Annotated in this window: 106 protein-coding genes and 2 pseudogenes (1 of these 108 cut by a window edge); 52 read left to right on the top strand and 56 right to left on the bottom strand. The window is 62.8% G+C overall.

What is annotated here, in order from left to right:
- Together JQ611_RS02825 and JQ611_RS02820 are read left to right on the top strand one after the other, a co-directional pair.
- Positions 1 to 344 carry the 3' portion of an NnrU family protein gene (locus JQ611_RS02825; RefSeq protein WP_212464449.1) on the top strand. 241 nt of this gene lie to the left of the window's left edge, so only the last 344 of its 585 coding nucleotides appear in the window; its start codon lies off the left edge, out of view; it ends in the stop codon at positions 342 to 344.
- Positions 345 to 362: 18 nt separating this feature from the next.
- Positions 363 to 1,958 (top strand): class I adenylate-forming enzyme family protein, encoded by a 1,596-nt coding sequence (locus JQ611_RS02820; protein ID WP_212464448.1) that lies wholly within the window; start codon positions 363 to 365, stop codon positions 1,956 to 1,958.
- A gap of 3 nt (positions 1,959 to 1,961) precedes the next feature.
- Here JQ611_RS02820 and JQ611_RS02815 read toward each other — a convergent pair whose 3' ends face one another.
- Positions 1,962 to 2,825, bottom strand: coding sequence for a hypothetical protein (locus JQ611_RS02815; RefSeq protein WP_212464447.1), 864 nt, complete (start codon positions 2,823 to 2,825; stop codon positions 1,962 to 1,964).
- A 260-nt stretch (positions 2,826 to 3,085) separates the two neighbouring features.
- Between JQ611_RS02815 and JQ611_RS02810 the strand changes: the two genes are divergently transcribed.
- From JQ611_RS02810 to poxB, 5 genes are all read left to right on the top strand, one after another.
- Positions 3,086 to 3,739: a tetratricopeptide repeat protein gene (locus JQ611_RS02810; protein WP_212388637.1), complete on the top strand. Its 654-nt coding sequence runs from the start codon at positions 3,086 to 3,088 to the stop codon at positions 3,737 to 3,739.
- 29 nt (positions 3,740 to 3,768) lie between these two features.
- A complete protein-coding gene (locus JQ611_RS02805) occupies positions 3,769 to 4,323 on the top strand; it encodes a hypothetical protein (RefSeq protein WP_212264828.1) in 555 nt (184 codons plus the stop codon).
- A 145-nt stretch (positions 4,324 to 4,468) separates the two neighbouring features.
- Complete coding sequence (gene der, locus JQ611_RS02800; protein WP_212264827.1) at positions 4,469 to 5,854, top strand: ribosome biogenesis GTPase Der; 1,386 nt, start codon at positions 4,469 to 4,471, stop codon at positions 5,852 to 5,854.
- Positions 5,855 to 5,883: 29 nt separating this feature from the next.
- A complete protein-coding gene (locus JQ611_RS02795) occupies positions 5,884 to 7,101 on the top strand; it encodes a TCR/Tet family MFS transporter (protein ID WP_212464639.1) in 1,218 nt (405 codons plus the stop codon).
- Between the two features lie 110 nt (positions 7,102 to 7,211).
- On the top strand, positions 7,212 to 8,948 hold the full coding sequence (gene poxB / locus JQ611_RS02790) for a ubiquinone-dependent pyruvate dehydrogenase (RefSeq protein WP_212464446.1): 1,737 nt from the start codon (positions 7,212 to 7,214) through the stop codon (positions 8,946 to 8,948).
- Between the two features lie 157 nt (positions 8,949 to 9,105).
- On the opposite strand, the gene JQ611_RS02785 is transcribed toward poxB, so the two are convergent.
- The 10 genes from JQ611_RS02785 to JQ611_RS02740 all read right to left on the bottom strand — a co-directional run bounded on the left by JQ611_RS02785 (position 9,106) and on the right by JQ611_RS02740 (position 20,420).
- Entirely contained in the window at positions 9,106 to 10,332 is a 1,227-nt protein-coding gene (locus tag JQ611_RS02785) for an ABC transporter substrate-binding protein (RefSeq protein WP_212264825.1), read from the bottom strand.
- 103 nt (positions 10,333 to 10,435) lie between these two features.
- On the bottom strand, positions 10,436 to 11,512 hold the full coding sequence (locus JQ611_RS02780; RefSeq protein ID WP_249132903.1) for a hypothetical protein: 1,077 nt from the start codon (positions 11,510 to 11,512) through the stop codon (positions 10,436 to 10,438).
- Between the two features lie 295 nt (positions 11,513 to 11,807).
- Positions 11,808 to 12,548, bottom strand: coding sequence for an SDR family NAD(P)-dependent oxidoreductase (locus tag JQ611_RS02775; RefSeq protein WP_212264824.1), 741 nt, complete (start codon positions 12,546 to 12,548; stop codon positions 11,808 to 11,810).
- A 167-nt stretch (positions 12,549 to 12,715) separates the two neighbouring features.
- On the bottom strand, positions 12,716 to 14,224 hold the full coding sequence (purF, locus tag JQ611_RS02770; RefSeq protein ID WP_212388817.1) for an amidophosphoribosyltransferase: 1,509 nt from the start codon (positions 14,222 to 14,224) through the stop codon (positions 12,716 to 12,718).
- A gap of 30 nt (positions 14,225 to 14,254) precedes the next feature.
- Complete coding sequence (locus JQ611_RS02765) at positions 14,255 to 14,884, bottom strand: CvpA family protein (protein WP_192740670.1); 630 nt, start codon at positions 14,882 to 14,884, stop codon at positions 14,255 to 14,257.
- A gap of 167 nt (positions 14,885 to 15,051) precedes the next feature.
- Positions 15,052 to 16,527 carry a DNA repair protein RadA gene (gene radA / locus JQ611_RS02760; RefSeq protein WP_212464445.1) on the bottom strand — a complete coding sequence of 492 codons (1,476 nt, stop codon included), beginning with the start codon at positions 16,525 to 16,527 and terminating at the stop codon, positions 15,052 to 15,054.
- Positions 16,528 to 16,609: 82 nt separating this feature from the next.
- Entirely contained in the window at positions 16,610 to 17,755 is a 1,146-nt protein-coding gene (locus JQ611_RS02755) for a threonine synthase (protein ID WP_212464444.1), read from the bottom strand.
- Between the two features lie 6 nt (positions 17,756 to 17,761).
- Complete coding sequence (locus tag JQ611_RS02750) at positions 17,762 to 18,226, bottom strand: hypothetical protein (RefSeq protein WP_212464443.1); 465 nt, start codon at positions 18,224 to 18,226, stop codon at positions 17,762 to 17,764.
- 67 nt (positions 18,227 to 18,293) lie between these two features.
- The gene (locus JQ611_RS02745; RefSeq protein ID WP_212464442.1) at positions 18,294 to 19,697 is read right to left on the bottom strand and encodes an adenylate/guanylate cyclase domain-containing protein; all 1,404 of its coding nucleotides are present in this window, start codon (positions 19,695 to 19,697) and stop codon (positions 18,294 to 18,296) included.
- A gap of 123 nt (positions 19,698 to 19,820) precedes the next feature.
- The gene (locus tag JQ611_RS02740; RefSeq protein WP_249132902.1) at positions 19,821 to 20,420 is read right to left on the bottom strand and encodes an HAD family phosphatase; all 600 of its coding nucleotides are present in this window, start codon (positions 20,418 to 20,420) and stop codon (positions 19,821 to 19,823) included.
- Here JQ611_RS02740 and JQ611_RS41550 point away from each other — a divergent pair.
- The gene (locus JQ611_RS41550; protein ID WP_249132924.1) at positions 20,391 to 20,543 is read left to right on the top strand and encodes a hypothetical protein; all 153 of its coding nucleotides are present in this window, start codon (positions 20,391 to 20,393) and stop codon (positions 20,541 to 20,543) included. The two genes, JQ611_RS02740 and JQ611_RS41550, sit on opposite strands and share 30 nt — an antisense overlap.
- Before the next feature lie 80 nt (positions 20,544 to 20,623).
- On the opposite strand, the gene JQ611_RS02735 is transcribed toward JQ611_RS41550, so the two are convergent.
- From JQ611_RS02735 to JQ611_RS02725, 3 genes are all read right to left on the bottom strand, one after another.
- On the bottom strand, positions 20,624 to 21,055 hold the full coding sequence (locus tag JQ611_RS02735) for a hypothetical protein (protein WP_212464440.1): 432 nt from the start codon (positions 21,053 to 21,055) through the stop codon (positions 20,624 to 20,626).
- 73 nt (positions 21,056 to 21,128) lie between these two features.
- Positions 21,129 to 22,013 (bottom strand): prohibitin family protein, encoded by an 885-nt coding sequence (locus JQ611_RS02730; protein WP_192740676.1) that lies wholly within the window; start codon positions 22,011 to 22,013, stop codon positions 21,129 to 21,131.
- Positions 22,014 to 22,146: 133 nt separating this feature from the next.
- A complete protein-coding gene (locus JQ611_RS02725) occupies positions 22,147 to 22,872 on the bottom strand; it encodes a sulfite exporter TauE/SafE family protein (protein ID WP_212264818.1) in 726 nt (241 codons plus the stop codon).
- Positions 22,873 to 23,069: 197 nt separating this feature from the next.
- On the opposite strand from JQ611_RS02725, the gene JQ611_RS02720 reads away from it, so the two are divergent.
- A complete protein-coding gene (locus JQ611_RS02720) occupies positions 23,070 to 23,438 on the top strand; it encodes a GFA family protein (protein WP_212264817.1) in 369 nt (122 codons plus the stop codon).
- Between the two features lie 28 nt (positions 23,439 to 23,466).
- Here JQ611_RS02720 and JQ611_RS02715 read toward each other — a convergent pair whose 3' ends face one another.
- Entirely contained in the window at positions 23,467 to 24,195 is a 729-nt protein-coding gene (locus tag JQ611_RS02715) for an adenylate/guanylate cyclase domain-containing protein (protein WP_212464638.1), read from the bottom strand.
- Positions 24,196 to 24,351: 156 nt separating this feature from the next.
- Here JQ611_RS02715 and JQ611_RS02710 point away from each other — a divergent pair, with 156 nt between their 5' ends.
- On the top strand, positions 24,352 to 24,801 hold the full coding sequence (locus tag JQ611_RS02710; RefSeq protein ID WP_212388616.1) for a cupin domain-containing protein: 450 nt from the start codon (positions 24,352 to 24,354) through the stop codon (positions 24,799 to 24,801).
- A 228-nt stretch (positions 24,802 to 25,029) separates the two neighbouring features.
- Positions 25,030 to 27,294: a fused MFS/spermidine synthase gene (locus tag JQ611_RS02705; RefSeq protein WP_212464439.1), complete on the top strand. Its 2,265-nt coding sequence runs from the start codon at positions 25,030 to 25,032 to the stop codon at positions 27,292 to 27,294.
- A gap of 15 nt (positions 27,295 to 27,309) precedes the next feature.
- Here the strand turns inward: JQ611_RS02705 and JQ611_RS42655 are convergent, their stop codons facing one another.
- From JQ611_RS42655 to JQ611_RS42365, 6 genes are all read right to left on the bottom strand, one after another.
- Positions 27,310 to 28,605, bottom strand: coding sequence for an isoprenylcysteine carboxylmethyltransferase family protein (locus JQ611_RS42655; RefSeq protein WP_212464438.1), 1,296 nt, complete (start codon positions 28,603 to 28,605; stop codon positions 27,310 to 27,312).
- On the bottom strand, positions 28,598 to 28,918 hold the full coding sequence (locus JQ611_RS02695) for a hypothetical protein (protein ID WP_212464437.1): 321 nt from the start codon (positions 28,916 to 28,918) through the stop codon (positions 28,598 to 28,600). Before JQ611_RS02695 ends, JQ611_RS42655 begins: the two co-directional genes overlap by 8 nt.
- A gap of 149 nt (positions 28,919 to 29,067) precedes the next feature.
- Complete coding sequence (locus JQ611_RS02690) at positions 29,068 to 29,838, bottom strand: exodeoxyribonuclease III (RefSeq protein ID WP_212264812.1); 771 nt, start codon at positions 29,836 to 29,838, stop codon at positions 29,068 to 29,070.
- Positions 29,839 to 29,853: 15 nt separating this feature from the next.
- A complete protein-coding gene (alr, locus tag JQ611_RS02685; RefSeq protein ID WP_212264811.1) occupies positions 29,854 to 31,149 on the bottom strand; it encodes an alanine racemase in 1,296 nt (431 codons plus the stop codon).
- Between the two features lie 175 nt (positions 31,150 to 31,324).
- The gene (locus JQ611_RS02680; protein WP_212264810.1) at positions 31,325 to 32,827 is read right to left on the bottom strand and encodes a replicative DNA helicase; all 1,503 of its coding nucleotides are present in this window, start codon (positions 32,825 to 32,827) and stop codon (positions 31,325 to 31,327) included.
- Positions 32,828 to 33,141: 314 nt separating this feature from the next.
- Entirely contained in the window at positions 33,142 to 33,264 is a 123-nt protein-coding gene (locus JQ611_RS42365) for a hypothetical protein (protein WP_283813416.1), read from the bottom strand.
- Positions 33,265 to 33,408: 144 nt separating this feature from the next.
- Here JQ611_RS42365 and JQ611_RS02675 point away from each other — a divergent pair, with 144 nt between their 5' ends.
- A complete protein-coding gene (locus JQ611_RS02675; protein ID WP_212442067.1) occupies positions 33,409 to 33,615 on the top strand; it encodes a transcriptional regulator in 207 nt (68 codons plus the stop codon).
- Positions 33,616 to 33,636: 21 nt separating this feature from the next.
- Here the strand turns inward: JQ611_RS02675 and JQ611_RS02670 are convergent, their stop codons facing one another.
- The gene (locus JQ611_RS02670) at positions 33,637 to 34,887 is read right to left on the bottom strand and encodes a cyclopropane-fatty-acyl-phospholipid synthase family protein (protein ID WP_212464436.1); all 1,251 of its coding nucleotides are present in this window, start codon (positions 34,885 to 34,887) and stop codon (positions 33,637 to 33,639) included.
- A 257-nt stretch (positions 34,888 to 35,144) separates the two neighbouring features.
- On the opposite strand from JQ611_RS02670, the gene JQ611_RS02665 reads away from it, so the two are divergent.
- The 3 genes from JQ611_RS02665 (at position 35,145) to JQ611_RS02655 (ending at position 37,366) form a co-directional block, all read left to right on the top strand.
- On the top strand, positions 35,145 to 36,179 hold the full coding sequence (locus JQ611_RS02665; protein ID WP_212464435.1) for a hypothetical protein: 1,035 nt from the start codon (positions 35,145 to 35,147) through the stop codon (positions 36,177 to 36,179).
- A 120-nt stretch (positions 36,180 to 36,299) separates the two neighbouring features.
- Positions 36,300 to 36,905, top strand: a complete 606-nt coding sequence (locus tag JQ611_RS02660; protein WP_212464434.1) for a TetR/AcrR family transcriptional regulator — start codon at positions 36,300 to 36,302, stop codon at positions 36,903 to 36,905.
- Complete coding sequence (locus tag JQ611_RS02655; protein WP_212388586.1) at positions 36,902 to 37,366, top strand: PaaI family thioesterase; 465 nt, start codon at positions 36,902 to 36,904, stop codon at positions 37,364 to 37,366. The genes JQ611_RS02660 and JQ611_RS02655 overlap by 4 nt, the downstream gene beginning before the upstream one ends.
- Before the next feature lie 53 nt (positions 37,367 to 37,419).
- On the opposite strand, the gene rplI is transcribed toward JQ611_RS02655, so the two are convergent.
- From rplI to rpsF, 4 genes are all read right to left on the bottom strand, one after another.
- Positions 37,420 to 38,019 carry a 50S ribosomal protein L9 gene (gene rplI, locus JQ611_RS02650; RefSeq protein WP_212388584.1) on the bottom strand — a complete coding sequence of 200 codons (600 nt, stop codon included), beginning with the start codon at positions 38,017 to 38,019 and terminating at the stop codon, positions 37,420 to 37,422.
- A 55-nt stretch (positions 38,020 to 38,074) separates the two neighbouring features.
- Positions 38,075 to 39,046 (bottom strand): DUF2232 domain-containing protein, encoded by a 972-nt coding sequence (locus tag JQ611_RS02645; RefSeq protein WP_212464433.1) that lies wholly within the window; start codon positions 39,044 to 39,046, stop codon positions 38,075 to 38,077.
- Positions 39,047 to 39,169: 123 nt separating this feature from the next.
- Positions 39,170 to 39,409: a 30S ribosomal protein S18 gene (gene rpsR / locus JQ611_RS02640; RefSeq protein WP_002711478.1), complete on the bottom strand. Its 240-nt coding sequence runs from the start codon at positions 39,407 to 39,409 to the stop codon at positions 39,170 to 39,172.
- A gap of 5 nt (positions 39,410 to 39,414) precedes the next feature.
- Positions 39,415 to 39,882: a 30S ribosomal protein S6 gene (gene rpsF, locus JQ611_RS02635; protein ID WP_192740693.1), complete on the bottom strand. Its 468-nt coding sequence runs from the start codon at positions 39,880 to 39,882 to the stop codon at positions 39,415 to 39,417.
- 329 nt (positions 39,883 to 40,211) lie between these two features.
- Between rpsF and JQ611_RS02630 the strand changes: the two genes are divergently transcribed.
- Both JQ611_RS02630 and JQ611_RS02625 read left to right on the top strand, forming a co-directional pair.
- Entirely contained in the window at positions 40,212 to 40,943 is a 732-nt protein-coding gene (locus JQ611_RS02630; protein WP_212464432.1) for a TetR/AcrR family transcriptional regulator C-terminal domain-containing protein, read from the top strand.
- A complete protein-coding gene (locus JQ611_RS02625) occupies positions 40,940 to 41,965 on the top strand; it encodes a fatty acid desaturase family protein (RefSeq protein WP_212464431.1) in 1,026 nt (341 codons plus the stop codon). Before JQ611_RS02630 ends, JQ611_RS02625 begins: the two co-directional genes overlap by 4 nt.
- Here JQ611_RS02625 and JQ611_RS02620 read toward each other — a convergent pair.
- Positions 41,962 to 43,227 (bottom strand): MFS transporter, encoded by a 1,266-nt coding sequence (locus JQ611_RS02620; protein ID WP_283816720.1) that lies wholly within the window; start codon positions 43,225 to 43,227, stop codon positions 41,962 to 41,964. The genes JQ611_RS02625 and JQ611_RS02620 overlap by 4 nt on opposite strands.
- Positions 43,228 to 43,490: 263 nt before the next feature.
- Here JQ611_RS02620 and fabD point away from each other — a divergent pair, with 263 nt between their 5' ends.
- From fabD to gmk, 7 genes are all read left to right on the top strand, one after another.
- The gene (fabD, locus tag JQ611_RS02615) at positions 43,491 to 44,444 is read left to right on the top strand and encodes an ACP S-malonyltransferase (protein WP_212464430.1); all 954 of its coding nucleotides are present in this window, start codon (positions 43,491 to 43,493) and stop codon (positions 44,442 to 44,444) included.
- A 23-nt stretch (positions 44,445 to 44,467) separates the two neighbouring features.
- Positions 44,468 to 45,205, top strand: a complete 738-nt coding sequence (gene fabG / locus JQ611_RS02610; protein WP_212264801.1) for a 3-oxoacyl-[acyl-carrier-protein] reductase — start codon at positions 44,468 to 44,470, stop codon at positions 45,203 to 45,205.
- A 305-nt stretch (positions 45,206 to 45,510) separates the two neighbouring features.
- Positions 45,511 to 45,750 (top strand): acyl carrier protein, encoded by a 240-nt coding sequence (locus JQ611_RS02605; protein ID WP_006020277.1) that lies wholly within the window; start codon positions 45,511 to 45,513, stop codon positions 45,748 to 45,750.
- A gap of 97 nt (positions 45,751 to 45,847) precedes the next feature.
- The gene (fabF, locus tag JQ611_RS02600) at positions 45,848 to 47,113 is read left to right on the top strand and encodes a beta-ketoacyl-ACP synthase II (protein ID WP_212264800.1); all 1,266 of its coding nucleotides are present in this window, start codon (positions 45,848 to 45,850) and stop codon (positions 47,111 to 47,113) included.
- A gap of 126 nt (positions 47,114 to 47,239) precedes the next feature.
- Entirely contained in the window at positions 47,240 to 48,526 is a 1,287-nt protein-coding gene (gene mltG, locus JQ611_RS02595) for an endolytic transglycosylase MltG (RefSeq protein WP_212264799.1), read from the top strand.
- Positions 48,527 to 48,611: 85 nt separating this feature from the next.
- Positions 48,612 to 49,499 (top strand): YicC/YloC family endoribonuclease, encoded by an 888-nt coding sequence (locus JQ611_RS02590; protein WP_212464429.1) that lies wholly within the window; start codon positions 48,612 to 48,614, stop codon positions 49,497 to 49,499.
- Positions 49,500 to 49,502: 3 nt separating this feature from the next.
- The gene (gmk, locus tag JQ611_RS02585) at positions 49,503 to 50,156 is read left to right on the top strand and encodes a guanylate kinase (protein ID WP_212464428.1); all 654 of its coding nucleotides are present in this window, start codon (positions 49,503 to 49,505) and stop codon (positions 50,154 to 50,156) included.
- 53 nt (positions 50,157 to 50,209) lie between these two features.
- Here gmk and JQ611_RS02580 read toward each other — a convergent pair whose 3' ends face one another.
- Together JQ611_RS02580 and JQ611_RS02575 are read right to left on the bottom strand one after the other, a co-directional pair.
- Positions 50,210 to 51,244, bottom strand: a complete 1,035-nt coding sequence (locus JQ611_RS02580; protein WP_212464427.1) for a hypothetical protein — start codon at positions 51,242 to 51,244, stop codon at positions 50,210 to 50,212.
- Positions 51,245 to 51,458: 214 nt separating this feature from the next.
- On the bottom strand, positions 51,459 to 51,998 hold the full coding sequence (locus JQ611_RS02575; RefSeq protein WP_312011848.1) for a hypothetical protein: 540 nt from the start codon (positions 51,996 to 51,998) through the stop codon (positions 51,459 to 51,461).
- A 272-nt stretch (positions 51,999 to 52,270) separates the two neighbouring features.
- Between JQ611_RS02575 and JQ611_RS42650 the strand changes: the two genes are divergently transcribed.
- A complete protein-coding gene (locus tag JQ611_RS42650; RefSeq protein ID WP_212464426.1) occupies positions 52,271 to 52,573 on the top strand; it encodes a hypothetical protein in 303 nt (100 codons plus the stop codon).
- A gap of 47 nt (positions 52,574 to 52,620) precedes the next feature.
- Here the strand turns inward: JQ611_RS42650 and JQ611_RS02565 are convergent, their stop codons facing one another.
- Complete coding sequence (locus JQ611_RS02565; protein WP_249132897.1) at positions 52,621 to 53,916, bottom strand: caspase family protein; 1,296 nt, start codon at positions 53,914 to 53,916, stop codon at positions 52,621 to 52,623.
- Between the two features lie 273 nt (positions 53,917 to 54,189).
- On the opposite strand from JQ611_RS02565, the gene JQ611_RS02560 reads away from it, so the two are divergent.
- The gene (locus tag JQ611_RS02560) at positions 54,190 to 55,866 is read left to right on the top strand and encodes a tannase/feruloyl esterase family alpha/beta hydrolase (protein WP_212264792.1); all 1,677 of its coding nucleotides are present in this window, start codon (positions 54,190 to 54,192) and stop codon (positions 55,864 to 55,866) included.
- 63 nt (positions 55,867 to 55,929) lie between these two features.
- Here JQ611_RS02560 and JQ611_RS02555 read toward each other — a convergent pair whose 3' ends face one another.
- Positions 55,930 to 56,469, bottom strand: a complete 540-nt coding sequence (locus JQ611_RS02555) for an alpha/beta hydrolase (protein ID WP_212264791.1) — start codon at positions 56,467 to 56,469, stop codon at positions 55,930 to 55,932.
- A 112-nt stretch (positions 56,470 to 56,581) separates the two neighbouring features.
- On the opposite strand from JQ611_RS02555, the gene JQ611_RS02550 reads away from it, so the two are divergent.
- Positions 56,582 to 57,064, top strand: a complete 483-nt coding sequence (locus JQ611_RS02550) for an Lrp/AsnC family transcriptional regulator (RefSeq protein ID WP_212264790.1) — start codon at positions 56,582 to 56,584, stop codon at positions 57,062 to 57,064.
- Between the two features lie 189 nt (positions 57,065 to 57,253).
- On the opposite strand, the gene JQ611_RS02545 is transcribed toward JQ611_RS02550, so the two are convergent.
- The 8 genes and pseudogenes from JQ611_RS02545 to lptF all read right to left on the bottom strand — a co-directional run bounded on the left by JQ611_RS02545 (position 57,254) and on the right by lptF (position 66,732).
- Positions 57,254 to 57,478 (bottom strand): hypothetical protein, encoded by a 225-nt coding sequence (locus JQ611_RS02545; protein WP_192740718.1) that lies wholly within the window; start codon positions 57,476 to 57,478, stop codon positions 57,254 to 57,256.
- Between the two features lie 458 nt (positions 57,479 to 57,936).
- Positions 57,937 to 58,995, bottom strand: coding sequence for an alcohol dehydrogenase (locus JQ611_RS02540; RefSeq protein ID WP_212264789.1), 1,059 nt, complete (start codon positions 58,993 to 58,995; stop codon positions 57,937 to 57,939).
- A gap of 12 nt (positions 58,996 to 59,007) precedes the next feature.
- Positions 59,008 to 59,874, bottom strand: coding sequence for a 16S rRNA (adenine(1518)-N(6)/adenine(1519)-N(6))-dimethyltransferase RsmA (rsmA, locus tag JQ611_RS02535; protein WP_212388562.1), 867 nt, complete (start codon positions 59,872 to 59,874; stop codon positions 59,008 to 59,010).
- 71 nt (positions 59,875 to 59,945) lie between these two features.
- Positions 59,946 to 60,941, bottom strand: a pseudogene (pdxA, locus tag JQ611_RS02530) (4-hydroxythreonine-4-phosphate dehydrogenase PdxA); the annotation flags it as partial.
- Positions 60,942 to 60,944: 3 nt separating this feature from the next.
- Positions 60,945 to 61,892: a SurA N-terminal domain-containing protein gene (locus JQ611_RS02525; protein ID WP_409363295.1), complete on the bottom strand. Its 948-nt coding sequence runs from the start codon at positions 61,890 to 61,892 to the stop codon at positions 60,945 to 60,947.
- A gap of 81 nt (positions 61,893 to 61,973) precedes the next feature.
- A complete protein-coding gene (locus JQ611_RS02520) occupies positions 61,974 to 64,373 on the bottom strand; it encodes an LPS-assembly protein LptD (protein ID WP_212464636.1) in 2,400 nt (799 codons plus the stop codon).
- 98 nt (positions 64,374 to 64,471) lie between these two features.
- Entirely contained in the window at positions 64,472 to 65,569 is a 1,098-nt protein-coding gene (gene lptG, locus JQ611_RS02515) for an LPS export ABC transporter permease LptG (protein ID WP_212264786.1), read from the bottom strand.
- Positions 65,566 to 66,732 (bottom strand): LPS export ABC transporter permease LptF, encoded by a 1,167-nt coding sequence (gene lptF, locus JQ611_RS02510; RefSeq protein WP_212264785.1) that lies wholly within the window; start codon positions 66,730 to 66,732, stop codon positions 65,566 to 65,568. Before lptF ends, lptG begins: the two co-directional genes overlap by 4 nt.
- Positions 66,733 to 67,094: 362 nt before the next feature.
- Here lptF and JQ611_RS02505 point away from each other — a divergent pair, with 362 nt between their 5' ends.
- The 3 genes from JQ611_RS02505 to JQ611_RS02495 all read left to right on the top strand — a co-directional run bounded on the left by JQ611_RS02505 (position 67,095) and on the right by JQ611_RS02495 (position 69,716).
- Entirely contained in the window at positions 67,095 to 68,594 is a 1,500-nt protein-coding gene (locus JQ611_RS02505; RefSeq protein WP_212464424.1) for a leucyl aminopeptidase, read from the top strand.
- Between the two features lie 10 nt (positions 68,595 to 68,604).
- Positions 68,605 to 69,057 carry a DNA polymerase III subunit chi gene (locus JQ611_RS02500; protein WP_212464423.1) on the top strand — a complete coding sequence of 151 codons (453 nt, stop codon included), beginning with the start codon at positions 68,605 to 68,607 and terminating at the stop codon, positions 69,055 to 69,057.
- Positions 69,058 to 69,218: 161 nt separating this feature from the next.
- Positions 69,219 to 69,716 (top strand): hypothetical protein, encoded by a 498-nt coding sequence (locus JQ611_RS02495; RefSeq protein ID WP_212264958.1) that lies wholly within the window; start codon positions 69,219 to 69,221, stop codon positions 69,714 to 69,716.
- A gap of 187 nt (positions 69,717 to 69,903) precedes the next feature.
- Here JQ611_RS02495 and JQ611_RS02490 read toward each other — a convergent pair whose 3' ends face one another.
- Positions 69,904 to 71,778 carry an ABC-F family ATP-binding cassette domain-containing protein gene (locus JQ611_RS02490; protein ID WP_212264782.1) on the bottom strand — a complete coding sequence of 625 codons (1,875 nt, stop codon included), beginning with the start codon at positions 71,776 to 71,778 and terminating at the stop codon, positions 69,904 to 69,906.
- 82 nt (positions 71,779 to 71,860) lie between these two features.
- On the opposite strand from JQ611_RS02490, the gene JQ611_RS02485 reads away from it, so the two are divergent.
- The 3 genes from JQ611_RS02485 to JQ611_RS02475 all read left to right on the top strand — a co-directional run bounded on the left by JQ611_RS02485 (position 71,861) and on the right by JQ611_RS02475 (position 73,823).
- Positions 71,861 to 72,055 (top strand): hypothetical protein, encoded by a 195-nt coding sequence (locus JQ611_RS02485; RefSeq protein ID WP_212264781.1) that lies wholly within the window; start codon positions 71,861 to 71,863, stop codon positions 72,053 to 72,055.
- 445 nt (positions 72,056 to 72,500) lie between these two features.
- Entirely contained in the window at positions 72,501 to 72,923 is a 423-nt protein-coding gene (gene ndk, locus JQ611_RS02480) for a nucleoside-diphosphate kinase (protein ID WP_192740707.1), read from the top strand.
- Positions 72,924 to 72,983: 60 nt separating this feature from the next.
- A complete protein-coding gene (locus JQ611_RS02475; RefSeq protein ID WP_212264780.1) occupies positions 72,984 to 73,823 on the top strand; it encodes a TerC family protein in 840 nt (279 codons plus the stop codon).
- Positions 73,824 to 73,981: 158 nt separating this feature from the next.
- Here JQ611_RS02475 and ppx read toward each other — a convergent pair whose 3' ends face one another.
- The 4 genes from ppx to JQ611_RS02455 form a co-directional block, all read right to left on the bottom strand.
- Complete coding sequence (ppx, locus tag JQ611_RS02470; RefSeq protein WP_212413521.1) at positions 73,982 to 75,484, bottom strand: exopolyphosphatase; 1,503 nt, start codon at positions 75,482 to 75,484, stop codon at positions 73,982 to 73,984.
- 27 nt (positions 75,485 to 75,511) lie between these two features.
- Positions 75,512 to 77,710 (bottom strand): RNA degradosome polyphosphate kinase, encoded by a 2,199-nt coding sequence (locus tag JQ611_RS02465; protein WP_212464422.1) that lies wholly within the window; start codon positions 77,708 to 77,710, stop codon positions 75,512 to 75,514.
- A gap of 161 nt (positions 77,711 to 77,871) precedes the next feature.
- The gene (locus tag JQ611_RS02460; protein ID WP_212388542.1) at positions 77,872 to 78,549 is read right to left on the bottom strand and encodes a chromosomal replication initiator DnaA; all 678 of its coding nucleotides are present in this window, start codon (positions 78,547 to 78,549) and stop codon (positions 77,872 to 77,874) included.
- Between the two features lie 88 nt (positions 78,550 to 78,637).
- Positions 78,638 to 79,180 (bottom strand): CDP-alcohol phosphatidyltransferase family protein, encoded by a 543-nt coding sequence (locus JQ611_RS02455; protein WP_192740702.1) that lies wholly within the window; start codon positions 79,178 to 79,180, stop codon positions 78,638 to 78,640.
- Positions 79,181 to 79,339: 159 nt separating this feature from the next.
- On the opposite strand from JQ611_RS02455, the gene purM reads away from it, so the two are divergent.
- Together purM and purN are read left to right on the top strand one after the other, a co-directional pair.
- On the top strand, positions 79,340 to 80,413 hold the full coding sequence (gene purM, locus JQ611_RS02450) for a phosphoribosylformylglycinamidine cyclo-ligase (protein WP_212264776.1): 1,074 nt from the start codon (positions 79,340 to 79,342) through the stop codon (positions 80,411 to 80,413).
- A 4-nt stretch (positions 80,414 to 80,417) separates the two neighbouring features.
- Positions 80,418 to 81,068 (top strand): phosphoribosylglycinamide formyltransferase, encoded by a 651-nt coding sequence (gene purN / locus JQ611_RS02445; protein WP_212413524.1) that lies wholly within the window; start codon positions 80,418 to 80,420, stop codon positions 81,066 to 81,068.
- Positions 81,069 to 81,138: 70 nt separating this feature from the next.
- Here the strand turns inward: purN and JQ611_RS02440 are convergent, their stop codons facing one another.
- Positions 81,139 to 81,585: a hypothetical protein gene (locus tag JQ611_RS02440; protein ID WP_212388535.1), complete on the bottom strand. Its 447-nt coding sequence runs from the start codon at positions 81,583 to 81,585 to the stop codon at positions 81,139 to 81,141.
- Positions 81,586 to 81,601: 16 nt separating this feature from the next.
- A complete protein-coding gene (locus JQ611_RS02435; RefSeq protein WP_212264773.1) occupies positions 81,602 to 82,738 on the bottom strand; it encodes a DUF1720 domain-containing protein in 1,137 nt (378 codons plus the stop codon).
- Positions 82,739 to 83,070: 332 nt separating this feature from the next.
- Between JQ611_RS02435 and JQ611_RS02430 the strand changes: the two genes are divergently transcribed.
- The 3 genes from JQ611_RS02430 to JQ611_RS02420 all read left to right on the top strand — a co-directional run bounded on the left by JQ611_RS02430 (position 83,071) and on the right by JQ611_RS02420 (position 85,731).
- Positions 83,071 to 84,060 (top strand): AraC family transcriptional regulator, encoded by a 990-nt coding sequence (locus JQ611_RS02430; protein WP_212388527.1) that lies wholly within the window; start codon positions 83,071 to 83,073, stop codon positions 84,058 to 84,060.
- A gap of 221 nt (positions 84,061 to 84,281) precedes the next feature.
- Positions 84,282 to 85,415 (top strand): autotransporter outer membrane beta-barrel domain-containing protein, encoded by a 1,134-nt coding sequence (locus JQ611_RS02425; RefSeq protein WP_212464421.1) that lies wholly within the window; start codon positions 84,282 to 84,284, stop codon positions 85,413 to 85,415.
- Positions 85,416 to 85,554: 139 nt separating this feature from the next.
- Entirely contained in the window at positions 85,555 to 85,731 is a 177-nt protein-coding gene (locus JQ611_RS02420) for a hypothetical protein (RefSeq protein ID WP_212264770.1), read from the top strand.
- Positions 85,732 to 85,740: 9 nt separating this feature from the next.
- Here the strand turns inward: JQ611_RS02420 and rnd are convergent, their stop codons facing one another.
- Positions 85,741 to 86,898, bottom strand: coding sequence for a ribonuclease D (gene rnd / locus JQ611_RS02415; RefSeq protein WP_212264769.1), 1,158 nt, complete (start codon positions 86,896 to 86,898; stop codon positions 85,741 to 85,743).
- A gap of 210 nt (positions 86,899 to 87,108) precedes the next feature.
- Complete coding sequence (locus JQ611_RS42360) at positions 87,109 to 87,234, bottom strand: hypothetical protein (protein ID WP_283813420.1); 126 nt, start codon at positions 87,232 to 87,234, stop codon at positions 87,109 to 87,111.
- Positions 87,235 to 87,468: 234 nt separating this feature from the next.
- Between JQ611_RS42360 and JQ611_RS02410 the strand changes: the two genes are divergently transcribed.
- Positions 87,469 to 88,188, top strand: coding sequence for a hypothetical protein (locus JQ611_RS02410; RefSeq protein ID WP_212464420.1), 720 nt, complete (start codon positions 87,469 to 87,471; stop codon positions 88,186 to 88,188).
- A 107-nt stretch (positions 88,189 to 88,295) separates the two neighbouring features.
- Here the strand turns inward: JQ611_RS02410 and JQ611_RS02405 are convergent, their stop codons facing one another.
- Positions 88,296 to 90,497, bottom strand: a complete 2,202-nt coding sequence (locus tag JQ611_RS02405; protein WP_212464419.1) for a PAS domain S-box protein — start codon at positions 90,495 to 90,497, stop codon at positions 88,296 to 88,298.
- 338 nt (positions 90,498 to 90,835) lie between these two features.
- Between JQ611_RS02405 and JQ611_RS02400 the strand changes: the two genes are divergently transcribed.
- A complete protein-coding gene (locus tag JQ611_RS02400) occupies positions 90,836 to 92,125 on the top strand; it encodes an ABC transporter substrate-binding protein (protein WP_249132873.1) in 1,290 nt (429 codons plus the stop codon).
- A 186-nt stretch (positions 92,126 to 92,311) separates the two neighbouring features.
- Here JQ611_RS02400 and JQ611_RS02395 read toward each other — a convergent pair whose 3' ends face one another.
- A complete protein-coding gene (locus tag JQ611_RS02395) occupies positions 92,312 to 92,512 on the bottom strand; it encodes a hypothetical protein (protein ID WP_212464418.1) in 201 nt (66 codons plus the stop codon).
- A gap of 311 nt (positions 92,513 to 92,823) precedes the next feature.
- On the opposite strand from JQ611_RS02395, the gene JQ611_RS02390 reads away from it, so the two are divergent.
- On the top strand, positions 92,824 to 92,982 hold the full coding sequence (locus JQ611_RS02390) for a hypothetical protein (protein ID WP_212264765.1): 159 nt from the start codon (positions 92,824 to 92,826) through the stop codon (positions 92,980 to 92,982).
- A 185-nt stretch (positions 92,983 to 93,167) separates the two neighbouring features.
- On the opposite strand, the gene JQ611_RS02385 is transcribed toward JQ611_RS02390, so the two are convergent.
- The gene (locus tag JQ611_RS02385; protein WP_212464417.1) at positions 93,168 to 95,945 is read right to left on the bottom strand and encodes a VCBS domain-containing protein; all 2,778 of its coding nucleotides are present in this window, start codon (positions 95,943 to 95,945) and stop codon (positions 93,168 to 93,170) included.
- A 438-nt stretch (positions 95,946 to 96,383) separates the two neighbouring features.
- Between JQ611_RS02385 and JQ611_RS02380 the strand changes: the two genes are divergently transcribed.
- From JQ611_RS02380 to JQ611_RS02355, 6 genes are all read left to right on the top strand, one after another.
- Positions 96,384 to 97,076 carry a FecR family protein gene (locus JQ611_RS02380; protein ID WP_312010960.1) on the top strand — a complete coding sequence of 231 codons (693 nt, stop codon included), beginning with the start codon at positions 96,384 to 96,386 and terminating at the stop codon, positions 97,074 to 97,076.
- Between the two features lie 44 nt (positions 97,077 to 97,120).
- Positions 97,121 to 97,981: a tetratricopeptide repeat protein gene (locus tag JQ611_RS02375; protein ID WP_212464416.1), complete on the top strand. Its 861-nt coding sequence runs from the start codon at positions 97,121 to 97,123 to the stop codon at positions 97,979 to 97,981.
- A gap of 142 nt (positions 97,982 to 98,123) precedes the next feature.
- Positions 98,124 to 99,095: an ABC transporter substrate-binding protein gene (locus tag JQ611_RS02370; RefSeq protein ID WP_212464415.1), complete on the top strand. Its 972-nt coding sequence runs from the start codon at positions 98,124 to 98,126 to the stop codon at positions 99,093 to 99,095.
- Between the two features lie 34 nt (positions 99,096 to 99,129).
- Complete coding sequence (locus tag JQ611_RS02365; protein ID WP_249132872.1) at positions 99,130 to 100,965, top strand: adenylate/guanylate cyclase domain-containing protein; 1,836 nt, start codon at positions 99,130 to 99,132, stop codon at positions 100,963 to 100,965.
- Positions 100,966 to 101,359: 394 nt separating this feature from the next.
- The gene (locus JQ611_RS02360; protein ID WP_212464414.1) at positions 101,360 to 103,246 is read left to right on the top strand and encodes an adenylate/guanylate cyclase domain-containing protein; all 1,887 of its coding nucleotides are present in this window, start codon (positions 101,360 to 101,362) and stop codon (positions 103,244 to 103,246) included.
- A 170-nt stretch (positions 103,247 to 103,416) separates the two neighbouring features.
- Complete coding sequence (locus tag JQ611_RS02355; protein WP_212388506.1) at positions 103,417 to 103,599, top strand: hypothetical protein; 183 nt, start codon at positions 103,417 to 103,419, stop codon at positions 103,597 to 103,599.
- 15 nt (positions 103,600 to 103,614) lie between these two features.
- On the opposite strand, the gene JQ611_RS02350 is transcribed toward JQ611_RS02355, so the two are convergent.
- Positions 103,615 to 103,818 (bottom strand): cold-shock protein, encoded by a 204-nt coding sequence (locus tag JQ611_RS02350; RefSeq protein ID WP_192738421.1) that lies wholly within the window; start codon positions 103,816 to 103,818, stop codon positions 103,615 to 103,617.
- Positions 103,819 to 104,303: 485 nt separating this feature from the next.
- On the opposite strand from JQ611_RS02350, the gene JQ611_RS02345 reads away from it, so the two are divergent.
- The 3 genes and pseudogenes from JQ611_RS02345 to JQ611_RS02330 all read left to right on the top strand — a co-directional run bounded on the left by JQ611_RS02345 (position 104,304) and on the right by JQ611_RS02330 (position 107,766).
- Positions 104,304 to 104,546 (top strand): hypothetical protein, encoded by a 243-nt coding sequence (locus tag JQ611_RS02345; protein ID WP_212388503.1) that lies wholly within the window; start codon positions 104,304 to 104,306, stop codon positions 104,544 to 104,546.
- Positions 104,547 to 106,094: 1,548 nt separating this feature from the next.
- Positions 106,095 to 106,442, top strand: a pseudogene (locus tag JQ611_RS02340) (CoA-transferase); the annotation flags it as partial.
- Between the two features lie 565 nt (positions 106,443 to 107,007).
- On the top strand, positions 107,008 to 107,766 hold the full coding sequence (locus JQ611_RS02330) for an outer membrane protein (protein WP_212269662.1): 759 nt from the start codon (positions 107,008 to 107,010) through the stop codon (positions 107,764 to 107,766).
- A gap of 1,253 nt (positions 107,767 to 109,019) precedes the next feature.
- Here the strand turns inward: JQ611_RS02330 and JQ611_RS02325 are convergent.
- From JQ611_RS02325 to JQ611_RS02310, 4 genes are all read right to left on the bottom strand, one after another.
- Complete coding sequence (locus tag JQ611_RS02325) at positions 109,020 to 109,709, bottom strand: ion channel (RefSeq protein ID WP_249132870.1); 690 nt, start codon at positions 109,707 to 109,709, stop codon at positions 109,020 to 109,022.
- Between the two features lie 815 nt (positions 109,710 to 110,524).
- A complete protein-coding gene (locus JQ611_RS02320) occupies positions 110,525 to 110,758 on the bottom strand; it encodes a hypothetical protein (protein WP_212388501.1) in 234 nt (77 codons plus the stop codon).
- 67 nt (positions 110,759 to 110,825) lie between these two features.
- Positions 110,826 to 111,275: a hypothetical protein gene (locus JQ611_RS02315; RefSeq protein ID WP_212269660.1), complete on the bottom strand. Its 450-nt coding sequence runs from the start codon at positions 111,273 to 111,275 to the stop codon at positions 110,826 to 110,828.
- Positions 111,276 to 111,410: 135 nt separating this feature from the next.
- Positions 111,411 to 111,650 carry a hypothetical protein gene (locus tag JQ611_RS02310; protein ID WP_212039292.1) on the bottom strand — a complete coding sequence of 80 codons (240 nt, stop codon included), beginning with the start codon at positions 111,648 to 111,650 and terminating at the stop codon, positions 111,411 to 111,413.
- An 890-nt stretch (positions 111,651 to 112,540) separates the two neighbouring features.
- Between JQ611_RS02310 and JQ611_RS41530 the strand changes: the two genes are divergently transcribed.
- Positions 112,541 to 113,020, top strand: a complete 480-nt coding sequence (locus JQ611_RS41530) for a hypothetical protein (RefSeq protein WP_249132869.1) — start codon at positions 112,541 to 112,543, stop codon at positions 113,018 to 113,020.
- Positions 113,021 to 113,499: 479 nt separating this feature from the next.
- A complete protein-coding gene (locus JQ611_RS02300) occupies positions 113,500 to 113,790 on the top strand; it encodes a DUF1330 domain-containing protein (RefSeq protein ID WP_212464413.1) in 291 nt (96 codons plus the stop codon).
- Positions 113,791 to 114,082: the final 292 nt, after the last annotated feature.

Below are 114,082 nucleotides of genomic sequence, written 5' to 3'. Positions count from 1 at the left end.
CCCTGATGCTGCCCGCGATCATTCTGGTGGTTGCCTCCTACATCCGCGGCCGGATCTATACGACGCTGAAGCATCCGATGCTGACCGGCGTCAAGCTGTGGGCGGCCGCGCATCTGCTCGCCAATGGCGATCTCGGCTCGATCATCCTGTTCGGCTCGTTCCTGGCGTGGGCGGTGTTCGACCGCATCTCGCTGAAACGCCGCACCGACGCCGGCGGGCCGCCGATACCGGTCGGCGGTCCCGGCAACGACCTGATCGCAATCGCGGTCGGGGTCATCGCCTATCTGGCGCTGGCATTTGCCTTCCATCCGGTCGTGATCGGCGTCCCCGTGGTTGGAGTCTAGCAAGGCAAGAGTTGAGCCATGGACTGGTCGCAACATCCTATTCCGGCGATGCGGCTCGAGACGCGCTTCGGCGATCGCGTCGTGTCGGCATTTAGCGAACGGCCGGGCTCCGTCTGGGCGATGATTGCCGAGGCTGCAGAGAGAAATCCGGATGGCGAAGCGTTGATCTGCGGTCATCGCCGGATGAGTTGGCGCGACGTGGCCTCTCAATCGGCACGGATTGCGGCCGGGTTTCAGCGGCTCGGATTGCAGCGCGGCGATCGTATCGCCGTGCTGCTCGGCAATCGCGTCGAGTTCGTGCTGACGATGTTCGCCGCCGCTCATGCCGGCCTTGTGACGGTGTTGCTGTCGATCCGCCAGCAAAAGCCTGAGATCGCCTATGTGCTGACCGATTCAGGCGCAACGCTCCTGGTCCACGAAGCGACACTGGCCGAGCGCGTGCCGGATGCGCGCGATGTGCCTGACCTCCTGCATCGCGTTTCCGTCGGTGACGGCAGCACCTCGCAGTTCTCCGATCTGCTGGATCACGCGGCATCGGCGACGCCTGCCGAGGTCGGCGAAGAAGACACCGCGATGATCCTCTACACGTCGGGCACCACCGGCAAGCCAAAGGGCGCAATGCTGGCGCATTGCAACATCATCCATTCGTCGATGGTCTTCGTGTCCTGCCTGCAGTTGACCGCGGCGGACCGCTCGATCGCCGCGGTGCCACTCGGGCACGTCACCGGCGTGGTCGCCAATATCACGACCATGGCTCGCTGCGCGGGCGCACTGATCGTGATGCCGGAGTTCAAGGCCGCGGAATATCTGAAGCTGGCGGCGCGAGAGCGCGTCACCTACACCGTGATGGTGCCGGCGATGTATAATCTCTGCCTGCTGCAGCCGGATTTCGACAGCTACGATCTGTCGAACTGGCGGATCGGCGGCTTTGGCGGGGCGCCGATGCCGATTGCGACGATCGAGCGGCTGGCCGCCAGGATTCCGGGCCTGAAGCTGGCAAATTGCTACGGCGCCACCGAGACGACGTCGCCGTCGACCATGATGCCCGGCGAATTGACCGCGCGGTACATCGACAGCGTCGGCTTGCCCTGTCCCGGCGCGCAGATCATCGTCGTCGATCCCGACGGCCACGAACTGCCGCGCGGCGCGATCGGTGAAATCTGGATCCACGGCGGCTCGGTCATCAAGGGCTACTGGAACAATCCAAAAGCAACGGCTGAAAGTTTTACCGCCGGCTTCTGGCATTCCGGCGATATCGGCTCGGTCGATGAAGCCAATTTCGTGCGCGTGTTCGATCGCCAGAAAGACATGATCAACCGTGGCGGCCTGAAGATCTATTCTGCCGAGGTCGAGTCTGTGCTGTCAGGCCACCCCGACGTGCTCGAAAGCGCGATCATCGCCAAACCGTGCCCGGTGCTCGGCGAGCGCGTCCACGCCGTGGTCGTGATCAGGGGAGGGGCCAGCGTTGAGACCTTGCGTGCGTGGTGCGCCGAGCGGCTGTCGGACTACAAGGTGCCGGAAACCATCGACCTGACCGCCGATCCGCTGCCGCGCAACGCCAACGGCAAGGTGCTGAAACGGCAGTTGCGTGAGGCTCGCAATTTAAGTGCCTGACGATCAGAGCTTCGGCGCGCTGCCTTTCGGCATCGCATTGCGTTCGTTCTGTTCCGCGGTAAGCGCATCGCTGTCGATCGCCGCCGCGCTGATGACGCGTTTGACGTCCAATAGCGAAAACTGCGCGATCCCGACACGGTCGGATGCTGTGCCGGGGATCAGCTGCACGCTCAGCACGCCGTCGCAATTGGCGCCCTTGGCTTCGCTGAGCATCGCGGCCAGCGCTTTCTCCTTTGCCTGCGCACGCTTGACGACCGCCACGCAGCTGCCCCGGATGGTTTCGCCGTTGAGCTTGAGCGCGGCCTTGGGATCGAGTGGCTTGCCGATGGCCTCGATCGCGGTTGCTTCCTTGTATTTCGTGCCGACCGATACGATCGAGCCGGCGCGATAGATGTAATAGAGGTGCTGATCGCCGACGATGGTGGGTGCGCCGTATTTGCCCATCACCTCCTTGACCATGTCGGCCTTCGCCGGCTGCTGGTCCTTCGCAAAGGTGAGGTTGCGGGCGAGGAAGTAAATGCGATTGCCGCTCGCCGGCGACGAGAAGCTGCTCGACAGCATCTCACCGTTCTGGCTGAGCCCGGGAGGAAGGCTGAAAGTCAGTGCCGAGGTGAAGCTGATCGCGGTGCTGCCGAACTTCTGCTGCTGGACGTCGGTCGTGGTGTTGGAGCGTCCCTTGAAGAACGAATCTAGCGTGGCACGCGTGGAATCAGCGGTGGAATCCGCTGAGATACCCAAAATGTCCGGGCGCAGCTTGCCGGAAAATGCCGTCTCCGGCGTCCTCGCCTTGATGTCGTAGGCTTGGGTCGCGGCGGGCAGGGCGGCGGCCCCGATGGCAAGCGTGACGACCAGGGCGCGGCAAACCATGAAGCACCTGCAAAATCAGACGAATAACCGACAAAAATCGAACGGATTACGCCAAGCTTTGAACCGCGAAGTCAATATTCCCGGACGTTCGCTGCGTGGGACAACTCGCTTCCAACTGCCACGTCCAGCGTTAACGCTTTGATCCGGCTCGCTTTGCCTTGCCACCGCCATATCGTTAGGGTATCGCCGCCGCCATGCGGGGATCGGGCGCAGGGCGCCGCCGCGCGTCCAGCGGCTCAGCGGGGATGGGATAGCCTTAAGTGTCTGAATTATTTAATGAAGTCGATGAGGAGGTCCGTCGCGATCAGCTCAAGAAGCTGTGGGACCAATATTCCATCTATATCATTGCCGGAGCGCTCCTGATCATCGCCTCCGTGGGTGGCTGGCGTGGCTACCAATATCTGGAAGCCAAGAAGGCGGTTGAGGCCGGTGCGGCCTTCGACAAGGCGGCAGAGCTATCGGAAGCCAACAAGCACGCAGAGGCCGAGGCGGCGTTTGCCGAGCTGGCGGCGAAGGCGCCGGCCGGATACCGCGTGCTGGCGCGCCTGCGTACGGCCGCGGAGGTCGCAAGCCGCGACCAGCAGGCTGCCGCCAAGATGTTCGACGAGATTGCCGCCGACCGCAGCGTCGGCGTGGCGGAACAGGATCTGGCCCGGATTCGCGCCGCCCAGTTGCTGCTGGAGAGCGCCTCCTATCCCGACATGAAGTCTCGCCTCGAGGCGGCAGCCGGACCGGCTGCTACCTTTCGCCATACTGCGCGCGAATTGCTGGCGCTGTCGGCCTGGCGCGCCAACGATGCGACAGCGACACGGCAATGGCTGGACGTAATTGCCAATGACGGCGGCACGCCACCGAGCCTGCGCTCACGCGCCGAAGCGCTGCAGGCGTTGCTTCCGCCTGTCGCAAAGAGCTGAGCCGGCCAACGAGATAACGAGAACCGAGCATGCGCCGCCCGCACCGTCTGATCGCAGCCACCGTCCTCATCGCGTTTTCCAGCGCGCTGGCGGGCTGTAGCAGCATCGGCAATTTCGATCCGACCGACATGCTCGACTTCCTCGACACCAAAAAGAAGCTGCCCGGTGAACGCAAACCGGTTTTCCCCGACGGTGTGCCCGGTCTCGAGCAGGGCGTGCCGAAGGATCTCTACAGAGGCGCGCGCCAGCAGCAGATCGACGACCCGAATGCCCAGGCAGCGGTCGCACCGGCGCCGCAGGAGCCGAAATCGAAGGGATCCGCGAAATCCAGAGGCAGGCAGGCCCCGGTTGCAGCAGCGCCCGCGGCTGAGCCCGCCGCCGCAGAGCCCGATGCCGCGCCCGAGGAAGAGGGCGGCACCAACGCAGCGCCGCCGGCGCCGAAGCCGAAGAAGATCGTGCGCAAGCGCACCACCGCGCCGCCGCCCGACCAGCCGGCGGCCCAATCGGCGGCGCCCGCGCAGTCCACCCAACAATCCGCCGCGCCGTTCCCGGCGCCGATGCCGAGCGGCAGCTTCACGCGTTAATTGCATAGCGTTTTCGCGCGAAGTCGGCGCCGGTTCGCGTAAAGCAAACGCGTCAAAACAAAATCAGAGCGCGGTTCCGACGGAACCGTGCTCTATCGTTTCGTTCGATTGACACGTCCATCAAAAAGGGCGTTTGGATTTATTTATGCCCTTCACGATTGCCATCATCGGCCGGCCCAATGTCGGAAAGTCGACGCTGTTCAACCGGCTGGTCGGGCAGAAGCTCGCGCTGGTCGACGACGAACCCGGCGTCACCCGCGACCGCCGCGAGGGCAATGGGCGCCTCGGCGATCTCGAATTCACCGTGATCGATACCGCCGGCCTCGATGAAGGCGCCAGGGGTTCGCTCACCGCGCGGATGCAGGAACAGACCGAAACCGCGATTGCGCTTGCCGACGCGCTGATGTTCGTGATCGACGCGCGGGCCGGGCTTACGCCGAACGACCGCGCCTTTGCCGATTTCGCCCGCCGCGCCAACAAGCCGGTGGTGCTGGTCGCCAACAAGAGCGAGGGCAGGCACGGCGAAGTCGGCGCGATGGAAGCCTATGCGCTCGGGCTCGGCGATCCCGTGCAGATTTCCGCCGAACATGGCGAAGGCCTCAGCGATCTCTACGACGCACTGCGCGTGCTGATGCCCGATCCCACCGAGGAGGGTGAGGAATTCGACGATGACGACATCATCGAATCCGATGAGGATTTCGCCAAGCGTCCGATTCGCGTCGCGATCGTCGGCCGTCCCAACGCCGGCAAATCGACGCTGATCAATCATCTGCTCGGCGAGGAGCGGCTGCTGACCAGCGCCGAGGCCGGCACCACCCGCGATTCCATTTCGGTCGAGGTGACCTGGCAGGGGCGCGACTTCCGGGTGTTCGATACCGCCGGCTTGCGGCGGCGGGCGCGGATCGACGAGAAGCTGGAGAAGCTATCGGTGGCGGACGCGCTGCGCGCAGTGCGCTTTGCCGAAGTCGTTGTCATGATGATGGACGCGCAGAACCGGTTCGAGGAACAGGATTTGCGCATCGCCGACCTGATCGAGCGCGAGGGACGCGCGGTCGTTCTGGCCGTCAACAAATGGGATTTGATGGAGAAGAAAGGCAGCCTCGTTTCGGGGCTGCGCACCGATGTCGATCATTTGCTGCCGCAGATGAAGGGCGCGCCGGTTGTTGCCGTGTCGGGCCTGATGGGTGAGGGCATCGATCGGCTGATGAGCGCGATCGAGCAAGCCTATGCGGTATGGAACAAGCGCGTGCCGACGGCAGCCCTCAATCGCTGGTTCGAACAGGCGGTCGACGCCAATCCGCCGCCCTCGGTGTCGGGCCGCCGGCTGAAGCTGAATTACATCACGCAAGCCAAGGCGCGGCCGCCGAGTTTCATCCTGTTCTGCTCGCGCGCCGACGCGGTGCCGACGTCTTATTTGCGCTATCTCACCAACAGCATGCGTGAGGCCTTTGATCTGCCGGGTACGCCGATCCGCATTATGCTGCGCGAGAAGGCCAATCCGTTCGCCCACAAGCGCAAACGGCCGTCGTGAACGAGGCGGCCTCGGAACACGCGACCGGGATGCCGCCGGTGCGCAGCGGCGCAGCCATCTTCATTTTCGTTACCATCCTGCTCGACATGTTCGCGCTCGGCCTGATCCTGCCGATCTTGCCCAAGCTGGTCGAAAGCTTCGTCGACAACGATACCGCGACCGCCGCGCGGATCTTTGGATTGTTCGGCACCGCCTGGGCGGTGATGCAGTTCATCTTCTCACCGATCCTCGGCGCCTTGTCCGACCGGTTCGGCCGCCGGCCGGTGGTGCTGTTGTCCAATTTTGGCCTGGCGCTGGACTATGTACTGATGGCGCTGGCGCCGTCGCTGCTGTGGCTGTTCATCGGCCGCGTCATCTCGGGCATCACCTCGGCCAGTATCTCGACGGCTTTCGCCTACATCGCCGACGTGACGCCGCCGGAACGGCGCGCTGCCGTGTTCGGCAAGATCGGCGCGGCGTTCGGCGCCGGATTTATTCTCGGCCCCGCCGTCGGCGGCCTGCTCGGTGACATGGATCCGCGGCTGCCGTTCTGGGTCGCGGCGGGCCTGAGTTTTGCCAATACGCTTTATGGCTGGCTGATTCTGCCGGAGTCGCTGCCGCCGGAGCGCCGTTCGCCGTTCCGCTGGAAGAGCGCCAACCCGCTCGGCGCGTTGCATCTGCTGCGCTCCGATCGGGTTCTCGCAGGTCTCTCGCTAGCCAATTTCTTTGGCCAGGTCGCGCATGTCGTGCTGCCCTCGACCTTCGTGCTCTATGCGACCTATCGCTATGGGTGGGACACCAAGACCGTCGGGCTGACGCTGGCGCTGGTCGGTGTCTGCGCCATGGTGGTGCAGGGCGCAGGCGTCGGACCGATCGTCACGCGCCTTGGCGAACGCCGCGCGCTGCTGCTCGGGCTCGGCTGTGGGGCGCTCGGTTTCCTGATCTATGGCGCTGCGCCGACCGGTCCGCTGTTCTGGGCCGGCATTCCCGTGATGGCGCTGTGGGGCATTGCCGGTGCGGCGATCCAGTCGCTGACCACGCAACTGGTCGCGCCCGATCAGCAGGGCCAGTTGCAGGGCGCCACCAACAGCGTCAACAGCGTTGCCCAGATGGTGGGACCGTTTTTGTTTACGCTGATCTTTGCCTATTTCATCAGCGAGTCTGCGCCGGTGAAAATGCCGGGCGCGCCGTTCCTCCTGGCCGCGGCGCTATTGGTGCTGGCGCTGGTGGTCGCGTGGCGGACCATGGCTGGCAAACCAGCCGCTTGAAGCCGCAGAGTTCCACGGACATCACGGTAGCCTGAATTGTTTGGATCCGGCCGGCCCGTTACATCTGATGGCTGACGTTCCGAAGCTCCCCCCAACAGAGCGAGGCCACCATGCCGATCGACACCGTCGCCGACCTCATCGCGGAAACGCTGATCCAGGCCGGCGTGAAGCGGATATTCGGCGTGGTCGGGGACAGCCTGAACGGCTTGACCGAAGCGCTGCGCAAACGCGAGGTGATCGACTGGGTTCATGTCCGGCATGAGGAAGTCGCCGCCTTTGCGGCCTCGGCTGAAGCGCAAATCACCGGAGGGCTCGCGGTATGCGCGGGATCGTGCGGGCCGGGCAATCTTCACCTCATCAACGGCTTGTTCGATGCGCATCGCAGCCGCACGCCGGTACTGGCTATCGCCGCCCAGATTCCATCCGCGGAAATCGGCGGGGGCTATTTTCAGGAGACTCATCCCCAGGAGTTGTTCCGCGAATGCAGTCATTATTGCGAGCTCGTTTCCGATCCCGCGCAGCTTCCTTATGTGCTGGAAAATGCGATCCGCGCTGCGGTCGGCCGCCGTGGCGTGGCCGTGCTGGTGATCCCCGGCGATATCGCGCTGCGACCGGCGCCCAGCCGTGGCATTTCACCGAATGCTGGGCTTCTGCCGAAAGCCCCGGTGGTTCGGCCGGATGAGACGGAATTGACGGCGCTGGCGGGGCTTTTGAACGGCGCCAAACGTATCACGCTGTTCTGCGGCCGCGGCTGCGCGGGCGCCCATCCCAGCCTGATGCGGCTGGCGGACAAGCTCAAGAGCCCGATGGTGCATGCGCTCGGCGGCAAGGAACACGTTGAATTCGACAATCCCTATGACGTCGGCATGACCGGCTTCATCGGCTTCTCGTCCGGCTACGCCGCCATGCACGCCTGCGACGTGTTGCTGATGCTGGGGACGGATTTTCCCTATAAGCAGTTTCTACCGACGGGAGCGAAGATCGCGCAGGTCGATATCCGCCCCGAAAATCTCGGCCGCCGCTGCAAGCTCGATCTCGGTCTCGTCGGCGATGTCGGCGTCACGATCGAGGCGCTGCTGCCGAAACTGACGGCAAAGGATGATCGCCGCCATCTCGACGACAGTGCCGCCCACTACAAGAAAGCCCGCGCCGGACTGGACGAACTGGCGCGCGGGACGCCCGGGCACAAGCCGATTCACCCGCAATATCTGGCGCGCCTGCTCAGCGAGGCGGCTTCCGACGACGCGGTGTTCACGGCCGATGTGGGCACGCCGACGATCTGGGCGGCGCGCTATCTCGTCATGAACGGACGCCGTCGTCTGCTGGGATCCTGGGTGCACGGCTCGATGGCCAACGCGATGGCGCATGCGATTGGCGCCCAGGCGTCGCAGCCGGGGCGACAGGTGGTGTCGATGTCCGGCGATGGCGGGTTTGCGATGCTGATGGGTGACCTGATCACGCTGCGGCAGAAGAAGCTGCCGGTGAAAATCGTGATCTTCAACAACGGCGTGCTCGGATTCGTTGCGCTGGAAATGAAGGCGTCCGGGTTCATCGAGACCGGCGTCGATCTCGAAAACCCTGATTTCGCGGCGATGGCCCGGGCCATGGGCATTCATGCGCGGCGGGTCGAGGATCCCGGCGATCTGCCGCAGGCGATCCGCGACGTACTTGATCATGACGGGCCGGCCGTGCTCGACGTCGTGACGGCGCGGCAGGAATTGTCGATGCCGCCCACGATCACCGCGGAACAGGTCAAGGGCTTCAGTCTGTGGGTTCTGCGGGCTGTCATGAGCGGGCGGGGCGACGAGGTTCTTGACCTAGCCAAGACCAACCTGCTGCCGCGTTGAAGGTGCGGATGCGCATGTAATTCAAGTCATTCCGGGGCGCGCAAAGCGCGAACTCCGATGCGCAATTGCGCATCGGAGAATCTCGAGATTCCCCGGTGCGCAATTGCGCACCTGAGGTATGGTGCTTACGCACCATCCCGGAATGACCGCTACGCGGTCACTTCTTCACCAGCGGACAATCGCTGGCCTCGAGCGGCTTGGCGGCGTCTTCCGGGGCGATCGTGGCGATCTGCTTGTAATAGTCCCACGGTCCCTTCGACTCTTCCGGCTTCTTCACTTCGAACAGGTAGGCCGGAATGAGACGGCGGCCGTCGGCGCGCAGCGGGCCCTTGCCGAACAAGGGGTCGTCGGTCGGCAGTTCCTTCATCTTGGCGATCACCTTGGCGCCGTCATGCGGATTGCCGCCGAGCGCTTCCATCGCCTTGAGATAATGCAGCACCATGGCGTAGTTGCCGGCTTGCGTCATCGACGGCATCGCATTCTTGCTCGCCAATGCGGCAAACCGCTTCGAGAAGGCGCGGGTCTGATCGTTCAGGTCCCAGTAGAAGGATTCCGTGAAAGTCAGGCCTTGCGCCGTCTTCAATCCCAGCGAATGCACGTCATTGATGAACAGCAGCAGTGCGGCCAGCTTCTGGCCACCGGCGACGATGCCGAATTCGGAGGCCTGCTTGATCGCGTTGGTGGTGTCGCCGCCGGCGTTGGCGAGGCCGACGACCTTGGCCTTGGAGGCCTGCGCCTGCAGCAGGAACGAGGAGAAATCCGAGGTGTTGATCGGATGCTTGACGCCGCCGAGCACCTTGCCGCCATTGGCGGTGACGACCGCGGAAGTATCGCGCTCCAGTGCGTGGCCGAAGGCGTAATCGGCGGTCAGGAAGAACCAGGTGTCGCCGCCGGATTTGGTGAGCGCCTTACCGGTGCCGTTGGCCAGCATGTAAGTGTCGTAGGTGAAGGAGATCGTGTTCGGCGTGCAGGCCTTGCCGGTGAGATCGGCCGTCGCGGCGCCCGAATTGAGCAGCGCGATGTTCTTCTCCTTGACGAGGTTGCTGACGGCGAGAGCCACGCCGGAGTTCGGCGTATCGGCGATCGCATCGACCTTGTCGTTGTCGATCCATTGCCGCGCGATGTTGACGCCGACGTCGGGCTTGTTCTGATGATCGCCGCTGACGACGTCGATCTTCCAGCCCTTCTTGAGCAGCCCGGAATCCTCGATCGCCATCTTGACCGCGACCACTGAATTGGGGCCGCCGATATCGGCGTAAAGGCTCGACATGTCGTTCAACACGCCGATCTTGACGGTCTTGTCCTGGGCGTAGGCGGGCGCAGCAAAGCTGACGCCGGCAACGGTAATCAACGCGGCGAGTCGCCGCGCGGTGAATGCAGTCATGTATTTCCTCCATCTATGTCGCCGGGTGGCCTTCTTTGGGAGGTCCACGCCCGGCATATGACTGAGACGGTGGTAGTGGTTCCGGATGTCCTGGGCAATCCACCTATCGTAGCGCGTCCGATGTCAGCTTGAATTTCTGGATTCGCTTTCCGGTGTCGACTTCGGCGGTATAGACGTTGCCCTTGGAATCCACGGCCATGGCGTGAATCCAGTGGAACTGCCCGGCATTGCGGCCGCTGCGTCCAAAACTCCCGACCACGGTACCGTCGTCGCGCTTCAGCACCCGGATTTCGTTGTTTTCGCCATCGGCGCTCAACAGCCAGGTCTGTTTCGGATCGGGCCAGACGGCGATGTCCCACACCGCGCCATTGCCGAGCGTGTTCTTCTCGAAGAACCACTCCTTCACGAAAGTTCCATCCTTCTTGAACACCTGGATGCGGTTGTTGATGCGGTCGCAGACATAAACCATCCCGTCATTGGTGAGCTTCACGCAATGCACGGGATTGGCGAATTGCTGGGCAGCCGGCGCCTTGGGATCATAGGGCGGCTGCTTGTCGTCGTTCGGCGGCCTGCCATAGGCGCCCCAGTGCCGCTTGTAGGCGCCTGACGTGGCGTCGAACACGATGACGCGGCGGTTGCCGTAGCCATCGGCGATGTAGATCTCGTTGGCATCCTTGTCGACCGCGGTCTCGGCGGGTTTGCCGAGTTGCGTGGTGTCGTTGGAGCCCTTGCTCGGCGCGATCTTGCCGATCTGCATCACGAACTTGCCGTCGAGGGTGAACTTGAGAACCGCGTTGTCATTGTCGGCGTTGCCGCCGACCCAGACAAAACCCTTCTCGTCGACTTCGATGCCATGTTCGCGGCCGACCCATTCATAGCCTTCGCCCGCACCGCCCCAGGAGCGCAGCAGATTGCCCTCGGCGTCGAACTCCAGCACCGGCGGCGCCGAGACGCAGCATTTCGATCGGGGCGGGGTCAGCGTCGCGCCCTTTTCGTCGTCGGTCAGCGAGCGCGGACGATGGATGACCCAGATGTGGTCCTTGGAGTCGACGGCGATGCCGCCGACCTGGCCGAGAATCCAGTTGTTCGGCAGCGGCTTCGGCCAGGATGCATCGACCGCGAACGTCGGAATGTCGCCGGCGAGCGCGGGAAGCGGCATCGCCGCAACTGACATCAGCATGGCGGTCGCGACGCCTGCGAAAATGGTTTTGGTGAGATGTTGGATGGCAGGTATCGAGCGCGCGCGATGATGCATCGGCATGATGCTTCCTCCCTTGATCTTCTTGGCGGGTTGCTCCCGCTTGCGCGGGCAGTCAATCGCGGGGAGGAGGAGGAGTCAACGGTATGACACCGTCATTGCGAGCGAAGCGAAGCAATCCATGGCGCCACGCAAAGGAAGAATGGATTGCTTCGCGGAGCCTGTCATCGGGCGCGCATTCGCGCGTCCCGTTGGCTCGCAATGACGTGGAGAGAGTTCAAGCCGGCGCGCGAAAGTCCATCAGCGTGCGCGTCTTGTAATCGTAGAGCTTGCCGGTTTCGGTCCAGTCGGGCGCGCACATCGGCACGATGAACTCCGCTGCCTGCTCCGGCGTGTCCAGCGTCGCGGGGTCTTCGCCGGGGAATACCGTGGCGCGCATCTTGGTGCGGATCGGGCCGGGGCTGAAAAGGTTGACGCGGAGATTGGTGCTCGCGGTCTCCTGTGCCCAGGCGCGCGCCAGGGCTTCGAGGGCGGCCTTCGAGGCGGCGTAGGGACCGACATAGGCGCTGGCCTTGTTGGCGGCGCCGGAAGTGACGAACACGGCGCGGCCGGCGTCGGACTGCCTTAGCAGCGGTTCCATGCATCGGATCAATTGAAAGTTCGCGGTGACGTTGACCGCCATCACGTCGTTCCACGGCTTCAGCTCGATATGACCGAGCGGCGAGGAAGGGCCGGCGACGCCGGCATTGCCGACGAGAATGTCGATCTTGCCGTGACGCTCGTGCAGCGCCGCCCCAAGCCGGGCGATGCCGTCGGAGTCGGTGAGGTTGAGCGGCACCAGCGTGGCGCTGCCACCGTCCTTGCGGATCTCGTCGTCGAGCTCTTCCAGCCCGCCTTGCGTGCGCGCCACCGCCACGACATGCGCGCCGGCCTTGGCAAGCGCGCGCGCGGTGGCATAGCCGATGCCGCGCGAGGCGCCGGTCACGAGAGCGATACGGGAGGCGAGGGATTGGGGCATAGAAGAAGCTCTAGCAAAAACGTCGTCCCGGCGAAGGCCGGGACCCATACGCCGTGACGGTTATGAGGCGATTGGTGGTTGTATCAAATGGCGTTCGAAAAACGAAGGCCGGTGGTTATGGGTCCCGGCCCCGGAGCGCAATTGCGCCCTAGGCCGGGACGACACAGTCAACTCGCCTCCGCCAGCAACGACAATTGACGGGGCGACGGCTCGGTTTCGCTCTGGTCGGTGAGGTGGGTCGGGTAGGCGCCCGTGAAGCAATGGTCCGAGAATTTCGGATTGGCGGGATCGCGGCCGGGTTCGCCCATCGCGCGGTACATGCCGTCGATCGACAGGAACGCCAGTGAATCGGCGCCGATGATCTCGCGCATCTCCTCGAGGGAATGCGTAGCGGCAAGGAGTCCGCCGCGGTCCGGCAGGTCGATGCCGTAATAATCGGGGTAGAGGATCGGCGGCGAGGCGAGGCGGAAATGCACTTCGCGCGCGCCGGCGTCGCGCATCATGCGCACGATCTTCTTCGAGGTGGTGCCGCGCACCAGCGAGTCGTCGATCAGGATGATGCGCTTGCCTTCGATCGCGGCGCGGTTGGCCGAATGCTTCATGCGCACGCCGAGTTCGCGCACGCTCTGGGTCGGCTGAATGAAGGTGCGGCCGACATAGTGGTTTCTGATAATGCCGAGTTCGAACGGCACGCCGGAATGCTGGGCGTAACCGATCGCAGCCGGCACGCCGGAATCCGGCACCGGCACCACGACGTCCACCTCGACACGGCTCTCGCGCGCGAGCTGCGCGCCGAAGGCTTTTCGAACCTCATAGACCGAACGGCCGCCGACGATGGAATCCGGCCGCGAGAAATAGATGTACTCGAAGATGCAGGGCCGCGGCGGTTTTGGCGGAAAAGGCTTGTGGCTGTGCGCGCCCTTGTCGTCGAACACGACGATTTCGCCGGGCTCGATGTCGCGGACATATTTGGCGCCGATCATGTCGAGCGCGCAGGTCTCCGAGGTCAGGATCGGGTGACCGTCGAGGTCGCCGAGCACCAGGGGACGGATGCCAAGCGGATCGCGGGCGCCGATCAGTTTCTTGTTGGTCAAGGCCGTCAGCGAATAGGCGCCCTCGATCGTGCGCAGCGCCTCGATAAACCGGTCGACGAAGCGGGTGCGCTTCGACTGCGCGACCAGATGCAGGATCACTTCGGTGTCGGTGGTCGACTGCATCATGGCGCCGTGGAGCACGAGTTCGCGGCGCAGCGTCAGACCGTTGGTGAGATTGCCGTTATGGCCGACGGCGAAACCGCCGGCATTGAGCTCGGCGAACAGCGGCTGCACATTGCGCAGGATGGTGGCGCCGGTGGTGGCATAGCGGACATGGCCGACGGCGGCGTTGCCGGGCAGGCGCTCAATCACTTCGCGGCGGGAGAAGGTGTCGCCGACGAGGCCGAGCCGGCGTTCGCTGTGGAAGCGGCTGCCGTCGAAGGAGACGATGCCGGCGGCTTCCTGGCCTCGGTGTTGAAGGGCGTGTAGTCCGAGTGCAGTGATGGCGGCGGCCTCGGGGTGGCCGAAGATGCCGAACACGCCGCATTCCTCGCGTAGCGTGTCGCCTTCGAGATCGTCCTGCAAATCGATCGGACCGGAATTTCGGTCAAGTTGCTCGGCGGGATCGGAAGGGTTTTGCATCGCGTCCATCGCCTCTCTTTTGGCCAAGAGTTACTTGCTCGCAGGTTTCTCGATCAGCTTTTTAAGGCCGTCGCGGGCAGGTTTGCTGTAGCCATCGCCGGACGCCGGGGCTGCCGGCTCGGCGTCAGTTGAATCGTCGTCGGGTTTATTCTTCTTGAATCTCTTTAAGATGGTGTTCTCAGGGTCGTCAGGCAAGAGCGCCATTAACCAATCGCCGGTTCCCTGCAGCACCATCCGGGACTTCGCCCCGGTGATCCAGTCGGGTCGCTGCTTGTCCGGAACCAGCCAGCTGAAGAATAGGAAGGCGACAACCACGATCAGGAGGCCGCGGGCCAGACCGAACAGGAAGCCCAGCGTGCGATCCAGCGCGCCGATCCGGGAATCCAGGATCATGTCCGAAATCCGCACCGTAATGATGGACACCACGACCAGGGTCGCGATGAAGGTGCCGGCTACCACCACCACGGCCGCCACCGTGTCGTTATTGAAATAAGTTTTGGCGGTCGGCAGCAGCTTGGAGAAAGCATACAGCGTGACCAGAGCCGCCGCGCCCCAGGCCGCGATCGACAGAATCTCGCGCATGAAGCCGCGCACCATGGCGAGCAGCCCCGAAATCAGCATCACACCAAGCAGGACGAGATCGAGTATCGTTATCGGCATCGGCTGGTCAGGTCCGCTCGTAAATGCTCAAAGTCTTGCGAATCGGCGTGTCGGTGCCGTTCTAGGTGATGGTCATATGGCGTGTCCCGCAAGGCCGGATATCACGCCATCCCACGCGCCTTTCGCGCGCGTTGTATAGCGGCGAGGGGGCGTAACGTCACGCCGCTTTAGCCGTTCTCGCGACGGAATCGCGCCGGTGTGGCATTTTTCTCCGCTGGGCCCTCGCGATTGGCCTCGCGGTTACCCTCTCGATTGGCTCTGGGCGTGCCGCGCGCGGCAATTTCGGCGACCAGGCTGGTCAATCCGCCGACGCTGTTCAGCACAAGGCCCGCGTCGCCGCCGGCCTCGCCACGCGCCGATTCGGGCAGTATTGCGCGGCCAAAGCCGAGTTTTGCCGCCTCCTTCAGCCGCGCCGAGGTTTGCGCCACCGGCCGGACCGCGCCGGACAGCGAAATCTCGCCGAAATAGACCGCATCCGTCGGCAGCGGCGCGTTGACCAGCGACGACACCAGCGCGGCGGCGGCCGCGACGTCGGCCGCAGGCTCCTGGATCCGCAGGCCGCCGGCCACGTTCAGATAGACGTCGTAGCCGGACAGTTTGACCCCGCAATGGGCCTCCAGCACCGCCAGCACCATCGAGAGCCGGCTCGGGTCCCAGCCGACCACGGCGCGCCGGGGAGTGCCGAGGGTGGTCGGCGCCACCAGCGCCTGCAATTCCACCAGCACCGGGCGGGTGCCCTCGATGCCGGCAAACACAGCGGTGCCGGGACTGCCGAGGTCGCGTTCCGACAGGAACAATTCGGAGGGGTTCGAGACCTCCCGCAGGCCGAGGCCGGTCATCTCGAACACGCCGATTTCATCCGTCGGGCCGAAGCGGTTCTTCGCCGCGCGCAGGATGCGGAATTGCTGCGAGCCTTCGCCCTCGAACGACAGCACCGCATCGACCATGTGCTCGACCACGCGGGGGCCGGCGATCTGGCCGTCCTTGGTCACGTGACCGACCAGGATGATCGTGGCGCCGGACTTCTTGGCAAACCGAATCAGCGCCTGCGCCGAAGCGCGGACCTGGGTGACCGTGCCGGGGGCTGATTCCACCGTATCGGTCCACATGGTCTGGATCGAATCGATCACGATCAGGCGCGGCACCGCGCCCTCGGACAGCGTCGAGACGATGTCTTCGACGGAGGTCTCGGCGGCGAGCTGCACCGGCGCGTCGGCAAGGCCGAGCCGCTCGGCGCGCAGCCGCACCTGGGCGACGGCTTCTTCGCCTGAAATGTAGACCGCGCGATGCCCCGCACGCGCCATCATGCTGGTGGCCTGCGTCAGCAGCGTCGATTTGCCGATGCCGGGATCGCCGCCGACCAGCAGCACCGAGCCGCGGACAAAGCCGCCGCCGGTGACGCGATCGAGTTCGACCATGCCGGAGGAGAGGCGGGGCGCGTCCTGGCTTTTGCCGGTCAGCGATTCCAGCGCGAAAGTTCTTCCCCTGCGTTTGGAGCGGATCGAGACCGGCATCGAGGTGGCGCCTGATGTGTCCTCCTCGGTCAGCGTGTTCCACTCGCCGCAGGACTCGCACTTGCCCTGCCAGCGATTAAACGCCGCGCCGCAGTTCTGGCAGACAAAGGAGAGGGTGGATTTGGCCATGAAGTCCCGGTGAGCGAATGTTCTTATTTTGTTCTATAGCGGTTCCAGCGCCAAGTCAAAGGCTGGAGGGCCCAAGCCGGAATCAAAACAGTTCGGCAATCGTAGACGCCGTTTTGATGCCGGTGCCTGAAATCAACACCACCGTGCTTTCCCGCTCCGCAATAACGCCTCGCGCCGTGAGGCTGGCAAATGCCGCCGCGACACTGGCTGAGGTGGGCTCGACGAACAGGCCGAGCCGCGCGAGCCGCCTCAGGGCTGTGATGATCTCGTCTTCGGAAACCGCGATCGATTGCCCGCCGCTGTCCTTCAAGGCGTGGATCATTTCCTTGAGCCGCAGCGGATGCGCGATCGCGGTGCCTTCCGCGATCGTCGTGCGGACGGCGCGGTCGACCGGCGTGTCGACGCCGGCCTGGAAGCTGGCGTCCAGCGGCGAGCAGTTGAGGGGCTGCGCGGCAAACAGTTTTGGAAGTTTCCTTATCTGACCGGCCGCGAGCAATTCGGAGAACCCGATGTGGCAGCCGAGCAGGTTGCTGCCCGCGCCGACCGGCATGATGATGTTGTCGGGCGCCGTGAAGTTGAAATCTTCCCAAAGCTCATAGGCGACCGACTTGGTCCCCTGCAGGAAGAACGGCTGCCAGTTGTGGCTCGAGTAGAAGATCTCGCTGGACTGCCGGATCGCCTCGCGTTGGGACTCCTCGCGCGGACCTTCGACTAGCTGCACCTCGGCGCCATAGGCGCGAACCTGCGCGACCTTGGCGGGCGACGTATAGGCGGGTGCGAGGATCTTCACCCGCATGCCGCCGGCCGCGCCATAGGCCGCAACCGACGCGCCGCCATTACCGGAGGAGTCTTCGAGCACCGCATCGATGCCGAGCTGCCGCACATAGGACAGCATGACCGTGGTGCCGCGGTCCTTGAAGCTGCAGGTCGGATTGAACCATTCCAGCTTGAAGAACGGCCGAAAATCGTCCCATTCCTTCTGCACCAGTGGGGTGCAGCCTTCACCGAGCGAAATCGGTCTTGCAATTTCGACCGGCAGCGAAGCCCGGTACCGCCACAGCGACCGCGTGCCGCGATCGATGTCTTCGCGGCCGATGCCGGGCTGCGGGTTGATCAGCAGCGGCTTTTGCCCGTCGGCGCACCAGCGCGGCACATCCAGGGAAAAGCGCTCGCCGCTGCGCGGTTCGACGTAGAAGGAGTCGTTTGGATTTGGTTTGGATCGGGGCATTTGGACCTATTTCAATCGCTGCTTCAGAATGTGAACGGCGGTCGAGGCGGCAGGCCAGAGCTGTAGCCTGTAGCGATCATCTCCGCTTAGCCCGTCTTCCGAAAGTGTATCAAGTGCCCCGTAGGAAACTCGGACCCGATAGACGCCCGGCGGAACCTCGACGCGTTTTGCATCCGGGAAGTAGTCGGTGCAACCGGCGATTACGATCCGCCCAGACGTCACGTCCAAGCCCGCTTCAACCACGTGATCCCATTCAGAGAACTCATCCTCCGGCGCGTGCTCGAGAAAATCCACTGTGACCGGGACATCCATGTTTCGCACCGTGCCGATGCCAACCGTCCCCGGGGCCAGCGCCAGCAATCGGTCAGTTGCCTCTTCATTCCATGCCTGGGAAAGGTCGCCTTTTGCTGCCTCATCCTGGATGTAGAATTGGAAGTAGTCGGCGAATAGAACAAGCTCGAATGACTTCATGAAATGCCTTGCCCGACGGTTGGGTCCAATGAGCGCGGCGTCATAGCATGAATTGGCTTGGCATGAATCAGGTCGCCTCGTAATCCCGCGTCCATATCCCCACTGGTTGCTCGAGGCCGCGAATGGTCCGCGCGGGCTTTTTGACAAGATGCAAAAAGTCGTCGCTCGAGCTGCCGGTTTCTGCCCGCGCCCGCTGCACCAGCTCGTCGCTGGCAACCAGGGCGCAGCCGTATTCACGCGTCAGCGCTTCAAGGCGGCTTGCGGCGTTCACCGCCGTGCCGATCACGGCGAATTCGAGCCGGTTCAGGCCGATATCGCCGAGCACGACCTGACCGTAGTGCAATCCGACGCTGAGCTGGATCGGAGGTTCGTTGCGGGTTTTTCGTTCGCGGTTGAGTTCAGCGATCGATCCGATCATGGCCTGCGCGCAGCGCAGTGCGTTGCCGGCGTCGGAATCGCTGGTGAAGGGCGTGCCGAACGTCGCCATCAAGCCGTCGCCGAGATATTTGTCCAGCGTGCCGGCGTGCCGGAACACTTCCCGTTCCATCCGCTCGTGGAACTGCCGCAGTGTCCCGATCACGTCCATCGGGCTGCGGCCGTCTGCATAGGCGGTGAAATCAACGATGTCGGCGAACAGCACCGCGACGTTCTGCGTCCGCACCTGCTTGAGCGGATCGTCGTTTTTCGACAGCTGTTCGACGACATTGGGAGAGAAATAGCGCGCAAGATTGGTGCGTTCGCGCTCGATGCCGGCGTGGCTGATCAAGAGGGCGTTCGAGCGGCGCGCCGCCAGCGCCAGCGTCATGGCGACGATCAGGAAGACCGTGATCTGCTGGAACCGGGCGCCAAAACCGATCGACGAGGGATCGATGATATCGAACAGCCTGACGTCGGAGCCGACGGCGGCCCGCACCCGTTCCGACAGCGCGGCGTGGGTTTGCGGCTGCAGGTAAACCCAGCCGACGCCGATCGCCCACAGCGCCGAAGTCCAGAACCCCATCGCCACAACGGTGCGCCATGAATAGGCCAGCGTCGCGGTGGCCAGGAAAACAAAGAAGTAGATGAAGCTGTCGAACCTGTACTGCATGGCAACCGGCCAATCGACCGTGCTCCAGGGATTGGGCACAACGGTCAGGAAGGTCATCAGCAGCAGATCGCAGAATATCAGAACAAGCTCCGGCACGGACCGCTCGGCCTTGCCGACCTTGAGCTGGGCCCAGCCGATCAGCGCAAACAGGCCGAGCATCACGACGTAATAGAGGACCTCCCACTCCGGATTGATGATCGGCAGGGTGGCGGCCGTCACCGCCAGCGCAACCCAGCGGGCGCGAACAGCGAGCAACAAACCCTCGCGCTTGCTGTCGGTAAGCGCGGCCTCCGCGAATCTCAGGGTGTCTTGCCGGGCGTCGCTCTGTTTGGCGGGCTGGCTCCCGGCGGTGGTGATATCAGCTACATCAGCTATTGCGCTCAAGACATCGCCCTCAAGGCCGAATTGATCGGATCATGCACTATGCCATGATACCGGGCATTGTTGGCGTCAGCATGATGTCATCCGGCCGCGTTTTTCAACGGTTCGCGATGCTCCGCAGGCATCCTAACTTTTGAAAAACTCGAGGGCGACGTGCTCGACGTCCGACCACGAATGCGCCAGGTGGACGGCGCCGGCATCGCGCAGCCTGAGATCATGGCCTTCGCGAATATGACTGGCCGCGCACAGCCCAACGACGGTCATGCCAGCAGCAACCGCCGCCCTGATCCCGCTGGCGCTGTCCTCGATCACAAGACATTGCTCCGGACCCACGCCCAATTTGTCGGCAGCGAACAGAAAGATGTCCGGATGCGGCTTTCCTCGCGCGACCATATCGGCACTGAAAACCTGACTGCCGAATTCCGCTTCCAGCGCCAATACCGAAAGGCACAGCTGCAGCCGATCCATCGAACTGGAGGAGGCGATGCACCGGGGCATGTGGGAAAAACGCCGGATGAAATCCGAAGCGCCGCTCACTTCCTTCAAATCCGTCCGGAACCGCTCGAAGGTGGCAAGCTTGAGCTGGTTGGAGAAATCCGCAGGTAGCGGTTTTCCGATGGCCGCTTCGATCTCGGCCACGGCTTCATCCCATCGCCGGCCGGAATAGCGCGCAAGCGCCTGGTCGAGCGTTGTTGAATGACCGAGGCCGGTGACCGTTTCCGCCAGAACGGTATTGGCGATCGCCTCGCTGTCAGCGATGACGCCGTCAAAGTCGAAAATCAATGCGCCCACGATTATCAATTCCAGGAAGGGATCGAGATTCGCAGGTTAGCATGCGGTCCCGCATGAAATGGACTGAGGTGACCGGAAGCAGTCGAACACTTTCTGTTGCCGAGTGTATCACCGGAGGCTCGGGCAGTGGGCTGCGCCTAGCGCTTGGCGGCACCGCTCCCGGCCTTGCAACGCAGATACGGCTTGCCGTCAATTTTGATGGTGCCGTTCGGGCCGGGCGCGAGCTTGATGGTGGCTTTGCGTGGCTCGACGCCCTTGTTGAAATAATCCCAGAATTCAAAGCAGGTGACCGAGAGATTGATGCCGTCTCCGACCACGGTCTTGCGGTCGATCCGGCAGTGATTTTCATATTGGTCGACCATCGGCGCCGGCTTGCCGCCGATCGGTTTGCTCATGTCGATGAGCGTCTTGCTGTCGGGGCCTTCCTTGTTGCGGCAGTCCTTCGCCGTCCTGGCCCAGAGCCCGTCAAAACTCTCCGCGGCTTGCGACGCCGGCGTCGCAGCTTGCGACGCCGGGGTGACGAGGGCGAAAGCGAGCGCGATGCCCGCCATGGTGATGACATTCCGCATGGGACCTGTTCCTGAGACGATGATGCCTGAGATCGCGATCCCAGGCATCACCGCTTCCGGATGTTTTCGAAGATTACTTGACCGAGACGAACGGCACCGCGGAGCCGGGCACCATGGTGGTCGGCAGCACACCGTTCCAGCGCTCGGCCTGCACCAGGGTGACGAGGTTCGGGTTGGTGCCGAGCGCCTTGGCGCGGGCTTCGATCGCGGCGGCTTCGGCTTCGCCGGTCAGCTTGATGTTGGTGGCGCGGGCTTCGCCGTTCAGCCGCAGCGCGTCGGCGGAGGCCTGGGCTTCGGCGCGGACGGCGTTGGCCTTGGCGTTGGCTTGCGTGACGGTGATCTGAGCCTGAACCTTCTCGCGCTCGGCGTTCTGCTGCAGCTTCTGCACCTCGACTTCGGCCAGCATGCGCTGCTCGATCGAATGCAGATAGGTCGAGCTGAACTCGATGTTCTCGAGCTGCACGCTCTCGACGATGATCATCGGATCATCCTTGAGCGAAGCGGTAATGGCGTCCCGGATCGCGTTGTTGAGGGCGCCGCGCTCCTGAATGGCTTTCACCGCGGTATAGCGGCCGAATACGATCTTGACCTGCTGGTTGACGGCAGGGCTGACCACCTGATTGACCGCCGCCTGCAGCCGGCCGAATTTGGCGTAGAGATCGGTTACTTTTTCCGGCGATGCCCGCAACGTGACGCTGATCTTGAGATCGGCGGGCTGCTGGTCGTAGGAATAGGAATTCATCTTGTCCCAGGAGAAGGTCGTGGTCTTGACGCTGACCTTCTCGACGCTGTCGATCAGCGGGATCTTGAAGCCGAGGCCCGGCTGTGCGGTGCCGATAACAGCGCCATAGCGCAGCAGAACGCCGCGCTCGGTCTGATCGACGGTGTACCAGCTTCCGGCTGCAATCAGGCCGACGACGATGACGGCAGCGACGGCGCCGATAATGCCCCTGTACATTTCTAATCTCCTGTGGCTGAAAACGAGTGTTCATGCCACGCAACGTCTAAGGCCTCATCCGGAATTGGATGTGATTCACGTCACTTCGTCTCCTGGACCGCCGAGTTGGTTCAGATCGGAACGAGCGGATTTTTCAAACAGTGAAGGCCGACCAAAGCAGGGAAAGTCCCGCCGCCAGCATGATGCCGTCCATCAGCAGGCGGAACATGTTGGGCTGCAGGTGCAGCACGAAGCGCTTGGCAATGAAGGCGCCGAACATCAGCGAGGAGCCTGCAACCAGGCCTTTCAGCGCCACATCTGATGTCAGCGCGCCGAAGCGTTCGAAGGTAACCGATTTGCTGAGATAGAGCCCCAGCGAGCTTGCGGCTTCGGTGGCGAGGAACGCGCCCTTGTTCAGCCCGTAAAACAGAAACAGCGGCACGCTGAGCGGGCCGGTCGACACCACGATGCCGGTGAGATAGCCGATAACAGCGCCGCCGACCGCCAGATGCCAGAGCCGCGCTTTAAGCTGGTGTCGGTCAAGCCAGTGCCGCACCGGCACCATCGCGATCAGAAACAGCCCGATCGCTATATCGACGGCGTGCGACGGCAAGGCCAGCAGCGTCCGGGCGCCGAGCGCCGCAGCCGGAATTCCGGTGATCGAGTAGGCGAGGCAGGCACGCCAGTCGACCTCACGCCACCAGGCCAGGATACGCGACAGGTTCGCCATCACGGCCGCCACCGCCATGATCGGCACGGCTTCCTTCGGCCCGTATTGATAGATCAGCACCGGCATCAGCATGATCGACGAGCCGGTGCCGACGATGCCGCTGATGGTACCGGCGAGAAGCCCGACCGTGAGGACGAAGAGGAAACCCAAGACTTGCTCCCAAGACTTACTCCGAAGACTTGCTCCCGACTCGATCCGGCGGGACCGGAAAGCTAGCAACTTTCGCGACGCAGCGGCAATGCAACCCGATCACCTTTGGCACGACGTTGCTTGCTGCTGACAGCATGCTGGCAGCAGGCACCGTTTATGAACCTCGCCGTGTCGGATCAATCGGAAGGGAACAGATCGTGCCAATCAAGGGAAGCTGCCATTGTGGCCAGACGCAATTCGAGGTGAACGAGATGCCGGCCGACGTGACCCGCTGCACCTGTTCGCTATGTTCGAAGCGCGGCGCGCTATGGGCCTATTACACGCCCGCGCAATTTCGTCTGACCTCGCCGCCGGAAAATGTCGCCACTTATTTGTGGGGCAGCCGCACCATCAAGCATCATTTCTGCGCCAATTGCGGCTGCGGGACCTATGGGGAATCGCCCGATTGGTCGACGGGTAAACCGGATTTCGAAAATCCCAAGGTCGGCGTCAATGCGCGGCTGTTCGACGATGTCGATCTCGACACCGTGCCGGTGACGGTCATCGACGGCAAGAACCTCTGGTGAGCAAGGACCGCTGGAAAGCGAGGCAGGGCTATGCCGCGTAAAGCTCGATCGGGGCATCGAATCCCTTGAGCTGAAAGGTCTTCGAATGACTCTCCTGCAGATCCGGTCGGGCGCGCTGATAGACCTCCTGCGTCACGAGAATCTGGTCGGCTTCGGCGACCGACTGCGCGCGGGAGGCGGTGTTGACGACGTTGCCGATGGCGGTGAGGTCGCGGTGTGACCGGCCGAACTCGCCAAAACTGAGTTCGCCTGCGTGAATGCCGATGCCGATCCCGAGGTCGCTGGCGTTCAGGCCGAGGGCCACTGCAAGGCTGTCGCGCCGCTCGCGCCAGTTCCTCTGGATATCGCGTGCCGCGAGCAGGGCATTGCGGACATGGTCATCGCGCCGCAACGGAAAATTGAAGACGGCCATGACGGCATCGCCAATCGTCTTGTTGAGGAGCCCCTCATGCGCCCAGATCGCGCCCGCACACTCATCATAGAACGCGTCGAGCAGGCCCGAGACGGCCTCCGCCGACTTCGATTGGGACAGGCTGGTATAGCCGCGCAGATCGGCAAACATCACGGTCGCGTCGATGGTGATCTTGCGGGCTCGCATCACCTTCGTGAACATCAGCTCGCAGATGGTGCAGGTGTTGGGGTTCATTCGGCTGGGGCGAACGCCAAACGCCCGGAACGGCACCGAGATGACCCCGCGGAGCGGAACGGGCATGTGCATCTGCTCCCAGCAGCCCTTGCAGAAACGCGAATGTTGCAGCGCCGCCATTGTTCACCATGCGTCGCGGGAGGGGCAGGCTTGTCGAGCCTACAATTGCGGGCGGGCGCCAGCAAGGCAGCATGCGGGTTCCCCCGGCTGGCGGTCGCGGGCAAAGCTGCTAGGATCGCCTCAAATCCAAAAAAACGGAGGATTGCCATGGACGCCGTGACGCCGAAAGGCCCAGAGACCGCAGACACGCATTCGCATCTCGTTCGCCCGGCCGACATGGAGTGGCAGAAGACCCGTTTCCCCGGTTGCGAAGCCAAGACGCTGCTGTTCGATCGCAAGACCGGCCTGATGACCGCGCTGATGCGGTTTCAACCCGGCGCGGTGCTGCCCGACCATGAGCATGTCAACATCGAGCAGACCTACGTGCTCGAAGGCAGCCTGGTCGATAAGGAGGGGCCGGCAAAGGGCATCGAATGCAAGGCCGGCGAATACATCTGGCGCGAGCAGGGCAGCCGTCACGTCGCCTGGTGCCCCGAGGGCGGGCTGATGCTCGCGATCTTCCAGGTCCCGAACAAGTTCTTCGAGGCCGACGGCCGCGTCGTCGACGCCGCGGGCGAGGACTGGGACCAGATCTGGGGCCATACTAAGAAGGGCTGATCCGCGGGGCATTTGGCTTGCCGAGCCGTAGCTCGCGGGCCGAGCAGCCCGCCTTCGCCTGCGGCTTCGGCGCGGCAGCCTTCACGCGCTTCGCGAGCGAAGGCTGGAACCTGGCAAGGCGGCCTTTACCATGGCGCAGGTTAGCGGTTCCCGGCAGCCGGATTAAGACTTTGCTCAGGACTGATTGGCTACCGTGCAACCCTAAATTGCCGGTGTGCCAGGGGGACTATGTCGCTTTTTAATGCTTCCGATCGGATTTCGCCCGACTGCGATCGGCAGGCCATGGTGGTCCGGCTGACGCCGCTGCTGTATGTCGCGACGCTGTTCGTCTCGGCGCTGCTATTGTTCTCGATCCAGCCGATGTTCGCCAAGATGGTGTTGCCGAAGCTCGGCGGCGCTCCCGCGGTGTGGTCGGTGGCGATGGTGTTTTTCCAGACCGTGCTGCTCAGCGGCTATGCCTACGCGCATCTGCTGAACCGTGTGCTTCCGCCGCGTTGGGCCGCAGTGTTCCACCTTGCGCTGCTCGGCGCAACCGCGACGATGCTGCCGATCGCGATCGCACCTGGATGGGGTGTTCCGCCATCGGATGGGACGGCGCTCTGGCTGTTCGGCCTGTTCGCGGTCTCGATCGGCCTGCCATTCTTCACGCTGTCGGCCAGCGCGCCGCTGCTGCAAAGCTGGTTCGCAGGCAGCGGGCACAGCCGGGCCGGCAATCCTTACGTTCTTTACGCCGCGTCCAACCTTGGTTCGTTCGCGGCACTGTTCGCCTATCCCGTCGTCATCGAACCGTTTCTCACGTTGAAGACGCAGGCTGCGGCGTGGTCGATAGGCTTTGCGCTGCTCGCCATGCTCCTGAGCCTGGTCGCGGTGTTGACGTCGCGCGCGAAGCCTGTCGCCGCAAAGGTCGAGGTTTCTGACGATATGCGCGCGAGTACCGGCGAACGGATGCGGTGGATCGCTCTCGCCGCCGTGCCATCGGGGCTCGTCATCGCGGTCACTGCCTATCTGACGACCGATATCGCCGCCGCACCATTCCTGTGGGTGGTGCCGCTTGCGATTTATCTGCTGACTTTCGTCGCCGTGTTCCGCGAGCGGCCATGGATCGCCCACGCCAATGTGGTGCGCTTCGTTCCGTTCGCGGTGGCGCCGCTCGCGGTCAGCCTGATCGGCGGTGAGAAGGTGTTCTGGCTGACGACCATCGCCCTCAACCTCGTCGTCTTCGCGCTGCTGACGCTGATGTGCCACGGCGAACTTTACGCGCGGCGGCCGAGCCCGCGGCGGTTGACGGAGTTCTATCTCTGCACGTCACTTGGCGGGGTGATCGGTGGCGCCTTTGCGGGGCTGGTCGCGCCGCAGATCTTCAATGGCAATTACGAATATCCGATCCTGATCGCGCTCGCGCTGTTGTGCGCGCCTGGCATTTTTACCGGAGGCGTCCGCAAGGCGCTGACCGGCGCGTTGCCATGGCTTGCGATCAGCGCAGCGCTGGCGCTGGTCTGGTACGTCACGCGCTATCAGCCGCCGGCGACATTGGAACTGGCTTTCCAGGTGCTGCTGGCGCTGCTGGCAGCGGCGACGCTGTTTCAGCGGCAACGGCCGATGCGCTTCGTCGGGCTCGTGATCCTGAGTTTTGCGGTGACCGCCCTGTGGCGGCCCGGCATTGCGCCGATCGAAACCGCGCGCAGTTTCTTCGGCGTCCATAAGGTCGCAGAGATCAACGGCGGCAGTGCCCGTTTGCTCTACCACGGCACCACCATTCATGGCGCGCAGCGGTTGCGCAACGATGATGGCACGCCGGTCACCGGACCGCTCTTGCCGCAGACCTATTACTATCCGGGTGGTCCGTACGCGGAAGCCATTGGCGCCGCCCGTGCCGCGCGGGGCAGCCTTGACCATGTGGCCGTCGTGGGCCTCGGTACCGGCACGCTGGCCTGTCATCGCAAGGGTAGGGAGCGCTGGACCTTCTTCGAGATCGACCCCGAAGTGATCCGGATCGCGCGCGATCCGCGTCGCTTCGAGTTCCTGTCGAAATGCGCCCCCGATGCGCCTATTGTCGCCGGCGACGCGCGCCTGACGCTGGAGGCATCAACCGACCGCTATGATCTGATCGTGCTCGATGCGTTCTCGTCGGATGCGATTCCGGTGCATCTGCTGACGCGCGAAGCGGTTGCGGGTTATCTTTCAAAGCTCACGCCGCATGGTGTGATCGTGGTGCATATCTCCAACCGGTACTTCGATCTCGCGCCTGTTGTGGGTAACGTCGCGCAATCCCTTGGGCTTGTCGCCTACCTGCGCGAAGATACCAGCGCCGGCGATCTGCTGACCACGATGAAAGCCAATGCACGCCTCGTTGTCCTGGCGCGCGATGCGGCCGCCACCGGCAGCGTTGCCGCAAGCTGGACGCCGTTGCAGCCGGACCGGTCGAGCGCGCTGTGGACCGACGATTACTCCAATATTCTTGGCGTCATGCTGCACAAGAAATTCGGCGGGTAACGCCGCACGCAGCCGTCACGACCTGGACCAGAGCGCGAGCCGCGTGTTCAGGCGTCGCAATGGCACGAGGAAGGTGACGAGTTCGACGAAATGATTGGCGCCCGGCAGGCGAAACATCCAGCCGATGAAGGCCGGGATGCCGCCGAGATGCTCGAGCGCGCGCCCGAACGCGGCGATGCCGACGGCATCGAGATCGGGATCGCTGCTGACATAAACGATGCGCTGGCGCTCGAGGCTTGGACGCGCGGGTGCTACCTCGATGGTCAGCCCGTCGGCCGCGCGCCGCATCAGCCAGGCCCACGCCTTGGCGTCGCGACCGGAGTCAGGAAAATGCAGCGTCGCGGTGCGCGCGATATAGGGACGGCGCCGAAAGCGCCAGTCGCGGACCTCGGCACGATAACGCTCCCAGTCTTCCGGCATGGCGAGTGCGATGTGGGCGCGGTTGTACCAGGCGGCGAAAATGCCGTCGAACACTAGAAACATGATCGGCAGCGACCAGGCCGCGCGCGAAGCCACCAGGATCGCGAGCGCCGCCATCACCAATGCCGATGTCAGCTGCATCGGATTGGCAATCGATGCGTAGGGGCCACTGGTCACAACGCGTTTCGGCGGATCGTAGGGGATCGGCGTTCCCCGGCCGACCAATGCGAATTCGTGCGCGGCGGCCCAGCCGATCAGCAGCGAGGGCAGTCCGATCAGGAGCGCCACGATCCATCGCCACGGCGTGGCTTGCGCAAGCGCGTCGATGTAGTCGCGTCCCTCCCATGCCAGCACACACGCCGGGAGCACGAGCAGCATGTAGCCGCCCCAACCGAGCGCATGGAAACAGGTCCGCAACACGGGAAAGCGGTCGGCTTCCGTCAAGCGGGCAAGCATCAGCGCCGGAAGCAGCGCGAAGATGACCGCGACGATTTCGCCAATCAGCCAGTTGTCACCGAGCACCACCAGAGGCTTGAGAAGCGGCATGGATATGATGTCGGCGGCGACCAGACCGGCGATCACGAGTGGCATCGGCAATTTGCGTGAGGCGAGCACCGCGATCGGTCCCCACCAGATCGCCCACCCGATCCAGAGATCGACCGGCAGACCGAGGACGGATGCGGCATCAGGTTGAAACCGCCACCAGCCCGCTTGCTGGGCGAACCAATTGAGCAACAGGAGCGCCGGCAATTGCCAGAGGCCGCCCAGCATCGCCGCGGTCGCCTGCCGCGGCGAGCATCGGACCAACACCAGCATCAGCATGGCCGCGAGGGTCGGCCCGATGAGGAGGGTGGTTCTCGCCAGCGCGACGAATTCGGAGCTGTCAGTCACGGCGGCGTTCCCCGTAGAGCCAGCCGATCGCGACCGATGAGGCCAGCAAGGCCGGTACAGCGAGGATCATCGGCGCGAGCCACGGGCCCGACAAGGTGCCGATGGCGCAGCCGGCCACCGTCAATCGCTTGGCCAGCCGCGAGATCAGGGCGGGAGGGTCAGGCGCGAAGGCCAATGTAATGCCGAGCAGCGCCGGAAAGAGGATCGTCAGCGCCATCCGCTCAAGCGGCCAGACATGCTGATAGATCAGCAGTGAAGTGCCGGCACATGCCACGACCACGAATGAGAGGCCCTGCGCCTGCGGTCGCGCCACTGCGGCCGCAGCTGCGTCGATCCATAGGGATAATCCGGACCGGCCTGGGCAGGCGGCATGGCAACGACCTCCGGCGAGAGCCTAGCCGCAAAGCCCTAATGAAGTTTAGGAAACTTGGCTTCAAATGGAAGCAATGCGGCGTTGGCCGTCTACTTCAACACGATCCACGCTGGGGCGTGATCGCTGGCGCTGTCTTCGCCGCGGATCTTGCGGTCGACGCCGGCTTTCAACAAGCGCGGCGCCAGCACGGGGCTCAGCAGCAGATGATCGAGCCGCAGGCCCGCGTCACGCGGCCAGCGGTTGCGCTTGTAGTCCCAGAACGTGAACATCGGCTTTGACGGATGCAGCGTGCGGATGGCGTCGGTCCAGCCTTGCGCCGTCAGCGTCTTGAACGCCGCACGGCTTTTCGGCTGGATCAGCGCGTCCTTGTCCCAGGATTTGGTCGGATAGATATCCAGTTCGGTCGGCGCGACGTTGTAGTCGCCGGCCAGCACCACGGGGAAATCCTGCTTGATGAATTTCGCGGCGTGCGAGCGCAGCCGCTTGAACCAGTCGAGCTTGTAGTCGAACTTCGGCCCGGGCTGCGGATTGCCGTTCGGCAGATAGAGACTGGTGACGATGACGCCGTTGACGGCGGCCTCAATGTAGCGCGCCTCGTTATCCCCAGCGTTGCCGGGCAGGGCGGTCCGCGTCAGTACCGGTTCGGCGTTGCGCGCCAGGATGGCGACGCCGTTCCAGGTCTTCTGGCCGCGCCACACCGCGCCATAGCCGGCCTTCTCGATTGCAGCAGCCGGAAAATCGGCGTCGGCCGATTTCAACTCCTGCAACGCCACGACATCCGGTTTTGCCGAACGCAGCCAGCGCAGCAAATTGGGCAGGCGGCGATTGATGTTGTTGATGTTGAAGGTGGCGATCTTCATGCCTGACAGGAATTGTCAGGTCGGCAGCGGAGGCGGGGCCTGAGCTGGCGCGGCGGCCGGTTCAGCGGTCGCGGGCACTGGTTCGATTGCCGGTGGTGTTGACGCCGTTACCGACGGCGCCTCCAGCTTTGCCTCGCCGCCCTTGTAAATCCGCGCATAGCGCTTGCCGAGGCTGGTCAGCACTTCATAGCCGATGGTGCCGAAATGATGGGCGAGTTCATCGACCGTGATGCCTTCGCCGATCAGCGTCACCATGTGGCCACGCCGCACGGCGTTCTTCTCCAGATCGGTGACGTCGACCGCCATCAGGTCCATCGAGACGCGACCCGCGATCGGGCAGCGCTTGCCGGCGACCACCACCTCGGCGCCCCGGCTGCCGTCATTCGAACTGGCGGCGCGGAAATATCCGTCGGCATAGCCTGCGGAGACGATCGCGACCCGCGTCGGCCGCCGCGCGGTCCAGGTGCCGCCATAACCGACGGTCTCGCCCTTTTCCAGATTGCGGATCTGCACGATGCGCGCCTTCAATTCGACGACCGGCTGCATCGGATTGTCGGCTTCCGGTGTCGGATTGATGCCGTAGACGGCGGCGCCCGGCCGCACCAGTTCGAACTGGAACTGCGGCCCCAGGAAAACGCCGGACGAATTCGCCAGCGACGCCGGCACGCCCGCGAACAGGCTCGCGATTTCGCGGAAGGTCGTGAGCTGCTTGGCGTTGAGCGGGTTGTTGAGGAGTTCGGCGGAGGCGAGGTGGCTCATCACAAGCGTGATGCCGTGATCGCCGGCATTGATGCGCGGAATGATACCTTGCGCCTCGGTCACGGTCAGGCCGAGCCGGTTCATGCCGGTGTCGATGTGGATGGCCGCACCGCCGGACCAGCCCGAGCGGCGGCAGAACACGTCCCATTCGGCGAGTTCGTTGAGATCGCCGATCACGGGCTTGCAGTCGAGCTTGGCGTAGGCGTCGCCGGTGTTCTGGAAGAAGCCGTCGAGCGTATAAATCGTGACGGTGGGCAGAGCCTCACGGACCACGCGGGCTTCCTCGAGCGTCGCAACGAAGAACGTCTTGCAGCCGGCGTTGGCCAGCGCGCGCGCGACCTGTTCAGCGCCGCAGCCATAGGCGTCCGCTTTCACCACGCCGGCGCATTCGGCCGGCACGGCGGTCTTTTCGAGCTTGCGCCAGTTGGCGACGATGGCGTCGAGATCGACGGTCAGCACGCCGGTGACGCTCGCCAGCGCGGCGGCCTGGTTCGCCTCGGGCGAGAGCAGGGTGCTGGTTGGGATGGATTTGGGGTCGGATGCGATGTTCATGCCGCATTTTACGCGGGCGAACGCCATGGTTCAACCGCGCAGAAGGCAGGACTGGGGCACGATCGGTCCTGATTGATCAGAACCGATCGCGCTCCAGATTATTGTTTTGACGTGTTTTCTTCACGCGAACCTAGCACCACCCCGGATCAAGTCCGACGCTTCGCTGGAAACCGCGCTAGGGCGCGCGGTAGGGTAGATTATCCCCTTCGGCGAAATCGCTAAACCGCGTGAACTGCCCCTCGAATTGCAGTTGGACCGTACCCGTCGGTCCGTGGCGCTGCTTGGCGATGATGACCTCGGCCTTGCCGTGAGCGAGCTCCATGTCGAGCTTCCATTTCTCGTGCTCGGGCGTACCGATTTTGGGTTCCTTGTTCTGCAAATAATATTCCTCGCGGTACACGAACAGCACCACGTCGGCGTCCTGTTCGATCGAGCCGGATTCGCGCAAGTCAGCCAATTGCGGGTGCTTGTCGTCGCGGCTTTCGACCTGTCGCGACAGCTGCGAGAGCGCGACCACGGGAATATTGAGTTCCTTGGCGAGCGCTTTCAGGCTGGTGGTGATTTCGGTGACTTCCTGCACGCGATTGTCGTTGCCGCGCTTGCCGGAGCCCTGCAGCAGCTGGATGTAGTCGACCACGATGATGTCGAGGCCCTTCTGCCGCTTCAGCCGCCGCGCGCGCGCCGTCAATTGCGAGATCGAAAGGCCGCCCGTTTCGTCGACGAACAGCGGCAAGTGCTCGAGCTTGATGGTGTAGTCGCGGATCCTGTCGAATTCGTCCTGTTTGATCCCGCCGCGGCGGATCATGCTGGACGCAATGCCGGTTTGCTCGGCCAGAATACGCGTGGCGAGCTGTTCGGCGGACATTTCGCAGGAGAAGAAGCCGACAACGCCGCCATTGACCGACTTCATGGTGCCGTCGGCTTGAACTTCCGCCTGGTGCGCTTCGGCGATGTTATAGGCGATATTGGTGGCAAGCGCGGTCTTGCCCATGCCGGGACGTCCGGCCACGATGATCAAGTCCGACCGCTGCAGGCCGCCCATCTTGGAGTCGAGATCGCGGAGGCCAGTTGAAATGCCGGACAATTTTCCGTCGCGCTGATAGGCGTTGGCCGCCATATCGAGCGCGGTCTTCATCGCCTGCGCGAAACGCTGGAAGCCGCCGTCGTAACGGCCGGACTCCGCCAGCTCGTAGAGCTGGCGTTCGGCGTCCTCGATCTGCGCGCGCGGGGCAAAATCCACCGGCGCGTCGAACGCAACGTTGACCATGTCCTCGCCGATCCGGATCAGATCGCGGCGCAACGCCATGTCGTAGATCGTCCGGCCGTAATCCTGCGCGTTGATGATGGTGGTGGCCTCGGCCGCGACACGGGCGAGGTACTGGCCAACCGTCATGCCGCCAATATCAGTCTCGGCGGGCAGGAAGGTTTTCAACGTGACGGGCGTCGCCACCTTGCCCATCCGGATCAGGCTGCCGGCGGTCTCGTAGATCGCCTGATGAATCGGTTCGAAGAAGTGTTTTGGTTCGAGGAAGTCCGAAACCCGGTAGAACGCGTCGTTATTGACCAGGATCGCGCCAAGCAGACTCTGTTCGGCTTCGATATTGTGCGGCGCACTCCGATAGGCCGGAGTTCCCGCGTCGGGGGCAAGCTTCAGAATGTTCGAATCAGTCAGCGCCATGCTCGGAATTGTTCTTCGGATTTGGGTCGGTATTTGGGATGCCGGATTGGGGCGGCGATAAAGCGCTCCCCTCGTGCCGAGCGGAAGTACCTACATGCCTTATGCCCGATTCACACAAGCGAGATGTGAATCCCCGTCGGTCGTTGCGGCATTGCACTTGACGGGTTTTGGCCAAAACCGCGCGGCGGCCGGGCGGTGCCACCGAATTCACGAAAATGTTGGGAAAGCTGTTAGGGCCAACTGAACTTTATCGCCAGTTGGACAGACCTATCCAAGGCTGCGGAGGTCATCCGGGCCGCGATGTTAGCGATTGATCAAGCCAGGATGAGAAAGATCAACGCGATCAGGGCCGAGCCGATGCCGGTCGCGATCAAGGCGTAATCGACGATGAGATCGGCGCGAGGGACGAGCGAGGTTGAGTAGGTTTTCTGGGCCATTCAGTAGTTTTACGGCAATCAGCCGGCGAACTCTGTGAACCAGATCACATCCGAGGGGCTTTCTGGCCGGCATCCTGGTCGAGGAATTCGGGAACGGGTTTTAGGCTTTCGGGTTGGTTAAGAGCAGGGATCAAGGACAAGACGATGGGTCAACAGCTCGGTACATGGCGATCAGGAGGCGACCAGCGCGCTTGGTTGTCGATGCTGATCGACACCATGGAACTCGTCTCGCGCCCGGAATCGCGTGCCGTGCCCTGCGATATCGACGTATTGGATGCTCTGCGCGCGCAACTCGCGCGCCCGGCAACTGCCGGAATAGCCTACGGCTCGGGCTACAGCTTCCGAAACTAAGACATTCAGCTCAAAATCGGCTTACTCGCCCGCGATCTGCAGCCGCGGCTGCTTGCCTGTTTCGATCCCGCGCAGCCGCGCCTCTTCACGCGCGATGTAGTCGCGTGTCATCGGTACGACGCCCTGGCGCCTGGTGAGCTGGATCTGGAAATTCATCAGGTTCTGCTTGCGGAACGACATTTCTGAAGCGGCCAGGTAGAATTCCCACATTCGGGCGAAGCGCTCGTCGTAAAGCCGCACGGCCTCTTCGCGCCGCGCCATGAAGCGCTCGCGCCAGGCTTTCAGCGTCTCCGCATAATGCAGCCGAAGGATTTCGATATCACAGACCAGAAGCCCGGCGCTCTCGATCGCCGGCGTCACTTCCGACATCGCGGGGATGTAGCCACCCGGGAAAATATACTTGGTGATCCAGGGGCTGGTCACGTCGGGGCCGGTCGAGCGGCCGATCGAGTGCAGCACCATGATCCCGTCGTCGCTGAGTAACTCGGCGCATCGCTTGAAGAAGGTCTCATAAAACCCGACGCCGACATGCTCGAACATCCCGACCGACACGATCCGGTCGAACGGACCGGGAATGTCGCGGTAGTCGCTGAGCAGGAATTTCGCCTGACGGCCCAGCTTTTTCTCCCCGGCGCGGGCGTTAGCGACCTGCAATTGCTCGGTCGATAGCGTAATGCCGGTAACATCGGCGCCGGTCATCTCGGCCAGATAGAGCCCAAGGCCGCCCCAGCCCGAGCCGATGTCGAGCACGCGGTCGCCGCGCCCGATTCTGAGCTTGGCGGCGAGGTGGCGCTTCTTGGCCAACTGGGCATCATCGAGCGTGGCATCCGGCGTCTCGAAATAGGCGCAGCTATATTGCTTGTCGGCGTCGAGGAAGAGCGAATAGAGCCGCCCGTCGAGATCATAATGATGTGCGACATTGTTTCGTGACCGGCCGCGCCAGTTGAACTGACTGAAGTGCCGGGCGAGATAGCGCATCCACCATTGCAGCCGAGCCCATTGCGGCACCATGGCCGGCTGATCGAGCAGGATCGCCAGCGCGTCTGCGATCGAGCCATTTTCGACCACGAACGTGCCGTCCATATAGGCTTCGCCCAACGCCAGTTCGGGATTGAGGAGGATCCGCCGCTCGGTGCGCGGGCTCAGGAACCGGGCCGATACCGGCCGCCCGGTGCCGTCGCCGCAGGTAAATGTGGTCCCGCTCGCGGCCGTGAATGTCATCGTGCCGCGGCGGATGAACTGTCCCAGGAAATAACGCAACAAACGATCCATCAAAGCACCAATGGAACGACCGGCCCGTTACAACCGACGCACGGCGGGAACGAATGTTCCAATGTGCGTCAACCAGACCATAATCGTGATCAGCCCGACGGGCTAGGGCGTTGTAGTCAAAGCGGATATTCCCAAATGTGGAGATCACGCAGTTGCGTCACAAGTGAGCTTCCATTCGTAGGATAATCGGCTAAAAGGTGACCGCCGTCGGCCGTGTTGCGCGACGCTGGAAGCGATTCCAATTGGAGAAGCAGGGAATGTTGAGCCGAGCGCTCAGTCTGGCGACGGTGATGCTTCTGGTTGGCTGTCTCGTGGCGCGGGCTGAAAACCTGGAGGCCGGCAAGACCCCTTCCCAGATCTTCGCGGGTACCTGCAATGCCTGCCACAAGAGCCCCCGCGGCCTGTTGAAGAACGTTTCGGCGTCGTCGCTGCCCGGCTTCCTGCGCCAGCACTACACCACCAGCAGCGAGATGGCCGGGGTGCTAGCCTCGTTCCTGATCTCGAACGGCGCGGCCGACGCACGATTTCAGAGCAAGGATCAGCCGAAGACCGATGCGGCAAAGGGCGCCAAGCAAGAGGCTGCCAGGCCGGATCAGCCCGACCGATTCGGCCGCCGGCAACATCCCGCCGCCACGCAAGAGGCGTCCCGGCCCGACGCCGACGGGCTCACGCCGCAAGGCCCCGGACGCGACGGCAAGCGACGGCCGGGCCAGCAGCCGCCCGATGCCGCCAGGCCCGCCGATGGCCAGACGCCGCAGGCCGCGACCGACAGCAAAGCGGGCGCCAAGCAGAAGCTCGGCAAGCGCGGCAAGCCTGCCGAAGAGCCGCCGAAACCGGACGAGGCGGTCAAGGAAGAAGCCAAGCGCGAAACCGCCAAGGTGGATGCCGGCGAAAAGCCTGAAGCCGCCAAGCCGGCGGGCGAGGGCACCTCTGACTCGAGCAAGTCTGAAACAGGCAAACCTGAAACAGGCAAATCTGAAGCAGCGAAGCCTGAATCAGCCAAGTCAGAAACCGCCAAGGTCGATGCGCCCAGGGAAACCGGCGGCAGCGAACCAACGCCGCTGCGGCCTGATCCAGTCCCGCCGGTCACGCCCGCGCCGGCGGCCGCCGCACCAACTCCCAGCGGTACATCAGAACCGGCCGCGATCGCGAGAGAGCCCGCCGCGATTCCAAGTCCGTCGGGGCCCGCCGCAGCACCTGCGCCGGCCACTCCGCCCGAGGTGACGGCAGCTGCGCCGCCTCCACCGGCGGTTGCGCCGGCGGGGCCGCCCGCACCGCCCATTTCCCAGTAACGCCGCGTTCCAACAACGCACGCCAATAACGTTCGCGACGGAAAGCTCGCGAGCGGACTTGCTCAAGCATCTCTAGAGTATTACTCTAGAGCAACGATCTAACCGGCGAGGTTTGGCGTGGTGACCACGGCGCGAGAGGATTTGCTGGCGGCGGGATTGGCGGTATTCGACCGCGACGGCTTTGAGGGCGCAACCGTGGCCGCCATTCGAACCCGCGCGCGGGCGTCGAACGGCAGCTTCTTCCATTTCTTCGGATCAAAGAAGGAACTGGCCGGCACGCTGTTCCTGGAAATCCTCGGCCGCTATCACGCTGCGGTGCTCGCTGCGATCGACGAATCCTGCGGCGCCAGGCAAGGCGTGGCGCAGCTGATCCATGCGCATCTTGACTGGGTTGTGAACAACCGGCGCGAGGCGCGCTACCTGTTCGAGATTTCGCGCAGCGAATGGACCGAAGAAATCCGTGGCGGGCAGCGGGCGCAGAATTCGCGTCTCACCGAGGCCGTCGAGGGTTGGCGCGCGCCGCTGATCGCGCGCGGCGAATTGCTGCCGATGACGGCGACCTTGTTCTTCAGCCAGATCATCGGGCCCGCGCAGATTTTCTGTCGAGCCTGGTTGTCGGGCCGCGACCGCGCCGATCCCAGGGACCAAACCGACATCCTGATCGCCTGCGCCACCCGTGCGGTGGTTGCTCCCGAGGCGGGCCACAGCACTGGAGAAACCGCATGACCGCAAATACCGACCCCGACTTCGCGCCGATCGCCAGCCGCATCCGCGACAATGTCGGCCGCCAAGGCTTTATGAGCCATATCGGCGCGGAGCTGTCCGAACTGACGCGCGGGTCGTGCACGCTCGCGGTCGACCGGCGGCCGGAGCTGTTGCAACAGCACGGCCTGTTCCATGGCGGCGTCACCGCCTTTCTGGTCGACAATGCGACCACCATCGCGGCTGCGACCTCACGCGGCCAGGCGGCGCTCACGGCGGAATATAAATTGAATCTGTTGTCGCCGGCGGTGGGCGAGCGCCTGATCTGCCGGGCGCGGGTGATCAAGCCCGGACGTCAGGTCGCGGTGGTCGCGGCCGATGTCTATTGCCTCACCGACGGCGTCGAAAAGCACACCGCAACGGCGCTGGCCTCGATCGCGATGCTCGACGAGAAAGCGGCGGCACGAATCCCAAGCCCGGCCTGATCGGCCGGGCTTGGTTCTCACATAAACAGAGGCGCGATAAAGAGAAGCGCGCGTTACTTCTCGGTCGCAGCCGGTGCCGGCGCTTCGTCGTCGTGCTGGGCTTCCGGATCGAAGAACTCGCCGGCGGCGGCCAGCGCCTCGGCGGCGGCGTCCTGATCTTCCTGACGGCTCGAGATGTCCTCGCCGCGGTTGATGCGCTCGGCTTCATCGGCGCTGCGTGCAACCGTGACGCTGACGCTGACTTCGACTTCGGGGTGCACGGCGATCGCGATCGAGTGCTTGCCGATGGTCTTGATCGGCGCGTCCAGCATGACCTGGCTGCGGCTGATGGTGACGCCGTCGGCTTCGAAGGAAGCGATGATGTCGCGCACGCTGACCGAACCGAACAATTGGCCGGTTTCGGAGGCCTGGCGCAGCACGACCACGTTGCGGTCGTTGATCTTCTCCGCGACCTTGGTCGCTTCGCCCTTGGCCTTGAGGTTGTTGGCCTCGAGTTCGGCCTTCATGCCGTCGAACTTGGAGCGATTGTCCGCGGTGGCGCGCAGCGCCTTGCCGCGCTTGAGCAGAAAGTTGCGGGCAAACCCGTCCCTGACTTTGACGACTTCGCCCATCTGGCCGAGCTTGGCGACGCGTTCCAGCAAAATGACTTCCATATTCGTTCTCCTTTTGAAGTGGTGATGATCCGGTTCGAGTGGATGGGCGGAATGGTTACGCTGCAGGCACCGGCGGCGGTCTGCCGCGCATGAAGCGTTGGCGAAATCCGAAGACGGCGTCGGCGAGGCCAAGCACGACCATCGCCAGTACCGGCCAGCCGAACACCACGACGACGGCGTAGGCGCAGGACAGCCAGAACGCGCGGCCGTTCAGCGCCAGTGTCAGCGTGTGCAGCACGGCAAAGCCGGTGATGGCGTAAGCCATCAGCAGTGCTGTCGCTGTGATCTGCGCGAACAATGCGGGAAGCCCGCCGACGAAACAGAACGCCAGTGCGACCGACAACGCGACCAGCGTCATCGGCGGTAATTCGGCGGCCTTCAAATCCGGCCACGGCCGGTGCAGGCGGCCGGAGGTCGCGGTGATTTTGCCGGCGAGCCAGAGATTGAGGGTCAGCGTCATCATGGCGACGATCGCGGCTGCCGGTGGCGCGATGATTGCGAGCGCGCTAACCCACCGCTCGGTGTCGCCTGATGGCGCGGCATTGCGGGGCGTCAGAATTCGCAGCAGGCCGCGTTTCAGTGACGCCGTAATCGCCTCGGCGTCGCTGCCGAGCGTCAGCATGGCGGTGATCGTGGTCAGCATAGCAAAGCCTGCAATCCACAGCAGGATGCGGCCGACCGGATACCATTCCATGGCAGGCGCGGCAGGCGACGCGCCATTGCCTGCTTCCTCGGCGGGCAGCGGCCGTCCGAGCAGCGCGAGATGGCCGAGCCACCAGGCGGGCAGGGCGACGGTGACGACAAAGGCGATGCAGTAGGGCAGGCCGAACATCAGCCCGAGGCCCGAAGCCGCGGCGATGCCGCCGATCGTCGCCGCAAGCGGTCCCCATCCAAGGGCGGCCACCATCAGCGGCAGCGGGGCCAGATAGAACAACAGCAGTGAGATCAGCGCGCCCGAGATGATCGAGGCGAACATCAGCGCCGACGCAGAGCCGGCCGCAAGCGCAATGAGTATGATCACGATCATCAGCTGTCCCGCTCCCTTCGAGCGGTTAGAGGTCTTTGGACCCCAACCATCGGCGACCGGACGACCCGGAAGCCTTATGAAAAGTCGCGATCGGCGGCACGGATGCCGCCGATCGAAATCGTCTTAGCGAATAACGTAGGGCAAGAGGCCGAGGAACCGCGAGCGCTTGATGGCGCGGGCGAGTTCACGCTGCTTCTTGGCGGAGACGGCGGTGATGCGGCTCGGCACGATCTTGCCGCGCTCGGAAACGTAACGCATCAGCAGCTTGGAATCCTTGTAGTCGATCTTCGGCGCATTCGGACCCGTGAACGGGCAGGTCTTGCGGCGGCGGAAAAACGGACGGCGTGCACCAGCTTCAGCCATGATTCTTACTCCTCTACCGCTGCGTCTTCATCGCGCGGACGGCGCGGCCCGCGGTCGCCACGGAAGCCACCGCCTTCGCGATCGCCACGGAAACCGCCTTCGCGGTCACCCCGGAAACCACCGCCACGGTCGTCGCGTTCGCGATCGCGATCGGCCTTGCGCATCATGGCAGAGGGACCTTCCTCGTGCTCTTCGACGCGGACGGTGAGATAGCGGATGACGTCTTCGCTGATCCGCTCCTGCCGCTCGATCTCGGTGACCGCAGCGGAGGGCGCATCGATGTTCATCAGCACGAAATGTGCTTTGCGATTCTTGTTCATGCGATAGGTGAGGGAGCGTACGCCCCAGTTCTCGGTCTTGGTGATCTTGCCGCCGAGCCCTTCGACGATGCCCGTCATCTGGGTGGTCAGCTCTTCGACCTGCTGGGTGCTCGCATCCTGACGCGCGAGAAAAACATGCTCATAAAGAGGCATGGGTGTCCTTTCCTGTGTTGGCGCGGTTCCCGGCGGCAAGCCCTTCGAGACCTTCGGAAAGGACTCGATAATGCTCAGAAGGCGGAAGCACGGGACGACGGGCCAACTGGCCCTGCCACATCAACATCGCCGAAAGGTGAGATTGCTGAGACCGTCCGTTCAGCTCCCGGCCGGGATCCACGGATGCGCGGTTTATAGAGATTTTGAGCCCGCTGGCAAGCGTTGATGCGGGATTTTGGCCCGGTTGATGCCATGGCCGACCTCCGCCTCCAAGGACCCAATTGACATATTTGTTTGTATGTCATACAAATAAAAGACGAGAGGGCAAAATGGCTCCCAAAATGGTTTCCGAGTCCGTCGAAACCGCTCAGGCACTGGCCGGCGACCCCAAGCACGCCGTCCGCGCCACGCGTTCCGCCGGACGCCAGATGCGTTCCCGCCTGCTGGATGGCGCCAGCCGCCTGTTCAAAGAGCGTGGCCTTTCCGGCACCTCGATCTCGGATATCGCTGCCGCTGCCGACGCGTTTCCGAGCCAGATCACCTATTATTTCCGCACCAAGGAAGCGCTGTTCGTCGAGGCCGCCTGCCGCGACATGCTCTATGTCGCCCGTGCGGCCGAGCAGGCGGCGTTGTCGGCGCACACGCCGCGCGACTACACGCGCGCGCTGGTCGAGAGCGTGACATCAACGGATTCGGTCGCCTTCTTTGCCGAAGCTCTGACGCTGACGCGCCGCCGCCAGGATCTCGCGCCGCTGGTGGAGCGCACCATCGAACGGCTGCACGGCGAGGGGCTGCGCGCCTATTCGAACCAGATCGAACGCCATGGCTGGAGCACGCTGCGCGATCCCGACGCGACCTCGCGGCGATTCTGGGCGGTCGCGATCGGCGTGATGGTCGAGGGCTATGCCATGGGCCGTTCGGCCGAAGAATTATCCGCAGAGATGCTGCGCGTGCTGGGCGAGCAGGCGACGAGGAAATCGGCCGGCGACGGCGGCCGCCTGCGCCTCGTCGGCAATCCCACATCCGCTTCAGATTCACCCGAAGGGGAGACATCGTCATGACCGCGCTTCGCATGCGTGCCCGTGATTTCCTGTCCGAGGATGAATTGATCGCCGTGCGCCGGCGCTCGACCTGGAAAGGCGTTGCCCTGATCGTTCATGCCTGGGTATTGATCATTGGCTCGATCGCGCTGGTGGCGTGGTGGCCCAATCTGCTGACGTTTCTGCTGGCCGTCGGCATCATCGGCTCGCGCCAGCTCGGGCTTGCGATCCTGATGCATGACGGCGCCCATGGCTGCCTGTCGGCCGACGAGAAAACCAATCTGACCCTGAGCCAGTGGTTCTGCGCCTATCCGGTTTTTGCCGAGACCCGCGCCTATCGCCGCTATCATCTGCAGCATCATGCGCGCACCCAGCAGGAGGATGATCCCGATCTCATCCTGTCGGCGCCGTTTCCGATTACGAAGATGAGCTATCGCCGCAAATTCCTGCGCGATATCACCGGGCAGACCGGCTATCAGCAGCGCAAGGCGCAATTGCTCAACGCGCTGGGTCCTGCGGAATGGCCACTGTCGAAGCGCGCTGCCCATTTTTGGGAAAAGCTTGGTCCGCAGTTCGCGGTCAATGCGGTGATGTTCGCAGGCCTTGCCGCTGCCGGGGTGTGGTGGGCCTATCCGCTGTTATGGCTGCTGCCGCTCTTCACCTGGCAGATGGTGATCACCCGCATCCGCAATATCGCCGAGCATGCCGTGGTGCCCGACAGCAGCGATCCCTTGCGCAACACCCGCACCACGCATGCCGGCTTTCTCGAGCGGCTGTTCATTGCGCCCTATTACGTGAACTATCATCTCGAGCATCATCTGCTGTTCTACGTGCCCTGCTACAACCTGCCGCGCGTCCATCGCATTCTCAGCCAAAGCCGGCATGCCGATCGCATGGAGGTGCAGCCGAATTACGCTGCCGTGCTGCGCCTTGCGACCGCGAAGCCGAACCAGCAGGATCGTCCGGGCCAGCTTGTGAGCAGCGCGCGCCGCGCACGCGCCGGGGCCGAGGTCGGCGGCGATCAGAAGGCCGGAGGTTTCTAGCCGCCGCTAACGCGTGTTCGGCCGGCTTGCTCATTGGCGCGGCGAAGCAGCACGAACAGAAACGCCAACAGCACCGCGGCCGACAGGGCGAGCGACCAGTGAATGCCGATCGCTGCGCCGAACAGGCCCACGGTGATGCCGCTGAAGGCCCGCATGCCGAGCCCGGCCATGTTGAACAGGCCGACGACGCGGCCGCGAATGTCGGCGGGGGCATTCAGCTGGACCATGGTCTGCGCCATCGTGTTGAACGACAGCTCGAAGAAACCTGCGGCGAACAGCAGTGCGATCGCAAGCGAGTAGATCCCGACCGACGCGAACGCGAGCAGCGACAACGCCCATAGAATGGCAAGGACGATGGCCGTCTGAGGCGTCGCTTTGAGCCGTCCCCACGCTTCCAGCGCGATGCCTGCGAGGAGCGCGCCGGCGGCGTCGGCCGCCAGCAGCACGCTGTAGGCCACGCCGGGGTCGCCGTGGCCGAGATCGATGGCAAAGCCCGGCATCTGGGCGTGATAGGCGTTGCCGATCATGAAGGAGGTCAGCCCGGCGAGCAGCGTCATCGAGATCAGGACAGGGTAGGTGCCGATGACACGGATGGTCTGCACGATGTCGGAAAGGCCGCGGACGGCGAGGCGCTTTGCCACTGCGCCCTGGGCGCTGATGGGTGCCCAGAACAGCCAGAGCAGCATCGGGAGATAAAAAAGCGTGTTGAGAATGATGCCGTGGGACGGGCCGAGTGCCAGCATGATCACGCCGCCCGCGGCCGGACCGACCAGGATTCCCAAATAGCGCGCCATCGCGTTCAGCCGCACCGCGCTCGGCAGGTCGGCGGGGCCGACGATATCGTAAAGCAGCAGCTGGTTCGGCGTCTGCCACAGCACGCCGGCGCAGCCGTGGATGACCAGGAGCAGCATCGCGTGCCACATCTGAAGCGTGTCGGTGACGAAGAAAACTCCCCATCCCGCCGACGCCACGATGAAAAGCAGCATTCCGCACTGAATGATGCGGCGTGGATCGAACCGGTCGGCGAGCCCGCCGACGGCGACGGAAAACAGCAGAAATGGCAGCCAGTGCGACAGCACCGCAAAGCCCGCCAGCGCCGGCGAATGGAATTTCTGGAACACCACCCAGTAGCTGATCACGTGCTCGACATTGTCAGCCATCATGGCCAGCACGTAGGCGATGAACTGGGCCCGATAGGGCCGCGACTTCATGGCCGCGAACGAGCTGGATGCGACGGGTTTCGCGGAGGGTTCAGGACTCAAGAGATCACCTGGGTAAGGCTTGACGGGCTCGCGGCATCCGTTTCCGCTCGCGCCGTTACACGCTTGTTAAAGGGCGCTCAAGACAGCCGGAGCGGCTCCGGCGCAGAAATAGCTGGGTTGATCGAGATCTGCGATGATCGCGGCAAGCGCCGCGGCGAGGTTCCAGGCCCCGCAATTGCTTGTGCGATGCACCCGCTGTCCGGCTTGACAGGGCGGCGAAAGCCGGTGTCTTACGGCTGCACTTGAAGGAGTTTTCAGTCAAAATGACCGCAGCATTCACCTTTCCGGGCCAGGGGTCGCAGGCCGTGGGCATGGGCAAGGCCCTGGCGGACGCCTTTCCGGCCGCGCGGGCGGTATTCGACGAGGTCGATGCGGCGCTCGGCGAAAAGCTGACCGCGATCATCTGGGAGGGGCCTGCCGAAACCCTCCAGCTCACCGAAAATGCCCAGCCGGCGCTGATGGCAGTGTCTATCGCGACCTTGCGCGTGCTGGAGACCGAGGCCGGCTTCTCGGTCGGGCGGGATGCGGCATTCGTGGCCGGTCACTCGCTCGGCGAATATTCGGCGCTGGCCGCGGCCGGCAGCCTCAGCCTCAGCGATACCGCGCGCCTGTTGCGCACCCGCGGCCTTGCGATGCAAAAGGCCGTGCCGGTCGGCGTCGGCGCCATGGCCGCGCTGCTGGGTCTGGACTACGAGGCGGCGGTGGCTGTCGCGGCTGAAGCTGCGCAAGGCCAGGTCTGCCAGGCCGCCAATGACAATGGCGGCGGGCAGGTGGTGGTCTCCGGCGACAAGGCCGCGGTCGAACGCGCGCTTGAAATTGCAAAGACCAAGGGCGCCAAGCGCGCGATGCTGCTGCCGGTGTCCGCACCGTTCCATTGCAAGCTGATGCAGCCCGCGGCCGACGCCATGGCGAAGGCGCTGGCCGATGTGACGATCAAGGCGCCGGCTTCGCCGCTGGTGTCGAACGTGCTGGCCGCGCCGATCACCGATCCCGATGAGATCAGGCGCCGCCTGATCGAGCAGGTCACCGGCACCGTTCGCTGGCGCGAGTCGGTCGCCTATATGGCCTCCCAGGGCGTGACGCGGTTCTTCGAAATCGGCGCCGGCAAGGTTTTGAGCGGGCTGGTCAAGCGCATCGCTGACGGTGCGGTCGGCGTTTCCGTCGGCGGACCCGGCGACATTGCCGCTGCCAAGGATGCATTGGCGGCTTCGAAGTAAGCTTGCCCGAAAAGGAGATTTAGATGTTCGATTTGACGGGCAGGACGGCGCTGGTGACCGGCGCGACCGGCGGCATTGGCAACGCCATCGCGCAGGCACTGCATGCGCAGGGCGCGACGGTGGCGATCTCGGGCACGCGCCGCGAAGTGCTGGATGCCTTCGCCACCAAACTCGGCGAGCGCGTTCACGTGCTGCCGTGCAATCTTTCCGACAGCGCGGAAGTCGAGGCCCTGGTACCCGCGGCGGAAGCGGCGATGGGACAGGTCGATATTCTGATCGCCAATGCCGGCATCACCCGCGACAACCTGTTTGTGCAATTGCGCGACGAGGATTGGGACGACGTCATCAACGTTAACCTGACGGCGACCTTCCGCCTGGCGCGCGCGGCGACCAAATTGATGATGCGCAAGCGCTTCGGCCGCATCATTGCCATCACCTCGATCGTCGGTGTGACCGGCAATCCCGGGCAGGCCAATTACACCGCGTCGAAGGCGGGAATCATCGGCCTGATCAAGACGCTCGGCGCCGAATACGCCAAGCGCAACGTGACCGCCAATTGCATCGCGCCCGGATTCATCAAGACACCGATGACGGATGCGCTCAACGACAAGCAGCGCGAGACCATCCTGTCGAAGGTTCCTGCAGCACGGCTGGGAACGCCCGAGGACATCGCCGCGGCGGCGGTTTATCTCAGTTCGAACGAGGCGGCTTACGTCACCGGGCAAACCATCCACGTCAACGGCGGAATGGCCATGATTTGAGCCGGTTAACGGCCCGATCGATGGGCTCAAAGGCGGTTTCGGGGGGCCGGGCGAGGGCTTGTAGTCAACGGTAGGGAAGTATGATAACCGAACCACCGACGGATGGGCAAACAAGGCCATTGCAGGATTTTGAAACCCTGTATATTGGCGTGGCGACGCCTGCCGTTCGCCGGGCCTTTATCGGCTACCACCGTGCCGAATCAAGACTATGCGCGATTGCGAAGGAAGTTTAACGACCACGATGGCTCGTATCGTCTTGCGGTATCTTGGGGTCGGGTCCAATGGAACAAGCACGAGGTTGAACGATGAGTGAGATTGGCGAGCGGGTTAAGAAGATTGTGGTCGAGCACCTCGGTGTTGAACCCGAGAAGGTGGTCGATGCGGCAAGTTTCATCGATGACCTTGGCGCTGACAGCCTCGACACCGTCGAGCTTGTGATGGCATTTGAAGAAGAGTTCGGTTGCGAGATTCCCGATGACGCCGCGGAAACGATTTTGACCGTCGGCGACGCGACAAAATTTCTCGAAAAGAACGCGAAAAGCTGACGCCCCCGCGCGGTGCGCATAGAGCCGGACGGGCCGTTGTCGAACGGTCCCCCGGTTTCTTGTTATGGACCGCCAGTTTCGGGCCGGAGTTTTTGATATGAGGCGGGTTGTCGTCACGGGGCTGGGCATGGTTACGCCACTCGGCTGCGGCGTTGACGCAACGTGGACGCGTATCCTCGCCGGCCGGAGTGGCGCCAGGCGAATCGAGACCTTCGAAGTTGCCGATCTCTCCAGCCAGATCGCCTGCGTGATTCCACGCGGCGACGGTAGCGGCGGCACCTTCAATCCGGACCAGTGGATGGAGCCAAAGGACCAGCGCAAGGTCGATGATTTCATCATCTTTGCGATGGCCGCCGCGCGCCAGGCGCTCGACGACGCCGATTGGCATCCCGAGAGCGAAGAAGACAAATGCGCGACCGGCACCCTGATCGGGTCCGGAATCGGCGGCCTGTCCGGCATCGCCGATACCGCCCTGCTGCTCAAGGAGCGCGGGCCGCGCAAGGTCTCGCCGTTCTTCATTCCAGGGCGGCTGATCAATCTCGCTTCCGGCTACGTCTCGATCGAGCATGGTCTCAAGGGACCTAACCATTCCGTCGTCACCGCATGTTCGACCGGCGCGCACGCGATCGGCGACGCCAGCCGCCTGATCGCGCTCGGCGATGCCGAGGTGATGGTGGCGGGCGGAACCGAATCGCCGATCTGCCGGCTGGCGATGGCAGGCTTCTGCGCGGCGCGCGCGCTCTCGACCGCCTTCAACGACACGCCGGAACGGGCTTCGCGTCCCTACGACAAGGATCGCGACGGCTTCGTGATGGGCGAGGGCGCCGGCATCGTGGTGCTCGAGGAATATGAGCACGCCAAAAAGCGCGGCGCGAAAATCTACGCCGAGGTGATCGGCTACGGCCTGTCCGGCGACGCCTATCACATCACCTCGCCAGCGCCGGACGGCGATGGTGCCTTCCGCAGCATGAGTGCGGCGTTGAAGCGTGCTGGAATCAGCGCTTCCGATATCGACTACATCAACGCGCACGGCACCTCGACGCAGATCGGCGACGAGATCGAGCTCGGCGCGGTGGAGCGGTTGCTCGGCAATGCAACGTCCAAGGTGTCGATGTCGTCGACCAAGTCGTCGACCGGGCATCTGCTCGGCGCGGCCGGCGCGATCGAGGCGATTTTCAGCATCCTTGCGATTCGCGACAACATCGCCCCGCCCACCATCAATCTGGAAAATCCGTCGGTGGAGACGTCGATCGATCTCGTGCCTCAAACGGCGCGCCAACGCGAGATCAATGTCGCGCTGTCGAATTCTTTCGGTTTCGGGGGTACCAACGCCTCCGTCATCGTTCGGCGCGTAGTTAGTTAGCAAGTGTTTAGAGCGACTCCACCGTTTTGCCGTATTCGGCGATGACTCCTAGACGTGGGCGTATGCTATTGGCCGGGCAGGGGTTTGGCAGGCCACGATTGAACCGGCAGGATTCAGGTTGCATCGATGAGTGAAAGGCCGCCCATTTCCCCCCGGAGCCCGCGCGCTGCGCTGGAGCCCGAGCAGGTACCGCCGCCGCCGAAGCGGTCCGAGCGTGCCCGCAATCCGTTTGTCGTGATCGGCAATGCCATCATCACCATTCTGATCATTTTGATGATCGGCGCGGGCACGGCGTATTATTACGGCCGCCAGCTTTTGGAGACGCCAGGTCCGCTGCAGGAAGACAAGATCGTCAATATTCCGGCACGCGCCGGCAAAAGGGACATCGCCGACGCGCTGCAGCGCGAGGGCGTGATCAACGTCAATCCGTGGCTGTTCATCGGCAGCGTGTTTGCGTTGAAGGCGAGTTCCGATCTCAAGCCCGGCGAATATTCGTTCCAGAAGCGCGCCAGCCTGCGCGATGTCATCGCCACCATCGTCGAAGGCAAGGTGGTGCAGCATGGCGTCACCATTCCCGAAGGCCTGACCTCCGAGCAGATCGTGGCGCGCCTCACCGACAACGACCTGTTCTCGGGCTCGCTGAAGGAAATGCCGCGCGAGGGCACGCTGTTGCCGGAAACCTATAAATTCCCGCGCGGCACCAGCCGCGAACAGGTGGTCCAGCGCATGCAGCAGACCCAGAAGCGGGTGCTTGCGGAAATCTGGGAACGCCGCAATCCGGACATTCCGGTCAGGTCGCCGGAGGCGTTGATTACGCTTGCCTCGATCGTCGAGAAGGAAACCGGCCGGGCCGACGAGCGCAGCCGGGTCGCCGCTGTCTTCACCAACCGGCTGCGACAGAAGATGAAGCTGCAGTCCGATCCCACCATCATCTACGGGCTGGTGGGCGGCAAGGGTACGCTGGGCCGGCCGATCAAGCGCTCCGAGATCACCCAGCCGTCGCCCTACAATACCTATGTGATCGAAGGCTTGCCACCGGGCCCGATCGCCAATCCCGGCCGCGCCTCGCTTGAGGCGGTCGCCAACCCGGCGCGGACCCGCGACCTGTTCTTCGTCGCCGATGGTAGCGGCGGACATACCTTTACTGAAACCTACGACCAGCACCAGAAGAACGTCGCCAAGCTGCGGGTCCTGGAAAAGCAGATCCAGAACGACACGGTCGAACCGGCCGAAGAGGCCGCAGCTCCTGCAGCGGCAGGCGCGCCGGCGGCCGACACCAACCCGACGGCGACGACGCCGAGGCCAACGGGGACGAAGAGACAGCCCGCACGTCCGGCGGCGCCTGCGGCCGCCCCCGGCGCCCGCCAGGGCGCGGCGCAATCGACCACCACGGCGCCGGTGGTTCAGCGCTAAGTCAATTCCATCAGGCGTGAATTCGTTTTAAGCTCGCGCCGCACCCCGAGTCTCGCATCTCCCTGTTTTCGGAAAGTTTTACGCGATGGCGCTATCGAGCATGACCGGTTTTGCCCGGAGCAACGGCGCCAGCGGTCCGTACACGTTCGAATGGGAACTGAAGTCGGTCAACGCCAAGGGCTTTGACCTGCGGTTGCGGCTGCCGCCCGGATGGGACGAACTCGAGGCTTTCGCCAAGAAGCGCGCCGGCGAGGTGCTGTCGCGGGGCACGGTCTACGCCAATCTCAACGTCAAGCGTGCCAACGCGGTCTCGACCATCCGTATCAATGAGGACGTGCTCAACTCGATCGTAAAGGTGGCGGGTGTGCTCGCCGGCAAGATCGACGCGGTGGCGCCCAGCATCGATGGTCTGCTCGGCATCAAGGGCGTCATCGAGGTGGTCGAACCCGAAAGCGATGAGGCCGAAGACAAGGCGGCCAAGGACGCCGCGGCGCTGGCCTTCGAGCAGGCGCTGGCCAATCTGGTCGAGATGCGCCGCCGCGAGGGCGTCACGCTCGGGCAGATTCTCAACCAGCGCATGGATGAGATCGAGAAACTCGCGAAGAGGGCCGAGGCCGCGCCCGGCCGCAAGCCCGAGGCGATCAGGGTGCGTTTGGCCGAACAGGTCGCGGCGCTGCTGGAAACGTCAGATCGTTTCGATCCTGACCGGCTCAATCAGGAAGCGATCATGATCGCGGCCAGGGCCGACATCCGCGAGGAGCTCGACCGCATCGCCTCCCACATCGCCCAGGCCCGCGAGATGATCGGCAAGGGCGGCCCGGTGGGGCGCCGGCTGGATTTTCTCGCCCAGGAGTTCAACCGCGAGGTCAACACCTGCTGCTCGAAATCGAACGATCTGGAGTTGACCAATACCGGGCTCGAGATGAAAAACGTGGTGGAGCAGTTCCGCGAGCAGGTCCAGAATCTGGAGTGAGCGATGACGGCTGGTGGTTTCGACGGGGTTGAGCGGCGCGGACTGATGTTCGTGCTGTCCTCGCCATCCGGCGCGGGCAAGACCACGCTGTCGCGGATGCTGATCGACAAGATGCCTGGTCTAAAGATGTCGGTGTCGGCGACCACCCGGCCGATGCGGCCGGGTGAGGTCGACGGGCGCGACTATTTCTTCGTCGACAAACCGAAATTCGAAGCAATGGCCAAGAATGGCGAATTGCTCGAATGGGCCACCGTGTTCGACAATCGCTATGGAACGCCGCGCGCGCCGGTCGAGGCCGCGCTGTCGGCCGGGCAGGACGTGCTGTTCGATATCGACTGGCAGGGCACGCAACAATTGCGCGAGAAAGCCCGCGCCGACGTGGTCAGCGTGTTCATCCTGCCGCCGTCGGCTGCCGACCTCGAAAAGCGCCTGCACACCCGCGCCCAGGATTCAGACGAGGTCATTCGCGGAAGGATGGACCGCGCCACCCACGAACTGAGCCATTGGGCGGAATACGACTACATCGTCATCAACCAGGACGTCGACCATGCCTTCGCCGAGGTGCAGTCGATCCTCAAGGCCGAGCGGCTCAAGCGCGAGCGCCGCACCGGACTGACGGAATTCGTTCGCGGCCTGCAGCGCCAGCTCGAAAAATAATCCCGACTGCGATCGCAGGCCGAGTCTATGCCCGCAGTACGTTGCGCGTAGCCTTAGGTATGTGCGCTACGCGCCAATCGCGCCAGCATCTCGGTTACCCGCCGCTCCGGATCGTCGGGCGCGCGCGGATCGCGGGGAACGTCGCGCGGAGTATTGCTGCGCCAGATCGGCGTCTCGTCCGGGAACATCGATGGCGAGGTCCGTTCGGTCGGGATCGAATCCCAGATCGCACGGCGATCACCGCGCGCTTCCAGCGGGATCGCCTGCGCGCGGCCGAACCGGTAAACCAGACTTGCGGTAATTCCTGCCAGCGCCAGCGCACCGGCCATCACCAGCAGCAGCATCTGCATCGATGCCGACCGCCTTTCCTGCGATGTGTCAGCGGCAGCGAGTGCAACCGGGGGGGTGGCGGGCTGCGGCGCCGCTGTCGGATTGGTTTGAAGGCTCTGGGCTTGAAGGTTCTGGGTTTGAAGGCTTTGGGTCTGCGGGTTTTGAGTCTGCAGGCTCTGCGCTGGCTCGGCCGCGGCAAGGCGCGGATCGTTCGATGGGCTGACGCCCGAAGATTCCGGCCAGCGCGATGCGATGGACGATGGCGGTTGCGAGTCCGGTGCGGCCGCAATTTGGTTATTTGCGATTCTAGAAACGGGCACCGCACCCGTGCTCTGCGGCTCGATCAAATCCTCGACGCGCGCCTGCGGCGCGGTCAGTTCGGCGCGCGCGTTGGCGATCGATTTACGTGCATTGATGCTCTGCTGCGGCGAAACGGCATTGGTCGCCTCCGCCGATGCGGAATCCGATGCTGCAGGCGTGGATGAAGATTCCTTCGGTGCGGCGCGCGCGGTCTTGTTCTTCGCTTCGCCGATGTACCAGCAATTGCGTTTGGTGGCGTGATCGATCCGGTAATACCAATGGCCACCTGCCGGCAAAGCCCCTTTTGGACGCGTCAGGCAGGTGTCCGCCGTTTTTGCGCTGTTCTCCTTGTTCGCGCTGTTCTCTTTAGCGGCATCCTGTGCAACGGCAGCGAAACTGGTTCCCGCCAGAATACTGGCGAAGAACGCCGAGATGAATTTCGCTGAACGCTTTGACATGGCCATCCCCGATGATGATACGTGACACTTACGCGACACTTACGTCTCAAGTTTTCGTTAAAGACTTGGGTCGTAATGGGCCGCAATTTCGGAGCGGGTAGGGCATAATTGGGGCTCGCCGGCCGCATCTGAGAGGCGGGCGGGAGCGAGAGCCTTTTCCGTTCCGATTGATCGATCGGAACGGGGCTCTAGCTTCTTGATTTGACGCGTTTTCTTAACGCGAACCGGTAGCCACTTCGCTGGAAAACGCTCTAGAAACAGGCACGAAAGCTACTGTTTGCTGGCCGTCCACGTTCCACCACAACGTTCCGGAGCCGCTGCGGCCGGAGAGACGGCCGGAACTGGTGACCGTGACGCCGTTGAAATTGACCGTGCGGGCGGAACCGTTGCCGCTGACGCTGCCACTGACGCCCTGGGCGATGATCCTGCCGCTGGTCACGACCACCGCGCCAGTCGTGGTGCCGCCGCAGCCGACGGATGTAACCATCCATGCGCCGTCGAAATTGCCGCCGCCACCACCGCCACTGCGCGAGGCGCGGCGTGGGCTCTCGGCTTCGGGCTTGGCGCGCCGTTCGGGCTTCTCCGTCTCAATTGCGCGCGGCGTGGCGCGAGATCCCGACAGCGATTTCTCGTCATTGCCTATGCTGCCGCCGGCGCTGCCGGATTGCGCTAGGCCGGCACTTACTCCGAATGCGGCTGACATCAACAGCGAAAACAGAGCAATCCTGACCGAGCGTTGACCGGCGTTTTGCATAAACAGGTGCCTTTAATTTCTCGAATGTAGTGTCGGCCTTAACTGGGACGAGCGGAAATCAAACGGGATGTTACTGTTTCGACGCCGTCCACGTTCCGGAACAGCCGTCCGACCGACTGAACGTCCCGGAGCCGCTGCGGCCCGAGAAACGGCCGGAGCTGCTCCAACTCAAACCCGAGACGGATCCGCCTGACGTCGTAGAGCCACTCGAACTGACCTGACCGGAACTCAATTCACCCGAGATCCTGCCGCCGCTGATTACGAACCGCTCGGTGCTGTTGCCGCAGCCCTGGGATTGGGCAACCCACGTGCCGTCGAAACTGCCGCCGCCACCGCCGCCAGCACCGCCGCCGCTCTTCCGCGAAGCGCGACGCGGTTCGTCGGGCTCAGGCCTGGGCTTGCTGCGTCGTGCGGGCTTCTCGGTCTCGACCGCGCGCGGCGTCGTGCGCGATCCCGACAGCGATTTCTCGTCATTGCCGATGCTGCCCCCGGCACTGCCGGATTGCGCGAAGCTGGTCGTTCCGCACCCAACCGACATCAAAAGGCAGAGCAGACCAACCTTGATCGAACGTTGAACAGCGTTTTGCATAAACCGGTGCTTTCAATGACTCGAATCTAAAATCTAGCGGCCGGATCCGTCGGCGCAGACCGCACCGATGACGCGGCAAGACTTGCCAGCCTTGTTGCACTCGTCAAGCGCGGCCTCCTTGGCGCGCTGGACCGTGTCGCGCTGAACCAGCGAGTAAGAATTCCCCGAGATCGCAAACGCGCCGCAGCGCGATCCATAGAAGCTGAGCTCGAGCGGACATTTGCTCGATCCGCAATTCTTGAGCGCATCGTCGACCGCCGCGCGCCGCGACGCGTGATTCCAGGAGATGCCCCATTTGTTGCTGTCGGGGCCGTAGACGATCGATCCCCAGGGTTTGAGATCGTCCATCTTGCGCAGCCGCGTCAGCACGCCCTCGGTGGCCTCGCCGGTCGGCGTCATGCTGCTCTTGGCCTGGAACTGGCTGATCGCCAGCCGCATGCCGTTCTTGCTGTCGAGCGGCTCCGGATCGAAATTGTGCTCGTAGAGCCGGTCGCTCAATTCCCTGAGCAACGCGACGTCCTTGATCGCGATCCGGTCGGGATCGGGGCGTAGCGTGCTGGAGAGCTGCGGCGCCGGTTGCGGTGCGACCGCGACCTGTGGCGAGGCGGGCGAGCTGGGCGCGACAAAGTAGAAGGTGCCGTCGATCGGCGAGGACGACACCCAGGGCTGCTGCGTGCCGCCGGTCTCACGCTTCACCGCGAGGCCGACCTGGTTGAAGGTCTGGAAAATATCGAGGCCCGATTGCTTGATCGTCGCCGCCAGCGCCTTGGTGTAGGGGCTGTTGCCGCCGGTGCCGTCCTGCGCGACGTTGCCGGGCTGCGTCGCGTAGGAAATCAGCGTGCCTTCCGGCGCGCGCATCTGGGCGAGGCCGCCGTCGGAGGCGCGCAGGCCGCGCGCGCCGAACGGATTGTTACGGCAGGCATCGAGGATCACCATGTTGAGCCGCGTGCCAGAGCCCTGCATCTGGCGCAGCACGAGGTTGACGTCCACCATCTGGAAATCGACATCGGCCTCGCGCGTCGGATTGGCGCCGACCGGAACCAGATAGTTCGAACCCGATACCTGAACGCCGTGGCCTGCGTAGTAGAACAGCGCGACATCGGCGCCCTGGACCTGGCGGCCGAAATTCTGCACGGCGGTGTCCATGGCCGATTTGTCGAGATCGAGCTGGGCGCGGCCGCCGACCAGGGTAAAGCCGAGGCCGGCGAGCGTGTTGGCCATCAGCGCCGCGTCGTTGCGGGGATTGTCGAGCCGGGGAACGTTCTGGTAGGCGGAGTTGCCCACGACGAGCGCGATACGTTTCTCGGCGGCGGCGGGCGCGGCTGTCATCAGCGACAGCAGAAGCGCCAACGCTGCAAACGTCCAGACTTTGCCGTCGAAAGCCCCGCGCATTTCCAATAATTCCCCGCAATATGGCGACAGGATACCAGCCTGCGCGGCCCCCGAAAAGCGGGCCGGATGTCCGATCGGTGCGGCCTATTGCTTCGACAGCGTCGCAGCGTGGTGTGGCGCGTCGCTGCAAGGCCGAGGCGTGACGCCGGTCGGGCTTTGTGGCAGTTTTCGTCTGACAGGACCCAAAAGAGAGGTCCGCAGGAGGATCGCATGAGCACGAAGTTTGCCGTATCGCGGCCAATCACGACGACGGTATTTCTATGCGGTCTCATCGCACTGCCAGCCCTGGCCGCTGCGGCCGAGCGGCCTCTCGGCGCCGACCCGGTCGCGGCGTGCGCCGCATTGTCGGGTGCAGGCAGCGGCGCGATCAAGGTCGATACGGCCGCGCTCACCGAGGCGAAGCCGCTGACCGTCGCGCCGGGCGGACCGACCCCCGCCGCCCGCATCAGTCCCGCGACCCCGCAATTCTGCCGGGTGCTGGGTCATATCGATCCGACCGATCCGAAGGCGCCGCCGATCCGCTTTCAGCTCAATCTGCCGCTGCAATGGAACGGCCGCTCGGTGCAATATGGCGGCGGCGGTTTCAACGGCGTGTTGATCACCGGGCTCAGCCTGCCGCCGGCCGCCCCCTTCGACAGCGCCTCGCCGCTGGCGCGGGGGTTTGCGACCTACGGCACTGACTCCGGTCACGAGACCAAGCCGGGCGAACCGCCTCAGCTGTTTGCCGCGAACGACGAGGCCTTCGTCAATTTTGCGCATGCCTCCTACAAGAAAGTGCGCGACGCTGCCGCCATGCTGATGGAGCGGGCTTACGGCGCGAAGCCCGAGCGGATGTATTTCGTCGGCAGTTCGGAAGGCGGCCGCGAGGGGCTGACCATGGCGCAGCGCTATCCTGCCGATTTCGACGGCATCTTCGCCCGCGTTCCCGTAATCAACTGGGTCGGCCTGCAGCACGCCGGCACCCGCGCCGGCCTTGCGACCTGGGGGGAGGGGTGGATTCGCCCGGCGCAGGTCAAGCTCGTGCACGATGCGGTGCTCGCCGCCTGCGATGCGCAGGACGGCGTTGCCGATGCGCTGGTGGAAGACGCGGTCGGCTGCAAGGCGCGCTTCGATCCGGCGAAACTGCTCTGCGCCAGCGGCACGAGCGGCGACGCGTGCCTCAGCGAAGCGCAGCTCACCGCCATTCGCACGCTGCTTTCCCCCTATAAATTCCCGTTCGCGCTTGCCAACGGCGTCACCGAATATCCGGGGTGGGGCGTTTCCGGCGAGGGGACGAAATCCTTTGGCCCGACCGGCGGATGGAGCGCGTGGTGGCTGGGCTCCGCACCTCCGGCGCTGCCGCCGGTGCCTGCCAACGGCATCGCCTGGGTCTACGGGGCGGGCGGCATCGCGCATATCTTCGCGCGCGATCCGAATTTCGATGTCCGCAAATACCGGGTGGAGGATTTTGCCGAGCGGGTGCGCGAGGTTTCCGCGCTGATGGATTCGACCAATCCCGACCTCAGCGCGTTCAAGGCCCGGGGCGGCAAACTCATCATGCTTGAATACATGGCCGACTACGCGCAGAGCCCCTACGCGGGGATCGGTTATTTCGAACAGGTGCAGAAGCGGATGGGTGAGGCGGCGACTGCCGAATTCGCCCGCCTCTATGCCGCGCCCGGTGTCGACCACGTCGGAAGCGGCGCACCGGCAAACGTCGACATGCTGTCGGTTCTGGTCGATTGGGTGGAGCATGGCCGTGCTCCGGGAAATCTCACCGTCGTCGAACAGCAGCCGGCGCTGCCGATCACCGTTGATCGCTCACTGCCGCTGTGCCAGTGGCCGGCCTGGCCGCAATACAAGTCAGGCGATTCAAAAAATGCCGCAAGCTTCGTCTGCGGGCGGTGAGGCGGGAGAAACGCGATCCGATCTGACGGCGGGGTGCTGGCGTTAGCCGGGACTGCCTTGCCGTCAGCTCGCTGTTCCCGCGGCGAAAGCCGCGAACAAGGCCTTTCCCTGCGGCCAGTCCGCAAGCTCACTGGTCTCGTTGATGTGTCCGAGTTCTCCAACCTCGACGATACCGCTTCCCCACTGGTTCGCTCTCTCTCGGGCATATTCGGCCGTGCCATAAGGGTCGTCCGCGCTCGCGACGATGAGCGAGGGAAATCTGAATTCCGTCCGCGGCGGATTGGCAAAACCGGCGGCCTCGACGGGGAAGGCCGGAGCTTCCGGGTTCGGCACCGCCACGAGGAATGCGCCAGCTACCGGCGCCGTTGAAACTTGCTGCCAATGCGCCACCAGGAGGCACCCCAGGCTGTGAGCGACGAGGAGCGGCGCCTGCCAGGCTGCACCAACCGCGCGATCTAGCGCCGCGATCCAGTCATCGAGTTCAGGCTGATTCCAGTCCGTCGGTTGGAGGCGGTGCCATTGCGGATTTGCAACTTCCCAGCGGGTTTGCCAGTGCAACTCACCCGATCCTCCGATCCCCGGCACAATAATGATCTCAACCATGTCCGCTCCGTTATCCCTTGTAAGGGGACAAAGTTGACGTCTTCCGTTGCGATCAGGAATGGGAAATGATCGGAAAAGAAGCGCGCGCACCGATGGATTTAAGGTTCACCCCATGTCATCCCGAGAAAACAACGTCGTAGCCCTCGATCCCACAGATATCGCGATCATCGAAGCCATGCAGGAGGATGGACGTATCGCGATGTCAGAGCTTGGCCGGAGGATCGGACTCTCTCAGCCCGCGACGTCCGAACGGGTCAAGCGACTGGAGGAGCGCGGCGTCATTACCGGCTATGGAGCTCGAATTAACCCTGCCGCGCTGGGGTTGGGAATGATGGCTGTCATCCGCGTGCGCACAACCCACGAACATATTCAGGCTTGCCTGAAGCAATTTTCCCAAATGCCTCACGTCATGGAGGTGCTGCGACTAACCGGAGAGGATTGTTTCATTCTCAAGGTTTTCGTGCCGTCTCCGCAACAGCTTGAAACGATCGTGGACGCTGTTGCCAAACACGGCTCTGTAACGACGTCGCTGGTCCTGCGCAGCGAGCAACCCAAACCGATCGGCCGCAAGTTGATCCAGCTCGCCGGCGCGTGACGGCTTCTCCGTCAGTCGTCATTTCGCACCGTATTTTGTCGAGCAGGCTCGCTTCAGTTCTTCAGAACAATGCTGCCGACCATCTTGCCGTCGCGCGCCACCACTGGAGAATTACGGTGACAGTGCACTCAATGGACGCATCGCAGCAATTCGCAAGATCATGCGCTCATCGTGCACGACCGGACGATTTCATCCGCGGCCGATAGTCTCGAGCGGAGTGCGGTAGAGCTCGTTGCTGTCCCCGTCAGTAACGCGCACGGCACATCCTGTCGAACACAGCTCGGGGCGAACGATGCAAAGCTCGTTCGCGAGGCTATCAGCTTTATCGATCGCGTAATCTGTGTTCTCGAGGATCATGCCGCCCTGGTTTTTAAACTCAGCGCCGACGACGAGATCAAAATTGAAGTATGGCATTAGAGCCCCCTGCCAAATTCCAACTGCATGGAATCTAACCTGAGTCTGTTTGGTTCCTTCATTACAATTCCGCGCGCGACATCTGATTGCGGTCGCCTGTTGCGTTTCGGTATCGCGACCGCATCATCGCGTGCACATCGACGAGGCACCCGCGGGTCGCTCGGCTGCAGCATGCTACCTATGAAGATCGATCTCGATTCGAAAAACGCGCAGCACCTTCAAGCGATCGCAAGCGCAAGCAGCCTAGGATACCTTGCTTGACCCCAAGCCCTGTTATTCAACGACCGGACAAGATTCGCTTTGGCTGGTTGAATAGAGGAAGAAAGATCAGGAGCAACACCGCCAACGATTCCGTGGAACTACGGTGACGGTGTATCTAACTTATCGGTAATGCCTTGGAAGACGCGACAGCGTCGCTGTTGCCGCAATTCATGGCAACGCTGCGCGCCTGCATCGCCTCAGTTCTTCAGCACGATCCGCCCGACCACCTTGCCGGCGCGCAGCTCGTCGATCCATTTCTGGACGTCGGCCATCGGTTCTTCCTTCATCGGCGTCGGCTTGATCTTGCCGGCGCGCGCCAGCGCCATCAATTCCTTGCCCTCGGCCAGCGTGCCCACCATGAAGCCCTCGATGGTCATGCGCTTGTAGACCCACTGCACCATCGGCAGGCTGAAATTGCCGCCCATCAGGCCGGACACCACGACCTTGCCGCCGCGCGCCACCACCGAAACCGCAAAGGCCATCGATTTCTCGTTGCCGGCGAAATCGACGACCGCGTCGAAGCCGCCCTCGGTCTCCTTGATCATGCGCTTGGCCACGTCGGGCTCCGACGGGTCGTAGGCGACCGCGGCGCCGTTCTTCAAGGCGCTCTCGCGCGCAGCCGGGCTTAGGTCCGCCACCGCGATCTTCTGCGTGAACATCGCCTGCGCGAATGACAGCCCCATCATACCGACGCCGCCGAGCCCGATCAGCAGCAGATTGCGCTGCCGCGGACGATCGACCAGGCGCTTGAGCGCACCATAGGCGGTGACGCCGGAGCACATCAGCGTCGCGGCCTGGTTGACCGGCAGCGGATCGTAATCCAGCAAATATTTCGCGTCGGGCACCAGCACGTGGCTGGCAAAGCCGCCGTCGATGGAAACGCCGAGGAAGCGCTGCTTGACGCAGAGATTCTCATCGCCGTTCGCGCAGTCGCGGCATTGCCCGCAACCGATCCAGGGGAATACCGCCTGCTTCTTTCCGATCAGGTCTTTCGGCGCATCGGGTCCGACTTCCTCGACCACGCCGGCGATCTCATGGCCCAGCGTGAACGGCAGCGTCATGCCGCGCGTGGTATCGAGCTTCTTGCCGCCGCCGAGATCGGCGTAGCCGTCCTGGATATGCAGGTCGGAGTGGCACAGTCCGCAACGTTCGATGCGGACCAGGACTTCGCTACCTTGAGGTTTGGGCGTGTCGACGATGGTTTCGCACAGGGGCGCATCGAATTTGACCAGCGATTGGCGTCGCATCAGCGCCATGGCATTTTCTCCTCAGGGAACGTTTGATTTTGTGCTTCGTATATTGGTCAATTCACGGGCCATGGCAACAAAGCCGGAAACCGGGATCGTCTCGGCGCGCCGGGTCGCATCGACGCCGGCCGCGGCGGCCAGCCGGGCCGGATCGACCGACAGCGATTTGAGGCTCTGGCGCAGCATTTTCCGGCGCTGGCCGAAGGCTGCAGCCGCCACCTGCTCGAGCGCGCGGCGGTCGCACGGCTCCGGCGCGCTGCGCGGCACCAGCCGCACCACCGACGACGTAACCTTGGGCTGCGGCACGAAGGCTGCCGGCGATATGTCGAACAGGATCTTGGTCTCGGCGCGCCAGTTGGCAAGCACGGCGAGGCGTCCATAGGCCTCGTCGTCTTCTTTCGCGACGATCCGTTCGGCGACCTCGCGCTGAAACATCAGCACCATCATGTCGTACCAGGGCGGCCAGGGCTCGATCGAGAGCCAGTCCACCAATAATGGCGTGGCGATGTTGTAGGGCAGGTTGGCGACGATCTTGGCAGGCTCGCCGCCGAGCAGGGGGCGGGGATCGAAATGCTGCGCGTCGGCATGCACGATCTCCAGCCGTCCCGGATAGCGCTTGGCGATATAATCGAGCGGCGCCAGTGCGCGTTCGTCGCGCTCGACCGCGATAACGCGCCGCGCGCCCAGCGCCAGCAATGCGCGCGTCAGCCCGCCGGGGCCGGGGCCGATCTCGATGATGGTGGCGCCCTCGAGCGGACCTGCGGCGCGCGCGATCCGTGCCGTGAGGTTGAGGTCGAGCAGAAAATTCTGGCCGAGCGATTTGCGGGCCGACAGGGAATGTTCGCGGATGACGTCGCGCAGCGGCGGCAGATCGTCGATCGCGCTCATTCAGGGCTAGAGCTTTTTTGATTTGACGCGTTTTCTTGACGCGAACCGGTATCCACTTCGCTGGAAAACGCTCTGGCCGCCGCCATGCGCGCGGCGAGCCGCAACGCCGCGACGAGGCTCGACGGGTTGGCGCGGCCGGTGCCGGCGATGTCGAACGCGGTGCCGTGATCGGGCGAGGTGCGGATGAACGGTAATCCCAGCGTGACGTTGACGGCATCCTCGAACGCGATGGTCTTGATCGGGATCAGCGCCTGATCGTGATACATGCAGATCGCGCAGTCGTAGGTTTTTCGCGCGGCTTCGTGGAACATGGTGTCGGCGGGCAACGGCCCCCGGACCTCGATGCCGTCGCGCCGCAGGATGTCGACGGCCGGCGCCACCACCTCGATATCTTCCATGCCGAGCGAGCCGTCTTCGCCGGCATGTGGATTGAGGCCTGATACGGCCAGACGCGGGCTGGCGAGGCCAAAGCGGGCTTTCAGGTCGGCCACCGCGATGCGGGCCGTCGTCACGATCAGATCGGTCGAAAGCTGCGCGAGCGCGTCGCGCACCGATAGATGGATCGTCACCGGCACCACCGCGAGCGCCGGCGACCACAGCATCATCACCGGCTGCGGCGCCGCCCCGCCATTGGCGGCAAGCTCGGCGAGAAATTCGGTATGACCGGGATGACGGAAGCCGGCGCGGTACAGCACGCTCTTGGCGATCGGGTTGGTGACCACAGCGCTGGCCCGTCCGGCTCGGACATGGTCGACGGCCTGACGGATGGAAGCGAGTGCGGCGCTTGCGCTGGTGGTATCCGGCTGGCCCGGCGGCGCGGTTGCGGCTTCGCCCGTCGCCACGACAGGCAATGCGCTGGCAAAAACGGCGGCCGCATCCTCCGGACTGGTTTCCGCGAGTTCGATTTTCAATCCGAGAATCTTTGCCCGCTCGGCGAAGCAGTTGCGATCGCCGAGCAGATAGAACGGCGGGAGGCCCAGTTCGTTACGCCGGAGCCACGCCGCGATGGCGATGTCGGGACCGATGCCCGCAGGCTCGCCGGATGTCAGCGCGAGGGGCTTTGCCATGCATCAACGACATTCGATCATTGCGGCTTTGCGGATCTCGGCCAGATAGGCTTTCTGCTTCGCCTCGTACTTCTCGGTATACATCTTTTCGCGGATTTCCCGCTTCTTCGGCGAATCGACGGTGGTCGACTTCCTGCTGCACAGGGCAACCATTTCCACGCCCTGTTTGGTGATCTCGGGCGGGGTCAGGTGGCCGATCGGAGTCTTGTCGAGCATCTCGCGCAACGGGGGAGCAAGCTCAGCCGATGTTTTCGTGACGGAGTCGCGGATCGTGCCGTTCTGCATCGACTTGAAGTAGGAGTTGGCCGCCTCGCAGCTCTGGACGCGCTCGCGCAGCACTTCCGCTTCCTTTTTCCGCGCTTCGATCGCGCCCGGCGGAGCACCCCGCGGCACCAGCAGCACGATCGGCTGCATCTTGTATTCGAAGGCTTCGACCTTCGTTGCCTCGCCGCCTTCCTGGGCGGCGGCGTTGACCTCCTTCTCGCCGACCTGGAGGCTCTCCTTGTACCGGCCGCGCACCAGGCTGGTCCAAACCATCTCGGCCTTGAGGCGGGCCTTCAGGGTCTCCGGCCGGATGCCCTGGCTTTCAAGTGATTTTGTCAGCTGCTCGGTCGAGAGCCGCATCCGCGAACCCATCTGGGCGTAGGACTGATCGACATCGCTGCCCGTGGGGTCGACGCCATACTTCTTGGCTTCCCGGATCTTCACCTTTTCGTCGATCAGCTGGTCGATCACTTCCTGGCGGGGCATCTGCTTGCGGGTCGTCAGGAAGTTCAGCTTGGTGCGCTGCTCGATATCGAGATTGGTGATGGGTTCGCCGGTGACCATACAGGCGATCGATTGCGCGTGCAGGTGAGTGCCGCTGCTGGTGAGCATGGCCAGCGCAACCGAGCAGCCTGCGATCCGGGACCGAAGGCGATGATGTCGAGGCTTGATGGTCGTCATGCTCATGTCAGGCGCATCAACCAATTCGATCCGCAATACGCCGGGAACTGTTCGGCAAGGCTTCCCACGTTCAAGGCTTCGCCCACGCTACTGAATGCCGCCGGCGCCGGAGGCCGACGTGGACGAATTGGCAATGGTCCGCAGGCCGATCTGAAGCATGAACCCGTGACTGAGGACCGGCGGCGTGGTGCCGGCGGAATAGGTATAGGACGTCACATAATTGGCAGCGAGCACGAAGCAGTCGTCCACATAGCCTGCGCCGATGATGTACTGATTGAGCTTGTTGGCTTCAAGATCCCACCGCGCGGAACCCGACACCACCCAGTTCGTCGCCAGCTTGACCGATGCGCTGCCGAGCAGGCCCTCGCGCCGGGTCAGGTATCCAAGGGCTGGCTGCGCCGCATAATTGCCGTACAGCAGGCTGACCGACCAGCGGTCGAATGAGGCGCGGCCCTCGGCCTCGAAACGATTGAGGTTGAGCGTTGCTTCGTCCATGCGCGAGCGCACGCTGAACGTATAGGTCCGGTTGGGCGAATAGTTGACGCGGGCGACATAGTCGGAGCGCGTGTTCTGCAGGCCGGAATCGACACCGGTATTGGTCAGGTCGGCGACCGCGAACGAGTTCATGCCGAACAGCTGATAGGATTGTCCGAACAGCACATTGACGCTGCCGCCGCGGTCGAATTGCGTGGTCGCCTGCACGCCGACATTGGCGCGGCCGCCGCCTTCGATGCGGTCGTAGCCCGAGAATTTGTCGATCGCGAACAAATTGCTGGCGTCGAACACCATGCTCTGCGCGTCTTCGTTGGGCAGCCTGCCGGCATAGGTCTCGTTGGGGCGGATGATGACCTGCGCGATCGGCTCGATCGTGGTGGTGCCCCAGGGCTGAACGTTGATGAAGGGATAGCGATATTCGAGGCCGACGGTCGGCATCACGCGCAGCGCGGTGGTATCGCCGACAGGCAGGAAATTCGAGACGCCCGGCTGATTCGAAATCGAGGCATCGACGGCGTCGACGCGGGCGATCGCGAACGGCGTCCAGATTTGACCGTAAGGGTCGGTGTACGACCGCCGCCATTGCGCTTCCGCGGTGAACCTTGTGTAGGTGCCGGGGATGCCGCGCAGCAGACACTGCGTGGGTACCCGCGCAAGCGGATCGGCGGACGCGGTGGTGCAGAGCGCGTTGGTGTTTGCCATCGTCGTGATCGGGTCGAACGCCGCGGTCGAGCGCGACAGGCTGGTGAAGTTGGTCTTGTAGCTGACCTCACCGCCGAAGATCGGACTGTTGATCACGTTGGAATAGTCGACCACCGGATGGATGACCGGAACCTTCTCCTGGCTGCCGGAGAAGCTGAGGTAGTAGATCGTGCGCGCGTCGAAGAAGCTGCGATTGCCGACGCCGGTCAGATAGAGCTGCGAGATCGCTTCGGTCGGCAGGCTCAGGAACGATCCCAGCGTATCCCTGTACTGGGCCAGCCGGTAGTCGGACATGAAGAAGTAGTCGGACAGCAGCACGCCGTCCCAACCCCAGGTCCATTTGTCATTGATGGCGAACTGGCCCCTGGTTTCGACGCCGCCGCGGAAGTTGCGGTCGCCGGGCTGGCCGGCGAAGGCGCTGGGCTCAAGCTGGTTAATGCCATAGGCGCGGATCTGGTACGAGCCGTTGATCAGGCGTTGGCGGAATTCGCCCTGAAACAGCACGCCTTGCCGGGTCGTGATACGCGGATTGAAGGTCGCGTCGTAGTCCGGCGCAATCGCCCAATAGAACGGCGTTTCCACGCCGTAGCCGTAAGGCGTGTACGAGCTGAGGAACGGCATCAGGAAGCCGGTCTTGCGCTTCACGGTGGGATCGGGCGTCGAAAAATACGGCAGATACGCCATCGGCACACCGAAGAATTCGAGCTGGGCGTTCTCGAAATACAGCATCTTCTCGGTCTGGTCGTGGATGATGCGCGCACCCTTGACCTGCCACAAAGGCGGCTTCTTCGGATCGTCCTTGCAGGGCGCGCAGGCGGTATACACGCCGTTTTCGAACACGGTGTAATTGCCGCTGGTCCGGTCGGCACGGGTTGCCGCCATCCGCGTCGCATCCTCGGTGTCGACGCGCAGCGAATCGACGAAACCGTCACGGTAGTCGTCGCTCAGATCCATGATGTTGGCGTAGGTGACTTTGCCTTCGGCATCCGTCAGGCGGATGTTGCCCTCGGCGTGAAGGCGCTTGGTCTTCTGGTCGTAGATGACCTTGTCGGCCTCGACGCTGGTGCCGTTGTAGAACATCTGCACGTTGCCGACCGCCGACACGCGCTGGTTATTGTAGTCGTAGTCGACCTCGACGGCCTGCACGAGCATTTGCCCGTTGTTGTTGACGGGCCGGGGCGGCGGTTTGGGCGGCCGCGGATTGTAAGTGAAGCCCTGCGCCGAGGCGGGTGCCGTCCAGGCAAGCCCGATCATGCCTGCGAGCGCAAAGCCGGCGAGCAGGGCGATCATCGGGACGCCAACGGCGGCCAAGCGGCTCCGATAGCGGCGCAGCAGGCTGCGCCGCCTGAACGCAGGCGACCTCAACTGGCGGGCGGCGACAACGGCCACTACCCGTCCTCCTGGTACAGCAAGGCCAAAAAACCGGTGAGGCCGCCCACGCATACGGGCAACCACGCCGCAGCGATGGGATGCATCAACTCAGCCTTGCTCAAATCCTCAGTTACTTTCGACAGAACGTAGAGCAGAAAGCCCGCACCCACGCCACTCAAAACCATCTTTTGCACGCCGCCCATCCGGAAGAAGCGAAGGCTGACCGACGCCGCCAACATCACCATTGCAGCCAGCAAAAACGGCTGTGCGATGAGCTTGTGATACTGCAAACGGTAGCCGGCGGTCGCAAATCCCGAGCTCTCCGAAGATCGGATATAGCCGGGGAGTTGCCAAAAAGACACAGTTTCCGGGGTCGAGAAACTGTTGCGAATCTGGGCCGGCGTCAGGGTGGTTGTGATGTACAGGTTTTCCTGTTCGATCGGCGGCTTGTCGAGGGAGTATCGGCGCACCGATTTGAACGCCCAGCGGCCTTCTTCCAGCGACGCCTCGCGGGCCTCGATTCGTTCCTTGAACTGCAGGTTTGTATCAAACCGGAACACCGTGAGACCGGTCAGCCGCACGCCCTGGCGCTCGCTGCGGGCGGCGTTGATGATGGTCTGGCCCTCGCTGTTGATCTGGTTGAGCCAGAATCCGGACGCGTCCTGGATGCCGCCGCCGGGTGCCGAGCCGAACAGTTCGGCCTCCATCCGCTTGGAAAGTTCGCGCAGGTTGGCCGACATCGGGTTGTAGGCCACCGTGGCGATGGTGCCGAGGATGATCGCGCTGGCCAGCGCCGGCGAGATGAACTGCCACGCCGATACGCCGGCGGCGCGCGCCACCACGAGTTCGAGCCGCCGCGACAGCGCGAGGTAGCAGGTCATCGCGCCGATCAGGACGCAGAACGGCATCAGCTTTTCGAGCAGCTGCGGAACGCGGTACAGCGACGTCTGCGCGACCGTGATCGCCGACGCCGACGCCAGCCCCGAGGTCTTGCGCACCATTTCGATGTAGTCGACCAGCACCAGCAGCACGAAGATGCTCGCAAACACGCCCACCGCCGCGACCAGGAAGCGGCCGGCGAAGTATCGCCCGAGCGTATTGGTCAACATGCTCATGCTGTGGCCGGCCGTCCAAAGAGCCGCGCGAGGCGCGCATTCGATTTGTTGATCGCCTCGATCAGTGCGGCCGGCGGTTCCACCACCACGCCGCCGACAATCATCCACAAGCCGACGCCGATCGATGCGAACAGCATCGCGTACTGGACCAGCGCGGCGGCGGGATTTTTCACCGCCATGACGGAGCAGGCGAATCCGGCCATGCGCAGGCCGAACACCGCGATAATCGAACCGCCGATCGAAAAGTTGCGGCTCTGCCGCGTGGTGCGCGGCGTGCCCAGAAACGCGAACGTCAGGACCGCGAACGCGAACGGATACACCGGCGCCATCAAGCGGTCGTGCAATTCGGCGTAAAATTGCCCGCCCAGTTTCTTGAACGCCGGATCGTTTTCATCGGGCGAAACCAGTTCCCAGATGTAGCGTTCGCGAATCCCCAGCACCGCGTCGCGCTGATTGGAGAATTTCGACATGTCGAATGCGTAGCGGCCGAACGCCACCAGCGCGGGGTCGCGTTTTCCCGCCTCGAAGCGTTCGAGATTGCCGTCTTCCAGCACCAGGTACGAGCCGTTCTCGTTCTTCAGCACCGTGCCGTGATCGGCGATGATGGTGACGCGCTCTTTCGGATCGCGGCGATCGTCGACGAAGATGCCGGCGAGCACGCCGCCCGGCAGGCGTTCGCGGATGCGAATCGTCAGGTTCTGGTCGAGCTGGGCGAAGCGACCGGGCTGCAGGATGTTGGTCAGCACGTCGGCGGTGATCTCGGCGTCCCATTGCTTGATCCGGCGCATGCCGTCGGGAGCGAGAAAGGCGCCGATGAAGGCGACCATCAGCGCCACCACGCAGGTGGCGTAGAAGAAGGGACGGAACAGCCGGAAAGGCGAGAAGCCGGCGGCGTTCATCACGATGATCTCGGAATCGGTGGCGAGCTTGTTCAGCGTGTGCGAGACCGCGATCATCAGCGCGATCGGCGCGATGATCAGAACCAGCGCGGGAATCACCAGGCTGGTGATGCCGAGGAAGGTGATGATGGTCTGACCCTGGCTCGTCATCAGGTCGATGCCGCGCAACGCCTGCGTAATCCAGATCACGCCCGTCAGGCTGACCAGGACCAGCGCAAACGACGCAAGCGTCGTGCGGAAGATATACTTGTCGATAGACCCCATCGTTTACCGCACGATCCCACCTAGCGTGCCAAAAGAGCGGCTTGCGACCAATCCCGAAACCGGGATCCCCAAGGTCGCGCCGCCAGCCTTTCAGCCGTCTCCACTCTCTCTACCATCCCTTTGATCCGTCAACAAAATGGCCGGGCCGTGGCACCCTTAGGATATGGTTAATTATTCGGCCCCTGTGGCCTTGGGGCCACGCAGGCGCTTGGCAGCGCCGCGGCTGACAGGCCATAGTGTGGCAAATCAAGGTCCCGGCAGATCGGGACCGCCACCAAGAGACTCATTCTGAATACCGCTCCGCGTATCCTTGGGACCGTTTCCGGTCCCGCAATCAGCCCTGAATTCTGGAGGAATTGCCTATGTCCGACGCCGTCAAGGTCGGCTTTGTCCCGTTTTCCGCGGCGTCCCGCGGCATTCTGGTGGTGTTTTGCGACGATGCGCTGAAGTTCGGCGCGGCGACCCGCAAGGCGCTGGGATCAGCGGCCGACACCGTCAAGCGGGCGGCGGCGGCCAACCAGTTCAAGGGCAAAAGCGGCGCGGCGCTGGACATCCTGGCGCCGGAGGGAATCAAGGCGCCGCGGCTGATCGTCGTCGGTCTCGGCAAACTGTCGGCGTTGAAGGAGAAGGATTTTCTCAAATTCGGCGGCGTCACCGCTGGCAAGCTCAATGCCGCCAGCGACGCCGTCACCATCATCGCCGAACTGCCCGATGGCGCGATGCAGCCTGATCAGGCCGCCGCCATCGCGGCGGGCGTCCGGCTGCGCGCCTATAAATTCGACCGCTACAAAACCAAGAAAAAGGACGAAAACGGCGCCTTGCGATCAGATGTTTCGATTGCGGTGGCTGACGTTGCCGCCGCTCGCAAGGCCTTCGCGCCGGAATCGCACGTCGTCGACGGCGTGATCATCGCGCGCGAGCTCGTCAACGAGCCGCCGAACGTGCTTTTCCCGATCGAGTTCGCTCGCCGCGCCAGTCAGCTCAAGAAGGTCGGCGTCAATGTCGAGGTGCTCGACGTCAAGGCGATGACCAAGCTCGGCATGGGTGCGCTGCTCGGCGTCGGCCAGGGCTCGACCCAGCCCAGCCGCACCGTGATCATGCGCTGGAACGGCGGCAAGAAGGGCGCGCAGCCGGTTGCCTTCATCGGCAAGGGCGTCTGCTTCGACACCGGCGGCATTTCCATCAAGGGCGCCGCCAGCATGGAAGACATGAAAGGCGACATGGGGGGAGCTGCCTGCGTCGTCGGCCTGATGCATGCGCTGGCGGCGCGCAAGGCCAAGGTCAACGTCGTCGGCGCCATCGGCCTCGTCGAGAACATGCCTGACGGCAATGCCCAGCGTCCCGGCGACATCGTGACCTCGATGTCGGGGCAGACCATCGAAATCATCAACACCGATGCCGAAGGCCGGCTCGTGCTGGCCGACGTGCTCTGGCACGTCAACAAGAAGTTCAAGCCGAAATTCATGGTCGACCTGGCCACGCTGACCGGCGCGATCATGGTCGCGCTCGGCACCGAACATGCCGGCTTGTTCTCCAACAATGACGAGTTGTCGGAACGGCTGAGCAAGGCCGGCTTTGAGACCGGTGAGAAAGTCTGGCGTCTGCCGCTCGGTCCGGAATACGACAAGCTGATGGATTCGCAGTTTGCCGACATGAAGAATGCCGGTGCACGGTACGGCGGCTCGATCACCGCCGCCCAGTTCCTGCAGCGTTTCGTCGACGATACGCCGTGGGCGCATCTCGACATCGCGGGAACAGCGATGGGCGCGCCGAAAACCGAGATCAATCACAGCTGGGGTTCCGGCTACGGCGTCCGTCTGCTCGACCGGCTGGTCTCGGAATACTACGAAGCAAAGAAATAGTAGAGGCCGGATGACGGAAGTCCTGTTCTACCATCTGCAGAACGTGTCGCTCGAAAGCGTCCTGCCGCCGCTCCTGGAAAAGTCGCTGGAGCGCGGCTGGCGCGTGGTCGTGCAATCGACCTCGCAGGAACGCACCGATGCGCTCGATGCGCATCTGTGGACCTACAGTGATGATTCGTTCCTGCCGCACGCCACCTGGCGCGCCGCGGATGCGCCGGATCAGCCCATCATCCTTTCGACTGAGGAGGGCAATCCGAATCGCGCCAATGTCAGGTTCCTGATCGACAATGCCACGTTGCCCGCCGATTCCGACAGCTACGAGCGCCTGGTGCTGGTGTTCAACGGCGACGATTCCGACGCGCTGACCGCGGCGCGTGGCGTTTGGACCGATTGCAAGGCCCGCGGCTTCGAGGTGACCTATTGGCAGGCCGACGAGCGGGGCCGCTGGCAGCGCCGACAATAGCGACATAAGACAATTAATGATAATTTGAAGTTTCTTCCGGCGGGCTTGTGGGTAGCCATGGTCGTGCCGCAAAGTGATGTTGGGACAAGTAGTTACATTAGGGGTGGGAGCCTGGGTCCAGCGTGCGAGACGGAACGTTCAATCGAAAGCCATTGCTGGCGTTGCTTCTGCTCGGTCCCGTGATCGCGGGCTGCAGCGGCGCGCCCGACCTGCTTTCGAAGGATGCAGATTGGTTTTCGCGTCCCAGCCGCATCTTCATCAAAAACATTTCGATCGAGACGCCGCCGCTCACGCCAGACAAGCCGGTCACGGCGGAAGATCTTGTCTCCGCCGACGGCGCCTGTCCGGGAATGGCGCCGCCGCCCGGTGCGGCCGACGCCAATGCGCAGGCGGGTAGCAATCCGCCGCCCTCGACGAGCGGTACCGTCGCACTTGGCCATACCGAATGCGACGTGGTGCGCGGCATCGGCGCGCCCGACAACGTCAACTTCTCCAATAACGGCCGCGGCGATCGCGTTGCTATCGTTACCTATTCGCGCGGCCAGCGCGCCGGCATCTACACCTTCACCGCCGGACGTCTGTCGTCGATCGAGCGCGGGCCCGAGCCGGTGCAACAGCCGAGGGGCGCCAAGCCGAAGCGAAAGCCGGCAGCGACGTAGTCATCTGCCTCAGGGCATCATGAAGCCGTAGGGTGGGCAAAGGCGCATCAGCGCCGCGCCCACCGCCTTCCATTTTTGCGATCTTGATGGTGGGGACGCGGAGCCTGTCATCGGGCGCGCGTTCGCGCGACCCGTTGGCTTTGCCCATCCTGCGCACTACGCACCAATCGCGTAGCAATAGGCTTGGCTAACCCGTCGCCTCGTCATATTGCGAACTCGCCTCCAGCCAGTCTTCCTCAGCGCGCTGTAGCGCGCTGGCTGCACCGGCGCGGGCCTTGCTGAGCTGGGCGGCCTGCTTCGGATCGCGCGTGAACAGATCCGGCAGCGCGAGCGCGGTATCGATCTTGGCGATGATGCCGTTGATGCGCGCGATCTCGGCCTCGGCCTCGGCGATTTTCTGCCGCAGCGGCGTGCGCTTTTCGCTTTTGCCGCGCTCGGGTTTTGCGTTTTCCCTTGCGCGCTCATTGCCACGGTCGCGCGAAGCGGGTCTGACGTCGCGGATCGACAGCACCATCCGCCGATAATCGTCGAGATCGCCGTCATAGGTCGTCACCGTCTGGTTGGCGACCACCCACAATTGATCGGCGCAGGCTTCGATCAGATAGCGGTCATGCGAGACCATGATGACGGCGCCGGGAAATTCATTGATGGCTTCGGCCAGGGCGGCGCGGCTGTCGATGTCCAGATGGTTGGTCGGCTCGTCCAGGATGATCATGTTGGGGCCGTAGAACGTCGCGAGGCCGAGCAGCAGCCGCGCCTTCTCGCCGCCCGACAGGCTCTTCACCAGGGTGTCGCCGGCCTTGCCGGAAAATCCGATGGCGCCGACCCGCGCGCGCACCTTGCTCTCGGGCGTCTCGGGCATCAGCTTGCGGACATGGTCGTAGGGCGAGCCATCGAGGTTGAGTTCGTCGACCTGATGCTGCGCGAAATAGCCGACCGACAGTTTTTCCGCACGCGTGATCCGCCCCGAGAACGGCGGCAGCTTGTTCGCGAGCAGTTTTACAAGTGTCGATTTGCCGTTGCCGTTCGATCCCAAGAGCGCGATGCGATCTTCGGTGTCGATCCGCAGCGTGACGCGGTTGAGCACGGGCTTTTTGGGATCGTAGCCGACCGAGACGTCATCGACCGCGATGATCGGCGGCGACAGCATCTTTTCAGGCGTCGGGAATGAAATCTCGCGCACGTCCTGCGTCACCAGCGCCGTGACCGGCTTCATCCGCTCCAGCATTTTCACGCGCGACTGGGCCTGGCGCGCCTTGGATGCTTTCGCCTTGAAACGGTCGACGAACGCCTGCAGCCGCTTGCGCTCGTCCATCTGCCGCTTGGCGTGCTTGGCGTCGAGCATCTCGCGCGTGGCGCGCTGCTCCTCGAACGACGAATAGGTGCCCTTGTAAAGCGTCAGCTTGCCGCGATCGAGATGCAGGATCTGGTCGACCGACGTGTCGAGCAGATCGCGATCATGGCTGATCACGATCACCGTGCGCGGATAATTCGCCAGATGGTCTTCCAGCCAGAGCGTGCCTTCGAGGTCGAGATAGTTGGTGGGCTCGTCCAGCAGCAGCAAATCGGGCGCCGCGAACAACGTCGCGGCGAGTGCGACGCGCATGCGCCAGCCGCCGGAGAATTCCGAACAGGGGCGGGCCTGATCCGCGGTCGAGAAGCCGAGGCCCGAGAGGATCGCCGCGGCGCGGGCAGGCGCCGAATGCGCATCGATATCGACCAGCCTGGTCTGGATCTCGGCGATCCGGTGCGGATCGTCGGCAATCTCGGCTTCCTGCAACAACGCGTCGCGCTCCAGGTCGGCCTTCAGCACGACGTTGATGAGGCTTTCCGGCCCGTCGGGTGCTTCCTGCGCAAGGCTGCCGATGCGCCAGCGCGGAGGTATCGAGATGCTACCGGATTCGGTCGGCAGATCACCGCGAATCGCGTGAAACAGCGTTGATTTCCCGACGCCGTTGCGGCCGACAAAGCCGACGCGCGCGCCGGGCACGATCTGTACCGAGCTGTCCTCGATCAAAAGCCGTCCGGCAATCCGGATCGAGATATCTGTGATTGAAAGCATGCGGCCTTGTCACCGGACCCGCCGCCAAACGCAACCGATTTATCTGACGAACAGGCTCTCCTGAGCCTCCCGATACAGGTTAATGCCGCTCGTTCTCGCGCCGGCGGAGCTCATTGATCAATTGCTGCAATCGGGGCGAGAGTTCGGTTTCCGGACGCATATACTGCTGCAAGCGTTCGCCGACGGCATCGCAGATCGATTGCGAAGTCCGGTGATCGATCTGCTCGAAAACGGGATTGATTCGGCTATCCATGGCGAGTTCCAGCGTCGCTTTTGAGTAAATCTGAGTAAGTTGCTGCAGGATCAAGTCACGAGGCTGCGATTTGTTTCCGGTTGCAGAACTCCTATGCATGCATCTGAAACGAGCCGAAAAAGCGCAGTCCCACTGGTTCCCTGAATGGCCGGGGGCCATAGCGGGCCCGCCGAAGCGGATGCGGGCCTACTCCCAGCGAAGCCCCGGCAATGCAATGCGATCGATTGCGAAACGCGATCATCCGATCGCGAAGCGTGATCGTCTCCGCGAGGTTTCGGCGCGGAAAACGCGCCATCCGTGAGCTCGCTTCGGATCGGCCCGCAAGACGCCCGATCCGGGGGCGGGCAGGGGGCTGGCCAGCGAAAACGCGTCAAAACTGCGCGATAGCGCGGCATTGGGTCGCTTGCCGTCGCAGGACTGCGCCGATATAAGCCCCCAACTCCCAATCAGTGTTTGTAAGGACGTAACTATGGCGATGGAACGCACTTTCTCGATCATCAAACCCGACGCGACCGAGCGCAATCTGACTGGCGCCGTCAACGCGTTGATCGAGAAGGCGGGTCTTCGGATCGTGGCCCAGAAGCGCATTCGCATGACGCGCGACCAGGCTGAAACCTTTTACGCGGTCCACAAGGCGCGTCCGTTCTTCGGCGAACTGGTCGACTTCATGACGTCGGGCCCGGTCGTGGTGCAGGTGTTGCAGGGCGAGGGTGCGGTGCTGAAATATCGCGACGTGATGGGCGCCACCGATCCGTCGAAGGCGGCCGAGGGCACGATCCGCAAGGTTCACGCCAAGTCGATCGGCGAGAATTCGGTGCATGGTTCGGACGCGACGGAGACGGCCGCGATTGAAATCGCGCAGTTCTTCTCCGGCAACGAAATCGTCGGTTAATTCAAAACGAGCGGCGCGCGAGCGCCGCCCAGGACGGCCAAGCGCCGGGGGGAGCATGCTGTGAACTGGGTGCTGCAAATTTTCGATCCGGCGACGATCTCGACTTTCTTCACGCAGTTCCAGGCCGAGATGCAGCAGCCCGCCTTCTGGGTCGCGCTCGGCAAGATCATGTGGATCAACATCCTGCTGTCGGGCGACAATGCGCTCGTCATCGCGATGGCGTGCCGCGGGCTGCCGCCGCGCCAGCGGTTCTGGGGCATGATCCTCGGCGCCGGCGTCGCCGTTGGGCTGCGCATCATCTTCACCGGCATCGTCGTGTCGCTGATGGCGCTACCGTTCCTCAAGCTGGTCGGCGGACTGGCGCTGCTCTACATCGCGGCCAAGCTGTTGGTGCCCGAAGATGAAGGTGAGGGCGACGTGCACGCGGCGGCGCATCTGTGGGCTGCCGTGCGGATCGTGGCGATCGCCGACATCGTGATGAGCCTCGACAACGTGATCGCGGTTGCGGCGGCCGCCAATGGCAGCATTCCGCTGCTGGTGATCGGCCTTGCGATCAGCGTTCCCCTGATCGTTGCCGGTGCGGCGCTGATCATGGCGCTGCTGACGCGCATGCCGGCTCTGGTGTGGGCCGGTGCAGGCCTGCTCGGCTGGGTCGCGGGCGAGGTGATGGCCACCGATCCTGCCGTCGTTCCGCATCTGCGTGCGCTTTCCGACGGCCCGGTCGGCGTCCAGCTCGACAAGCTATTCGGCTGGACCGGCCTGCACTTCGCCAATGGCGGTCATGGCGCCGAGGTGGTGTGCGGGCTGATCGGCATCGCGATCGTGCTGGTGGTGGGATCGATGTGGCGCAAAAGCGCGCAGCAGAAACACGCCGCGGAGCACGCCGCCAAGGCGGCGTAGGTGTTCAGACAGCGGATTGCGTAGCGAACGGCTCGCATCGCGAAAACGGTAACGCCCGGGAATCTCCCGGGCGTTTTTTATGTGAGCTTGGCGTTCTCGGCGATCCGTCGCATCCCTGCTTGGGGCCGCTGTGCAATGAGACAGGGATAATTCTGTCTTTACCGCCGCACGATCGAGCCGGAGCGTCCGACCAGCCGCGCCAGTTGCTTGAAGCGGCTGCCGACACGGTCGGCGACCAGATCGACCATCCGGTGCTCGAACACCAGCATCAGCTTGCGGCCCTGGCTGCGGAAATGCGTCGCGGGCAGCACGCCGGTTCGCGCCGCCGAGATCAGATGCGCAACGCGGAACGCCGCGCCCAGCATTCTGGCGCGTTCGTCCATCGCCGGAGGCACCAGCTCGCGAATGCGCGCCGGCGGTTCGTTTTCCTCGCTGAGACCGGCGTAGCGATAAAACACCGACAGCGCGACAAAGGCGCGGCCCTGGTGGCTGATCGAGCCGAAATTGCCGTTGGTGATCAGGCTCAGCGTCTCCTCGCCGCGATGGTCCGGATGCACCCGCCAGCCGATGTCGGACAGCAGGCATGCGGCGTGGCGCAGCCGCCGTTCCTCGACGGTTTCGCGCAGCTTGACGACCCTGACCAGACGATCGGTCCACGAGACCAGTTCTTCGGCATGGCGGGCGGACCGCGACAACAGCTGGTTCAGCGTTTGCGCGGCGCAGATAAATCCATCGAGGGCGCGCTCGGATGGTGGCAGCTTTTCATACAGCAGCCCCTCGCGCACGCCGAAGGTCGAGAACACGATGGTCTTGGGCCTGGCAACGCGAATGATGTGTTCGAGCACCAGCGCCGCGTAGGTCAGCAGCGGCCGCCGCGCGTCGGAGATCATCTCGATATTGGCCAGCATGTTGGCCGCGGCCAGCCGCCTCAGCCGCTGCGCGAAGTCGAGCGCTTCCGCCGCCGGGATCGAATAGCCGTGCATCACCCGCAGCGGGTAGTCGCTCTGGATGATGTGGATGCGCGCCAGCGCGCGCCAGGTGCCGCCGACCGCATAGAAGGTGCGGCCGCGGCCGGCCTTGAGCTGGGCGACGTCGGACAGTTCGTCCCGGACGATTCGGTCGGCGCGTTTCAGCGATTTGTCCGACAGATCCTGCAGCGCCAGGCTGCCGAGCGGTAGCGTGACGCCGCTGCGGACGCGGTTGCGGTGCACGTCGATCAGTTCGAGCGAACCGCCGCCGAGATCGCCGACGATGCCGTCGGGATTGTGCACGCCGGACACGACGCCGAGCGCCGACAATTTGGCCTCGCGCGGTCCCGACAGGATTTGAATGGGGGCGCCGCAGATGCGCTCGGCCTTGGCGATGAAATCGGGGCCGTTGGAGGCGTCGCGGCAGGCCGCCGTGGCGATCGCATAGACGCGGCCGACCTTCTGGATCTTGCACAACGCGCGAAACCGCCGCAGCGCGGTCAATGCCTTGGCGACGGCGTCGGTCGCCAGCAGCCCGGTGGTCTGGACCTCGCGGCCGAGCCCGCACAGCGCCTTCTCGTTGAAGATCGTGACGAGGCTGCGCGCCATCGTTTCATAGACGACGAGACGAACCGAGTTCGAACCGATATCGATGACGGCGACGCTGGTTGCGCGCTTGCGCGGCCGCTTCACCGCCAATCCCCCATATGACGTAACCCGCTAGGACGAATGCTGACGCTCATTACGGCGCGTGAGGCGGCGCGGCGAAGATTCCTTGAGAGACTTTCCACGGCCTGACAGACTCGGATTCGTCATGAAGTAGTTGTGCAGATTGAACGGCTCTTCGCCTTTCGCGGCCTTCATACGCGTTGAAGACCCGTCCGGCAACAATTGCCAGCTTTGCTCGGTATCCTTCAGGTTCGCGACCATGATCTGTTCGAGAACCTGCTGATGCACCGTGGGATTTTGCAGCGGACAGAGCACCTCGACGCGGCGGTCCAGGTTCCGCGGCATCATGTCGGCGGACGAGATATACACAGCAGCTTTTGTGCTCGGCAGGCCTTGACCCATGCCAAAGCAGTAGATTCGGCCGTGTTCGAGGAACCGGCCGATGATGGATTTGACGCGGATGTTCTCGGAAAGTCCGGGCAGCCCGGGCCGCAGGCAGCAGATGCCGCGCACCACGAGCTCGATCGCGACGCCGGCCTGCGAGGCCTCATACAGCGCATCGATGATGTCGGGGTCGACCAGCGAGTTCATCTTCATCCAGATCGCGCCGGGCTTGCCGTGGCGGGCGTAATTGGATTCACCCTTGATGTGTTCGATGATGCGGTTGCGCAGCGTCAGCGGCGACACCGCCATGCGCTCGATGTCGCTGGGTTCGGCGTAGCCGGTGATGTAGTTGAATACCCGAGCCGCATCGCGCCCGATGATCGGGTCCGAGGTGAAGTAGGACAGGTCGGTATAGATGCGCGCGGTGACCGGGTGATAATTGCCGGTGCCGGTGTGGACATAGGTGGTGAGGTTGCCGCCCTCGCGGCGCACCACCATCGACAATTTGGCGTGGGTCTTCAGTTCGATGAACCCGTACACCACCTGCACGCCGGCGCGTTCGAGGTCGCGCGCCCAGCGGATATTGGCTTCCTCGTCGAACCGCGCCTTCAGCTCGATCAAGGCGGTCACCGACTTGCCGGCTTCGGCGGCTTCGGCCAGCGCGCGCACGATCGGCGAGTTGTTCGAGGTGCGGTAGAGCGTCTGCTTGATGGCGACCACGTCGGGGTCGCGGGCGGCCTGTTGCAGGAACTGCACGACGACGTCGAAGGATTCGTAGGGGTGATGGACCACCAGATCCTTCTGCCGGATCGCAGCGAAGATATCGCCGCCATGGTCGCGCACGCGCTCGGGATGGCGCGGCACATAGGGCACGAATTCGAGGTCGGGCCGGTCGAGCCGCGTCAGCTGCGACAGCTCGTTCATCGCCAGCACGCCGTCGACCAGGAAAATCTCGTCGTCGGCGGTGGACAGCGCTTGCTGCACGAAGGCGCGAAGCTCCTCCGGCATCTTGGCTTCGATCTCGAGCCGGATCACCGATCCGCGCCGCCGCCGCTTCAGCGCGGTCTCGAACAGGCGGACCAGATCCTCGGCCTCTTCCTCGATTTCCAGTTCGGAATCGCGGATGATGCGGAAGGCGCCCTGGCCCTTGACGGTATAGCCGGGGAACAGGCGGCCGATGAACAGGCCGGTGGCCTGTTCCAGGGTGATCAGGCGTACCGCGCCGTCCTTGCCCGCGGGCATGCGGATGAAGCGGTCGATCTTGCCGGGCATGCGGATCAGCGCGTTCATCGGCTTGCCGTCGGCGACCCGCGACAAATGCAGCGCGATCGTGAAACCAAGGCTCGGGATGAACGGGAAGGGGTGCGCCGGATCGATGGCGAGCGGCGTCAGCAGCGGGAAGATGTTATGGAGGAAGTGATCCTCGATCCAGCTCCGCTCGGCCTTGGTGACGTCATGGCCATCGACCAGAATGATCCCGGTCTTGGACAGAATGGTGCGCAGGTCGCTCCAGATCGCCTGCTGATCCGAGGCGAGTTCCGAAACCGTCTTGTTGATGGCGACGAGCTGCTCGGACGGGGTCAGGCCGTCGGGGCTGCGTTCGGCGATACCTTCACGGACCTGCGCCTTGATACCGGCGACACGGACCATGAAGAATTCATCAAGGTTATTGGCTGAAATCGACAGGAACCGGACCCGCTCCAGCGTGGGGTGGCCGGGATTGACCGCTTCCTCGAGCACGCGGCGATTGAAGTGCAGCCAGGACAGCTCGCGATTGATGAACCGCTCCGGGCTGGTGGCGATGGCCAGTGGCGCTTCGGCAACTGCGTCTTTTTCTGTTATTTCAATAGCTTGTGCCGAGTCCATGAAGTTTCGGTCCATCTCAGTTGGAGCGCAGCGCCAGTTTAGGCGGATGCCGTGCGCACCATGTGATAGTTGGATGACGTTTCGATGACATTGATGTTCCGCCCGCCGCCGCCGTCAAGGCGGCGGGGGCGTGACATGGCGCGCAGCGGCAGCAGCGCCCGTCAGGCGTTGCGCAGCAATTCGGCTGCCAGCGCCCGGGTCACCGGCCGGCCGAGCCGCAGCGCCTCGCTATCCAGCAGGTCGATGGCCTGGCGCGCAGCCGCATAGGATCGCTCGATCCGGCTGGCGAGATAGCTCACGACAGTCTCGTCGATGCTCAGCTGCCGGTCGGCGCAGAATTTGACGATCAGGCTGCGGAACAACAGATCGTCGGGCGGCAATAGCGGCACCGTCGGCACCGCGCGCAGCCGCGACCGCAGATCGCGCAGCTCGACCTCGAAGGCCGATGGTGCCATCCGCGCCGTCATCAGAATGAAGGCTTCGTCTTCCCGCCCCAGATTCATCAGGTGGAACATCGCACGCTCGTCGAAATCCCCCGGTTTCAGGTCCTCGACCACCAGCGCCCCCGTCGCAAGCGCGCCGGGTACGGCGGTGGGCGTCAAAGCGTGTGCGGATATCGAGCGGGCGCCGGCTTGCTCGGCCCAGATCGCGGCGAGATGGCTCTTGCCGGAGCCTTCCGGGCCTACCAGCAGCATGATGCGGTTGGGCCAGTCGGGCCAGCTTTCGATCAGCGCCAGGCCCGCCTCATTGGCCGGCCCTTCCAGAAAATTGTCGCGGGTCAGGCTTTCTGCATGCGGCAGCGCAAAGGCAAGCTGACGGGGTTGAACGCGAACTGCCACGCAAGTCTCCGGAACCATGGCGTTTTCAAGCGAAGTGGGTACCGGTTCGCGTGAGGACGCGTCAAACAAAACGCTTCAAACAAAACGCCTATTTGGCCTCGATCGTACTCATGTGCCGCACCCACTCCACGAGATAGAGGGAGACGGAAACCAAAGTAAAGACCGTAACAAAGCCCATCAGGATCAGGTCGTATGGCGTCGGCTTGAAGTTGAAGCCGAGCGACGCCAGCACCAGGGCGGCGAACGCCACCTGCGCCACCGTGTTGAGCTTCGAGACCATCAAGGGTTTCATCGGGATAGGCTTGTCGAACAACCATGACACAATCACGGCGGTGACGATCATGATGTCGCGCGACACCACCAGGATCACGATCCACAGCGGCACCGCGCCCCAGATTCCGAGCGAGACGTAGATCGAGACCAAAAGCGCCTTGTCGGCGAGGGGATCGAGCAGGGCGCCGAGCTCGCTGGTCATATTGAAGCGCTTGGCGAGGAAACCGTCGACGGCGTCGCTGACGCCGGCAATCACGAAGATAGCGAACGCGATCTCCATCTGCCTCGAGGCGATCGCCCAGACGATAATGGGCACCAGGATGATGCGACCCAGTGTAATGATATTCGGAATATTCAACTCGGTCGCTTCCCGGCTACCGGCCTAATTGCGTAACAGATCCGGCCCTTTGCGGGGCGGGCCGGTTGTTATCTACATAGTATATCGACCCCGCGCTTGCGAGCCATTGCAGGATCGCCGAAATCCTCGTAACCAGCCGTCTTCTGACGGGAATTGAGCATGATCGACCGCAAAAACGGGCTCACTTACGCCGATTCGGGCGTCGATATCGATGCGGGCAATCGCCTCGTCGATCTCATCAAGCCGATGGTGCGTGCCACCGCCCGCGCCGGCGCCGACGCCGAGATCGGCGGCTTTGGCGGGCTGTTCGACCTCAAGGCAGCCGGCTTCACGGACCCGGTGCTGGTGGCCGCGACCGACGGCGTCGGCACCAAGGTCAAGATCGCGATCGAGACCGGCCTGCACGGCGGAATCGGCATCGACCTGGTGGCGATGTCGGTCAATGACCTCGTGGTGCAGGGCGCCGAGCCGCTGTTCTTCCTCGACTATTTCGCCTGCGGCAAGCTCGATCCGGAAGCTGCGGCTGCCATCGTGGCCGGCATTGCCGAGGGCTGCCGGGAGTCCGGCTGCGCCCTGATCGGCGGCGAGACCGCGGAAATGCCTGGCCTCTACAAGGACGGCGATTACGACCTCGCGGGCTTTGCTGTGGGGGCTGCCGAGCGCGGCACGCTGCTGCCGAGTTCAGACATTGCGATCGGCGACGCCGTGATCGGTCTTGCCTCCTCGGGCGTGCATTCCAACGGCTTCTCTCTGGTCCGCAAAATCGTCGAGAATTCCGGCCTCGGCTTCGACGCCCCGGCACCGTTCTCGCCTGTGATGACGCTCGGCGGCGCGCTGCTGGCGCCGACGCGGCTCTATGTGAAATCGTGCCTGCGCGCGATCCGCGAAACCGGCGCAATCAAAGGCCTCGCCCACATCACCGGCGGCGGCTTCACCGACAACATTCCGCGCGTGCTGCCGAAGCATCTCGGGGTCGGCATCGATCTGGCGCGGCTGCCGGTATTGCCTGTCTTCAAATGGCTGGCCGAGCAGGGCGGCATCGCCGAGCTCGAATTGTTGCGCACCTTCAACTGCGGCATCGGCATGATCGCGATCGTCAAGCCGGATGCGATCGACAGGGTCACCGAAATCCTCACCGAGGGCGGCGAGACTGTCGCCCTGCTCGGTGAAGTGATCGCGGCGGAAGGCGAGCATCGCGTGGTCTATAACGGTCATCTGGACCTGTCGCGGTGACGCCGTGAAGCGCCGCGTCGCCATTCTGATCTCCGGGCGTGGATCGAACATGGCCGCGCTGATCGACGCGGCCAAAGCACCGGATTTCCCGGCGGAAATCGTCACCGTGATTTCCAACCGCGCCGATGCCGGTGGCCTGGAAAAGGCTGCTGCGAGCGGCATTCCCACGACCGTGATCGAGAGCAAGCCGTTCGGCAAGGACCGCGCAGCCTTCGAAGCGGTGCTGCAGCGGGCGCTCGATGAAAAGAATGTCGAGCTGATTTGCCTTGGCGGATTCATGCGGCTGTTCACCGCCGAATTCGTCAAACGCTGGTACGGCAAGATGCTCAACATCCATCCCTCGCTGCTGCCGTCCTTTCCGGGCCTCGATCCGCACGGCCAGGCGCTGACGACCGGCGTGAAGATTTCAGGCGCCACCGTGCATTTCGTGATCCCGGAAACCGACGCGGGGCCGATTGTGATGCAGGGCGCGGTCGCGGTGGCCGATGGCGACACCGCCGAGACGCTGGCTCAGCGCATCCTCGGCATCGAGCACCGCATCTATCCCGAAGCGCTGCGGCTGCTCGCCAGCGGCAAGGTCCGCCTCGAAGGCGACATCTGCAGGATTTCGGGACAGGCCGCGCCGGACGGAACCCTGATCTGGCCCGCGGTGTGATGCGGCGCTTGTGGCCCGCTGCGGGATACCGCATCGAGCCACGACGATTCAGCGCGGCGCGGGCGGCTGGCTAACGGGCAGGCGCTGCGGCGGGCGGCCAGCGCTGGTCAAGCGGCGCCGGCGGCTCTGGCGGGGGCACGCTGGCGCGCTGTGCCGGCGCTGGTTTGGGCCGGGCGGCGGCTAGGGGCGGCGCAGGTGCGGGGCCTGCAAAACAACTGATCGAGCCGATCGTGGTCGAACCATATTGCACGTAACCGCTGGTCTGCTGCGGCGAATGTGGCGCATTGATCGGCAGATAGACCATGCAGATCGTGCCGTCGACTGGATCGCGCAATCGCTGGATGACGGTATCTTTCAACGGCCCTCCGAATTGCCGCTCGATCTGCATGGTCGGCATCTTGCTCCAATCCACCGGCTGGGCGTGCGCAAGCGGCGGCGACAGCGCAAGGCTTGCCGCACACACGCGCCATGTGGACAGGGCGCGCCGCCGGCCCTGCGTTCGTCGACTTCGCCGCATCGCTGAATATCGCTGCTCAGAATTCAGCGGCCATGCCGACACGGCCGATATGTTCGGTGCCGCCGCCGTTCGAATAGCTGCCGAACAGCACGGTCGGCGCCGGGGTGTTGAGGCGATACGCAAGCCCGAGGCCCGCGCCATAGGCGCCTCGATAGGCGCCGCCGGTCGCCGATACCGTGAGCTTGCCTGCGGCGGAAGGCATCACGACGGGGGCGAGTGCTGCGCTGGCTGCGATGCCGCGGCGCGCTTCGGTGCGGTTGGCATCGACCTGGCTTTGCACGCCATTGAGCTGGGTTTGCAGCCCGGTGACCTGACTTTGCAGGCCGGTAACCTGGCTCTGCAGCCCGGTGGCCTGGGTCTGCAGCCCCGCGGCCTGCGACTGGAAATTCGCCGTCGCGCTGTTGAGCTGGCTGATATTCGCAGCGTCCGTCGCGCTGACGCCGGCGGCGACATTGGTGACGCGCCGCTCATTGCCGGCGGAGCCGACGGAGACCGTATTGGCGGCGGTGGCGGTCGAATTGGCGCCGATTGCGACGGAGTTGGTGGCGGTGGCGGAGGCGTTGACGCCGACCGCAACGGCGCCGGTCGCCGTGGCGTTGGCGCTGGTGCCAAATGCCGCGCTGTTGACCCCCGATGCGGCACTGTTGGCGCCGGCGGCCACGCTGTTGGTTCCGGATGCGGTGCTGTTGTAGCCCAACGCCGCGCTTTCCTGGCCGCCGGCATTGGCGCCGCGGCCGACCGCCGTCGCGCTGGCGGCGCCTGCCGTCGCGTCGGTGCCGAAAGCCGCGGCATAATTGAAGTTTGCGGTTGCGCCCGTGCCAAAGGCCGAAGCACTGGTGGCGGTCGCACTGGCACCGGTACCGACCGCCACGCTTTCGCCGGCAGCGGTATTGGCGTTTGCGCTCGACCCGATCGCGATCGAGCCGGTGGTGCTCGATGCGTTGACGCCGATGGCGATCGAACCGGCGCCGGTGGCGTGCGCTCCGAGGCTGCCGGTGCCGCTCGCTGCAATCGCGCCAACGCCGGTGGCGAACGCGTTGTTGACCTCGGCGCCGCTGTAGGTGACGCCGTCCTCGGCGGCAAGCGCGCTCGAGATCGGCAATGCCATGGCGCCAATCAATGCGAGGATCGCAGGCGTTGCAAACTTGATCATAAATACCCCTGAAATTTCCTGTCTCCCGCAGGGCTTATTCGACTGAGGGCAAACCGTCGTATCCCCGGCGGCATTGGTTATGAACAGGATGGCACCGGCCAGGCAATTTCATCTGATGTTGCGGATGCGTCACAGGAAAGCGGCGGCGGCGACGGGAAAACATGAACTGCATGGCGCTAACGGCACCTCAGGGGAGCGCCTCGATGCCCAGCGATCGCTCGGTATCGGTGTTCACGCGATGTTTGTGCGTTGAACTTTATCTTCTGGCCGCTGACCTATGATGAAGCCAGCCGCGTGGGACCCAAGAACATCATGGATGACGCAAGAACAGTATGAATAAGGTCGTTTTCTCTACCGATGATTTGTCCACTGAACTCGACGACAACGGGCGGTTCAAGCTCTGGAGAGAGCTTCATAGCGACCTCTATTGCGCGTTCGACTATTCAAGGCTCAACGACTCCGTGTTTTCGGCGCGCTATCAATTCTCCCAGTACGGAAACGTGAGGACCAGTCGGTTCAGCAGCGGTGCGATCAATGGGTTAGCGCGAACGCCGCGGCACATTGCGAACGACACCACTGAACTCTTTGCCTTCACGTTCAATCATGCCCGCGAATCGGTATCGATACGATGCGAGCTGACGAACCGTGAATGCATCATGGCGCCTGGCGGGGCAACATTTTATACCGCAGACAACGCAGGCATATGTCAAAGCAAGGCCGGGTTGAAATCGACGACCGTCGCAGTGGCACGCCAAAATCTCATTGAACTGGTTGCCGATCCGGACGATCTCATTCTCAGTCAATTCGACCTGAACAATCCGACGCTCCGGCATCTGGCGCGATATCTCGACATCATCCAGGAGCCGAACGACGATGGCGGCAATCCATTGGATGCGCACATCGAGACGACCTTTCTGGATCTCTTTGCGCTCGCGCTCGGCGCACGCCGCGACGTGACTGAAGTTGCCCGCAACCGCGGGCTGCGCGCTGCCCGCCTGCAAGACGTTCTCCTCACGATCCGGAAAGGATTCTCCGATCCGGCCTTCTCGTCGGAACGGGCGGCCCGCGCTCTCGGCGTATCGCGCCGCTATGTCAACGACCTGCTTTCCGAGACCGGCAACTCCTTCGCCGCGCGCGTCCTGGAGTTGCGCCTGCAAAAGGCACGCATGATGCTGGCCGATCACCGCAACGATCGCCTCAAGATCGACGAGGTCGCGTTCGCCTGCGGCTTCAACGAGGTGTCGTATTTCCACCGCTGCTTCCGCCGCCGCTTCGGCGCGTCGCCGGCGCAATATCGTGGCAGTGGGGGCGGGGACGCCTAGTTCCGTTTCGCCCGTCTTGGACCAGGCCAGTGCCGCCCAGTGCCACCCAGTGCCACCCAGTGCAAGGTACTGTGGCCGCCGAACAACAGCGGCTTCTATTCGGTCCCTGGTGAGGCCCGTAAGCGATTGACGCTGTGCACGAACTGGGCGCAAATCCGGGCTTGCTGACCGGCATGTCGTGCACTGTTTTCGAGCGGGCGCTTTCTTCGGGAATGAAATTGATGCGCTGCGCATCGCGAGCGGAGAGGATCGGGGGCGGTCGCGCTTTGGCGCGACTGGCGGCGATCGCGTTCGTGCTCGCGTTCGGCGTGTCTTCCGCGCAGGCACAGCTGACGCCGACACCGACCCCCACGCCAACACCGACGGCCTCGCCCACACCATCGCCGTCCCCGACGCCGCAGATGATCAACTCAGCGGTGTCGTCGACCGCGACCATCACCAACCTCGGCAGCAATTTCCTGGAACGGTTCGGCACCACCAGCGGCTTCAGCCGCATGATGCGGACCAATCCCGGCGGCGGCGGCGCCTCCGAGGCTGCGGAAACACCGCGCTACCGGACCTGGTTCGAAGGCTATGGCATTTCGGCCAACAACGGTCCGCTCGGGTTTTTCGTCGGCGACACCCGCAAGACCTGGGGCGGCGTCGCCGGCATCGGCGCGCGCATCGCAACCGGCGTCAATGTCGGCTTCTCCGTCGACCAGAGCCGCACCGACATCGACGTGCCGCTGGCGTTGCAGTCGGCCAGGATCGACCTGACCCAGTTCGGCTTCAATGCCTCCGTGGATGCCGGGTCGTGGACCTGGGCCAGCGTGATCGTGCACGGTTTTGGCAACGTCAATTCGCGCCGCGATACCGGTTTGGGTTTCGCGACCGCCGGCTACAACGCCATGCTCGACGGCGTGCTGAGCGAAATCAGCTACTACTGGTCCAAGGACCAGTACCGCATCGTGCCCAAGGGCGCGGTCGAATATGTCCACGCCCAGACCGGAGCGTTCCAGGAGTTCGGCGGCCTCGATCCGGTGACGGCAACGGGCGCCACCGTGCAGCGCTTCCGCGTGCTTGTTGGTGCCGAGGTCGGGCATTACTGGATCTTCGATCAGAAGATTTTGGACCTGTCGGCCTATGGCAAGTTCGTCAACAACGTCGTGCAGAATTTCTCCGACACCACGGTGAGCCTCGGCGCCCAGAGCGTGACCTTCCAGGGCATCGGCGAAAGCCAGTACGGCGCGGATGCCGGCGCCTCGGCCTCGCTCAGCCTGACCAACACCGCGCGCCTCTACATCAACTACGACGCCAAATTCCGCGCCGCGATGCAGTCGCACCAGGGCACGTTCGGCCTTGAGCTGAAGTGGTGATTTTTCCTTCTCCCTCGCCAGCGGGGTCGAGACGAGCGAAGCTCGCTCTTAGAGGTTAGGGAAGCCGTGGAGCGGCTGGCGTCATTGAAACAACGCGCCTTCGCGCGTACAATTTCTCGCTCACCGTGGAGAAATCGAAATGGCGAACAAAGACGGCCATGGGCAAGCCAGCGACCCGCGTGAATTGACGCTCGATGAGCTCGACAACATCTCGGCCGGGCACGGCGTTGTCATCCCGCCTCAGGGCTTCGACAAACTCGAAACCCAATCGCCACCGCCGAAGCCGGTGAACCCGGTAGGAACCAAGATTATTTAGGCCGCGCGCCTAAACCGCCTTATCCCGATCGACCCTGACCACGCGGCCTTTTTCGATCGCGAGCGCCAGCCTGCCGTGCTTCAGCGACAGCGCCGCTTCGCCGAACAATTCGCGGCGCCAGCCATGCAGTGCGGCGACGTCGGCCTGATCGTCGGCCGCGATCTGCTCGAGGTCGTCGACGGTCGCGATCACCTTGCTGGCCACCGCATGACGCTCCGAGGTCATTCGCAGCAGCACCTTCAGGAGTTCGACGATCGCAGCGCCATTCGAATTGCCGCGCGGCTTTTCGAGCTTCGGCAAGGTCGCAGGATCGCGCGCGATGCCGCGTTGTACGGCGGCGACGATGTCGCTGCCCCATTTGGAGCGGTCGAAACCCTTCGGCAGCGAGCGCAGATTGGCGAGACGCTCCAGCGAGGTCGGCGCATGGGTGGCGATGTCGCCGACCGCGTCGTCCTTCATCACGCGGCTGCGCGGCACGTCGCGGCTCTGCGCTTCCTGTTCGCGCCAGGCTGCGACTTCCATCAGCACGGCCAATTCCTTGGGCTTGCGCACCCGCGTCTTCAGCCGCTCCCAGGCGCGCTCGGGGTGGAAATCATAGGTCTTCGGCGAGGTCAGGACTTCCATCTCCTCGCTGACCCATTCGCTGCGGCCGCGCTTCTTCAAATCGGCGTCGAGCGCCGCGAACACATCGCGCAAATGGGTGACGTCGGAGACCGCGTAATGCATCTGGTCTGCGGTCAGGGGCCGGCGCGACCAGTCGGTGAAGCGATGCGTCTTGTCCGGGCGGTGGCCGGTGATGCGCTCGACCAGCGCGTCATAGGCGATGCTGTCGCCATAGCCGAGCACCATCGCCGCCACCTGCGTGTCGAAGATCGGGTGCGGAATGGTGCCGGACTGGTGCCAGACGATCTCGATGTCCTGCCGCGCGGCATGGAACACCTTCAGGACCGCCTCATTGCCCATCAATTCGAAGAACGGCTTGAGGTCGATGCCCTCGGCCAGCGTGTCGATCACGACGGCTTCGTCCGCGCTGGCCATTTGAACGACGCAGAGCAGGGGATAATAGGTCGTCTCGCGGAGGAACTCCGTGTCGACGGTAATGACCGGGTGCTTGGAGAGGCGATCGCAGGCAGCCGCGAGGTCGGAAGTGGTGGTAATCAGATCCATGAACAGTCCATGACGCTTACGACAGGCGTTCGGCCGAAAGCGCTGGTATGTCAAGGGTCTTTGGGCAAAATTTGGCCCTGGATAGGAGGCAAAGCACCGCTTTCTGCGTGCGCTTTGCGGCAGGACGCGCTTGGGGCGTGTCCTGCAAACGGTGGTTCCGGCCAAGGATCCCAGGTCGATGCCAGTTCGAAGCCAGGCTGGCCGGAAGAATTACTCGTAGCGGGCGCGCTTCGACGGCCGGCGCCCCGAGGGCAGTGCGAGCACGATGAGGCAGAGCGCGACCATCATCAGCCCGATGAATTCGATGGCAAAGACGTTCAACGAAAAGCCGTCCACGGCAATCACTCCCCAGTACGGTCGTTAGAATTGTCGGGAGTGGATTGAGGGGATGTTAATCGAAATGGTTAAGCGCCGGGTCCGTCCGGCAATGGTGGATGGGCGCTTAAGAAGCGGGGTTAACGGGGCGGAGGCGAATGCAACTTTGGGGCGAAGCGAATTGTCAATGAAGCTGCGCCATGTATGGGCGATGGAGCAGCAGGCAGTCATGCGCAGGTCTTATGGGTTGCCTGAATGAAATGGCTCGGCATTCTGATGTTGCTGATTGCCGCGGTGGTCGTGTTCTGGGTAACGGCCTATCCGAGCGTCACCGTTCGATACCGCTTGACGCTCGAGGCGCTGGTAGACGGCGAACTGAAGACCGCATCTAGCGTCCGTGAAGTGACCTACGGCAAGCAATCTGGCTTCGCCTCTGGGCATGAACTTTTCATCCGTTACAGGGGTGAAGCGATTGCCCTCGATCTCGGTTCTCGCGGGACGTTGTTCGCGTTGCTGACGAAAGACGCCGATGATCGGTCGAGGGCGGAATGGATAGTGCTTCACGCGTTCGGTTTTAACGGCGGTAGCCTTCCGCGACCGGTGGAAGAGGGCTTGAAGCAGGTGTCTCGGCTGTCTGGCAAGCGCGAACTGCCGCTAGACGGCCTTCCCATGCTGGTTCGGTTTCGTGACCTGGCCGATCCGACGACGGTGGAAAGGATCAGTCCGCTCAATATCGAGGAACGTTTCGGTCCAGACGCAAAGCTCATCCGCGCTACACTGGAGATCGTACCGGCGGGGATATGGCCATTGAACTCTGTCGGCATCACGGGTGAGCCGATAACGACGGGGATTCTGGAGCGGCTGCCGTGGCTGAAGCGCCTCAATGGCGGATACCTTGATGGGGCATTCGCAGGCGGCGGGCCGGCTCTGTCAAATGTTCTCTTCGGGGGAAATTTCAAAACAGGTGCGGAATGAGACCTCGGTCAGGAAGCGGCGAGGGAAACGCGCTGCTCACCGCTAACGCCCGCGATCGCAGCAGGCGCATTCGCCGCCGAGGACTGGCAGCTCCCCAAGCCAGCATTTCATACCGCCTGCATTGGGCCGGCGTGCTCGGCAGCAGCGGTCTCTTCGCGTTCCAAGGGCAGGGTGAAATGAAAGGCGGCGCCGCAAGGTTTATTGGCATCGGCCCAAATCCGTCCCCCTTGGGCTTCGATGATCGAACGGCAGATGCTTAGTCCCATGCCGAGGCCACTGGACTTGGTGGTGAAGAATGCGTCGAAGAGGTGCTCAAGGCTCGCCGGATCCAGTCCCGGACCGGTATCCCGCAAGCTGACGTGCACGCCGTTCGAGGCATCTGCGGCAGTGCTGATCAACAACTCCCGCGTCCCCTCGCTGGCGCCGTTCATCGCTTCGATGGCGTTGATGATCAAGTTGAGGATCACCTGTTGCAGCTGGACCCGGTCCGCCTGAATGAGCGGCAAGCCATCTGCGAGTTGCGTCCGCACCCAGACGCCGTTCTGTACTGCTTCGCCGCGGGTCAGGGCTATGACCTCGAGGATCGCCTGGTTGATCTCCAGGCTCTCCTTCCGCGGCGGAGCTTTCTTGATGAGGGCCCGGATCCAGCCGATGACGTCGCCGGCACGCTTGCCGTCACCCGTGATCTGACCGAGGATCTGCCGAACCTCGCCGAGGTTCGGTGGCTGAGCGGCTAGCCAGCGCAAGGCCGCCTGGGCGTTGAGCACGGTCGCAGCGATCGGCTGGCTGACTTCATGGGCGACCGAGGCCGTCAGCTGCCCCAGCGTGGAGACGCGATTGGCGTGGGCGAGCTCCGCCTGCGCGGAGCGCAAGGCCTCTTCGGCCCGCTTGCGTTCGGTGATGTGCCGCCCGACGCCGCGGTAGCCGACGAAGCGCCCCGACTCGTCAAACATCGGCAGCCCCGAGACGGACACGTAACGCTTGCTGCCGTCGGGGACAGGGCGCGCGAGCTCGAAATCACGGAACGGAAGGTGCGCCTCGAGCGTCTGCCGGTGCTTGCGCCAGGCCTCTGCGTCGGGTTCCAGGTAAGGCACCTCCCAGCGCGTTTTCCCGATCTCGGCGCCCCTCGTCCACGCCGGCGCGTCTGCAAGGTTCTCGGCGAACTCCTGGTGAGTAAAGCGATGCTGCGCGTCGGTCTCCCAGTACACGTCGAAGGAGAATTGCACGAGGGTGCGAAAGCGCTCCTCGCTTTGCCGCAGCGCCTCTTCCGCCCGCTTGCGCTCGGTCAGATCGAGGACAAAGCCAACACCTTGATTTGTACCTTCTTCGAACATCGCCCCGCCGATCAGCACGTGGACGCGGCTTCCGTCCTTCCGCAAGTACGCTTTCTCGAACGGTTGGGCCGTCCCGATCCGCTTCAGCTCTGCCACGGTACGCGCGTCGCGGTCGCGCCATTCCGGCGGTGTCAGGGATGTCCGGTGCAGGCGACCCGCAGTGAGATCCTCCCGGTCGTATCCCACCATGCGGAGAAACTCGTCATTGGCCTCAAGAATGCGCCCGTCGACTTCCCAGATGATGATCCCGATGATGTTGGCGTCGACCAGGCGCCGGATCTTCCTGTCACGCTCTTCGATTTCGCTCTGGAGCTGGACGTTCTCCTCTGTCGCTTTTCGCCGGCGCCTCGCTTCGAACCGTGCGAGCGCCAGCGCTGCCCCTGCCAGGACCGCGACAACGACGACAGCCGTAGCGATCAGCCAGGCTTTGCGCTGTTCGAGTGCCTTGGCGCGCCTCTCTTGATCCACGCGCAGGAAGCGCTCGTGGTCCACCATCTGGTCGATTTGCGACCGGATCTCGTCCAGGCTGCGGATCATCGCCAGCGCTGCCGGCCCAGAGCTGGTTCGGGCAGTATTGACGATGTCATCGATCTCGCGCAGCTTTGCTGCAACGGTCAGCGCCAGATGTCCCGCACGATGGTTCTGCAATGGATCGCTCGCTACAAGAGCCTGGAGCGCGTGGGCGTCGCGGCGCACGCTTTCGTCGGAGACGCCGTAGGCCTTGAGATATGAGGGGTCCAGAGTCAGCAGATACCCGCGCCTTTGGGCCTCCACGTCGGCGATGACTGTCCGCAGCCGATCCAGCGTCTCGAGCACCTGGCGACCACGCTCGAACAGGAGATCTGCCGCTTGTCGCTCCTGCCAATATCTGAAGCCGAGAAACCCGGTCGCGACAACCACAGTTAGAAGAACCGCGACCACCAGCGCCAGCGGACGAGCAAACCACCGAGAGGACTGGCTTAGAGTGACTGACATTGGCCTGCTTCGATGCTCGCGTGAGCGATTATTTTCTGATGCCGACGCAGAACATTGCTAGTATAATGAAAACATAGCCGCGGTCCGCGGGATGCGACGGGAACCGGCAAGCTCCACCGTGCAGATTACACGCAAGGGGCCAGAACGTCACGGGTAAGGCCCCGACCGCTTGTTGTGAAGGCAGATCCCCCGGCAGGAGCAACCACATGGCTCCAAACCACATGTCTCCAAACCATTTGGCTCCAAACCACTTGGCTACAGGTGAAAAGTTTCCGAGCAGTCCAAGCTCGGCCAGCCGGCGGACCTTCGTCAAAGGATTGGGCGCGGCGGGGGCGACATTGCCGGCCCTCGCCATGCTGCCGCGGTGGGGTTTTGCGGAGGATGGCGCCGCGAGCTATGCCAGGGCTGCGATTGATTGGAAGCAATTTGCGGGGCAGACGATCACGCTCGCGGGCGCAATCCATCCCTGGTCGAACGCGATCACTCCGCTTTTGTGGGACTTCACCAAGCTCACCGGTATCATCGTCGCTACCGACTTCCGGTTGGAGACCGCGTATCTGGGCGCACTGCCGATACAGCTCAACCGTGGCAGCAGCACCCCCGACGTCTTCATGTGGACGACCTATGGCCAGGGCATCGCGGCAGGATGGCTCGAGCCGCTGAACGGCTATTATTCCGACAAGTCGCTGACTGATCTCGGCTGGTACGACGAGAGCGACCTTCTCAAGACCGCCCGCGCCTTTCCGCTGTGGGCGGACCGCGAACGTTACGCCGTCCCGATCACCTCCGAGGCGGTGACCTTGTTCCTCAACGGCGATGCGCGGGCAGCCAAGAACCTGCCGGTTCCCCAGACTTTCGAAGAACTGCTTGCCGGCGCCAAGACGCTCAAGACCAACGAGATGTCCGGGATTGCCATGCGGGCGCAGGCCGGCGGCAATTCGTCCGTGCCGGCCATGAGCTTCGTGTTCTCTTACGGTGGGCACATGGTCAAGGACAAGAAGGCCGCGTTCGCGAGCCCGGAGGCGATCGCGGCCGTCGAGATGTTCGGACAGCTGCTCAGCCAGGCCGGGCCGGTCGGCGTCGGCAGCTATGAATGGTACCACGTATTGGACGACTTCCTGCAGGGAAGGACGGCAATGGCCATCGACAGCAGCAACTTTGCGACCGACATCTCCAACCCGGCCAAGAGTCGCGTGACGAGGCAGGCTGAGTTTGCAGCTTTTCCGCATGCAGCCGGGCACGCATCCGTTCCCTTCATGTCGCACTGGCAGGCGTGCATCAATTCCAAATCGCGAAACAAGCGGGCAGCTTTCCTGTTCCTGCAGTGGGCGACAAGCAAGGCGACCTCGCTGCAGACCGCAGCGGCGGGGCTCGCGACGACACGCCTGTCGGCCTGGTCGAGCGAGGGCTTCAAGAAGGCGTTCGGCCCGCAGGCCGCCGCAGCGGCGCTGACCAACTTGCAAAATGCCGATGTCGACCGCGCGAAGGCTATACTTTTCCATCCGCAATCGAGACCCATCATGGACGCCTTCATGATCGGCGTGAATGAAGTCGTCTCGGGAGCGAAATCGGCGAAGATTGCCATGACCGCCGCCGCCGAGAAGGCCAATGCGGTGATGCGCGGATAGTCAAGTCGGCTTTTGGGTTGCGGGCGCCCGGCATTCCCCGCGCCCTCCGTCAGGCGAGAGATTTGCAAAACCCGGGCGCGACGCGCGTTCGGCGAACGCTTGTCGCTCCACCCGTCCTACGGACTGCAGCATGGGTGGAAACTTTGGCACTGACGCCGGCCGGAAAAAATATAGTACCGCTCGGCGTCAATCCGTTCCGCCGTGAAAGCTGTCCATCCAATACCGCGTCTGTGCGTCGGTCCAACCGGGAACGGCATAGCCCTTGGTGGCAGCAACAGGTTGGGCCGAGCGCGACTGGCCCGCATGCGATTTGGAGTGCTGCACCTTTGCGGCGTTGGCAGAAGCACAGAGGGCGATCAAAAGGCCCAAGGCCAAAACAGCGCGCATTACATTTGCTCCAGGCAAACCGTATTATGCGAGGTAATGCGCGGGCCGAGCCGCCGCAATCCGTAGCGGCTTCACGATTCTGTGGCGTTTGCGCCAAAACAGGTTGCGCCCTTCGGTGGCGGCCAAGGCCTGCGCGGGATCAAGATGGTGCGACAGCATCACGGATTCCGGTTTGATCGGGCCGCGCTCTACACCCGTTCCACGCACCGACTTGAGTGTGATGTCCGACACAGCGGCCTGGCGCGCCGCGGACTATCGATCTCTTACGAGTGGCGGGGACAGTCCTTCCACCGACAACGGGAGAGACTGATATGACAAAGCTGAACACTGAAGCGCGCGAACTGAATGCTGCCGAACTCGACTCCGTCTCGGGCGGATTCATCTGGATCCCGGTCGTCGTGGTTGCCTTCGCCACCGGCACCGCGATCCGCATGGGCATCGATGCGGTGGTCGACAAGGTCACCAAGTAAAAGCCATCAAGTAAAAGTCCTGCAGCGCCTTTCGGAGAAGCCTGGTTTCTTCGGAAGGCGCGCAGCAAGCAGCCTGCATCAGCGCAGCGATATACGGGATCCGTGTTTGCTGACTGTTTATCTCGCGCCTCGATGGGAATCGCCGGCATCTCCGGCACGACTTGACGCCACGGTTTCGGAAGCCATCACACCATCAGGTCGTGCGGCGCATGAAAAGCGGTGACGCTCGCCAACGGCTCCAGAGCGAAACCGAAATTGTCATCAGCGGGATTTCCTGACAGCGATTGCGCAAGCATTTGTGCTCCCGCCGACGTCGCCAGCGGTCCGTTGATTCCTGCGGCATCTTCGCTTTGGCTGATTGCAGCCTGGGCAAAGTCCACATCAAGGGGATCGATGACGTTTGAACCGCCAAAGCCGGAAATCTCGTCGTTGAACTGGAACGAGTCGCCGGCGGCCGACGCCTTGAAATCGAAACCGTCGTTGGCGCCCTGGATGGTGATCTTGACCACCTGGGCTGTGCCGTCGATGGTTGTGACCGTGAAGCTGTCGCAAAGGGTGTCGCAGCTATTGAGCGCGTCCACGGTGCAGTTGGCGTTGTCGAGCGTGTAGGTCCACACGCCGGCCGCCGTCATGGTAAAGCTGCCATAGCCGCCCGCGCTCGCCTCCGGCAAGCAAACCGGCGTGAAGGTATTGGGCGTATTGTCGACGTCGGTGCTCGTGAGCGTGCCGCACGCGACCGGGTCACCATGATCATCACAACCAGCCTCGACCACACATCCGGCGGTGGTGCCGTAGATGACGGCCGGGTCGTTGGTACCCTGGATGGTGACCTTCACCACCTGGGCGGTGCCGTCGATGGTTGTGACCGTAAAGCTGTCGCAAAGGGTGTCGCAGCTATTGAGCGCCTGCACGGTGCAGTTTGAGTTGTCGAGCGCGTAGGTCCACACGCCGGCCGCCGTCATGGTGAAGGTGCCGTAGCCGCCCGCGCTCGCCTCCGGCCAGCAAACCGGCGCGAAGGTATTGGGCGTATTGTCAACGTCGGTGTCGGTGAGCGTGCCGCACGCGACCGGCTGGCCGTATTCATGACAAGCAGCCTCGATCACGCTACCGGCTGTGCTACCGGAAATGACGGCCGGGTCGTTGGCGCCCTGGATGGTGACCTTCACCACCTGGGCGGTACCGTCGACGGTGGTGACCGTGAAGCTGTCGCAGAGCGTGTCGCAGCTATTGAGCGCCTGCACCGCACCGTTGTTGTCGTCGACCGTGTAGGTCCACTTGCCATCCGCCGTCATGGTGAAGGTGCCATAGCCGCCCGCGCTCACAGTCGGCGCGCTGACGGCCGTAAAGGTATTGGGCGTATTGTCGATGTCGGTGTCGGTGAGTGTGCCGCACGCGGTCGCCTTGCCGTATTCATGGTGACCAGCCTCGGTCACCGACCCGGTTGTGGTGCCGTAGATGATGGCCGCGTCGTTCGTTCCCTGGATGGCGACCGTCACCACCTGCGCTGTGCCGTCGATGGTGGTCACGGTGAAGGTATCGGTCAGCGTGTCCCCGATGTTGAGTGCCTGCACCGCGTGGTCGCAATCGTCGAGTGCGTAGGTCCACACGCCGTCCGCCGTCAACGTGTAGCTGCCATGGCCGCCCGCGCTCGCGGTCGGCGAGTCAACCGGCGTGAAGCTGTTCGGCGTGTTGTCGACATCGGTGTCCGTAAGCGTGCCGGTCGCTCCCGGCGTGCCGTGCTCGGCGCTGTCCGCCTCGATCACCGCGCCGGCCGTGGCGCCGGAAATGACGGCCGCGTCGTTGGCGCCCTGGATGGTGACCGTGACCAATTTGGCGGTGCCGTCGACGGTGGTCACGGTGAAGGTGTCGGTCAGTGTGCCGCCGACATTGAGCGCCTGCACCGCGCTGTTGGTCTCGTCGAGCGTGTAGGTCCACACGCCATTCGCCGTTATGGCGAAGTTGCCGTAACCGCCCGCGCTCGCAGTGGGCGTCTCGATCGCCGTGAAGGTATCGTGTGGATTGTCAACGTCGGTGTTCGTGAGCGCGCCGGTCACGGTCGGCATGCCCAGCGCGCGGTTGGCGACGCCGCTGGCCTCGACCGTTGAACCGGTCGCGGCACCGGAAATGATGGCCGCGTCGTTGGCGCCGTTGATGGCTATCGTGAAGGTCTGGCTGGCTGCGAGCGTGCCGTCAGACACCGTGACGGTGAAGCTCGTGGTCGTCGGCTCCGTCAGTGCATTGATCGCGTGACTGTCCGGAACGAAAGTGTAATCGCCGGTCGTGCTGTCGACGTAAAGCGTGCCGTAGGGGCCCTGCTGCGAGACATCGAATGTCTCCCCATCCAGTACCGTGCTGCCGGCGGTCCCGCCGCTGATGCCGTAAGTCAGTGTGTCGCCGTTGGTAGTGCTGGCGACGAAAGTGCCGCTCGTCGCAGTGAAGGTGTCAAACGCCGAGGTGTCGATTTCGGTCGGCCCTGCCACGGCGTTCAGCGTCGGCGGGACAGGCGGGATGGCTGCGGTAATAATTTCGGTGACCGGGAAGTTGGGCACCGGCAGCGGCAGGAGCGAATCTCCCGCTGGGGAGAGGACGTCAGTCTCGATAAAATTGATCGGTTGCACCGGCAGCCGATCGACCAAAGGAGGTGTGCTCGACCCCGTTGACTCCATGCCTTTCGCAAGGGTGGCGAGCGCTTCCTGCTGGGCTGCCTGCAACTCCGCCATTCGCGAGGAGGAATTTGTCACCCGGCTGATATTGATCGAGGATCCTTCGGCGCGCAGGACGATTGTTTCGCCGGGATCCTCAACGAAGAAGTGCCGCGGGATGGGCTCCTTGGTCACAAGCTCGAAGCTTCCGTGCTCCATATCCTTGTAGGTTATGCTGCCGTCGTCCAGGAAAACGACATTCGGGTCCGCGGCTCCGGCTTCGTTCATCGTGGAGAAGGTCAGCGCTGTGAGCCACAGCATGCCGAACCGGGCGTGCGTGCGGCCAGTAATGGCAGGAAATGGTCTGTTGGCTTGGGGACAATCGCTCTTTGCCCCCCGGCCGAGGGGGCCGCTACGGGCTTCCGTCCGAACATTGCCGATGACGCGGGGAAGCCGCTCCGCTGCCGCGTTACGATCGTCCCCGGTTTCGGCGTGGGACCCTGTGAACATGAGTTCCGTCCCGGCCTGCCGCTGCCTGTTGCATTCAGGTCAAAACATTTGGCGCGGTCAGCCAAAGACTGACCGTCGAAATCTCCTGTGCCAAAATAGCCCAATCCAGTGGGAGAGATTATGAAAGTCTTCACAAAGCCGGCGACGCAAAAGGGGTACTCCTTTTGGGGGAGGTGGCGCGAAGCGGCCGGTCCGGCATAATATCCAATCGCATCCATTTTGCCCTGGCCGGCGGTTCAAGGAACCGGTGTGGCCGCGCGAACGAGATTTGCTCGGGAAGGGCCGATCATGTGCAACCATAAGATTGCGGTTTTGCTGACAGGCTTCGCTCTGGCGATCGCCGGATCTTTCCCGGGCCCGGCCCAGGCGCAACGCGGTTCTGCGACGCCCGCGGTTCAGGATGTCGCGTCCAAACCGATTGGAAAAGTCGTTGTCGCGACAGGTTCGGTCACCATCGAACGTGCCGGTGCGACCGTCATTCAGGTTCGTGCCGACGCTCAAGCCGCGCAGGCGAAGGTTGGTGATGTCGTCTATGAGGGCGATGTGGTCGCGACCGGCGCCGACGGCCGGGTCGGCATTACTTTTACGGATGGCACAGCATTCAATCTGTCGAGCAACGCGCGCATGGCCTTGAGCGAGTTCGTCTATGACCCAAACGGGAAGTCCAACAAGACCTTGCTCAGTCTGACCAAGGGAACCTTCACCTTTGTTGCCGGCCAGGTCGCGAAGACCGGCGATATGAAGGTCGATACCCCCGTCGCGACAATGGGGATTCGCGGCACCACGCCACACGTCGAAATGTCGGACGATGGGACATTCAAGTTTTCCACCCTCATTGAAGAGGGCAAGAGCAAGGTCACGCGAAAGCCGGGGAGACCGGCGGCGGCGCCATCCGAACCAACGTCTCCCGGATCAAATCTGAAAATCTGTCGGGGGTGCTAGGGCGGTCGACCGCCGATCTCTCGTTCCAAAATCGGAAGCCTGACATGGAATCCAGCGCAAGCGGGCGCATTGTCCTCGGCCTGGCGCCGATCCTCGCCTTGCTGCTGTTCGGATCACCGGCGGCGGCACAGAACCCGAAGCCGGATGGCTATCTCGGGAATCTCGAATTGTGCAACGGTTCGCATCGCGCGTCGCTCGAGCGTCGGATCAATGCTTGCACGGCGCTTATCGGATCGGGTCAACTCACGACGGCAGCCCTGGCTGTTGCCTATAACAATCGTGGCAATGCCTATGCCTCAAGGAGCGACTACGACCGCGCCATCCCTAATTTCGATGCCGCGATCAAGCTCAATCCCGGCGATGCCAAGCCGTTCAACAACCGGGGTGTAATTTACCTGAAAAAAGGCGAATACGACCTCGCCATCCAATCTCTCGATCAGGCGATCAAGCTCAATCCCAACTACGGCAGAGCCTTCGCCAACCGTGCGGGAATCTACCTGAAGAAGCAGGCGTACGACCGCGCGGCGCGGGACTATGACGAGGCGGTTCGCCTTCAGCCCGATCTGGCAGCCGGATGGAGCGGGCGGTGCTGGACACGTGCTGTCCTCGGGGCGTTGGAAACCGCGCTGGCGGACTGCAACAAGGCGCTTCAGTCGGGACCGAACAATGCCGAAACGTACGACTCGCGTGGGCTGGTCCATCTGAAGATGGGCCAGCTCGACGCGGCGATCGATGATTATGATTCTGCGCTGCGAACCGAGCCGAAGCTGGCGAGCGCGCTCTATGGGCGCGGGCTTGCCAAGCTCAGGAAGGGCGACAAGGCCGGCAGCGATAGCGATATCTCGGCGGCCAGGACCATCCAGGCCGGCATCGGCGATCACTTCACGCGCTATGGGGTGGAGTAGGGACGTCGCAGCTGGAACCTTGGGCCGAGGACGCATCTCGGCGCCCCGAGCTGCCCAAAAAAGGGAAAAATAAAGATTATCTGCAGCTCATCTGAATGCCGGCTCGAAGCTTGGAAAGCCGGATTGGGCCATGGTGGCCAGCATGAAACGAAGAGATTTCATAACGCTTGTCGGTGCCGCGATGGCTTGGCCGGTCGCCGCACTGGCTCATGATCCAACAAGGGTCTATCGCATTTTCTGGGTTTCCACCGGGTCCCAGCCCGACCCGTTCCTCGACGGGTTCCGCGAAGGATTGCGCGCGCGCGGCTATGTCGAGGGCAAGAACGTTGCCCTGGAATTGCACTATGCGCCCGGCAATCCGCAGGCGCTGCGCGAGGTGGTATCGAACGTTCGCCGCGGCAACGTCGACCTTGCCGTGTCGAGCGGCCCCGCGACCCGCGCGCTGACGGAGGTAACGGATGTTCCGGTCCTGTTTGCCCTGAGCGGCGACCCGGTGGCGCTCGGCCTCGTCAAGAGTCTCGGGGAACCGGGCGGCAATTTCACCGGCTCGACCTTCCTGTCGCTTGATGTGGCGGGGAAGCGGGTTGAACTGCTGAAGGAAATCTTTCCGAGCCTGCGCACCCTGGCGGTACTTTCGAACAGTCTTCATCCGGGAGAACAGTCGGAGTGGCGCGCGACCCAGGACGCCGCCCGTCAGCTCGGCATCACGCTGCTTTATGTGCCCTTTGCCGGCGCGAACGAGCTGGACCACGCGCTTGGACTGGTGGGCGACGCGCATCCGGATGGGTTGCTTGTTTTTCCGGATGTTCTCACGCTGGTGCACCGCGCCAAGATCGCCCAGTTCGCCATCAAGCATCGGCTGCCTTCGATGTTCGGATGGAGCGAGTATTGCGACGCGGGCGGGCTTATCAGCTATGGCGCGAACCAGCGCGCGACCTATTTCGCGCTTGCGACCTACGCCGACCGGATCCTGCGCGGCGAAAGCCCCGCCACGCTTCCCGTTGTGCAACCGACCAAATTCGAGCTGGTCGTCAATCTCAGGACGGCTGAGCAACTCGGCATCGACCTGGACAAATCCTCCATCCTGTTTCGCGCCAACAAGGTGATCGAATGAGGCCGGCACATCTCATCGTGACTTGGAGCTCCAGTTGCCGGGCCCCGCCAGCGTGACCCGGCCGCGCCGCTCCCTGTTCGTCAAATACTTCATCACACTGTTTGTCGCAGTGGTGGTGCCGCTCACACTTGGCTCCGTGATCGAAGCCTGGTTCGCCTTTCGCGACCATCGTCTTCATCTCAATGAAGTGCTTCAGATCGAGGCGCGCGCTGCAGCCGACCGGATCCAGACCTTTACCGATGGCATACGCGATCAGCTCGGCTGGCTCGTGCAGTTTCCCTGGACCCAGGGCGAGGACGACCGGCGCAGGGTCGACGGGCTGCGGCTGCTGCAGCAGGTGCCGGCGATCGTTTCGGTGTCGCTGGTTGACCCGGCCGGCACCGAACGCGTGTTCGTATCCAGGATGAGTCTGAACCGGACCGGTCGAGGTACGGACATGTCTAGTGATCCCGCGGTGGTGGGAGCGCGCGCGAACCGGGTCTGGTACGGTCCTGTGCGATATCAGCGCGATTCAGAGCCCTACATGCGGATCGCCGTCGCGGGAAACCGCGCGGCCGCCGGAATTGTCGTTGCCGACATCAATTTGAAACTGATCTGGGATGTCATCGCGGCGATCAAGATCGGCAACACCGGCCACGCCCTTGTCGTCGATGACGGAGGACGCCTGATTGCTCACCCGGACATCAGCCTGGTGCTGCGCAGTGGCGCCGGGTCAGGCGAGTTCAGCCGGCTCAAATCGGTTGTGTCAGCTGCGAACGGATCGGCGGTCGTCACCACAGGCGATGACGGGAGAGATTTCATCGCGCTCTCGGTACCTGCCGCGAATGTGGGGTGGACCGTGATTGCCCAGCAGCCGATCGTGGAGGCGTTTGAATCCATGCGCGCGACGCTGTGGCGTTCCCTGATGTTCATCGCCATCGGAACCGTTTTTGCGCTTGTGCTCGCCTATTGGCGTGCATCCCGCATGTGGGTGCCGATCCGGAAGCTCGAGGAGGGCGCTGAACGGATCGGAATGGGACAGCTCGATCATCGCATCGCAATCGAAAGCCGCGACGAACTGGAGCAATTGGCAGTCCGGTTCAACCAGATGGCGGAGGAGCTCGGGGCATCACAGCAGAAATCCGAGCGCATCAATCGCCTGAAGCAATTCCTTGCCCCACAGGTCGCCGAACTGGTGGAACACTCCGATCCGCGTCTGCTGGATGGACAGCGCCGTGACGTGGTTGCGATTTTCGGCGATCTGCGCGGCTTCACCGCGTTTTCCGCCCGTGCCGAGCCCGAGGCAATTCTGGCCGTGCTGAGAGAATATTACGAAGCCATTGGCGCGGTCACCGCACGCCATGCCGCCACCCTGATACGCTTCGCCGGTGACGGCGTGATGGTTCTGGTCAACGCGCCGGTCAGGTGCGAGGACCCGGCGCATTGCGGCATCAGGCTTGCGATCGACATGCAGACGGCGGTGCAATCCCTTGCCAACAACTGGTCCGCCGGTGGTTGCACCGTAGGCTTCGGCGTGGGCATCGCGATGGGACCCGCGACCGTCGGTACCCTCGGCTATCACGGGCGTGTCGACTACACGGCGATCGGAAACGTCGTCAATCTGGCATCACGGCTTTGCAGTCTGGCTGACGACGCCGAGATACTGGTCGACCCCGTTGTCACCGAACAGGTGAGGGATCGCATCCCGCTGGCCTCGATCGGAAAGCAGCTGATCAAGGGTTACGATCATGCTGTCGAGGTGTTCGCCGTCGTTCGCAGCGATCCATCCGTCCGGCATCTTGGCTGTCAGCGCCAGCCTGCCTGCGTTCCATCCGTCGGGACGGGATTTGGCAGAACCGTACCGGAGCTCTCTTCGACCGATGGGAGATGAATTCGATCTTGGCGCCGCCTCATGAAAGACGATGCTCTGTTGTTGGTTTGACACAGAATTCGTGGCGAGCTTGTGCTGTTCACGCGAGAAAAAATGACAGTGATGCTGTCCTGCTGAGTAGTGACGCCTTTCATACTGTTCCAGCATTATTGATGCGCATATACATATAGACGCGGTTGGAAGGCAGCCCCGGTGCAGGGTTTTCCGATGTGTGATCTCCTTGCGACGGCAAGCTGAGGAATGTTTATTTTGTATGCCCATTTCAGCGCACGGCGTGGTGATATCCGCTGTGCATTTACAAAAGCGGTCAGGCTAACTGCTCTGCGAAGGTAGCTTTCGAATAACGGACTGGCTCTACCCGAGAGGCTTTTGCCGATCGAAGGAGACCGCACCGATGGGAATCGATCTGGTTGCGGCGCGGCAGAAGCGGCGATTGATGGCTGTGATGCTGGCCGACGTCGTCAGCTATAGCCGCATGATGAGCCGCAGTGAGGATGAAACGCATGCGCGTTTTTCCACTTATGTTAGCGAACTGATCGCTCCAACAGTCAAGAAGCACGGGGGCCGTCTCGTGCGCAGCATGGGCGACGGATTATTGGTCGAGTTTTGGAGCGCGGTCGACGCGGTACGTTGCGCCCTCGATATCCAGCGCGGACTTGCCGAGCGCCAGTCTGGCGATGCGGAGAAAATGCAGCTGCGGATCGGAATCAACACGGGCGACGTTCTCGTCGATCATCGCGACATCTATGGAAACAGCGTCAATATCGCGGCACGGCTGGAGGCCCTGGCTTTGCCTGGGACAGTATGCGTTAGCCAGAGCATCTATGACCAGACACGCGCTCAGCCCGAGTTCTTTTTCGCGTACCGCGGGGCTCGCAACGTGAAGAACATTCCGTATCCAATTCACGCTTACCAGGTCGCGTACGAACGGATTCATGAGACGTTTGCTACGTTGCTTGTTGCGAACTGGGTTAAGTTGATTGCGACCATCAGCATCGTGGCTTTGGCCGTCGCTTCCGTCGCCTCGTTTCTGGTGTTTCGGGAGCAAAATCAGGCGGCGGGCCGTACCAATACGATCGTTGTATTACCGTTCAAGAACGTCGACGGAAACACGGCCGATGAGTATTTGGCCGACGCGATCACTGACGACCTGACGACCGAGCTTTCGCGGTTGCGGCGTGCCTGGGTGATCGCCTCCGGTACCGCGTTCGCATACAAGGGCAAGTCAACGGACCCCCGCCAGATAGGTCGGGAGCTCAAGGTTCGCTACGCGCTTGAAGGTAGTGTCCGGCGCGCGGGGCCGATGGTCCAAGTGAATGCGCAACTGATCGACACCAGAAGCGGCACCAATCTTTGGGCCAATCGCTTCGAGCGCGAAACCGGTAGCCTGCTTGATCTGCAGGACAGCATGTTGTTGCGAATTGCCGCCTCGCTGAATGACGAGATGGTGCAACAGGGCGTTCGACACGAGGTCGGCACACTTGCAGCGGACGGCAACCCTCTGGATGAAAGGATGAAGGCAATGGCTGCAAATACCGGTTATCCAACACCGCAAAAATCGCTCGAAACGCGACAGCATGCGGAGGCAGGCCTCAAGGCTGACCCGGACAACGCGCGACTCTGGGGTCTGCTTGCCAACGTTTTGTCTTCGGACGTGCTCAATTCCTGGAATGGTGCGGGCAAGCCTGAGGTCGATCGTGCAGAGGATGCCGCCAATAGGGCGATAAAGCTTGATCCGAATACCACACTCGCGCATTACGCGCTCGGGTTCGTCAATCGGTTGCGCGGCAATCACAAGGCGTCACTGGACTCGTTCAACGAGGCGATCAGGCTCAACCCAAATCTCGCCAAAGCCTATGCCCAAGCCGCCAATGAGATGGTCTTCGTCGGAAAGCCTGCTGAAGCCATTCCGCTTTCCGAACAGGCCGCTCAGCTCAGCCCGAAGGATCCTTCATTCGGGGTTTTCCGTTGGGTCAAGGGGCGCGCCTATTTTGTCGTTGGTGACTATGCCAGGGCGATCGAGGCGCTCGAAGAATCGGTGAACGTGCGGCCGAACCTTTGGTTCAGCCAAGCGTGGTTGATCGCGGCCTACGCTCTGACAAACAGAGATGCAGACGCCAAAAAGGCGCTCGAGACATTCAGGAAGACGTCGTTCAGCAAGCAGAAATACGACCTTAACAAGATCACTGAATACTATAAGGACGACCAGTATCAAACCGAGACCCTGCTCGAAGCCACAGCGTCGTTGGTGGAAGGGCTGCGGAAGGCTGGCTTGAAGTAGCATTCCATGCGCCGTATTGGCGGAGGCCGCCTGCCGCCGCTGGGTTGGCTGAGCGACGGCCTTAACTCAAGCGTGACCACCAGAAGGTCGCGAGGATCGTGATGGATCTTGGTTAACAAAACAGCAAGGCTGCTGTCCTAAGATGTAACTACTCGCTTATGGGGGCCGGAATGACCGAATACGTCATCACGGAAGTTGGCCATCATCAATGGCTCGTGTTTGCGGATAGGCAGAGCATTGCTTTTTGCGCCGACGAAAACGAGGCGGTGAAAGCAATGACCGAACATAGCGCACGCAGCCGTCAATCACGTGGGTCTGCGCAAAATTCGCCAGAACAAAGCCCGCCGTTGTGAACCAGCGGGCTTGATTCACCCGACTCTTAGATTTTCCGCGGACGTTTTGCCCCGGTTGCTCATTTCTTCATAGCTCACCTTGGCACCCTCATTGAGGCTGCTCAGGCCGGCTTTCTCAACAGCTGAAATGTGGACGAAAACATCCTTGCCGCCGCCGTCGGGTTGGATAAACCCGTACCCTTTGGTTGCATTGAACCACTTCACTGTCCCTATCGCCACTTCAGTATCTCCCGCTAATGAAAACGTGGGATTCAAACACGCGCGATTCGTTGGCCAAGCTGGTGGCACGTTGGTGGCAAAAAGCGGGCGCTATGACGATTTTGCGACGGCCTTGCCCTAGGCGTTACGAGATCATTACCGTCTGAGCCTTCGCGCGTGCGAGGCCAGCCGCCGCCGGTTGCGCTTCCTGATCGATCGGCGCCGGCGCTTCATGACGGCTGCCTCTCGTCGTGCCGGCGCTTGTAGTAGAGGACCTTGAAGTCCCGCAGCATCTTGGCCTGCTGCGTGACGGCAAAGGTGGAGAGTTCCAGCGCGCGAAAGCCAGCCCGAGCTTACAGGCGTGCTCAAACATCTGGCCGATCACGTCCATTGTGGTGCCATACAAATGGGCAGCTTGAGATTAACCAACGCTAATCTACCCTAGAAATTGGAGCACCCGGTGCGCGTGTGCTGGCTTACGGCCAGCCTAAGGGTAGGCATGGAAAATGGCCTTAGACCCGGAAGAGCTTGTTGCCCTGGCCAATCACGGCATCATGAAACTTCGTTCCGCAGTGGCGCGAGGGATGATGTTGCCCCCCGAAGAGCGCGATGCGGCGGCGATAATCGTCCGAAAAGGCGCCCTGGCACAGTCGACCCTCGATTTCGAGCAGATCAAGCAGCTTGCGGCGCGGTGGAAGCAGGAGGAGCAGCCCGCACCTTCCAGCCAGACCACCCCGTGCCATCGATGAAGAAGGATCATGTCCGAAAGCTTTTGGCCGTCTTGCTGATCAGCGGATTGGACCAGTCATAGTCGGTGTCGCGGGTCGTGGAGATAAACGGGCCACTTTAGAGCGTGCTATGGAGCGTTACCTCCTAAGAAGGGGCGTTTTAGCCGGGACTTGGATGGTGTGGGACCGGCTGAAGCGCGGTCCCGCGACTAGGGATGATCGTGAGCTCATTCGGCTGTCGCGAGAAGAAGCTGATGCTGAGTTTGCGAGATTGATTGGGCGGGGTGACCGCGATGCCCCCGAGCCATCGGCTACACCTAAGCCATCGGCTAAGTGGGTAATAAGGTATGGCGGGCTGACGATTGAATGCCGTGACGAGCACGATGCTAAGAAGGTGGCGGGCGATCTCTACAGGAAGGGGCATCGCGTTTCTGCCAGGAGATGCAAACCCGAGCGGTCTATCGAGCCAAATCAAATGCGCGGTTGGCTCTCGGAAAAGCTCCCGACAAAGGTTAAGCATAAGCTCCACTAGCCTAACCCCTGGACATTTCCAAAATCCGCCGAAAATCGGGGCCCGGGGCACGGCACATGTGTCGCAGATTAGATGCCACCCACTCCGCTATTTGACATGGGTCAAGATCAATCTGAGAGTGATCATCGTCAGGCTCGACTTCGCCTAAGGTGTTGCGAGGTCCGGTATGGGTCATTCGCGTCGTTTGACCGGACCACGGCGACTTCCGGTCTACCCCGGTGAACGGACATTCTCAGGATAGGCGGGCACGTCTCAAAGGTGCCGCCACAACCGGACTCATGCGCCGCAGTAATGCCCGTTTCTCGACTAGCTCCAAAGGGATCAGCCGCAGACTCGCACCCAGCGATCCATCCGTCCGGCATCTTGGCTGTCAGCGCCAGCCTGCCTGCGTTCCATCCGTCGGGACGGGATTTGGCAGAACCGTACCGAAGCTCTCTTCGACGAATAGCGGATGAGTTCGACATTGGTCCGCGCGTTCAGCAGTATGCGGGAACGGCGCGCTGATTTCGCGGAGCCCTAGATCAACGTCGCTGCGCCGACCATTGGCTCATCCGGGCAGCTTGATATATCCCGTCGCCATGTCTTCTAATCCCACCCAACTCAGCAAATTCCTGAGCTTCGTTCTCCGCCACAAGCCTGACTCGGTAGGACTGGTGCTGGATCAACTGGGCGACGCGCGCCGATGGGCGAGAAGCAAACCTCAAACTGCGAATGCTCGATGCCCGCTTCAATCCGGTGTTGGGTTCACTTTACCAGCTAAACAATGACCCCGTGATAGGTGCCGCCAAACGCTCGGAGGCGTACTTGCTCGTAGCGAGTTTGGCAGCAACTCGGAAGATGATCAGCGTTCGTAACGGATTGCGATGCATCTTGTTCGGGCAGTCCCGGCCTCGACTGACGCTCGAAACGGTATCCCGGGCGCTGTCACACCTTCCGCCGTCCAGAGCCGCCACGAGCAGGTGCACAAGCTGTGGGACGATATGCTGTCGTCGATCGGCGTAGAACGCCGCAACGACCAATAAGCGACGATGCCTGCAATGGCGTCGAATCCCAACGCGGAAGCCTTGATACAGATCAAAGCCTCATGCCGGCTCCGCTCTACCCTCGGTCACGCGCCTGCACTGAGGATACCTAACGGCGCGACCGCGATGGTCAGTGGGTTCATGGGGGTGAGGACGCCGAAACGCCTGCCGGACGAACTGGTCAGGCAAAGAAAGTCAGAGCTCTCCATCATCGGCAATGAAAACTGTTCGCCTTCGTGGAACGCATTCGGGCTGGCGGCTGTGGCCTGGGAGGCGCTCTAACGCCGACGGGCGTCGGCCATGGTCGAGGAGGGCAAACGAAAGATCGAGGTCGACGGCAAAAGCGCTGTCCTCGAGAAGGCTTGGTGGCAGATTCGTCGGAATCACCAGATGAAGAAGCATGCTTGGTATGTGACGTTCGAAATCCCATGGAAAGGTACAGCGGTCCGAAACCGGCGGTCTCGGTCGACGGAGACATTCGAGACCGAAATGGAAGCTAAGAGCTTCGCACGTGCCAAGTTCGACGAGGGTTTGGTCGTGACTGCCGGAACGATCATTCCCCATTTGCCGAGACGCGCTATCGCGTCGGGAAGCATTCCGTCCTGGCTTGACGAAGGACGGGAGCAAGACAGCGGCGACGCGTCGCAAACGCCTGACACGCAGTCAGGGAAGATCGAATGACCGCAAGCTCCAGCAGAACTCTCCTGTCGTTTGCAGTATGCACGATGATCAACACACGACATGAATTGCGACGAAATCCCGTCGAAAATCTGTCAGGTGCCGCGCGCCAATTGCCCTTGAGTGTTGCCATTTTGGCACGGGCACTTAGGCCCAACGTACGTAGGATTCACGTGCAAGTTGGAATCAATGCAGCAAACCACCGTTGGCGGGGACAAATTAGAAGCCGACGGAAATGGAGAGAGAAAAAATGAAGAATTTTCTGTTGGCTTCCGTTGGTCTCGTAGCATTACTCGGCGTGGCCGCCCCTGCATCCGCTGCGGATATGGCCGTCAAGGCACGGCCACCCGCGCCGGTCATCGTTCCGATTTACGACTGGACCGGCTTTTACATCGGCGCCAATGGCGGCTGGGGCCAGAGCCGCAATTGTTGGGATTTCGTTGATGTCGCAGGCGTCGTCTTCGCCGACGGCTGCCGCGAGCGCTCCGGGGGCCTGATCGGCGGCCAGATCGGTTATCGCTGGCAAGCCAATCAGTGGGTGTTTGGCCTGGAAGCTCAGGGCGATTGGGCGGATCTCAGCAACCAGCGCGTCAGCGTCCTCAATCCTCTGTTCTCCACTCGTACCTCGACCGATGGTATTGGCCTCTTTACCGGCCAGATCGGCTACGCTTGGAACGCAGCACTGCTGTACGTAAAGGGCGGCGCGGCAGTGACGAGCAACCGCTTTAGCATCCTCAGTACCCTTACCGGCGCTGAACTGGCCTCAGCTAGCGCGACCCGCTGGGGCGGCACCATCGGTGTTGGACTGGAGTACGGCTTCACACCAAACTGGTCGTTCGGTGTCGAGTACAACCATCTGTTCATGGGCGACGCGAACAATTCGTTCTCGGTCGCCAATCCGATTGTTGCCGGTGCACTCAACCGGATCAGTCAGGACGTGGACATGGTCACCCTGCGCATCAACTACCGCTTCGGCGGCTACGGGGCGCCGGTCGCGGCCCGCTACTGATCAGGGGCTTGTCTTCAGCAAGCCTTGGCCCCGGCACCGTGCCGGGGCTTTTTTTTTGAGTGCGAATGGGTGCTGCTGCTGCCTGGCGAGGTCCACAAAAGGCCGTTAACGGCGCTTGACCCAGATCAACGCGCCGGACGCATCAACGATGCGTCCTACCCGGATAACCCATCAGCTGTCGGTCGTCGGCAGCCCATTGTCCCGGTGAGGAGGATATTATGCCCCAGGTTCTAATCATCGTTAGTTGGCTTGGCGTTGCGAACGGCGCCGTTGTTGCGACACAGGAATTTAACAGCGCAGAACGGTGCGACGCGGCGCGGCAGGCATTAATAGAGTACGCGAAGGCCCGAAGCTCTGACGAGACGCTTAGGACGGTCTGCCTCCCCAAGTGAAAAAGCGGGAGGTTGCCGCCGTACAACTGGTTGGCGGCTCATCATGCCTGGTAACAACCACCCCGACACAGTTGATCAGTGCTGCTTACCAATTGATTTGTATCACCGCACCCTGGATCGGCGTGGGGTTGGTTCACGGCAAGACTCCAAAGCGGAATGCTCGCGGGAGGACATCGTCATGCCTATGTGTCGGTCGCCTCGGACTCCTGATGCACTGCTTCAAGCGGGCAGGCCTCCCGCCAACGACAACCACCCGCCGGCAAGAATTGGTATCGGATCTTCTCGCAAGACAAATCGAACCGTCAAGGCCGGCTGGCAGGCAATTCTGATCCTCTGCGTCGCCACACTACTGCTACTTTGAACGATTGATTTGCCATGTTTGTAGCGTCCGCACCTCGTGCATTTGGCCCGAAACTGACGAAATGACCAATGAGGCTACCGACTTTCCTCATTGTTTGCTATGCGGCTGCCTGGCCAAGACGGACGGTCTGTTGAGGATTAATACAACGCCGAGCAGTCTGAATTTCTGCCTCAGTCGCGCCCCTGCTGCGAGCCCACGCCTCGGCAGCAGGCACGCTGTACTTTGCGACATAGTACCTGATGAGCGCGCAGGAAGAGCGGCGGATCGGCTCATCTGCTTGACGAGCAGCGGCAGTGGGTATCGAGATCGTAACGCCTTCATTCCTTTCTTTCATAGCGAACTCCATGGCTTTAACTAGCCATGCCCACCAAACCTCCTGCCGTTGACATAGATCAATAGACGCAAATCACCTGGCTCGGCGAACCTCTCCAAACGCTATCCCATCATCCAAAACCGCAGCTTGTAGCCGGCCAAGGCGTGGTCGGCCTCTGTGGCTCTGCTTACTGGCCGGGATCGCTCATCTCGAGAGTAACAAGCCTTGCCAAGAGTGTTGCCGGATAAAGTTGACCAACGACGCTCTCGATGTTGCATAGACTACGCGCCAACGGATGCACTGGAATGATGTCGCCGTAACCTGTCGAGGTCAGCGTAACAAAGCTCATATAGAAGACCGCGCTCGCGAGTGATTGATCGTCGTCAAATGTTATTCCCTTGATCGCCCCCGGATCCGACAGGCCGACGAAAGCAAAGAGCGTTGCAAAGGCTACTGCGATCAGCAGGTACAGAAGGATCGCTCCGATAATTCTGTGATATGTTACACGGCCACGCCTGAATACGGCCTGAGTGACCACGATCCCTAGAGTGCAGGCGATGATCAACCATGCGCCAGCCAGTATGTGAAGGTGGAAGGGAACGGGGTAATAGAGCCGCAGGAAAAATACGGCGATATTGGCGACAAGCGCAACCGACATCAGAACGAGCGCTGTGGGACTGTTGGAAATGATCACCATGCTTCCGATGATCGCGAGTGACAGGCCGACAGCAAATAGATGAAAGGTGGTAATACCAACTGCCTGCAGTGGCGCGAAGACGAATATCAGCAGTATGAGCACACCAGTCAGCACCGTCAGCAGCCAGTCACTCCGTTCGTTGCGCAACTGGCGCAAGTCGCCGACAGGATCCAGAATCATCCTTCGCTGCCCCATCGCGCGGCTCCGATCTCGCCAGTGCCCATTGCGCATGCAATCCCTGTTCGCCTTATTGATCTAGATCAACGAGCGAAAGCAGCCGTTGCTCCACCGAGCCGGTGGGCATACCGTACGCGTGAATTCTCCGTGGGGCTTAGAATGCATGTGATCGTTTGGGCAACCTTGACAATTGTCGTGTCCTCCACGTCCTCAATAGCCCAACCGGTCTTCTTGGCAGGGCGTTACGTGCTGCCGATCACCCAGCACGATTTGTCCGTATTCGCTCCAGGGCCTCTAGGAACAACTGTAGCCGTCAATTTCCGATTCAAGCCAATCGAAAGCTGTACCGATACGCTGGACAGCGTCCTGGAGTACCAGCTGCCACCAGGGTACAACGATACGCCAATCAACGAGGTAAAGGCGACTTGCAACAAAACGATTCAGTGCAGCGGAATCGAGTTTAAGTGCGTTGGCGCCGCGCGGCCATACCCAATGTCATTTCGACACGTGCCGTTGCGGGAAATCAAAGCGAGTGGCGGATCGTTTTCCGGAACGTATCGGTACGTTTCATCGTCGATCGCGCGTCACGTGCGGCACGTCTAAGGCGCGCGTCAGTAGGGAATTTTGAGATTGTCGAAGAATCTGCGGACAAGAAGAGCAAGACGGTCCGATTTCGGATCGAAAAGTAACCTGCTTCCAGTATGTACCCACTCACGACGAGCAAGAAGCCCGCCGCTCCGCAGCAAGGGAACGGTTGCGACCGGCCCCGAGCGTGTCGCACCCGACCAGGGATGGTCGGTAGTGAACCGACAGCGTCGTTATGGCGCGCCCACCACCCTGCGTCTTGAACCTTGGTAGGATCGGCGCAGCAGCGCGAAGAGGCTGCCGCCCGTCGCTGCGCCCAGAAGGTAGACGACAGCGACCAAAACCGCGAGCGGTACGCGAGCATCGAAGCCAAACACCGACATTGTGATGATCTCGAAATTCTGCAGCGCGAAAATGATCGTCGCTGCGGCGAACAGAATAATGATGCCGAGGTAGATCCAGCGCATGAGCACCTCCTTCGTCGAGAAACCGCTCTGGATAAGGTACGAGCCCACGACAAGATTGCGGCTGCCGTCACCAGATGGTGGTGTTGCCAAACCAACCGAATTGCGGCTGCCGCGCGACGAGGAGCGAGCGGGGCGGCGCGTGCCGCTTCACGATTTTGCGTGGCCGTTGCTGCCTCAGTTCTCGCTTTCCCGGGTCGGACGGTTGTATCCGCTTCGCGTCGGATGGCTGCATCAACGCAAATGCCTCGCGTTCCCGCTCCTTTAAAGAAACGTCGGTGACCGGCGCAGGACTGGCGATGCCGTGTTCCGCTATCGCAGCCTGTGCGGGAACGATCGTCGGAAGGCTGGTGTCGAAGACGATGCGCTCCGGCCATTTTCGGTCGGAATGAATGCGGATAACGGGCGCGTCGATGTGTGAACTCTGCATGACCGGCAGTCTGGTCAGGCATGCGTCCAGAATGAACACCAGAGTGAGCAATACTCCGCCGACATAAAGGAAATATCGCGCCAGGGGCATAAGCTACTCCGCCACGGCGCTGCGCCCGGCTCGAGGCCGATTCGGGTGCGGTCGTGTGCTGGCAAGAGCCGCCTTCACCTCGGCGTCGAGCAATCCGCGACGTAACGAGGTGCTGTTGCGGCAGGAAAGGTCCGATCAGCGCCGGCCAACGCGATCCACCGGGCCGCCGCGGTTGGTGGGTGTCCCGACACGGCCGACGCCAGGCGTCGCCACCGCACGCGCGACCGGCCGCGGGCGCAGCACGACGCCGGCCCTTACGGTGCAGCCTGCTGGATAGTCGACGTATTGGCAGTATATGACGGCGCTGGCCGGTTTTGTCGTTGCAGCCATGAGGCCGGCAATCAGCAATGCCGACAAGGTGATCGAGAGTTTCATGGTGTTCTCCCTGAGTCTGACGCACCAGCTTCGATGCAGCCCTCTCAAGGCGCAGCCAGTGCCGCTGCAAGACTGACCACGGTCCATTCGGCCGGCTTGATATAGATCAAGTGTGCGAATGTTGTGTGTGGCGGCTACTTGGGGCCATCCTCGCTTCTCGCGCGCTCCCGCATCGCCGCTCGCCAGCAAGCTCATGCGCAATACCTCAAAGATCACCGCCGTTGCCGTTGCCAGTTCATCCGCGCGGCGCGCCACCCTTATGACAGCCAACATCACCAAGGCAGGGATGGTCAGATATCCGCGAGCAACGAGCCCGGATGGGGTGCGGTGTTCTGGATCAAGATTTCCCCGCCGTGCTTCAGTTCGGTAGCGATCGGACTGCGGTGCGCGAGGATCGTACAACTGGCGTGCGATATCGCCGGGAACGTCGGGATCTCCGATTGCACGATTCAACTACGCCGGGAATCAAGAAGTCGGGTCCGACTTCTCCCGCCAACTCGCCGTGATGCGGGGATCGGTTGTTCTTCGGCAGCGCCGCGGCTTCTCTGTTTCGACAGCCGGGACCAGTTCTCGGCCTCGGCCATCCAAAGAATTCGATGTTCCGGTTCTCGCTCGGCGAGCCGCCTGCATAGCGTAGCGCGCAGGTCAAACTCCAACTGATCAGTCATTGGTCCCCTGCCTGAGGGAGAAATCATTGTCACATGTTTACGACAAACGCGCCGCCCGGACTATTGTCCCAATGGTCAATGTCCCCACGGGCAATTGACGCTGATTGACGGAAAATCCGAAGTCATTGCCGTTCCAATACCTTTGATCTGAATCAAGATCGGGCGCTCCGAAACGCAACGATATGCATTTGCTATCGTGTTCCATGCACAATGGAGAAGACCATGAAACGGATCGCGAAAAACATTGCTGTTAGTGCTCCCGCATTTGCGTTTGCGGCGCTGTTTTCGCTCGGCTGGTCAGCGCAGAGCGGCATCGCGCTATCAATCGAGAGCGCTGAAGCACGCGTCGGTCGCCCGCTAACTCCCGTTAGCGTTGCCGGCGTTGCACGACGGCAGTACAGGCGCGCTGCAATCGGCACTGCTGCAGCTGTCGGCACCGCAGCAGCGGTCGGTGCCGGATACTACGCGGGCCGTCCATATTACAATGAGACGGTTCGGGGAGCCCGCGCAGCCTACGTGGGCGGCTACGCCGCGAGCGGCCCAATAAGCCCCCGACCTCACTATGCAGTGGGCGCCTATTACGCGGGTGGCCCCTGGTATGGCTACAGCGGATGGTCTGACTACGCAGCCCGCAACGCGATCAGCTGCACGCCCGGTACCATGGTCAAGCTCGATGACGGCCTCATGCACGTCTGCCAATGAGTTTCCGGAACGCAGGGGCGGCCCAAAGCCGCCTCGGTATATTCATGGACCTAAGGGAGAACAACAATGTTCAGATTGATCGCTATGGCCGGCTTCGCCTTGTTCGTTGCAACATCTGTACAAGCCATGACACCTGCGCCGCCTCCCCAGGTAGACGATATGGTAACGCGAGTTGCCGTCGGCTGCGGGCCAGGTAGAACGAGAGTCGGCGGCGTATGCGTGGCACGGACGACCGTCCGCCAGACCCGCCGGGCTGTCCGCAGGTGTGTGCGGTGGCAGGGCAGCACTTGCGCATCATACCAGTGAACATACCAGGCGTGTGCTCGATCTAACGCTTGTCGGCCCCGTCAAACGCTCGAATGTCGCAGCAAGCGAGTAGCCCGCATGAGCTTAGCGATATGCGGGAGCCGTGAAAAACAAAACCCGGATGTTGGCTTGCTCATCCGGGCCGGGTTGCTGATGTTGGTGTGAGGTCGGAAATGAAAGCCTATTTGGTACTCGATTTCTCGGTGAACGACTACGGTGGTTTCAGAAAGTACATAGCGGAAATCCCTGCGTTTATCGCGAGGCATTCCGGAAAGTACCTCGTTCAAGGGGTTCAACCGACGACCGTCGAAGGGGATTGGAAGCCCGAACGCATGGTCATCCGCGAATTTCCGGAACGCGCAAAGGCGGAAGCCTTTCTGGGCGACCCCGACATTCGGGGCCTGTTCGAGGTGCGCCACGCTACGACCACGAGCAAACTGGTGCTTGTCGATGGCTGCACCTAGGTGCGCGCATTCGCCGTGATCGGGTAGCCCGCATGAGCGAAGCGATATGCGGGATCCGTGCGAGGCGGACCCGGATATCGCTCCGCTCATCCGGGCTACGGGCCCACTACATCTAGCCCGTCGGGCAAATCACTTCTGGTTTGCGGAAATCGTGTCAAGTCCAAAATTTCCGAAAATCAAAAATATTTCACTTCCCTTCCACCCCAAATCACCTGCACATCAATAGCCATCCCGTCCCACTCAGAGGGGCGTCGGCCGTCGTCATGACGAGGGGCGGGGATGCGGTGGACGT

It is taken from the genome of Bradyrhizobium sp. AUGA SZCCT0182, assembly GCF_018130185.1.
GTDB lineage: Bacteria > Pseudomonadota > Alphaproteobacteria > Rhizobiales > Xanthobacteraceae > Bradyrhizobium.
Note: the sequence above shows the minus strand (reverse complement) of the source record. Positions and strands in the feature narration are given on the sequence as shown.

Bases quoted from the DNA above. Each gene is read 5' to 3' on its own strand.
- JQ611_RS02395 (WP_212464418.1), bottom strand. From the start codon at position 92,512: ATGCGCGCTGTTTTGGCCTTGGGCCTTTTGATCGCCCTCTGTGCTTCT.
- purF (WP_212388817.1), bottom strand. From the start codon at position 14,224: ATGCAAAACCCTTCCGATCCCGCCGAGCAACTTGACCGAAATTCCGGT.
- JQ611_RS02605 (WP_006020277.1), top strand. From the start codon at position 45,511: ATGAGTGAGATTGGCGAGCGGGTTAAGAAGATTGTGGTCGAGCACCTC.
- JQ611_RS02755 (WP_212464444.1), bottom strand. From the start codon at position 17,755: ATGCCCCGATCCAAACCAAATCCAAACGACTCCTTCTACGTCGAACCG.
- JQ611_RS02750 (WP_212464443.1), bottom strand. From the start codon at position 18,226: ATGAAGTCATTCGAGCTTGTTCTATTCGCCGACTACTTCCAATTCTAC.
- JQ611_RS02680 (WP_212264810.1), bottom strand. From the start codon at position 32,827: ATGGCGCTGACTGATTCGAACATTCTGAAGCTTGCCCCCGACGCGGGA.
- fabG (WP_212264801.1), top strand. From the start codon at position 44,468: ATGTTCGATTTGACGGGCAGGACGGCGCTGGTGACCGGCGCGACCGGC.
- fabD (WP_212464430.1), top strand. From the start codon at position 43,491: ATGACCGCAGCATTCACCTTTCCGGGCCAGGGGTCGCAGGCCGTGGGC.
- JQ611_RS02580 (WP_212464427.1), bottom strand. From the start codon at position 51,244: ATGTCAAAGCGTTCAGCGAAATTCATCTCGGCGTTCTTCGCCAGTATT.
- JQ611_RS02630 (WP_212464432.1), top strand. From the start codon at position 40,212: ATGGCTCCCAAAATGGTTTCCGAGTCCGTCGAAACCGCTCAGGCACTG.
- JQ611_RS02425 (WP_212464421.1), top strand. From the start codon at position 84,282: ATGCGCTGCGCATCGCGAGCGGAGAGGATCGGGGGCGGTCGCGCTTTG.
- JQ611_RS02465 (WP_212464422.1), bottom strand. From the start codon at position 77,710: ATGGACTCGGCACAAGCTATTGAAATAACAGAAAAAGACGCAGTTGCC.
- JQ611_RS02795 (WP_212464639.1), top strand. From the start codon at position 5,884: ATGCCGCCGGTGCGCAGCGGCGCAGCCATCTTCATTTTCGTTACCATC.
- JQ611_RS02485 (WP_212264781.1), top strand. From the start codon at position 71,861: ATGCCGCTCGTTCTCGCGCCGGCGGAGCTCATTGATCAATTGCTGCAA.
- JQ611_RS02665 (WP_212464435.1), top strand. From the start codon at position 35,145: ATGTTGAGCCGAGCGCTCAGTCTGGCGACGGTGATGCTTCTGGTTGGC.
- JQ611_RS02710 (WP_212388616.1), top strand. From the start codon at position 24,352: ATGGACGCCGTGACGCCGAAAGGCCCAGAGACCGCAGACACGCATTCG.
- JQ611_RS02525 (WP_409363295.1), bottom strand. From the start codon at position 61,892: ATGAGCATGACGACCATCAAGCCTCGACATCATCGCCTTCGGTCCCGG.
- JQ611_RS02545 (WP_192740718.1), bottom strand. From the start codon at position 57,478: ATGCCATACTTCAATTTTGATCTCGTCGTCGGCGCTGAGTTTAAAAAC.
- lptG (WP_212264786.1), bottom strand. From the start codon at position 65,569: ATGAGCATGTTGACCAATACGCTCGGGCGATACTTCGCCGGCCGCTTC.
- JQ611_RS02765 (WP_192740670.1), bottom strand. From the start codon at position 14,884: ATGCCGATAACGATACTCGATCTCGTCCTGCTTGGTGTGATGCTGATT.
- lptF (WP_212264785.1), bottom strand. From the start codon at position 66,732: ATGGGGTCTATCGACAAGTATATCTTCCGCACGACGCTTGCGTCGTTT.
- purM (WP_212264776.1), top strand. From the start codon at position 79,340: ATGATCGACCGCAAAAACGGGCTCACTTACGCCGATTCGGGCGTCGAT.
- JQ611_RS02345 (WP_212388503.1), top strand. From the start codon at position 104,304: ATGGCCTTAGACCCGGAAGAGCTTGTTGCCCTGGCCAATCACGGCATC.
- fabF (WP_212264800.1), top strand. From the start codon at position 45,848: ATGAGGCGGGTTGTCGTCACGGGGCTGGGCATGGTTACGCCACTCGGC.
- JQ611_RS02735 (WP_212464440.1), bottom strand. From the start codon at position 21,055: ATGCGGAATGTCATCACCATGGCGGGCATCGCGCTCGCTTTCGCCCTC.
- JQ611_RS02520 (WP_212464636.1), bottom strand. From the start codon at position 64,373: ATGATCGCCCTGCTCGCCGGCTTTGCGCTCGCAGGCATGATCGGGCTT.
- JQ611_RS02430 (WP_212388527.1), top strand. From the start codon at position 83,071: ATGAATAAGGTCGTTTTCTCTACCGATGATTTGTCCACTGAACTCGAC.
- JQ611_RS02775 (WP_212264824.1), bottom strand. From the start codon at position 12,548: ATGCCCCAATCCCTCGCCTCCCGTATCGCTCTCGTGACCGGCGCCTCG.
- gmk (WP_212464428.1), top strand. From the start codon at position 49,503: ATGACGGCTGGTGGTTTCGACGGGGTTGAGCGGCGCGGACTGATGTTC.
- JQ611_RS02820 (WP_212464448.1), top strand. From the start codon at position 363: ATGGACTGGTCGCAACATCCTATTCCGGCGATGCGGCTCGAGACGCGC.
- JQ611_RS41530 (WP_249132869.1), top strand. From the start codon at position 112,541: ATGAAACGGATCGCGAAAAACATTGCTGTTAGTGCTCCCGCATTTGCG.
- JQ611_RS02805 (WP_212264828.1), top strand. From the start codon at position 3,769: ATGCGCCGCCCGCACCGTCTGATCGCAGCCACCGTCCTCATCGCGTTT.
- JQ611_RS02590 (WP_212464429.1), top strand. From the start codon at position 48,612: ATGGCGCTATCGAGCATGACCGGTTTTGCCCGGAGCAACGGCGCCAGC.
- JQ611_RS02815 (WP_212464447.1), bottom strand. From the start codon at position 2,825: ATGGTTTGCCGCGCCCTGGTCGTCACGCTTGCCATCGGGGCCGCCGCC.
- JQ611_RS02325 (WP_249132870.1), bottom strand. From the start codon at position 109,709: ATGATTCTGGATCCTGTCGGCGACTTGCGCCAGTTGCGCAACGAACGG.
- rsmA (WP_212388562.1), bottom strand. From the start codon at position 59,874: ATGAGCGCGATCGACGATCTGCCGCCGCTGCGCGACGTCATCCGCGAA.
- mltG (WP_212264799.1), top strand. From the start codon at position 47,240: ATGAGTGAAAGGCCGCCCATTTCCCCCCGGAGCCCGCGCGCTGCGCTG.
- poxB (WP_212464446.1), top strand. From the start codon at position 7,212: ATGCCGATCGACACCGTCGCCGACCTCATCGCGGAAACGCTGATCCAG.
- JQ611_RS02410 (WP_212464420.1), top strand. From the start codon at position 87,469: ATGAAATGGCTCGGCATTCTGATGTTGCTGATTGCCGCGGTGGTCGTG.
- JQ611_RS02780 (WP_249132903.1), bottom strand. From the start codon at position 11,512: ATGCTGATGTCAGTTGCGGCGATGCCGCTTCCCGCGCTCGCCGGCGAC.
- JQ611_RS02300 (WP_212464413.1), top strand. From the start codon at position 113,500: ATGAAAGCCTATTTGGTACTCGATTTCTCGGTGAACGACTACGGTGGT.
- JQ611_RS02435 (WP_212264773.1), bottom strand. From the start codon at position 82,738: ATGATCAAGTTTGCAACGCCTGCGATCCTCGCATTGATTGGCGCCATG.
- JQ611_RS02550 (WP_212264790.1), top strand. From the start codon at position 56,582: ATGTCATCCCGAGAAAACAACGTCGTAGCCCTCGATCCCACAGATATC.
- rpsF (WP_192740693.1), bottom strand. From the start codon at position 39,882: ATGCCTCTTTATGAGCATGTTTTTCTCGCGCGTCAGGATGCGAGCACC.
- rnd (WP_212264769.1), bottom strand. From the start codon at position 86,898: ATGGATCTGATTACCACCACTTCCGACCTCGCGGCTGCCTGCGATCGC.
- radA (WP_212464445.1), bottom strand. From the start codon at position 16,527: ATGGCCAAATCCACCCTCTCCTTTGTCTGCCAGAACTGCGGCGCGGCG.
- JQ611_RS02315 (WP_212269660.1), bottom strand. From the start codon at position 111,275: ATGCCCCTGGCGCGATATTTCCTTTATGTCGGCGGAGTATTGCTCACT.
- JQ611_RS02705 (WP_212464439.1), top strand. From the start codon at position 25,030: ATGTCGCTTTTTAATGCTTCCGATCGGATTTCGCCCGACTGCGATCGG.
- JQ611_RS02560 (WP_212264792.1), top strand. From the start codon at position 54,190: ATGAGCACGAAGTTTGCCGTATCGCGGCCAATCACGACGACGGTATTT.
- JQ611_RS02310 (WP_212039292.1), bottom strand. From the start codon at position 111,650: ATGAAACTCTCGATCACCTTGTCGGCATTGCTGATTGCCGGCCTCATG.
- JQ611_RS02675 (WP_212442067.1), top strand. From the start codon at position 33,409: ATGGGTCAACAGCTCGGTACATGGCGATCAGGAGGCGACCAGCGCGCT.
- JQ611_RS02440 (WP_212388535.1), bottom strand. From the start codon at position 81,585: ATGCGGCGAAGTCGACGAACGCAGGGCCGGCGGCGCGCCCTGTCCACA.
- JQ611_RS02505 (WP_212464424.1), top strand. From the start codon at position 67,095: ATGTCCGACGCCGTCAAGGTCGGCTTTGTCCCGTTTTCCGCGGCGTCC.
- JQ611_RS02500 (WP_212464423.1), top strand. From the start codon at position 68,605: ATGACGGAAGTCCTGTTCTACCATCTGCAGAACGTGTCGCTCGAAAGC.
- JQ611_RS02785 (WP_212264825.1), bottom strand. From the start codon at position 10,332: ATGACTGCATTCACCGCGCGGCGACTCGCCGCGTTGATTACCGTTGCC.
- JQ611_RS02565 (WP_249132897.1), bottom strand. From the start codon at position 53,916: ATGACAGCCGCGCCCGCCGCCGCCGAGAAACGTATCGCGCTCGTCGTG.
- JQ611_RS02540 (WP_212264789.1), bottom strand. From the start codon at position 58,995: ATGGCGCTGATGCGACGCCAATCGCTGGTCAAATTCGATGCGCCCCTG.
- JQ611_RS02670 (WP_212464436.1), bottom strand. From the start codon at position 34,887: ATGGATCGTTTGTTGCGTTATTTCCTGGGACAGTTCATCCGCCGCGGC.
- JQ611_RS02385 (WP_212464417.1), bottom strand. From the start codon at position 95,945: ATGCTGTGGCTCACAGCGCTGACCTTCTCCACGATGAACGAAGCCGGA.
- JQ611_RS02420 (WP_212264770.1), top strand. From the start codon at position 85,555: ATGGCGAACAAAGACGGCCATGGGCAAGCCAGCGACCCGCGTGAATTG.
- JQ611_RS02355 (WP_212388506.1), top strand. From the start codon at position 103,417: ATGACCGAATACGTCATCACGGAAGTTGGCCATCATCAATGGCTCGTG.
- JQ611_RS02330 (WP_212269662.1), top strand. From the start codon at position 107,008: ATGAAGAATTTTCTGTTGGCTTCCGTTGGTCTCGTAGCATTACTCGGC.
- alr (WP_212264811.1), bottom strand. From the start codon at position 31,149: ATGAACATCGCATCCGACCCCAAATCCATCCCAACCAGCACCCTGCTC.
- JQ611_RS02390 (WP_212264765.1), top strand. From the start codon at position 92,824: ATGACAAAGCTGAACACTGAAGCGCGCGAACTGAATGCTGCCGAACTC.
- JQ611_RS02370 (WP_212464415.1), top strand. From the start codon at position 98,124: ATGAAACGAAGAGATTTCATAACGCTTGTCGGTGCCGCGATGGCTTGG.
- JQ611_RS02625 (WP_212464431.1), top strand. From the start codon at position 40,940: ATGACCGCGCTTCGCATGCGTGCCCGTGATTTCCTGTCCGAGGATGAA.
- JQ611_RS02655 (WP_212388586.1), top strand. From the start codon at position 36,902: ATGACCGCAAATACCGACCCCGACTTCGCGCCGATCGCCAGCCGCATC.
- JQ611_RS02690 (WP_212264812.1), bottom strand. From the start codon at position 29,838: ATGAAGATCGCCACCTTCAACATCAACAACATCAATCGCCGCCTGCCC.
- JQ611_RS02645 (WP_212464433.1), bottom strand. From the start codon at position 39,046: ATGATCGTGATCATACTCATTGCGCTTGCGGCCGGCTCTGCGTCGGCG.
- JQ611_RS41550 (WP_249132924.1), top strand. From the start codon at position 20,391: ATGACCGAGGCCGGTGACCGTTTCCGCCAGAACGGTATTGGCGATCGC.
- rplI (WP_212388584.1), bottom strand. From the start codon at position 38,019: ATGGAAGTCATTTTGCTGGAACGCGTCGCCAAGCTCGGCCAGATGGGC.
- JQ611_RS02405 (WP_212464419.1), bottom strand. From the start codon at position 90,497: ATGTCAGTCACTCTAAGCCAGTCCTCTCGGTGGTTTGCTCGTCCGCTG.
- ndk (WP_192740707.1), top strand. From the start codon at position 72,501: ATGGCGATGGAACGCACTTTCTCGATCATCAAACCCGACGCGACCGAG.
- JQ611_RS02575 (WP_312011848.1), bottom strand. From the start codon at position 51,998: ATGCAAAACGCCGGTCAACGCTCGGTCAGGATTGCTCTGTTTTCGCTG.
- JQ611_RS02730 (WP_192740676.1), bottom strand. From the start codon at position 22,013: ATGTACAGGGGCATTATCGGCGCCGTCGCTGCCGTCATCGTCGTCGGC.
- JQ611_RS02375 (WP_212464416.1), top strand. From the start codon at position 97,121: ATGGAATCCAGCGCAAGCGGGCGCATTGTCCTCGGCCTGGCGCCGATC.
- JQ611_RS02320 (WP_212388501.1), bottom strand. From the start codon at position 110,758: ATGCGCTGGATCTACCTCGGCATCATTATTCTGTTCGCCGCAGCGACG.
- JQ611_RS02490 (WP_212264782.1), bottom strand. From the start codon at position 71,778: ATGCTTTCAATCACAGATATCTCGATCCGGATTGCCGGACGGCTTTTG.
- rpsR (WP_002711478.1), bottom strand. From the start codon at position 39,409: ATGGCTGAAGCTGGTGCACGCCGTCCGTTTTTCCGCCGCCGCAAGACC.
- JQ611_RS02555 (WP_212264791.1), bottom strand. From the start codon at position 56,469: ATGGTTGAGATCATTATTGTGCCGGGGATCGGAGGATCGGGTGAGTTG.
- der (WP_212264827.1), top strand. From the start codon at position 4,469: ATGCCCTTCACGATTGCCATCATCGGCCGGCCCAATGTCGGAAAGTCG.
- JQ611_RS02360 (WP_212464414.1), top strand. From the start codon at position 101,360: ATGGGAATCGATCTGGTTGCGGCGCGGCAGAAGCGGCGATTGATGGCT.
- JQ611_RS42365 (WP_283813416.1), bottom strand. From the start codon at position 33,264: ATGGCCCAGAAAACCTACTCAACCTCGCTCGTCCCTCGCGCCGATCTC.